Here is a 115343-nt window from a genome sequence, read left to right on the forward strand (position 1 = left end):
AAAATGCTCAAACAAATTCATCACACAGCAATAATTTGTTCAAATTATGAAAAATCAAAAGAGTTCTATACTTCCATTTTAGGATTAGAAATCATCCAAGAAATTTACAGAGCAGAAAGAAAATCATATAAATTAGACTTAGCTTTAAACGGAAAATATTGCATAGAACTTTTCTCATTTCCAAATCCCCCAAAAAGAGTTTCAAGACCAGAAGCAACAGGCTTACGCCATTTAGCTTTTGAAGTTGATAGACTAGAACCAATAATCGAAAATCTATTGAAACACAACATTGAAGCTGAAACCATTCGCATTGATGAGTTTACAGGGAAACGTTTTACCTTTATTACTGACCCAGATGCTTTACCAATTGAACTTTACGAAAAATAAAAATCACCCGAAAAGGGTGAAAGGCTATCAAAATAGAACTATTATTTTTGAAAAGTCAAATTAATAATTTTTAAACCAATGAAAACAAGCTATTTAAAAGCAATCGCTGCTTTAACCTTATTAGTATCTATTTCTTGTAGTGTGGACGAAAATGAGAAAAATGAAACAGTAAACAAAAACACTTTCAAAGTTGAAAACAATAAAAGATTAATCCTGAAAGATAGTTTAACTGAACAAAAGTAATCAAAATAGTACGTCATGTACTATTTTGATTTTTTTTAAAATACATACTAAAATAAGAACTACACAAGGTTAATCAACAATTTCCTAAAAATATTTGTCTAAAATATTCTCCGTCACAATTATTATATTTCATAAAACAAAATATATGAAATTCGTTAAAATGAAACGTTTTTCATAAGAAACACTATATATTAATACTCAAATCTTAGAGTGTTTTACAGAGTTTCCAATTCATTTTTAACCATAAAATAGATCTGATTTCAAAAAAACTACCTTTTCTTGCTCATCTTCATTTTAGATGAGTTAATTCATTAAATTATATTGAAATATAAAAATTTTATACATTATAGAATGTTTGTTGGTACCATTAATTTTGAAATTAAAAAAACAACAAAAACAATTCTATTTAACGAATATAATTCCATTTTCAAACGACAAACAATACACATACAGAATTATTTTCATTTTTTTAAAATTAATATTTATTTAACTATTTATTAATAGATTTTATTAGAATTTTTGTCAAATAAATATAAAAACATTAAAATTATGAAAACATTTTTTAAAACTATCACATTACCCGCAATCATAATGATTTCACTTTTATGCAGTTGCACCAATGAAAAATTAGAACTAGACACCCTTAATCAAGATCTTAACAACACATCTCAGGAAGTTGTCCCTAACAGCTACATTGTCCTATTAAAAGAAAACACAAGCCTACATGGGAAAACAAATTCAATTAGAGAAATATGTAGCCAAATATTAAAAAAACATGGAATACAAAACAACAATTTAGGCTTCATATATGATACTGCAATTCAAGGTTTCAGCATAAATAATATTGATTCAAATTCATTAGAAAAGCTAAAAAAAGACGCTCAAATACAAGAAATATCTCCAAATTATATTTTTCATTTGGATTATACCGAAGATAAAAAAGCAAAAGCTCCAGTTGCAAACAATGTAAACACGCAAAAAACCACTTACGGTTATTATGATAGCTTGGGAGATTATGTAGATTGGGGAGTTGCTCGATTAGGAGGATATACCTATTCAGTGGGTAAAACTGCTTGGATTATTGACAGTGGAGTTATTGCTACTAATGATTTAAATATCGATTATACTAGAAGTACTACCTTCATTGAAAATGATTGGACAGATCGTTCTGGACATGGAACGCATGTAGCAGGTATTATTGGAGCAAAACATAATGGATTTGGTACTGTTGGAATTGCTCCAGGAGCTACAATTGTAGCCATTAAAGTATTAGATAAAAATGGAAGTGGAACACAAGCATCAATTCTTGCAGGAATTAACTATGTAGCAAAAAATGCATCCTATGGAGATGTTTGGAATTACAGTATTGGCTTTTCAAGTAGAAATACAAGTATTGCTTATGAAACTGCAATCAAAAATTTAGCAAAAGTAACTTTCGGAGCTATGGCAGCAGGAAACAATAATGACGATGTGCAATATTACTCTCCACAACGCGCCTATATTACTGGTGCATGGGTTGTTGGAAATCATAATTATCTAGATAATGCAAACCCTGGTTCAAGTTATGGTGCAAACGTTCACATTTGGGGACCAGGAACAAGTATTTGGTCTATAGGAATTAACGGAAACACATTTGCCAATATGTCTGGAACTTCTATGGCATCTCCTTATGTTGCAGGAGTACTATTAATAAACAATGGTCGTTGCTATTCCGATGGACAAATTACAAAAGGTGGCTATACTGCTGGAATTGCAAAAAAATAATATACTAAAAACTAGGTAAACACACAACAAAATCTGTGCAGGTTTAAAATATTAGATTTATATTTAATATTTTAAACCTGCACAACTATTTTAAAAACGATCATCTTAAATTATAAAACTTACTATAAATTTCACAATTAGATACTAAATCTAAATACTCATTTGGATATTTAGACTTTAATTCTTGAAAAGAATTATGAATAATAGTATTGTACTCTGTTTCATAAAAGTAATAGGTACTATTCGTTTGTTTAAAAAACTCATGACAATTTTTTCTAGCATCGCATTTGTTCTTCATATACATACATAAAGCCTTAAACTCTTTGGTTTTAGCCAAATCATAGGCTCTACTATAATATTCTTTTGCTAAATTACATTCTTTATATTCATCTTCGTCTATCAATTTTGAATTGACTTCATTAGTTGACCAATAAATGCGTCTTAACATCCAAGAATTGCCGTGATACGAGATATTATAATAACAATTTGCAGCTAAAAAATAATGCATTTCACGATTTTTTTCAATAACCGAATTTCCTTTAGCAATGTGACTCATTAATTCTTTAACTACTGTTGCCTTTGTTAAATTTCTAGCATCTTTCTTATCATCAAAATTCATATATCCTTTAATCTTATAGAAAGGATTCTCATTAAATAAATAATTAGTATAATGTTCTTTTGACATTTTTGAAAAAGCATTATAAGCACTTTCTAACTGATTTTCCCTTATGTATTTAATACCTAATAAATCATAAATTTTATTCCTTTCTTTCTGCAACGGAAGTAATTTCCATTGATTAAATTCTGTCTTATTATTTCCTAATTCCAACTGAGCCACTAGCGATTTCATATCATTTAATGATAATTCAGAATCCATATACCCATACCAATCATAAAAATAATCATCGCTCAATGTAATTCTATCCTTTCTAGATTTCCAAAAGATATTAGCATCATAATCTTTTAAATGAGAAATTATTATTCCTGCATCAATAGCGTTTTTCAAGAATTCCAATTCTTTTGCAATAGCAAAAAGAAATCGATAATTGCCTTTTTTAGCTGCATTCATTAGCATTGGCTTAACTTCATCAACAATTATTGCCTCATTTTTTTTCTGATGAGCTGTTAAACAAAGTGCTTTAATTATCGCTAATTGTTCTTTTTCTGCTTCAACATTAGTTTTACTATCTTCTATTACTTTTAAAGCATTTGCATATTGTTTGTTAAGAAAAAAAAGATATGCTTTACTAACTTGCCAGAATGGTACATCTAGAACTTCTTTTTCATTAATACTTTTCACAAAATCTAAAACCTCACTCGCATAAGCTCTATCAACTTCAACTCTATTCAAAATTCTTGCAGTTGTATTATTTTCCCAATAATCTTCTCGCAAAACAGGAAGATACATGGTGTAACTTGGTGTTAAAATCCAGTCTTCTAGTTTATTAATTTCTCTGAGCAGTAAAAAATTCAATCCTTTATTATGCTTGTCTAGGTCGTATATTTTTTTAATATAATTTAAATTCCTATCTGTCTTTTTGAATGAATATAAAATATAGACATTCGCTTTTTCTTCATTAGTTTCGGCAAATTTTAACACTTCCTCTATTGGAATGTTTTTATTAAAATTCCATCTAATATCAAACTTGTTGTCTGTTCCTCTTGCGAATACTTGTGCTGCTAAAAAATTCATTTTTACATGATTTTTCTCAGCATTCATTCTGTAATAAAGCGCCCAATCATCAATAAAATCATCAGAAGTGTTTTTATTAAAATAAGTAGCATAAAGCTTCAAAATGTCTTCCTTTTGACCATTATACTCAAGTAATCTAAAAATCTGATACAAGTAACGTTTTTGAATGATTCGTTCTTTGCATTGTTTAATTTTCTCAAAAGCAATTTTAATTTTTTCACTCCTTCTTTTAGAATCAAGGTCCTGATTGTTTTCCCATAAATCATTACCGTTAGTTAATTCTTCAAGAGATTTTGCAAAAAGTAAATAATCTATTGCTTCTTTTTTCCCTTTTCTAAATAAATATTGAATGAATAAATTTTTACTTTTATCATTAAACTCATTTATTGGGACTTCAAAAACAGCTTTTTTAATCTCTGGAATTTGAATGGAAGCATTACAATATTTTTGCCACATTAAATCATTTTCTGTAACACTATCTATATTATACAAATAATCTCCTTGATAATAATAAGCATATGAATAATTATACATTCTATATTCGTCATAATTAAAATTTCCAGGATTAAAAACGCTAAAACGAATATCATCCCCATAAGGATAAAAATAGCACGCAAAAATACCCGTAAAACTATTGAGTAAAAGAAGTATAATAAGATGAAAGCGTTTCATAATTGAATTTTTCTAATTGTTTATGATCTAAATGAAATAATGTAACCGTGATTTTTTCGTCAAAAGCAACCCTATTTTTCAATAAAGAAATTGTTTCATTGAGCAACTTGCTATCTACATTTTCAAATTTTATTCTATCTCCTTGTCTATAATAATTTCTGTCAATAACAGTATCCTTAACAACTTCATACCATAGTTTGTCCTTTTTGATAGCTATTGACTCTATTTGTTTTTTATCTAAATTAATAAATCGTTCAAAAACATCATATTGATACAAATGTCCCCAAGAAAAAAGAGGCAACGCAACATCTAGATGAATTGGATATTTTTCATCGACACTTAAATAAGCTTCAAGTTCTTTCACGTCTAAAATAGAATTTTTAGTTTTATCTTTAAAAGGCTGAATGAGATTATAACACATTAATGTAACCTTTTCAACTGGAGGAATTCCCATTTTTGTTCTATATTTATATGGATATAAACGTAGCGTGCAACTTATAGGTAACTTTACTTTTTCTCCAAATGATTTTAAAAAATAGAAATAATTATCTTTCGATTTTAGTGTCCAATCACAATCTATCTGAATCTCAGACAAATCGGGATAATTTTCAAAACGCTCTTTGAAATATTTCTTAACAAGATGATTCACATTGTTAACTAAAGTATCAATTTGAGCTCTAGAACTTTTAATAAAAACTTCATTCTTAATAAAAACGGTTGGAATAATTGTCAATTCATTTTGTATTGTGTCTTTATACCAAGAATATTGATTAAACTTTGTTTTAGAAAACGGAATTACACCAAGTGTTTCATCAAACTTAACTTCAAAAAATTTCAAATAGACTTTTTTAACACCTAAAGTATCTATTATTTCGGCTTCTTTATTGTTAAATGCTGTATCTTCACTTTTCCAATAATAAAATGATTTTTCAACCTTATCTACTTCTTTAGCACATGACATAACTAGCAAAAAAAGTAAACCAATGACAACTATTTTCTTCATTTATAATTTGAATATATAATGTAACGTAAATTTGTCATAAAATTATATATTTTAAAATCTTTTTGAATACTAAAACAAAAAAAGGATGTAAAAACATCCTTTTCTAATAAAATATATTTTATTAACTCTTGACCAACCCTCTTAAAAAGAACAGCTTGTTTGCCTGTATCTATAATTAGCCAAAGTGCTATATGTGTCTGAATAGTTATTATCATATTGTGTATAATTTGTAGCATAATCATAATAATACACACTCGAATTTTGATAGCTAGTTGTTGAAACTGTACCTCCATTATACTTCATCTTATTCAACCAAGTAGTAATGGTTACTGGTTGATTAAACAATGACGGATCTATTACATTCCAAACGCCATTAACAGAAATCAATGGTGCTACATGATATCTCCATGCAATGCCACATACTCCTGTAGAAGAAGTATTTACTCTTAAATTTCCATAGGCAAAAATCTTATAACAGTCTTTATTAGAGCTATTCATGTGTTTTCTCATCATGTGCGCTCTAGCATAGCACCCGTCATTTGCATATTGAAATGGAATACATAAATTTTGATTGTTAATGGCACAACTTTTATTCTTCATGTTGTTAAAAAAATTCACTGCCTCTGTAGTTGTGAAACTATAACTAGATGCTTTTTGAGTAGCAACTTTTTTATTTAAATCCTCAATGGTTTTAAAAGGCGTCTCTTCATATTTTACTTTTGAATTCCAATCTCTTTCTTCTCCTTTTGTAATTTGAATTACAGAAATAATTCTTGCTGGTTCTTTTTCATCAAAATAAATTTTAATTGGAGTTCCGTTTGCAAGACTTTCATTAATATCCTTAAGATATGGACTATCATTCTCAATATAGGAAGCACCCGCTTTTACTCCACAATAAAAATAAGTTTTGGAATCAGAAACTTCACAATCACTACATTTTTTCACTAAACCAATGGTGTAATCAGTAGAAGTTTGTGGATTTACTTCTTGAGAATTTGTTTCTTGTTCTCCATTACAAGACCCTAGCATAATTGCAAAACCTAATAGTAAGGTTAGCTTTAAAAGATTTTTTTTCATGTTATTTATTTGTTTATTGGGTCGCAATTTAGAAAACAAAACCTATATCTAAATGGCAGATTTTCTGTAGTTTAATTTAAAATCAACACCTTATAACAAATAGATTTAGTTTTGTTACATTTATAACTGCGTTAGAGAGAGAAAAAAAGTTATTTTGAGGCTATTAAAAAAAGTTAACTATGAAACCAATTAAGAGATTTGCTTTTTATATCCTTTTAGGCATAATTTATTATTATTATTCTTTCTTGTTCCTCACTTTCCAAGCTATTTTTATCGATTTTCATCTAACATTGATTATTAGTTTTGGAACTCTCAATCTATTAGTTGCTTTCATATTTTTAAAATGGAATGTACACATCAACTGTATTACAGCATATCTAATTGCTGCTATTAGTTCTGTTCTAGTTGAATTTGTAGTTCATTTATTAATTACCAAACTAAACCTATTTCCTAGTTCTGATCCTTATGGAATATTTACAGCAATGCTAACCAATGCAATAAGTTTACTATTTTTATGGGAAATTGCTTATCAACTAAAAATTAAATTCAAAAAACAAAAAACAAGTCCAAAAATGAATTAGAGAGACATTACAACACTATACCTAATCTTAAAATTGAAATGCTTACTTTTGCACTTTTATAATAAAAGTCAAAAAAAAATAATGCAAAAAGTACTCAATCTTTTCGATTTTAAACAAAAAGTAGATTACAAAACCGAAATATTAGCAGGTTTAACCGTGGCAATGACCATGATTCCTGAATCTTTATCCTTTGCCATTTTAGCTGGCTTTCCTCCTCTTGTTGGTTTATATGGAGCATTCATTATGGGAATAATAACAGCTATTTTTGGTGGAAGACCGGGTTTAATTTCTGGAGGTGCGGGTGCAACGGTAATTGTTTTAATTGCATTAATGAACTCTCACGGATTAGAATATGTATTTGGAGCTGTAGCTATGGCTGGTGTAATTCAAATTATAGTGGGCCTACTCAAATTGGGTAAATTTATTCGTTTAGTACCGCAACCTGTAATGTTTGGTTTTGTTAACGGTCTTGCTGTTATTATTTTTATGTCGCAATTAGAACAATTCAAAACTAAAATTAACGGACAAGCAGAATGGCTTACTGGTACTCCTTTTTTAATCATGGCTGGATTAGTGGCATTAACTATTGCTATTATTTTAATTTTACCAAAAATCACAAAAGCAATTCCTGCTTCTTTAGTCTCTATTATTATTGTTTTTGCAATTGTTCTCCTTTTTAATATAGAAACCAAGCAAGTGGTTGATATTGCAAAGGTTAGTGGCGATCTACCTCCTTTTCATATCCCTCAAATTCCTTTCACTTTTGAAACCTTAAAAATTATTTTACCGTATGGTCTAATAATGGCTGCTGTAGGTTTAACAGAAGGTTTATTAACTTTAAATTTAGTAGATGAAATTACTGGAACAAAAGGAAACAGTAATAGAGAATGTGTTGCACAAGGAACAGCAAATATTGCTAACGGATTTTTCTACGGAATGGGTGGTTGCCCAATGATTGCACAAACTTTAGTGAACCTATCATCTGGTTCTAGAGCTCGATTATCGGGTATTGTTGCAGCTTTAACTATTTTAGCTATCATCTTAGTTGGAGCACCCGTTATTGAATTATTACCAATGGCCGCACTCACTGGAGTTATGATTATGGTTGCTATTGGGACTTTTGAATGGGCTAGTTTTAAAGCATTTACCAAAATGCCAAAGCATGATATTTTTGTAATGCTAATTGTAACGTTGATTACGATATTCCTGCATAATTTAGCCTTGGCTGTTTTAATTGGTGTTATTATTTCTGCATTAGTGTTTGCATGGGAAAGTGCAAAACGTATTCGTGCTAGAAAATACATAGATGAAAATGGTGTGAAACATTATGAATTATTCGGACCATTATTCTTTGGTTCTACCACCGCTTTTGGAGAAAAATTCGATGTACAGAATGACCCCACTGAAGTCATAATCGATTTTGCGGAAAGTAGAATTACCGATATGAGTGCTATTGATGCGGTTAATAAAATCACCGAACGCTATGCAGCAGTCGGTAAAAAAGTACATTTAAAACATTTGAGTAATGATTGTGTAGAGCTATTAAAAAATGCCGAAGCAATTATCGATGTAAACATTATGGAAGACCCTACCTATAAAGTAATGCCTGGTAAGGTATAAGCTTTTTTTAAACTTTATAGAATCTTTTTCATCTTGTACGAAACAATTTCTACAATTCCTATATTGTTGAAGAATGTAACAAAACCGTTATTTTTCATACCAATAGATAAAACAACAAACATATGAATTGGATTCTTTCTGTTTTTATCCTAATCGTCTTGCTGTACATCATTAATCGTAGAAGGATTATTAAAAATAATCGCCAACGATTTAAATATATAAAAGACAGTTGGGGCAAACAAAAAGAAATAGAAAGCTTTAGTTTTTCTTTAATTAGTCGATATTTTAAAAACAATACACACAAAGAAAAAGCATTTCATCTCATTAGCGATAAAATTGAAAATGATTTAGATTTAAATACTGTTTTTACATTTATAGACCGAACCACGTCTAAAGTAGGGCAACAATATCTGTATTATAAACTAAGAACAATTCAAAGCTTACAAAAGTTGAAGGACTTTGATCGTTTGGTTAATTTATTCACCAATAACACAAACTTCAGAATACAGTGTCAGTTTCATCTACTAAAATTGAACAACTACAATGCCTACGATTTGGAATGTTTAATTAATGATGAGAAAATAGAGAAACCATCCTATTTAAAATATGTTTATCTCTTTGCCATATTGAATATTTCTTTAATCCTATTGGGTTTAATTTTTCCTCTATTATATCTTTTTATTATTCCTGTTTTTTGTGTTAACCTCTTTTTTCATTATCAAAACAAAAACAATATAAATTATCATTTAAACGGAATCGATCAACTTTCTATTGCTTTAAAAGTGAGTAAAGAATTATTCAAAAACGAATTAATTAGAACTCATTTTAAAGACACATTTACAGCAAAAATTGAAACTATAAAATTGAAAACTGAATTTATACGTTTTGAAAAAAATGTAGATAACGAGTTTGTTTTTATCCTATGGTTTCCTCTAGAACTCATAAAAATACTTTTTAATATAGAAACCATTATTTTTTATAAGTTTATTGATGCCATTCAACACGAAAAAGACAGTATTGATAAAATGTATCAATTCATTGGAGAAGTTGATTGTGCAATTTCTACAGTATCGCTAAAAACAGAAAATCAAACATTTTGCACACCCGAATTTACTACAGAAAAAGCAATTATCGTAGAAGCAATACGTCACCCATTAATTAAAAATTGCATAACAAACGACTTATCTTTAGTTGATAATAGTTTACTCATTTCGGGTTCAAACATGTCTGGAAAAACTACTTTTATTAGAACAATTGCAATAAATAGTATTCTAGCGCAAACCTTAAACATTTGTTTTGCACAACGTTTTAGCGCACCCTTTTTAAAACTTTTCTCTTCTTTAAGAGTATCCGATGATTTATCTGAAAACACTAGCTATTACTTACAAGAAGTACTAAATATAAAGGAATTTATAGACTTATCGAAAGAAGGCACTACTTCTCTATTCTTATTAGATGAAATTTTTAAAGGAACTAACACCACCGAAAGAATTGCAGGTGCAAAAGCGATATTAAAATACCTAAACAAAGGAAATAATATAGTAATCGCAGCAACACACGATTTAGAACTTAATGACTTATTAGCAAACCAAAACTTTAGCATTCATCACTTTAGTGAAACTATTGAACACAATACCTTATTTTTTGATCATAAACTTAAAAAAGGAAAACCAACTACAAGAAATGCAATTAAAATATTAGCGTTATATAATTATCCGAAAGAAATAATTGAAGAAGCCAATAAGACAGTTACTAATATGGAGAAATTAAATTAATCTACTGGTTGTCATTCGTATTTACAAACCTTTTATTCAGTAACAAACAGTTTTGAACTGCAATGCTAAATCAAAAAAAATTAACCCTAAAGAAAGACGATAATAATAAAATCTAAGATATTCAGTCTTGATTTCAAAGGCTATTTCTTTCAATTATAATAAGCTTATTTACAAGCTACTTTATATATTTAAAAATTTATTCATTTAAAAAAGTAATAGCTATTTAGCCTAAGAATTAGCTCTATTTTTAGTAATATTGCACAACAAATAAACAAACTTCAAACAAATGAAAGGAAATCAATTAACTATCACATTGGTTTTAGTTCTCTTATTATTAATTCAAAGCTTCAAAAACGCTGAAAACATTACAGATTATTACAAACCAGACCAACATCATTCAAAAATTATTTTAAGATCAACTGGAGTGGCAGCCAATGGCTTAGGAGACCGTACTGGTAGTCCTTTAAGTAGCGGAATTACTTGTTCTCAATGTCATAGTGGAGGAGCTTTTTCTCCAAGCATTACGCTATCCATAACCAACAATAATGGAGCAACTGTGACTAGTTATACACCCGGTGAAGAATACAATTTACTGTTTACAATAACTAATACCAATGGCAATCCTTTAGGATATGGAATGCAGGCAACTGCTTTGCAAAATGGAAATGCAGCTGCAGGAACATTTTCTACTCCTTCTCCAAATGCGCAAATAAGCACTTTTAATAGTAGAAGCTATTTTGAACATATTTCTATGAGTACAACTCCCACTTTTACTTCTAAATGGACAGCACCTGCAAACAACTCTGGACCAGTTACTTTCTATTTTACAGGAAATGCTGTAAACGATAACGGAAGTCCTAATGGAGATTCGCCAACAGCTGCTGCATCTTTGGTTTTAAATGAAACTTTGTCTATTACTGATTTCGATTTTAAAAATAACATTAAATTAGTACAGAACCCTATGAAAGAGGCTTTGAAAATTAATTTCACAGAAAGCTATCTAAATATAGAATTACAACTTTTTGATATTTTTGGAAAATTAGTTCTTACAAAGAAATATGAAAACACTAACACCATAAATGAAAATCTTTCTTTAAAAACAGGAATATATTTCATTAAACTACAAAATGAAAACAACCAAAAAGCTACGCTTAAATTAGTTAAAGAATAGCTTTACGTCTCAAATACTATTATTTTATTCAAAATAGAAACCTTCTTAAACGGAAGGTTTTTTTGTATCCAATGCAATGTCTCTTCTTGATAGATAAAAACATGTGTTAAATCATTCTTATAATACCAATTTTCAAAAGGAACTTGATTTTTAAAAAGTTTGGTTTTGCAATACAATTTCCCGTAGGGTAGTAACATTGAATGAAGCAATTCAAATTCTTTCAAAGGGCTATGAAAATGCTCCATTACTTCGCAACAAGAAATATAATTGTACTTTTGCATTAACCTTTCGGGTACATTCTCAAAAAAAACATCATAATTTTCAACTTGATAGCCTTTCTCTTGAAGCAATTTAGCGATTACTGGTCCTGTTCCCGAACCAAAGTCTAAACCTTTATCATTAGGAGAAAAATCTTTTAGAATTTCATTGACTATAGGAGCTACAAAATTTTGGTATCCCAAATCATTCACATCGTTATTATGCTGCTCATAATGCATTTTCTCTGTTAAAGCATTAAAAAAAGTATGCCTAGGCCTAAAAATACCTTGGCAAGTATTGCATTTATAAAATAAATGATTAGGCTTTTCACAAAAAAGCGTTGAATCGGAATGGCATAATAGACAAGCTTCAGTCCTCATATAATCTTATTTTTATTAAACATTAAATAAATCCTATAAGGTATTTCAATGAAAGAAAAGATTAGATTTAACATAAAAGGAATAGTTATTACAAATCCTAATATTGATTTATTACAATTTAGCAAACGCAATAATCTATACAAATTATGTGTAAAAAAGGCAATTGGATAATTGAAATAAGCAACTTGCGTTTTAAATTGAAGAAAATGAAACCAAAACAAAGCATTCAAAAAGACTAACAATGCTAAAGTAAATTTATTTCGAAATATGAAACATAGAAACATTAAATAAAGATAAACATTTCTCAAAGCAATCAAACAAAGAAATTGTCCATTATTATAACACAATCCAAAATTCACAAATAAAGATATAATTAATACAATAATTGTAAAATATGTTATTAAAACCGAAATGTGCTTCACAAAAAAAAATTAATTGGTTTAGACCTAATTTAAAGGGCAACATTATCTTCAATTCGAATATTTTTTTTTACGGAATGTAAACTGGAAATCCATAAAAAAATATCGAGAACACTTCTTTAAAAATTAAACACTTCCTCGATACACTTTGTACTCGAAGTGGTGGTAAACTGATGAATCATATTACTAAAAAACTTATCTCCTATTGTTCTCATTTCGAAAAGTGAATTTTGGATTTGTTTTCGCATCTTCTTCTTCCTTTTTTACAACTTGTCGCGCTACTTCAATTTTATATTTTTTTCCTTTAATTTTTTGATCCCTAATTTTATTTAATACTTCTTTCACTTTTGCAAAACGAACTGCAACAAAAGAAATAAAATCTTTCACCTCAATCAAACCAATATCATCTTTAGCCAATCCTCCTTTTTGGGTAAGAAAGCCAACAATATCTACTTTGTTCAACTTATTCTTTTTCCCACCACTAATATAAAGCGTTTGAAAAACAGGCGATTTAGGTAACGATTTTGCCATAGAAACATCAATTCTGCGTTTCCCATAATCAAAATAATCTGCTTTCTTCTCTGTTTCATGAATAATCACATAGGCAGTTCCTGTTGCCAACATTCTTGCAGTACGTCCATTTCTATGAATAAACTCCTCTTCCTTTGCTGGCAGATGGTAATGAATAACATGATTCATTTCTGGAATATCCAAACCACGCGCACCTAAATCTGTAGTAATTAAATAGGAAACGCTTCCATTTCTAAACTGAATTAGTGCACGCTCTCTTTCATCTTGATCCAAACCACCATGATAGAACGTAGAAAGTACTCCTTTTGCTAACAACATATCATAGATGCGTTCCACTGCTTCTCTATGATTACAAAAAACAATAGCCGATTCTGAATTTAAAGAACAAATTAATTGAAAAAGCGATTCTAATTTATCTTTCGACTTAGAAAAAACAATACGTGTTTCTAAATTGGTATTTTGTTTTTTTTCATTGATAAAATCAACAACAGTTGGGTCTATAACTTTGGTATATTTGGGTATTTCAACACCAGCAGTTGCCGAAACCAAAACACGTTTATTCAATTTTGTAAGTTTTCCAATAATATAGGACATTTCTTCATGAAAACCCAATTGCAATGATTTATCGAACTCGTCTAAAACTAATGTTTTCACATTTACAACATCAAAACTACCTCTATCCAAATGATCTGCAATTCTTCCTGGTGTTCCTATTAATAAAGCTGGTGGGTTGCTCAAATTATTAATTTCAACATCTATTGAATGCCCTCCATAACACATATTCACTTTATAATGCGTGCCCATTTTTTTCCAAACTTGCTCAATTTGCAACCCAAGTTCGCGAGAAGGTACTAAAATTACAGCTTGCACTCCTTTCACTTCTTCGTTTAATAATTGAAAAATGGGTAATAAAAAAGCTAATGTTTTCCCTGAACCTGTTGGAGAAAGTAATAAAACATTGTCGTCATTCAAAATAGCATTTTGAGCTACTTCTTGCATTTTGTTTAATCTTTGAATATCAAGATTCAAAAGCACATTATTGGAAAGTGGATTTCTATTCATTTGGCAAAGATAGGTTTTGATTTAGGAAATCCGAATTTTGACCTTCAATTAATTATATAAATTCATTTTTTAGTACATTTGAGAAAACTATTCTATCATGAAACTCTTCCTGTATTGCTTGTTATTTTCTTCTTTTCTCTTTTCGCAAAATAAAGAGTTAAAATTAATAGAATCTAAAGAAGAATGCCAAGAACCAATTGGATACACTGATGGAATTAACCAAAGAATTATTTCTTCAAAAACAGTAAATGACACATTATCTATGGAGATTCAATATATAGAAAATTGTGGCAATGGAGCTATTATTAATTATGCTATAAAAAAAGATACTATCTTATTCAACTTTAATCATGATTTCTCAAAAAATGAGTTTGCTAGTTGCAACTGTGTTTTTATTAATAAATTAAAAATTTTAGACCCTAAAATCACTAACCCAGTTGTCAAAATTAATTCTTGGTTAGGCAAACGCGAACTGAAATTATCCAACAACTATTATTTACCTGCAAAATATGTGATAAGAGAAAAAGATACTTTGGTAGTTTTTGACGATCAAGGTTATTATTATCAAAGATACTATTATGATTCCGGAAGTATTAAGATATTATGGATAAAAAAAAATGCATATTCAGAAAGAATTCTATACTATGAAAACGGAATGATAAAATCGATCCGCCAAAATATACCCGATTTTGACCATTACATTCTTCAAGAATTTGATATTACAGGAAGGCTTATTAAATTTGAAAATACTATTGATAAAAGTTCCATATATCCGACTCAAGAGCAACAAGAAAAAGGAGCTGTCTCAATTATTTCAAAAGATAAAAATTTAAAAGTAAAGTAAAATACCCTTAAATTATTACTTTAATAAATTGCAGAAAAAACGTAACTATACTAGCATAAAAGGCTGAAAAACCAGTTGACATTTTAAGTCATTTAAAAAAAAAAACTACATCATGAAACCAATTATAATCGTTCAATTAATCCGTTTATCATTTCCTATTATAATCATTAGCATTCTTTTTAAAATTATGCATTGGCCATATGGTGAAATAGTATTGACAACTGGATTAGGAATTATTGTACTTCTCTACCCTGTTCGTTTCTATCTAAAAAAAGAAAAAAGACTTATAGATTATGTAAAACTTCTCGTTGCTTTCTTTATGCCCTTAAACATCTATCTCAAACTATTACATCTACCATCGCACTATATCCTACCCATTATTAGTAGTACAAGTTTTTTGCTATACCTACTTCTTGAATTATATGATAACTATTTGAATAGAAAATCTTCAAAAGAATTAACTGTTTTCCCTTTTGGAATATTAAGTAGCATCATCGCAATACTATTACTTGGTGTTTTTTATAGAATATCTAGCATTGCAAATGCAACTCCAATTTTAATTACTGGTTTTGTTTTGTTGTTTTTATATTTCATTGTAGATACTTTTAAAATAAACAAATAAGACCATCCTAATCTTTTCTAATACACCCATTTTATTTTCAATAAAAATTAGAAGCAATTCATAAAAATAATTCAACATAAAAGCCAAAATATCGTTTTTTAGTGTAACTTTAATAAAACATTAACCATTTACCGAGTAACAAAATATTTTTTAAACTTTATCCCATTAAATAGTATGCGTTTACCAATTACACTAACTCTGTTGTTTTCTGTTTATTGTTTTTCCCAAAATTTAAAAACACCTTTTGAAAATGGTAATGGAAATCAATCAACAACCTATGAAGATTGTATTGCTTATTATGAAACTTTGGCTCAAAAATTCAATACAATTCAAATAGATGAAATGGGTTTAACCGATAGTGGTGAACCTTTGCGCATGGTTACTTTCTCTCAAAACACTAATTTTGATTATTATCAAAACAAAGCCATCATTTTAATTAATAACGGAATTCATCCGGGAGAACCCGACGGTATCGATGCAACCATGATGCTTTTTCGCGATTTGGCAACTGCTAAAATAAAAGTACCAAAAAACACTATTATTGTTACCATTCCTATTTATAATATTGGAGGAAGTCTTAATAGAAATTCCAATTCTAGAGCTAATCAAAATGGTCCAGAAGCCTATGGTTTTAGAGGAAATGCTCGCAATTATGATTTGAATCGCGATTTCATAAAATCGGATACTAAAAATTCGAAAAGTTTTCAAGAAATTTTTCACCTCATAAATCCAGATATGTTTATAGACAATCATGTTTCTAATGGTGCCGATTATCAATATACTTTTACTTGCATTGCAACAGACTATCAACGTTTGGGTGGAAAGTTGGGTGAGTTCTACAAAAATGAAATGCATCCAAGCATCATGAAAGATCTAAAAGCAAAGAAAATTGATAATGTTCCCTATGTAAATATTCATGGTGAAAAACCCGACAATGGTTTTGCACAGTTTATGGATTCTCCTAGATATGCAACAGGATATACTACTTTGTTCAACACACTAGGTTCTGTGCCCGAAACACACATGTTAAAGCCTTTTAAAGACAGGGTTCAAGTGACTTATGAATACATGATAAGCACAATTAATTATGTTGATGCTAATTTTCAAAAAATTAAAAAATTAAAAACCGACAATCTTAACAGCTATAAAGTGGGCATGAAATATCCTTTGCAATGGGAAATAGATTCGTCTAAAGTTTCTAAAATGGAGTTTAAAGGCTATAAAGGAGCCTACAAACCTAGTGATGTGTCTGGAAAAGAACGACTATATTATGACAAAAAACAACCCTTCACTAAAAACATTCCTTTCTATAATGACTACAAAGCCACAAAAGAAATAATCATTCCAAGCTATTATGTAGTCCCAAAATCGCAATGGCAAATCATCGATTTACTACGACTAAATGCTATTGAAATGAAAACAATCCATAAAGATTCTGTAATTAATGTAGAAAGCTACAAAATAGACGCCTATGAAACCACAAAATATCCTTATGAAGGACACTATGCACACTATAACACCAAAGTTTCAAAAACAACAGAAAGTATTACTTTTAGAAAAGGAGATTTTTTAATTAAAACACAGCAAAAAGGCATAAAATATTTACTTGAAACCCTAGAACCCGAAGCGGTTGACAGTTATTTTAATTGGAACTTTTTCGATGCCATTCTTCAACAAAAAGAATACTTCTCTGCCTATGTTTTTGAAGATTTAGCCAAAGAAATTTTAGACAAAAACCCAAAGTTAAAATCTGAATTAGAAACGAAAAAACAAACAGACAAAACCTTTGCCGAAAATGGAGCAGCACAATTAGACTGGGTCTATAAAAATTCTGTCTATTATGAAAAAGCACATTTACAATATCCTGTTTATAGGATTAAATAACTCACCTAAATTACTATTGTCAATATAAAGTAATATTCTAACAATAAAAAAGCGTTTGGAACTACATTTCTAAACGCTTTTTCTATTTAGCTGCTCTTTCAATTCTTTAATCTCTTCTTCTAATTTAGCAATATACTTTCTTTGACTTTCAAGTAAATGATCTGGTATAGAATATATATGATTCGTTCCTAAGTAAGTTCCTTTAGAATTGTCTCTAAAAACAAAAAAATTAGCATCTTCATTTTCATAAATTTCTTCAATTGCCACATCCAAAAAAGAAGCAATTTTCTCCCATTCATTAGTATGAATCTTTATTTGTCCTTTCTCTCTACGGTTATAGTTAGATACATCCATACACAGATACTCTGCCATTTGTTGTTGCGAAAAACCTTTTCTTTTTCTCGATTCTATTAATTTTGTTTTTTCCATATTCTAAAATCTAATATTGCGAAAATACGCAAAATAATCGCAATATGAATCTTCCCTTTTTTAAAAAATAGTAACGACATTCGTCATAGAAATAATAAGAAAGATATAAAAACTAGAAACAACCTTAAACTTTAACAATTTTTACATATTTTCTGTATTTAACAAAGTAAAGGTTTTACTTACATTTGTAATCTTACTTATCTAAATATAAAGTAAATACAATTTTAACAATAATGAAAAATACAATTATCATCATAGTACTAAGTTCATTATTTTTTTCATGTAAAAGTGTTTACACAAGAATAGGAGACAAAGAAGCGAATTACATTCCATATTATTTGAAAGTGTATGAAGCTGATAGTCTATATATAGTTAAAGATTATGAGAAGTCTTTTAAAATATTAGATAGTCTTTTTAAAAGATATGAACCCATAAACACTTATATCTATTATGAAGTTATTAACTATATGAAATTAAAAGTAATATTGAATAAGAGAATTTCAAGAAAAGAAACTGAAAATTGGATTCTCAATTACGGAGTTACACTTTCTAGATTAGAAAATGATTCTATTTTAAATTTATATTATTCTAAGAATGAAAAACTGAAAAAGGATTATCCAAAGTTAAGAGAAAAATTTATGAGTAGTCTTCAATTAGATTTAAGGGACGAAATAGTCAAAATGATTGAACTAGACCAGTTCTACAGAAAAAAAGATTACCAAGCAAATATCGATAAGCAAGAAGAAATAGATACAAAAAATGCAAAACGATACATAGAAATATTTAACCAATATGGTTATCCAAGTGCAAGGGTTATTGGAGATTTTTCTATTGATAAACGTATCATTAATGAAGATATAATATTGTTACATACAAATGATGAAGAACGAATTAATTATTTCTTACCCAAAATATTAGAATACATAAAAAAAGGGGAAGCTAAACCAGTTACTTATGCAAGAATGTATGATCAATATAATTTATATAATGGAGAAGAACAATATTATGGTTCTTATACTAATAAGGTTGATGTACCAATAACAGAGTTAAATAAAAGAAGAAAAAACATTGGTTTACCTAATTATGGTTATGAAAAATGGAGATTTAAAAAATTATTTCCTGAGGAAGAATATTAATTAAATATATTAATATGAAAAAATTAAAATCCCCTTTTAGTTGTAAAGATGAAGGTCTTAGCTTGACAGAAATAGAAAAATAAATGATGTATATAATAATTTTAAAATAAACGCAATATGAATCTTCCCTTTTTTAAAAAATAGCAACGACATTCGTCATAGAAATAATAAGAAAGATATAAAAACTAGAAACAACCCTAAACTTTAACAATTTTTACAGATTTTCTGTATTTAACAAAGAAAAGGTTTTACTTACATTCGTAATCTTACTTATCTAAATATGAAGGAAATACAATTTTAACAATAATGAAAAATACAATTATAATCGTAGTACTAAGTTTTTTATTTTTTTCATGCAAAAGTGCTTATACAAGAATAGGAGACAAAAAAGCGAATTACATTCCATATTATTTGAAAGTGTATGAAGCTGACAGTTTATTTTTAACTAATAATTACCAACGTTCTTATGAAATATTAGATAGTTTATTTAAAAAATACGAACCAATAAATATTGAAGGAAGTTATGAATATGGTAACTATTTAGCTTCAGCGCTAATGACAAACAATACAAAAAACCTGAAGTCTAAAATAGTATATTCTTACAACGAATTTGGAGACATTTTTATATTTCATAAAGAAGCACTTGATTTCAAAAAGCAACTTAAAGAAAAAAGTCAATTAACTGCTATCGAGATTGATTCTTTAAAAAAGAAATTTAAAAATAAGCTAAAAATATCTTTAAGGACAGAGATTGAAAACATGATAATTGAAGATCAACAAGCACGAATAGATAGAGATGACAATGCTATGAAAGAATTAAGTAAGAAACATAAAGCACAATTAGAAAAACTATTTTTAACACATGGATATCCAAATTTTAAAATGTTAGGCTCTGACAATTTATTTGATAATTCTGCTGAAATTGATGTATTGTTAGTACACCAAGACAGAAAATTTCATGAAAAACATTTACCTTTTTTACTTGAAAACTTAAAAAAAGGAAAAATGACACCCTCGTCTTATGCTTTTGTTTTTGATAGGTATTTTTGGAATAAATCAATTGAAACAGAAAATAAACCACAGCAATATTATGGCACATATATAAATATAACTACTGGAGAAACTGATTTAGAGTTAGCCAATACTTCTAAAATTGATTCAATAAGAAAATCAATTGGATTACCAAATTTATATTATCCTTATTGGAGGTACAAATACGAATATTAATTTTAAATTTTACATAAATGAAAACACTTAAATCATTAAATTCTTTTGAGAGAGAAGAATCTTCTTTAACAAGAAAACAAATGCAATCCGTTATGGGAGGTAGTGAACAAACACAAATGAGAGAGACTTGTGTTAATAATGTTGAAGACTCTGAAGTAAGAGGGCGAAAAGATGCAGGAGATTGTTGGACAGCATGGGGATCATGGGTCAGATCTTCCTGTACTGTTAAGCAATTAGTAGATAAAACTTGTTAAATCAATTACAAGATGCTTGATTAATTCAAGCATCTTTTTTTATAAAATATGATTTTAATATTATCAGAGCAAGGGGATATTTCCACCACACATGTAATAGAGTGGTTAGATTTTTTTAATAAAAAATGGATACGTATTAATTTACAAGATGAGATTTCTTTAAATTTTATTGGCAATGAAATAATTTTTACATTAGAGAATAATATTGTTTTTAAATTATCCGAAATAAAAAGTTATTGGTATAGAAGAGGATACTTTTCAATAAAAAACGACTATTTCTCTAAAATCGACGAATTTAATAGTTATTTAACTATAGAATTAAATAAAATAATGCAATTCATTCATTTTAAATTAAAAAGAATAAAAAACATTAACAGTATTGAATTTTCAGATGTAAATAAACTAATAGTTAACACAATTGCAAGAGATTTAAACATAAAAACACCTCAAGATTTTATTTTTTCAGAAAACACGAATTTAATTAATTTAGTTTCTAAATCTAAAAATATATTTATAACAAAACCAATAGGAGCCGGTTCAATAAATATTTTTGAAGATTTTTCAATTTACAACTTCTCTACTCTACTTGATTACAACAAAATCGAAAATATAAACTTTTTCCCCTCATTAGTTCAAAATTATATTCAAAAAAAATATGAATTAAGAATATTTTATTTACACGGAGCATTTTATTCAATGGCAATTTTTTCTCAATTAGATGATAAAACATCTATCGATTTTAGAAATTACAATAGAGAAAGACCAAATAGAACAGTACCTTACACCCTTCCTAACAAAATCTCAAAAAAATTAGATGCACTGATGAAACAAATTAATATTAATTGTGGTTCTATTGACATGATTGTCACCCCAAAAGATGAATTTGTTTTTTTAGAAGTAAACCCTGTAGGACAGTTCGGGATGACTTCATACCCTTGCAATTATAATTTAGAAAAAAAAATAGCTGAATATTTATAAAAAATGAAAAAAGATAAAATATTAATATATATCGAAGAAAACAAAGAAAAGCTTCCATTATCATTTAATGACATTGAAATCAAAGATTTTAACGATTATAAAGAAACATATAAAGCTGTATCTTCAGAAAAATATAAAGATGCAGATTATGGTATTTTAAGTTTTTATAAAAACATAACGCGCTTTTAATTGATGAAGAATAACGATTACTTTAAAATATTTGCTAATTGCTTGGTAGTAAATGGAATTTCAAGAAGTTTAATAATTGATATTCAAAGACAATATTATACTACAATACCAGATACAATGTCGGAGGTTATAAGCTTATTCAAAAATAAAAATTCTATTAAACAAGTTTATGAAATATACGGAAATGAAAATATTGCAATAATAAATTAATATATTGATTTTTTAATAGAGAAAGAATTTGGATTTATCTGTACTAATCAAGAATTTAGTTTATTTCCAGAATTAAACTTGAAATTTGATATAGCATCACATTTAACAAATATTATTATTGAGCTATCTGAAATTACAATATCAAAACTTAATGAAATAGTCATTAGTTTGGATAAGTTGTCCTGTAAATATGTTCAATTTGTTTGTTATAATGACTTAGAAATTGATAAATTTAAAAAAATACTTAAAATTATCTCTAAAAGTAATTTTAGATCCGTCGAATTAGTTTTAAAATTTTCTGATAATCTTTTTGGTTTTATCAAAGAAAACTATAAAAGTAACCCTCATATAGTTTCAATAATTTTTCACGGTTGTGCAGATAATGTCGAAATAAAAAAAGTAAATAATTTCTCATTTAGGGTTAAATACTTAAATTACACAATAAACAACTTTAGTCATTGTGGCAAAGTAGATAAAAACGATTTTTATGTTAATAAAGAAAAAGTATTAGAATCCCTCAACCACAACTCCTGCTTAAACCGTAAAATCTCCATAGATAAAGACGGAAACATTAAAAACTGCCCCTCTATGGTGCAAAGTTTTGGCAACATTAAAGACACCACATTAGAAGAAGCCTTGCAGCACAAGGATTTTAAAAAATACTGGAATATTACCAAAGACCAAATAGAGGTTTGCAAAGATTGTGAATTCCGTCATGTGTGCACCGATTGCCGTGCCTATATTGAAGACCCAGAAAACCAATATTCCAAACCTTTAAAATGTGGCTACAGTCCCTATACCAACGAATGGGAAGAATGGAGCACTAACCCTCTGAAACAAAAAGCAATCGAATATTATGGTATGCAGGAGTTGGTGAAGGTATAAGTGTTTGTTATTATTTTTTCATGAAACTCCTAATAAATGCTTCCAGCATAACAAGTTTGGGTGTTTTAATAATTAGTGAGTAATGAGGTAAATTATTAATTTATTGAGTAAATAGGTACGTAGATTTTGCAGATTCACGCAGATTTTCTAGATAAATTTGCTATTAGTTTTTTTTATAACTCTATATGCTTCAATAAATATATTTATGTTAGAAACCTCAAAATTGAAGCTCAGAACGTGGATTTTCAGTTTTAGAAGATGGAAATTGAAGTAAATAACCTAAAAATTGAAGCTCAGAACGTGGATTTTCAGTTTCAGAAGCTGGAAATTAAAGTAAATAACCTCAAAATTGAAGCTTAGAACGTGGATTTTCAGTTTCTGAAGCTGGAAATTGAAGTAAATAACCCCAAAATTGAAGCTTAGAACGTGGATTTTCAGTTTCAGAAGGTGGAAATTGAAGTAAATAACCTAAAAATTGAAGCTCAGAACGTGGATTTTCAGTTTAAGAAGGTGGAAATTGAAGTAAATAACCCCAAAATTGAAGCTCAGAACGTGGATTTTCAGTTTCTGAAGCTGGAAATTGAAGTAAATAACCTCAAAATTGAAGCTCAGAACGTGGATTTTCAGTTTCTGAAGTTCTCATTTGTTTTTTTGTTTGACAATGATTAATACCTAATGGTATTGTTTGTAGTATTACTAATGCGATGCTTTCAGCATGACAAGATTGGGTGTTTTAATGGTTAATAATTGATTATTATGGGTAAATAATCACGCTGATTTTGCAGATTCACGCTGATTTTTAGACACAAACTTGTTACCCCTAAAGGTCGCATAAGCCATTAACACACACTACAATTCCCCTCCTCTGGAGGGGTGTCCGAAGGACGGGGTGGTTATACCGTGAAGCTGCAAATGCGATGCTTTCAGCATGACAAGATTAGATATTTTAATGGTTAATGATTAATTGCTGTGGGTAAATAAGCACGCTGATTTTGCAGATTCACACAAATCACAGTACTATTTTATAGAAAATGAATCCAGAATAAAAAAAGCGATCCAAAAGCACAAATGGTATTACTTTTAGAATCGCTTTTCCTTAATTTTATACTTTAATTACATCGTCACGCAACGTGTTACTAAAGCTTATGCTTTGCAGCAACCGTCTAAATTTTCATAGGCTTCAGGATCGGCTTTAACATCGTCTGCATCATAACCCATTTTGCTAATGGCTTCTCTAATGGTTTGTACGTTGGTTTTTTTGCTGTTGTAATACACCGTAAAAGTCATGGCTTTTTCGTCAAGCTCATACATCTTAACGCCTTTAATATTCAGCATTTCAACTTTAAATTTCTCCCCACAAGTCTCACATTGTTGGCAATGATCGCAATGCAAAAACGTTTTAATGACCGCTTTTTGAGTTCCCTTTTGAGCAAAAGCCGCAGTTGAAAAACTAAACAGTACGACTAGAACAAAAAATATTTTTACTATTAATTTCTTCATGAATCATTATTTTATTAATGATTATGACCTTCATGACCTGCTTCTGAATGATCATGTCCTTCATTTGCTACTTTTGCTTCAACTAAATCCATTTCGCAAACACCACACTTCCCTTTTGCTTCATATTCTTTTCCTTTTTCACAATCCATTGGGCAAACATAATGTGCATGCGCATGATGCATGTCTTCTCCAGCTGCATGGTCATGACCTGCATGTTCTTCTGTAGTTTCAGTGCTTTCTACTTTTTTTTCTTCATTTTTACAAGACATTACCGATAAAGTTGCTAATGCAAACATCATCATTACAATTGTTTTTTTCATTTTTAAACTTGTTTTTATTATTAATATAGTGTTTTCTTTTTAGTATAAAATATAGCCTTAATTCAAGTACTCAAGTATGATTCCTTTGAGTAAAAATAGTTTTTTTTACATCTCCACGAAAGCTAAACGGAAGAAAAAGCTTTTTTTCACTTCTGTTTTGTATTCTAATATAAAAAAAATGATTTAAAATTTCATTTTTTGAATCCTAACAGCATTCAGGATTGCTAATAAAGCTACACCCACATCTGCAAAAACAGCTTCCCACATGGTTGCTAAACCTCCTGCTCCTAAAACCAAAACAATAGCTTTAACACTAAACGCTAAAATAATATTTTGCCATACAATTTTCTTGGTTTGTTTGCCAATAGCTATTGCCATTGGAATTTTGCTTGGCCTATCGTCTTGAATTACTATATCTGCGGTTTCAATGGTAGCATCGCTTCCTAATCCTCCCATAGCTATTCCTACGCTACTTAGTGCAACAACAGGAGCATCATTCACTCCATCACCAACAAAAGCAACAGTTTGCTTTGTCGCTAATACTTCTTTAACCTTGTTTACTTTGTCTTCTGGTAATAGGTTTCCAAAGGCATTCTTTATGTTTAGCTTTTGTGCTACAAATTGCACAACAGTATTTTTATCGCCACTTAACATGGTTGTTTGTATTCCTAAGTCTTTGAGTTTTTTTATGGCATCGGAAGCGTCTTCTTTTATACTATCGGCAATGGTTATATATCCAGCAAATAGACCGTCATAAGCAACTGCAATAGTGGTATATACAATGCTTTCTGGATCAATAGTATAAGAAATTGAGAATTTGTCCAATAATTTAAAATTGCCTACTAAAATTTCTTTGTTATTCGTCCTAGCTCTTAATCCATGCCCTGCAATCTCTTCAACTTCCTCGAAGACTATTGTTCTATCTACTTCTCCAACAAATTCACGAATAGCGGTTGCTACAGGGTGCGTGCTTTGGCTTTCTAATGCATTGACTACTTTTAAAATTTCATTTTTATTAAATTCTGACTTAAAAATTACATCTTGAACCTTAAAAACACCTTCCGTTAATGTTCCTGTCTTATCCATAACTACATTTTGAATGGTAGCCAAAATGTCTAAGAAGTTGCTTCCTTTTACTAGAATACCGTTTTTACTTGCTGCTCCAATGCCACCAAAATATCCTAACGGAATGCTAATAACCAAAGCACATGGGCAGGAAATAACTAAAAAAATTAAGGCCCTATATAACCATTGACTAAAAGAATACTCTGGAACAAACAAGACGGGTAAAAAACAAATTAAAACGGCTAAAAGAACCACAATAGGAGTATAAACTTTAGCAAATTTTCTTATAAATAATTCTGTTGGAGCTTTTCTTGAAGTAGCCTCTTCCACCATTTCTAATATTTTAGACAACTTACTATCTGAATAAACTGTTGTAACCTTTATTAGAGAAACTGTAGTGAGATTGATCATTCCTGCCAACACAACATCTTCTTTCTTTTTAGTGTCAGGCTTGCTCTCTCCTGTTAAAGCCGCTGTATTAAAGGAGCCAAAATCTGACAATAAAATTCCATCTAGTCCAACTTTTTCTCCTGGTTTTAGTTGAATTATTTGTCCAACTTGTACTGTTTCTGATTTTACTTTTGAAGCCTTATTGTTTTCATCGAGAAGAGTTACCTCATCTGGTCGTTGATCTAGTAAACTTTTTATGTTTTTTTTAGCTCTAGTAACCGCTAAAGTTTGGAATATTTCTCCAACCGAATAAAAAAGCATTACAGCCACTCCTTCAGGATATTCGCCTATTGCAAAAGCTCCAATTGTTGCTATTGACATTAAAAAAAATTCTGAAAATATAGTTCCTTTTTTAATGCTTAATAAGGCTTCTTTTAATACAGGAAATCCAACAGGTAAATAAGCAATACTATACCATAGTATTCTTGCCCAACCTGAAAACCAGGATTGAGAAAGATATATATCGAAATATATTCCTAATACCAATAATAGAAATGAAATTATTGCTGGCAAAAACATTTTTAAAATACTCTCATTTTGAGCTTCATGATCATGACCATTTTGGTCACTATGGCTATGAGTTTCTTTGGCCTCATGTGAGCAGCAATTCATGGAATCTAAATTGTTTGACATGATACTATTTTTATTTTAAAATAGCACTCGAAATAATTATAAATTCAAGTGCTTATAAAGTTAAACATTATTTTGTTCATGGGCTAAGCATTATATTGTTGAATCAAACATCATAACTAAATTAAAAACAAACAACAGAAAATATAAAATGCTTATATTGTTTGTTTCTTTGTAAAATTGTTAATCCTGAGTTAAACCAATTCAGTATTGAAAAAGATAACAATTTAACAAATAGTCTCTTCAAAATAATTAATGCGAATGACCTCCTCCGCCTTCATTTTTTATCAAATGACTTTGTATATAATAGGCTCCTTTTAGGGCTATTTTTGCTTCTTTTTCTATTTTTTGTAATAGATTAATTTGAACATAACCCAATTGGCTCGCTCCTGTTTTTACTTCAATTCGTTGAAAGTGAAATTCTTTTTCTTTTTCTCCTGTTGCGGGTTCAATGGTTTCCAATACAAATATAAATTCTCTTCCATCTGCTTTTATAACAGCATCAACAGGTAATGCATACACACTTTGAGCTCCAATATCGATTAATGCATTTACATACATTCCAGAAATTAATTTTTGATCTTTGTTGAGTATGTCTGCATGAACTGCAACTGCTTTAGTATCGTTTTCAAAGGCTTTTCCAACGCTAAAAACTTTTCCTGTCACTTCTGTATTATCTTGGTTGGTAAGCACAAAACGAACCGTTTGCCCTTCTTTTACTTTGTATAAATCTTTTTCATAGACCAACAAATCAACATGCAATTTTGAATTATCTACGATGGTTAATAGTGGTTTCCCTATTTCAACATTACTTCCTATTTTTATTTTTATTTCTGTTACATAACCCGAAATTGGAGCTATCACAGGAACTGTTGCAGAAGCTGTTCCGCTGCCATTAATATTAAAAACAGTTAATTGTTTTTCCAACGAACGAAATCTAGCTTTTTCTATCTCATAATCGGATTTTGTTTTTTGAAATGTTTTCTTAGCGTTAACTTCTTCTGCGTTTAATACCGTTTGCCTCTCAAACTCCAATTTCAAAAACTCTAAATTACTTTTAGATGTAAGATATGCCTCTTGTAATTTAGCAAATTCTGGACTTTCAATGGTTACTAACGTTTGTCCTTTTTTTACAAACTGACCTTCTTCAATGAAAATTGATTTTATTATTCCAGTAGTATGTACCGATACATCTGCTTGATTTTGTGGTGGCAATTTTGTGTAACCATTGGCACTAATTACCTCATTCAAGTTCTTTTTACTAAACGTACCTAATTCTATTGCTGCCGATTTGAATTGGGCTTCATTTAAGGCTACTTCTTTTATGCTTGAGGTTTCTACGGCTTCTACTGTTGTTGTTTCTTCATGGTTATGACCTTCGTGACCATCATGATTATGACCGTCATTGTCTGTATGTCTAAAAGAAAAATATAAAACTATTGCCAAAATTATCAAGGCAATTATCATAATAATTTTATAGGTCTTTTTCATCTTTATCTGTATTTAGTAATTGATTTTTAAAATTTTACCTTATTTATTGCTTCTTGGTAAAATGATTCCATCAACTGTTTTTTATTGATTGGTTAAATATTGTAAATTAATTATTGTTTGGTTATAATTTAGAATTGCTTCTCCATAGTTCATTTGAATTTTGAGTGCAGTTTCTAAGCTATTCACATATTCATGATACGAAATTGCCCCATTTAAATAGCCTTTAGATGCATTTTTAAGAATCTCGTTTGCATTTGGAACGGCAATTTGTATATAATAATCTACTAATGATTTGTATGTTTTTAATTGCTTGTTTTGTTGTAGAAACTGACTCTCAACTTGTGCTTGCAAATAGCTTAAGTTTTGTTTCTCTAATGCTATTCTTGTTTGAGCTGCTTTAGATTTAGCCATTGTACTTCCCATAAAAATGGGTAATGAAACACCTACTGAAAATCCTGTAAAGCTTAACGATGAGTCATAGGTTACCATTTGTCCGTTAACTTCTTGATTGCCATTCATCGATTGCATAAAATAGCCTGCTGAAAACTCAGGAAAAAGAGCTGCTTTTTCTAATTTATGATTGGCTTCTGCAATTTTAATTTGATTATTTGCCAATTGCACAGAAGTATTCTGGATTATTTGAGTACTATCTACTGTTGCAATTATAGGGCTAAAAGTTGTCTCTGAAACTTCAAAGTCGGAGTCTAAATTCAACAAGGTCTTTAGTTTTTCTTTTTCAATGAAAATTCTAGTCTCATTTTGTTTGATTTCTTGTTCTAATTCTTGTTGTTTTGCAATGGCAACATTCTTCTCTAGCACATTTGTTTCTCCTGTAGCATATCTTAAATTAGCTGCTTTAACAAATTTTTGCATCTCATTATTTTGCACTGCCAATAATCTATTTTGATTACTGTAGAACAACAATATATTCCACGACTGACGAATAGCAAAGGTGGTTTCTTGTTTAGAAATTCCAACCTTAGTTTCGCTTTCGTTATTAATTTCATTGAGTACTTTTTTCTTTGCACTAATTTGAAACGGATTAAAGCTTTGATTAATACTGAAATTCTTATCGTTCGAATAGGTATTAATTTGCCCAAACGTTCCAACAAACTCCGTTTTGGGTAATTCAAAAGCAGATTTTGTGAGTTGCTTATTCATTTTAGCCTCTAAAACCGAAGCTTGAACTCCTTTATTATTTTTTAACCCCAAAGCTATAGCTTGATTAATATCTAACTTTTGAACTTCCTGTCCATTGGTTGTTAAAGTGAATAATGAAACAACAATTAAGGTGACTATTTTAGGAATACTCTTTTTAGGTTTGTGAATTCCTTTTTCTAAAAAGAAATACAAAATTGGTAAAACAATTAATGTTAACAAAGTAGCCGATAAAAGTCCGCCAATTACAACCGTAGCCAAAGGTTTTTGAACCTCTGCTCCAGCGCTACTACTTATTGCCATTGGTAAGAATCCTAATGACGCAACAGCAGCTGTCATTATAACAGGACGTAAACGAACTTTTGTACCCTCTTTAATTCGATCATAGACATTATCCATTCCTTCTCCTTTTAATTGATTAAAATAACCTATCAATACAATTCCGTTCAATACAGCAACCCCGAAAAGTGCAATAAAACCAACACCCGCAGAAATACTAAATGGCATATTGCGCAACCAAAGTGCAAAAACACCTCCAATTGCAGAAAAAGGAATTGCCGTAAATATTAATAAGGACTGTTTCATGGATTTAAACGTAAAAAACAACAAAATAAATATTAATCCTAAAGCCACTGGTACTGCAATCATTAATCTATTACTTGCCTCGATTAAATTTTGAAATTGTCCTCCATAGGTTGTATAATATCCATCGGGTAATTTTAGACTTGAATCTAATTTCGTTTGAATTTTTTCAACTACCGACTGAACATCTGCATTACCACGAACATTGAAACCTACAACAATTCTTCTCTTTCCTTCTTCCCGAGAAATTTGCATTGGTCCGTCTTCATAATTAACATCTGCAACTTGCTCTAAAGGAATTTGACTTCCAGAAGGTAAGGTAACAAATAATGATTTTATATTTGAAATATCGTTTCTACTATCACTTTCTAGACGAACAACCATATCAAATCTTTTTTCTCCTTCATAAACCATGCCCGCTGTTTCACCTGCAAAACCCATTCTTACAACTCTATTCAGGTCACTCACTTTTAACCCATAAGCAGCCATCTTATCTTTATTATAGCGAATAACAATTTGAGGTAGGCCAGCCACACGTTCGGCTTTGGCATCGGAAACGCCTTCAATATTTTTTATCATTTGAACTACTTCTTCTCCTTTACTAACCAACAAATTAATGTCTTCTCCAAATATTTTAATAGCCACATCGCTACGCACACCAGTCATTAACTCATTAAAACGCATTTGAATTGGTTGCGAAAACTCTGTAAAAACACCTGGAATTTCTTCTAAAGCCGCTTCCATTTTTTCCATTAATTCTTCTCTTGAATCGGCTGAAGTCCATTCGCTTTTATCTTTCAAAATAATCATTACATCGGCTGCTTCCATTGGCATTGGATCGGTTGGTATTTCGGCAGAACCAATTTTAGAGACAATCATCTTAATTTCTGGGAATTTTGCCTTTAATATTTGTTCTGCTTTAGTAGTAGCTTCCACTTCTTGAGATAGTGAACTTCCCGAAGCTATAATTACATGGGTTGCAATATTTCCTTCGTCTAAAGTGGGAATAAATTCGCCTCCTAAACTATTAAAAACAAATAATGCAACAGCAAATAATGCAACAGCAATTATGAGAATAGTTTCTTTAACTCGAAGTGCTTTCTCTAAAACAGGTTCATATATAGCATGTATTTTTTCTATAATTACGTCACTAAAATTACGTTTGTGTCCTGTTTGTTTTTTCAATACTAAAGCAGACATCATTGGAACATAAGTTAATGATAATAAAAACGCTCCTAAAATGGCAAAAGAAACCGTTTGTGCCATTGGACCAAACATTTTTCCTTCAATACCCACTAAGGCTAAAATAGGCAAGTAAACAATTAAAATAATAATTTCCCCAAAAGCAGCACTACTTCTAATTTTCGAGGCAGCAGTATAGACTTCCTCATTCATTTCATCTGCGGTTAACGTCCCTTTTTTGCTTACTTGTAATCGATGCACAATTGCCTCCACAATAATAACAGCACCATCAACGATAAGTCCAAAATCTATTGCTCCCAAACTCATTAAATTGCCACTCACTCCAAATAATTTCATCATAGAAATGGCAAACAACAAAGCCAATGGAATTACAGAGGCAACTACCAAACCTGCACGCCAATTTCCTAATAAAAGAACAAGTATAAAAATAACAATTAAGGCACCTTCAATAAGGTTTTTCTCAACAGTACTAATAGCGTTATTAACCAAAACAGAACGATCCAAGAAAGGTTCAACCATTACCCCTTCTGGTAACGATTTCTTTATCTGTTCTATTTTTTCTTTAACACGATTTACTACTTCACCACTATTTTCTCCTTTAAGCATCATTACCATTCCAGAAACGTCTTCTCCTTTTCCATCTTTAGTAACCGCTCCATAACGAATTCCGCTTCCTTTTTGAACTTTGGCTACATCACGAATTAAAATAGGAACACCATTTTGATTTTTAACTACAATTTTTTCAATGTCATCGATAGACGAAACCATTCCAATTCCTCTAATAAAATAGGCATAGGGTTTTTTATCAATATAGGCTCCTCCAGTATTTTCATTATTCTTTTCTAAAGCATCAAATATCTCCGTAATTGTAGTATTCATGCTCTTCAACTTATTGGGTTGAACTGCAATTTCGTATTGTTTTAAAAAACCACCAAGTGTATTTACTTCTGCTACCCCTTTAGTGCCTGTAAGTTGTGGTTTAATAATCCAATCTTGAATAGTACGAAGTGCTGTGGCATCGTATTTTTTTTCATAGCCATTTTTAGCATAAACAACATACTGATAAATTTCTCCTAAACCAGTAGAAACGGGAGCCATCTCTGGTGATCCTAATGTTGCAGGAATTATTTTTTCTGCTTCTTTTAATCGTTCAGATATTTGAGCTCTTGCCCAATAAATATCTACTTTCTCTTCGAAAACAACCGTAATTACACTTAAACCAAATCGACTAATTGAGCGTAACTCAATAACGTTTGGAATTGGTTTTACTGCTTGTTCTATAGGGTAGGTAATTAATTGTTCTACTTCTTGTGTTGCCAAAGTTGGTGAAGTCGTTATAATTTGAACCTGATTATTCGTTATATCAGGTAGAGCATCAATAGGTAGATTATAGGCAGAATAAATTCCTACTGTTGCTAAAATAAATGTAAATAGTCCAATAATAAATTTATTATTAATACTAAAATGAATGATTTTATCTAACATTTTTATTGTATGAATGAATTAAAATTAAATCCGTTGTTTGCTTCATTAAAAACGTGAGTTCGAGTATTATTTATGCAGCAAAGCGGGACAAAACTTCTCGCTACGCTTCGCACTCGAAGTGACGTGTACTCCAAACCGCTATTATTTTTTTTAGTTGTTCTCAATATAATCTTCAATCGAAAATCAATCGAACTATTGAAGAAATTTAGTTAAAAACTAATTATAACTTACAGAATACATTAAGCAAAATTGAAATTATTATGGATAAGGGATATCCATAAACAACCGTCCGATATAACTCGGAAAATTCATTATACTATTTGAGGGGGTTGCCAAATACTATCAAAGAAAGTGCTTGATAGATTAGACTTGTAGAAAATTATTTTAGATTGAATTTTTTTAAAACGCAATGGAAATTCATAAACTAGAAAAGGTGAATAGGTTAAAACCTGTGCTCCACAACAATTACAATCACAAAAAGGAGGACAAGTATCTTCATCTCCATCTTCATGCGAATGACCTGTATGAATGTGTGTATCTGAAATAGTACTTTGTTTATAGACTTCATTATCATTAATAGTATTATACGCCATCCCATCTGTACAAGGAAGACAGGATAGTATCACTATGTATATTGACAATATGCTATTGAACCATTTCATTTTTTTATATTACATTTTTAGCGTTAACTAAGATAACACAGCATTACTTGTTGGTGCCTAATTCTCAATAATTTTATTTCAATTGTGTTCGGTGAATTCTTATATATTAGTAACAATCACAATACTAATAACCATTCCATCACAACAAATGTACATTTTTTAATTTATTTTCGTTACTTTTTAAGGGCTTACTGTCATAATCTTAATCATTTCTTAAGATTATTTGACTTAACTTTGAATGTACTCATTATTTTCTTCAAATAATAATTTTATGTTTTCATAAGAATTTTGTAAAAGTTCTGGAACCCGATTAGGGTTTACCCATTCAACTTTTTCAATTCCCTCATTTTCTTGTCCTTTAGGTATTCCTTCAAATGTAGATTCCATTTCAAACCAATAGGTTTGTTTCAACTTGTAACGCCCATTTCTTTTAAAAACATGATATGTTTTTTGCAATTTTTTGGTTATAGATAATCCAGAAACTCCTGTTTCCTCTTCTACTTCTCTCATGGCTGTTTCTTCAATCGACTCATTTTTTTCGGTTCCCCCTTTAGGTAAATCCCATTTCCCATTTCTGAAAATGAACAAAATTTCTCCTTTTTTATTATAAACTAAGCCTCCTCCAGCTTTTACTACAGGAATTTTAGCTTTTAGCGTTTTCATAATTAATTTCTCATCAGGATGATACAAAAATGTATTCTGAATTTTATTTTGAAACATTTTTATGATTAGCTTCTTTATATCTATACTTTCCAAAAGAAAAATTTGAAAATTTGTCTCCTTTTGAACTTCATTTGTCAAAAAAAGTGGTTTATCGTTCACAAAAACTTTATACATTTGCAATATGATTTTTAATAATAACACAGCCGAAAAAACAGCCGAATTGCTTTTACAAATAAACGCAATTAAATTAAATTCTAAAAATCCTTTTACATGGGCTTCTGGCTGGAAGTCTCCAATATATTGCGATAACAGAATAATTCTTTCATTTCCAGCAGTTAGGAATTTTATCCGAGAAGAATTTGCAAAAAATATTGAAAAAAAATTTGGAAAACCAGATGTCATTGCTGGTGTTGCCACTGGGGCAATTGGCATTGGCATACTTGTTGCAGAGTATATGGGTCTTCCTTTTGTTTATGTTCGCCCAGAGCCAAAAAAGCATGGCCGTCAGAATCAAATTGAAGGTTTTCTACAAAAAGGACAAAGTGTTGTCGTTGTAGAAGATTTAATTAGTACTGGTGGAAGTAGTCTTTTAGCAGTTGAAGCATTACGTAATGAGGGTGCAATAATTAAAGGAATGGCGGCAATATTTACCTATGGCTTTGATGTCTCTGTGAATCGCTTTAAAGAAGAAAATGTTGAACTTTTTACTTTGAGTGATTATGATTGCCTTTTAAAAGGAGCTGTTGAAAAAAGATATATAGATCAAGAAGAAATGAGTACTTTACAAGAATGGAGAAAAAGCCCATCTACTTGGAATGTAGAAGTTTAATACAAGAAAAAAATAAAAATGAATTTAGAAAGCCCAAAAGTTAGCCTAGATAAATCGTCTGAATATGTTTTTAACGCATTAACTGACGTTAAAAATTTTGAAAAATTGATGCCCGATAATATTGCAAAATTTGAAGTAATTGATGAAAATTGTTTTGAATTTGGTTTAAAAGGTATGCCAGAAATCAAATTAGTAAAAAAGGAAGCAACACCTAACTCCAAAATTATTTTAGGAGCAGCTTCAAGTAAATTACCTTTTACTTTAGTTGCTAATCTTACCGAAATTGAAGCCAACAAAACTGATGTGCAATTATCATTTGATGGTGATTTTAACCCAATGATGGCAATGATGATTAAAGGACCTATTGGAAAATTTATTGAAACTTTAGCAAACAATATGCACAAATTATAATATCAATAATTTTGATTCTAACCAAACTCCTATTCTTTAGGAGTTTTTTTATGTTTATATTTGAGAAAACAAATGGAATGTTTCAAAAATTAAGTATTTTATTTTTAATATTATCGCTGTTTGCAGAAATAATAGGTACAATTGGAGGCTTCGGTTCTTCTGTGTTTTTTGTTCCTATTGCAAGTTTCTTTTTTGATTTCCAATCTGTTCTAGGACTAACAGCAATTTTTCATCTATCTAGTAACATTAGTAAAATAGCACTTTTTAGAAAAGGTTTGAACAAAAAACTGCTTATAAACATTGGGATACCTTCGGTTATTTTTGTAATTATTGGTGGGATAATTTCCAATTATATTAAAACTAATTCATTTCAAGTTATTCTAGGTTCTTTTCTAATTGTTTTTAGCTTATTGTTTCTAATTAAAAAGAAATTAATAATTAAACCAAATCTAAAAGAATCATTAATTGGAGGTTCATTATCTGGATTTACTGCTGGTCTACTGGGTACTGGAGGAGCAATTAGAGGTATCACTATGGCTGCTTTTAATCTCGAAAAAAACGCATTTATTGCTACTTCTGCTGCAATAGATTTCGCAATAGATTTTACACGAACAGTTGTCTATTTTAAAAATGGCTACATTCATCAACATGATTTAATTTATATTCCGTTTCTCTTCCTTATTGGTTTAATTGGTACTTATATTGGCAAATATGTGCTACAATTTATTCCACAAGATAAATTCAAACAAACATCTTTACTTCTTATTTTATTGATTGGAATTACAACTATTATTCAATTTTTATTTAAATAAAATGGTCGCAATTTATCCCCTAAAAATGACTAATTTTATATAATCTCTTATGCTTCACATAAAAATGGCTAATTTATATTTTGTTTAACACATTAAACATATAAGTTAAACAATAATTTTGTAATTTTGAAATAAACATAAAAAAATGACAAAGAAAGTAGCAATAACAAAAGAGTTTTTAATGAATGAATATTCGAAATTCATTTTAGAAAACGCTAAGAAACCTCATACCATTTTTCACTTTTGTCAACATCTAAAAATAGAAGAAAAAGATTTTTATCAATTCTTTCCAAGTTTTGAAAAAATTGAAGAACAAGTTTTTGATATTTTTTTCGAAAACACTATAGAATTACTTCATAAAAGTGATGAATATTATAACTATGATGCGAAAACTAAACTATTAAGTTTCTATTTCACCATTTTTGAATTAATGACTGCTAATAGAAGTTTAGTGCTCTATTTACTAGAACCAGAAAAAGCAAAGCTTCAAAATTTTAAAAAGCTATCATCTTTCCGAATGCATTTTAAGAAATATATCGACAGTTTAGACATTAAGACTATTGAAATTCCTCAAGAGACAATTCAAAAAATTCAAGGTAAAAGCATTTCTGAAATTTCGTGGATTCAGTTTTTAATGACATTAAAATTCTGGATAGACGATACATCACCTTCTTTTGAAAAAACAGACATTTTTATTGAGAAATCTGTGCACGCTAGTTTTGATTTATTAGATCTTACTCCTTTAAAAAACATTATAGATTTTGGTAAATTTCTTTGGAAAGAAAAAGTAAAAATGTAATATGAAATCATTAGACAGCATTCCAACTTCAAAAATTCAACGCGCTTCCAAATTATTACAAACTGGAGCAAAAGTAGGCGTGAATTACTTAAAATATTATGGCGATAAAATCACAAAAAGTGAGGAAGAGGCAAAAGAAAACCTTAACCTTTCTAATGCAGAGGATATATATGATGGATTAAAACAAATGAAAGGAAGCGCTCTAAAAGTAGCACAAATGCTTAGTATGGAAAAGAGCATTTTACCTAGAGCCTATGTAGAAAAGTTCTCTCTATCACAATTCTCTGTGCCGCCATTATCGGCTCCATTAGTTCAAAAAACCTTTAAAAATTATTTTGGAAAAGCTCCGAATGAAATTTTCGATACTTTTAATCTGGAATCTATAAATGCAGCCAGTATTGGACAAGTACATCAAGCTGAAGTGAATGGCAAAAAATTAGCGGTAAAAATTCAGTATCCAGGCATTGCAGAAAGCATTTCTTCCGATTTGGCATTGGTAAAGCCTATAGCCATAAAAATGTTCAACATTAAAGGAAAGGATTCTGATAAATATTTCAAAGAAGTAGAAAATAAATTAATTGAAGAAACTGATTATTTGAATGAACTAAAACAAAGTAAAGAAATTGCTGAAGCATGCAAGCATTTACCCAATATACAATTTCCAAAGTATTACAAAGAATACTCTTCTAACAGGATTCTTACTATGGATTGGATGACAGGCAAACATTTATCTGAGTTTACAGAAGCAAATACTGATGTAAAAAAATCCAATAAAATTGGACAAGCGCTTTGGGATTTTTATATGTATCAGATTCATGTTATTAAAAAAGTGCATGCAGATCCTCATCCAGGAAATTTCTTAGTAAATAATGAAGAACAATTAATTGTATTAGACTTTGGTTGCATGAAAGAAGTTCCGAATGACTTTTACACTCCATATTTTGAATTGGCAAAAAAAGAAAACATAGATAATGCCACTTTTTTTGAATCAAAACTCTACGAACTTGAAATTATAAAAGAAAGTGATACTCTAGATGAAAAGAAATTTTTCACAGCTTTATTTCATGAAATGTTAAGTTTATTTACACAACCATTCCATTCTGAAACCTTTGATTTTTCAGATGCTGATTTTTTTGGAAAGATAGCCGAATTAGGGGAACGCTATTCAAAAAGTTCAGAATTAAGAAATATGAATGGTAACCGAGGTTCTAAACATTTTATCTATATCAATAGAACTTTTTTTGGTTTATATAATTTAATGCACGATATAAAAGCTACAAACGTTAAAATAAATAATTATTTACATTTATAATTACATTTTAAAGTTAACAAAGGCAAATTATGAAAACAACTAACTTAGAAATAGAAAAAATTGACAGAATCATTGAAATGGCATGGGAAGACCGAACTCCATTTGAAGCGATACAATTTCAATTTGGGTTAACTGAAATGGAAACAAAATCTTTAATGCGCAAAGAATTAAAGCGTTCCAGCTATGAATTATGGCGAAAAAGAGTCACAAACAGAAAAACAAAGCATGAAAAACTACGTGTTTTTTCTGAAGGAAGATTTAAATGTAAACTACAACGACAAATTACTAATAATAAGATATCAAAAAGATAAGATTAAAAAAGCCTTGCGAATGCAAGGCTTTTTTAGTATATCTATTTATTACTTCATTATTTAGATAATGCAGCTTTAACTTGATCTGCTGCTTCTTGAAACTGAACTGCAGATAAAATTGGCATTCCAGAATTATCAATTAATTCTTTAGCAATTTCTGCGTTTGTTCCTTGTAATCTAACAATAATTGGCACTTTAATTGCGTCACCCATATTTTTATAAGCATCAACAACACCCTGAGCAACTCTATCACAACGAACAATTCCTCCGAAAATGTTAATCAAAATTGCTTTTACGTTAGAATCTTTTAAGATAATACGGAAAGCTGTTTCAACACGTTTAGCATCTGCTGTTCCACCTACATCTAAAAAGTTAGCTGGCTCAAAACCTGCATATTTAATCAAATCCATAGTTGCCATTGCAAGACCTGCACCGTTAACCATACATCCAACTGTTCCATCTAAATCAACGTAGTTTAATCCTACTTCTTTAGCTTCAACTTCGATTGGATTTTCTTCACGAACATCACGTAATTCAGCTAAATCTTTATGACGGAATAAAGCATTATCATCTAAATCAACTTTAGCATCTACAGCAATAATTTTATCATCAGATGTTTTTAATACTGGGTTAATTTCAAACATTGAAGCGTCTGAGCCAACATATGCTTTGTATAATGCATCAACAAATTTTACCATTTCTTTAAATGCATTTCCAGAAAGACCTAAATTGAAAGCAATTCTTCTTGCTTGAAAACCTTGAAGTCCAACAGCAGGGTCAATTTCTTCAGTAAAAATTAAATGAGGAGTGTGTTCTGCAACTTCTTCAATATCCATTCCACCTTCTGTAGAATACATAATCATATTTCTTGCTTTCCCTCTATTCAATAAAACAGACATATAAAATTCTGAAGTTTCACTTTCACCTGGATAATATACATCCTCTGCAACTAATACTTTATGAACTCTTTTTCCTGTTGGAGGAGTTTGAGGTGTAATCAAATCCATACCAATAATTTGACCTGCAATTTCTGCAACTTGATCTAAATTTTTAGCTAATTTAACTCCACCACCTTTTCCACGACCACCAGCGTGAATTTGTGCTTTAATTACATGCCATCCTGTTCCAGTCTCAGCAGTTAATTGTTTTGCAGCAGCTACAGCTTCCTCAGCGCTATTAGCAACGTGTCCACGTTGAATTCTAACTCCGTAACTTGCTAATATTTCTTTACCTTGATATTCGTGTAAATTCATAATATAATAGGTTTTTTTCTTTTTAAAAAGTGCCACAAAAATAAGAAACTAATTTTTAATTGACTAACATTTTTTATTATTATTTGACATTTTAAGGAATCTAATTTGAGCTCTTTAACAAAAGTAATAAATTTGATTTTGTTACAAATACAACAAAATGTTATTTTTTGTTTTATTCCATTTTATATTTGATTTAATATTATAAAATAATTGTAATTTGCACCAAAATTAATAACAATGAAAAATCAGGATTTATTACAATTAGTAGAAGAATATGGTTCTCCATTATATGTTTATGATGCAGAAAAAATTGAATCGCAATACAAAAGACTTACTAATGCATTTTCAAAAGTAGAACAGTTTAAAATTCATTATGCTGTTAAAGCACTGTCTAACCTTTCCATACTAAAAGTAATAAAAAATTTAGGTTCTGGTTTGGATACTGTTTCTTTGGAAGAAGTCCAACTTGGCTTACATGCTGGTTTTGAACCTAGCGAAATTATGTACACACCCAATGGTGTTTCTCTTGAAGAAATAGAAATTGTTGCGCAGATGGGCGTACAAATTAATATTGACAATCTTTCAGTTTTAGAACAATTTGGAACAAAACATCCTAAAGTTCCTGTTTGCGTTAGAATTAATCCTCATGTCATGGCTGGTGGTAATGCAAATATATCTGTTGGTCATATTGATAGTAAATTTGGAATCTCAATACATCAATTACCTCATTTATTGAGAATTATTGAGAATACAAAAATGAACATCAACGGAATACACATGCATACTGGTTCTGATATTTTGGATGTGGATGTTTTCCTATATGCTGCTGAAATTCTATTCGAAACAGCTAAAAACTTCAAAGATTTACAATTCATAGATTTTGGTAGTGGCTTTAAAGTACCTTACAAAAAAGGTGATATTGAAACTAATGTTGAAGAGTTTGGAAAAAAATTAACAAAACGTTTTTTGGCTTTTGAAAAAGAATATGGAAGACCATTAACCCTTTGTTTTGAACCTGGGAAGTTTCTTGTTAGTGAAGCAGGATTCTTTTTAGCCAGAGTGAATGTTGTGAAACAAACTACTTCAACTGTTTTTGCGGGCATAGATAGTGGTTTCAACCATTTAATTAGACCCATGCTTTATGGTTCGCAACACCATATTGAGAACATTTCAAACCCTAAAGGAAAGGAACGCTATTATTCTGTAGTTGGCTACATTTGTGAAACAGATACTTTTGCTAACAATAGAAGAATTTCAGAAATTCATGAAGGTGATATTTTAAGTTTCCATAATGCTGGAGCATACTGCTTTTCTATGGCATCAAATTATAATTCTAGAGTGAAACCAGCAGAAGTGTTGTGGTTAAACGGGAAAGGGCATTTAATTAGACAACGAGAAACATTTGAAGATATATTAAGAAATCAAATAGAAATCGAAGTTTTAAAAGAAAAAGCTACAGTATAAACACACAAAAAAAGCTTCTCTAATGAGAAGCTTTTTTTAATGAATCTATTTTATATCTTAAAAAATCCATTTCTTTAATTTGATAGATTTTATTATTACTTTTTTTAATCCCTTCCAGTTTCTTTCTAAAATAAAACAAAGCACTATCTTTTTCCTTCATTAAAATAAAACAATCTGCTAAATTATATAGATTATCATCAATAGAAGATATTTTAAAATAATGTACGGCAGAATCATATTGTTTCAATTTTTTAAAACATAATGCTATATTGCGATTATCATTCCTTTTTGTTCCAACAAATTCTGAATAAGGGTTTTCTATTTCCTTATAAAGTTGTAATGCTTCTTCAAACTTATCCTGTTTGAATACTGCTAAAGCTTTATATTCGATAAAAAAAGTTTCATTTTTATACTTTTTGCTTAGTTTATCTGCAAACAATTCAGCTTGCAATGGATTCACTTCAATTAAACTGTCTAATTGCCAAGAATATCTATCCATTCTTTGCTTGTGCAAATACATTGTGTCACTCTTAACAGGTTCCCTAGAAAAACTAAAGTTACTTCTCTTAAAAGTATCTGAAAAAGCTCCAAGACCAAAAAAAAACATGATTGCAATGTTTACACTTGTAAAAACCAAGAGAACTATTGCAAAAATTCTAATTACTTTCAATTTCATCTATACCACAAAATAATAAAATACATAAAACATGAAAAAAAACAAAGCTACATAAAGTATTCTCTTCCCATGCTTTCTATCTTCCAAACTATTTGCAAAAACACGTTCTCCGTTTGGAAGTGTTTTTTTCTGTGTCAATAATAAATAACCTATTACAAAACCAAGGAAACCGCCAAGAATAGCAAAAACATATCCTAAATCAATCCATTTAGAAGAGCTTCTATCGGGTTGTCTCAATTCTTCAATCCTCTTGTTATGCATATCTAATATTTCATCTTTGGTCATTTCAGCACCTCTTGATTTCAAAAGATTGACAGCCAAAGCATAATCTAAATCATTCCACTCATCTTTCTTTTTAATAATTTCTTTTAATTCTTCATTCGAAAATGAAAATAAATAATAATCTTGAGGCAATGTTTTTAGATAATTTTCAGTATCTAACAAAATGACTTCATCTGCTTTAATAAAATCTTCTTGCGCAATTTTCACCTCAAAATCATTCAACAAAACACTACTAAAACTAGAATCTAATGTAGATTTATTTTCAATATATTCATTAGCAATATCATTCTTCTTCAAAAGGTTTACAACATATATTGCAGACTCCTTATTAGCATATTTTCTATAGGTAACAAACTCCATTTTATTCTAAAATTTCCTCTAAAACTTCTGCTTCTGTTCCGTTTGGTAGTGTTATTTTTAGTTTTAATGCTAAGGTTGGTGCAATTTGGGTAATTGCTTTTTTATTGTAGGATTTACCTTGATTTATTTTCCAGCCATAAAAAATTAAAGGCACATGGGTATCATATGTATAGGGCGATCCATGCGTGGTTCCTGTACTACCATATTCTAAATATCCTAGCTTTTCTAAAACTACCAATTCTCCATTTTGAATTGGATCATAACCATTTGCAATAAACTTCAAATACATGTCGCCTTCTGAACCAGCAAGAATTTCATTGTCAGTATAGACTCTTCTAACAAACTTTTGAGTATAGAAAAACTCTTTAAAAGATTGCTTAACTTCTTCAATATCTAAGTTACTTGCAGCAATTATTTCTTTATTAAAAAACACATTCGAATTTGAATATTCTAACACCAAATTTTCACCGTATTTTTCTTTTGAAAATGTTTCTAAATCGTTTATTACTTTTTTCGAACTAATATTATCTACATTATATTTATTATCTTTCAAATAGGTAACATTTTCTGCACCAGCATGATCTGCGGTTAAAAAAATCAAATAATTATTCTTACCTACCGTTTTATCTAAATATGTTAAAAACTCGGCAATAGTTTGATCTAAACGCAAATAAGCATCTTGTAATTCTATAGATCTAGGCCCCAATAAATGTCCGATATAATCAGTCGAAGAAAAACTAACTGTTAAGAAGTCTGTAATTTCATCTTTTCCTAAAGCTTCTTTTTCGATTGCTCTTTTCGCAAAATCAACAATCAAATTATTCCCAAATGGAGTTGAACGTAAAACACCTGCATCATTGCTTTCATACATTTCTTTCATATTATATGGAAAAAAAGGTGTTTTCTTAAACATTTTACCTTCATACGGATTATTATCATTCAAACTTTCATTATACACTTCTTTCGGCTTGAATAAATCCCATTGTATATTTAGGTATTTCTCATAATGTTTTTCATTATTGAAAGTAGTTACCCAATCTGGCAAAGCTTCTCCATAATATGTACTTGAAACAAAAGAACCTGTTTTACTATACCAAAACGCCCAATTTGCAAAATGTCCAGCCGGTAAAATTGCACCTCTATCTTTTAGACTGATACCGATAACTTTTCCTTTAAAATTAGTTGCTAATTTTAATTCATCTGTAATTGTGGTACTTAATAAATTTTTTGGTGACATTTTCCCTTCATAATCAGTTCCATTTCCTAAAGTACTTACAGAAGCATCATCTGTACAATACATTTCTTTTCCTATGGATTTATTAAACCAATTATTACCTACTATTCCATTTACATTTGGAGTAGTTCCTGTATAAACAGCAGCATGTCCAGGACCTGTATAGGTTGGCATATAATTATAATGCATGTTATGAAATGTAAATCCTTTATCCATTAAACGTTTGAAACCATTTTCTGAATAATCATCTGAAAAACGGTATAAATATTCCATTTTCATCTGATCTACTACAATTCCTACTACTAATTTGGGTTTGTCTTGCGCTTGTATTTGTATTATGCTTAATACTGCAAAAAATACTAAAAATTTTTTCATGGGTGAATAGCTACTGTTAAAAAATTTATACATAGAAAAATATGTTCATTTTTCATGTTTACTTTGTTACTTCGATAATATCATAACAAAAAACAAAATCTTCATTATATACATAGAGTTGTGTTTTATTTCCTAAATCTGTTCGAACAATAAACGAAATTTTCACAGGAATACCTTCTATATTTCTACACAAATAGGAATTGATTTCATCTACTTCTGAAACTTCTTTAGGTAAATACTCTATAATTCTATAATGCTGAATTTCTGAAGAATAGATTATAATCTTATCATGATCATAATCTAATTTTGCAATAACGGTTGTTGGCTTTGGAGTTGACCATTTTCCCCATTCTCCATTCCTGTTTTTCTGCAACACAGATAATGCAGTAGACTGAAAACTAAACTGTTGTGCAGCTGCAAAACTAGCAATTAACGAAAATATAAAAACTAGATATTTGATTTTTTTCATTACTTCTATTTAAAAGTCAAATTTATTTATTTCTTCTTTGGCAACTTGAAATTCATTAATAACATTATGAACAATCGTTTCAACAGGAAGTATTTCATGAATTAACCCAGCAATTTGACCAATTTCTAATTCTCCATCTTCCAAATCTCCTTCAAACATACCTCTTTTAGCCCTTGCTCTTCCGAGCAAAGTTTTCAAATCTTCAGGAGTTGGACATTTTGAATATAACTCCTGCAATTCATTAAAAAATTTATTTTTAATCAATCGAACAGGTGCCAATTCTTTTAAAGTTAACACCGTATCTCCTTCTTTGGTTTCTACAATTGTTTTCTTAAAATCATCATGAGAACTTGATTCTGTTGATGCTGCAAACCTACTTCCCATTTGCACTCCATCTGCACCAAGCGTCATTGCAGCAAGCATTCCTCTACCTGTAGCTATACCACCTGCGGCAATTAATGGAATGGTTATATTTTCTTTAACCATTGGGATTAATGTTAAGGTAGTCGTTTCTTCCCTTCCATTGTGTCCCCCTGCTTCAAATCCTTCTGCTACAACCGCATCTACTCCAGCTTCTTGTGCTTTTAATGCAAATTTAGAGCTACTAACAACATGCACAACGGTTATGTCATTTTCCTTTAAAAAAGAAGTCCAAGTTTTCGGGTTTCCAGCAGAAGTGAAAACAATTTTTACTCCTTCTTCAACAATAATATTCATTATCTCTTCAATGTTAGGATACAACATTGGGACATTAATTCCGAAAGGTTTATTTGTTGCTTTTTTACATTTTTGGATATGTTCTCTTAATACTTCAGGATACATTGACCCTGCTCCTATTAATCCAAGTCCACCAGCATTACTTACTGCACTTGCTAGTTTATAACCACTGTTCCAAATCATACCGCCTTGAATGATAGGATATTTAATATTAAAAAGTTGTGTTATTCTATTCATTTACTGTTTGATTAATTTCCCTTGCAAGGTACTATTATTCGAAGAAAAATCATAAAGATAGATACCGGAAGATAAATTATCCATTTGAATTTTCTGAGTAAACTCATTAACATTTATTTCTAAAACTTTCATTCCCAAATTATTATATAATCTAAATTTTCCTTCTAAACTATTATAATTTTCTATTGTTAAAAAGGTATTGAAGGGATTTGGAAATATTTTTACAGCTACTTTATCAAAGCTAGTCGTAGAAAGCGCATTATTTAGTGCTAATTGAAAATCTGGAACACCATAGCCTTTGAAGTTGTCTGGTGCTGTAAACTGATCAGCAGATTCTCTTACAAATTGAATCACTTCTGCTGCTGTTAAATTGGGCACTGCAGACCAAAAAGTAGCTACCATTCCAGCTAAAATTGGACTAGAAAATGACGTTCCATTTGAAGTTGTTATATTTCCTGTCGTACTACTCACTGTTGCTGCTTGTCCTCTTGCACAAACATCGGGTTTAACTCTCCCATCAAATGAAGGACCAATAGAACTAAATGAGGCATAGGCTTCTGTACTTGTTACAGCCCCAACTGTCAATATATTGTCTGCATCTGCTGGAATACTAATATGCTTTTCTACATCATCCCCATCATTGCCTGCGCTAATAACACAAACAATCCCTTTGGAAAGAGCTAATGAAGCCGCTCTAGAAGCAAAACCCACTTGCCCATTTCTTTGTGAGTAACTGTAGCTATAATTAGGATTGTCATAATTGGCATAACCTAAAGAAGAATTTACGACATCTACTCCTAAACTATCTGCCATTTCAAGAGCTTCTACCCAATACGATTCTTCCACAGGGTTTTCACCAGCTACATCTTCTGTAATGAATAAATAGTATTGTGCGTCGGGTGCAGTTCCTACTAATTGACCATCTGCATACCCTCCCATTGTAGAAAGAACATTGGTTCCATGTGAGTTTCTAGTATAAATATCTGTATTCCTATCTGGAAAATTATATCCTCCTAGTATTAAATTATTATTGAACAGTCTTTGAAAAGGAGCGGCTGTGTTTACTCCAGGAAAACCAGCATCAAATACTGCTATTATTTTTCCTTGTCCTGTATAATTTTGTTGGTGCAACAAATGTCCGTTTAACATTTGAATTTGATTACTCGAATTACCGTAGTTGTAATTTGCTAAAACATCATTTTCTTCTTGTGTTTTATTCTCTACAATATAGGTACCCATTTTATTCAATGAGCGATTTGCAAATTCAACATGATCTACGAAGGCTAATGCTGTTAATGCTTGAATATTGGCTTGAGTCCCTCTAATATGCAAAGCGTTTAACCATTTTGATTTAGCCATCACAGTAATCCCCGTTGCATTTTCAACTTGGTTGATATAGCTATTTGCTATTGGAATATCTAAATTATCTAGAGGAATATTTTGAGCAGTCCTTCTATCTAATGCCCTCTGAGTCAGCATTTCTAATGGATTGCTCATATAATAGTTGACATCAGGCTTATCTATAAAATAGACCCAAGCCTCCTCTTGTGCAGTTATAAAAACTGAAAAAAATAAAATTATTAATGATAGTCGTGTTTTCATAATTTAATTTAATGATTTACATTCAAATATATGAAAATCTGACAATTACATAACTATATAACTGTAAAATATAAAAAAACACCATAGGCAGTTAGCAGCAACAATCCTGCTTTAAAGCTAAGGCTTCCTCGCTTTGGAAGAAGCACTAAAGGCAGTAAAATAAACGCGAAAGCAAGCATCCAATATATGTCTTGACTAATAATTCTAACATCTACTTTTTCTATAGGCTTAATTATTGCAGTAACTCCTAAAACACTCAGAATATTAAATATATTTGAGCCAATAATATTTCCTACAGAGATATCATTTTCTTTTTTAATTGCCGCTATTATTGATGAAGCTAATTCGGGGATGCTTGTTCCAATTGAAACAAATGTAACCGCTATAACACGCTTACTAACCCCCATATCCTCTGCCAAATTCACTGCTCCTTCAACCAAAAGCTCAGAACCTCCCCACAAGGCAAATCCTCCTAAAATTAAAAAAGCAACAATGTTTAAATAGGGCATATTAGTCTCTGTTGGTACTTCTAAATCTATGCTAACTTTTTTATTATTTCGTATTAAAATGATTAAAAAAACAAATAAAACCGAAATAAAAATAATTCCATCCAAACGGGTTAGTCCACCATCAATAGACAAAAACACGAATAGCAATGTAGAGGCAATCATTTTCGTAGGCCAATCGGTTACATAAAAACTATTATCTACTTGAATTGTATTTATTAGCAAAATAACCCCTAATACCAAACCTATATTACCCACATTAGATCCGATTACATTTCCGAGAGCAATATCTGGGAAACCGTCTAAAGCAGCTTGAATACTAACAATCATTTCAGGAGCAGATGTTGCAAATGAAACTACTGTTAAACCCACAATAATTTTAGAAATATTCAATCGAAGTGAAAGCCCTACAGATGATTTTAAAAGCCAATTTCCACCCACAACTAAAAGAATTAGTCCACTAATAATATATATTATATTCATATAAATAATTTATGCGATTACCCCACTTCCTAGTACTTCATCATCTTTATGCCAAGCTACAAACTGACCTTCTGTGATTGCTGATTGTGGTTCATTAAAAACAACATACATTCCTGCTTCAAATTGATGCAATGTTGCTTCTTGAAGTTCTTGACGATAACGAATTCTTGCCATGACATCCATTGTTTGATTAGGTTGCAATGCCAAATCTTCACGAATCCAATGCACTTCGTCGTTTTTTATAAATAATGCTCTTTTTAATAATCCTGGATGAGTATTACCTTGCCCTGTATATATTATATTTTTTTCAACATCAGTTTCAATGACAAACAATGCTTCCTTAGTTCCTCCAACATTTAAACCTTTTCTTTGTCCTTTAGTGAAATAGTGCGCACCTTGGTGCTTTCCAACAACTTTTCCTAACTGATTAGAATAATCTCTTTTTCTAGCTTCGTATGCAAACTTTTCTTCTTCATTTGAAAAATCTGTTTTACTATCTTTAAAAACTGCTGCTGCCGCATCTACTTCTATTATCACACCTTCTTTTGGTTGTAATTTTTGTTGAAGAAACTCTGGTAAACGAACTTTCCCAATGAAACACAAACCTTGTGAATCTTTTTTCTCTGCAGTAATTAAATCTAATTTAGTTGCAATTGCTCTTACCTCTGGTTTTGTTAATTCTCCAATAGGAAATAATGCCTTTGCTAACTGCTCTTGAGATAATTGGCAAAGAAAATAGGACTGATCTTTATTAGAGTCTTTACCCGCTAATAATTGATAGGTTTCTTCACCATCATTATGAATAGTGCCTTTTCTGCAATAGTGCCCTGTTGCAACATAATCTGCCCCAAGAGACAACGCTATCTTCATAAACACATCAAACTTAATTTCTCGATTACAGAGAACATCTGGATTTGGTGTTCTGCCTTGTTCGTATTCATGGAACATATAATCCACAATTTTTTCTTTATACTCTTCAGACAGGTCAACAGTTTGAAAAGGAATCCCTAATTTTTCTGCTACTAAAAGTGCATCATTACTATCTTCTAACCAAGGACATTCATTTGAAATTGTTACAGAATCGTCGTGCCAATTTTTCATAAAAAGACCAATGACTTCATAACCTTGTTCTTGTAATAAATAGGCAGCAACACTTGAATCTACACCCCCTGAAAGTCCTACAACTACTCTCTTCATTTTGAATAATATTATTTTTTGTCGCTCGATTTATCTACTTTTGAATCTGAAGGAACCAATTTTCCATCGTTTGTTTTTTCAAGCTTAAATGTTTTTCTAGTCTCTTTAGATATTTTTTCAGTTTTAACTAATTTACCATCTTCATAAGTCTCCCAATAACCCCATTTTCGATTATTCTTATATTCTCCTTTTAAATTAACCTTACCCTTTCCATCATAAAAAATAGCAACTCCATGCAATTGGCCATTTTTATAATTTAATTCTTCTAAAACAGTATCATTTTCTGCAAATTTTTTATAAACTCCTTCTAAAGCACCATTAACATAGTTAGCTTGTTCGGCTAAAGAGCCACTTCTGTAGTATACTTTTTTCACGCCATTAAGCTTACCTGCTTTATAATTTTCTACTGTCATTATTTGATCACTTTCAAAATGATAATATTTCCATTCTCCTTCTGAAAGCTTATTCATTAATTTCCCTTCACTAACCTTATTTTTTTTCTGATCATAGAAAACTACATAACAAGAACCATCTCCTTTACTAAAATCTCGTGTCGCAATAATTGTCCCCGCCTTTGTATCATCAAAATAATTAAAAATACCAACTTCTTTACCATGATTAAAAGTACCCTCATATCTTGGTCGCTTGGATTTTTCATATATTCCTTTCCAAACACCATGTCTTTTACCTTTATCGTCAAATTTGTTATAATCACTTTGTGGATATGTTATACTACATATTATGAGTAAAAAAACGGAAAATATTTTCTTTATTAACATTTGTATATGCTTTTTTAGTTATTTTAAACTTCAATTAGACTTTTAATTAAACAAAACGTAACATAAAGTTAAACTTTACACTTTTAGTTTATTTTTTTAAAATAAACTTTCTTTTTGTTTAATGTTTTTATAGATTTGCTTAAACAATAAAATAAAATTGCTATGAAAAACTTTGCAAAATTAATCAAATTAACTTTAATCGCTACTACATTTGTAACGATGTTTTCATGTTCTGATGATGATAACGTAGAAGCCATCAATAATAGTATTGCTGGTGTTGCATCAAGAGCTCCTCAATTCACAACATTAGTTACAGCACTAAACAAAGCTGGTTTAGTGCAAACATTAGACCAAAATGGTCCTTTTACTGTTTTTGCTCCAACAAATGAAGCTTTTGATGCATTTTTAACCGCTAATGGATTTGCTTCACTAGATGATGTACCTGTTGCAACTTTAGAAAAAATATTACTTAACCATGTAGTAAATGGAAAATTTACTTCAAATGATTTAACATCTGGATATGTTAATTCTTTAGCTAAAGGATCTGCTTCATCTACAAATAATTTAAGCCTATATATTGACTTAACTAGTGGTGTAAAGATTAATGGTATTGCGACTGTAACGGGAGCTAATATTGCAGCAACAAATGGAATTATTCACCAAGTTGATAAAGTAATAGGTCTTGCAAGCATAATTGATCATGTGAAAGCAAATCCAAATCTTTCAACTTTAGTAACAGTGGTTACAAGTACAGACAGTAATGGAAATGGTTTTGGTGATCAAAGTGCAGTCGCTACCGCTTTAACGACAAACACAGCTCCATTAACTGTTTTCGCACCAACAAATGCTGCTTTTACAGAAGCTACTACAGGAAACGGTTTTGCAGTTGGAGCAACGCCAGCACAAGTTTCTAAAGTATTACAATATCATGTTACTGCTGCTGGAAATGTATTATCTTCTACTTTAACTAATGGACAAGTGGTAGCTATGATTACAGATCCTGCCCAAGACATCACTATTGATTTAAGTGTTCCTACATCACCAAAAATAACTGACACATCAGCTTCACAAGCGGAAATAACGACAGTAGATATTCAATGTGAAAATGGTATTATTCATATTGTTAATAAAGTATTACAACCTAGCCTTTAATTACGTTCTAATTTGTTTTTTTTAAAATAGCTCGATTATTTGAATCGAGCTATTTTGCTTAAAGCAGAAATTCAAATCAAAACTAGCATTAGTCATTTTTACTTCCTAAAGCTATTGCTCTCAGATTAGCTGATTCAATTCCTTCCAATACAATATCGTTAAGATTTTGTGTGTTAAAAATATTCAAAGCTGCTTCTGTAGTGCCTCCTTTTGAAGCTACCTTAGCAATCCATTCTTCATGAGAAAGATTACTGCGATTTTGCAATTGAACAGCTCCTATAAATGTTTGACTCACTAAAAATTCTGCTTCAGATTTAGAAAAGCCAAGTTGCATGGCAGATTGTATCATTGCATTCATAAAATAAAAAACATAGGCTGGTCCACTTCCTGAAACTGCTGTTGCTGCATTTAACATCGCTTCTTTTTCGATATAAATTGATTTTCCTGTAGTATTTATTAAATTTTGAACAATAAAAAGTTCTTTCCTATCAATATCCGATGAAGCACAAAAAACAGTCATTCCCAATCCAATTTGTGTTGGAATATTAGGCATTGAACGAACAATTTTAGGGCAATTGAAACTTTCTTTCAAAGATTGAATGGTAATTCCTGCCATTACCGACAAAATAATATGCGCTTCATTAACAAATTCTCCAATCGAAGCAACTAGAGCATTAAAGTCTTGCGGTTTAACAGCGATAATAATAATATCGACATCAAAAATCTCTGAAGATGGTTTTGTATGAAAATTAGATTTTTCAATTGAAAAACGCTTTTTCTTATCCACTTCACTTCTATTCAAAACTAAAATATCTGAAGAAGATACAAAACCTGAGCTCACAAAACTATTCGCATAGGTTTGTCCCATATTTCCATAACCAACGATTAATATTCTCATAATAAAAAGTTTTTTTTAAACAAAAAACCCTGCTAATTGCAGGGCTTTATAAATTTATTTTTTATTCGCTTTTTTTTGCGCTTCGGCTTGTTCCATCATTTCCCTCATTTTTCTTTGGAACTTGCTTTCTGCTTTGGGTTTTGCTTTATTCTCCTGAATTTTAGCAAGGATTTTATCTTCTTTTACGATATAGTTTTTAATTACTAACATGATTCCGATAGTAATTAAATTCGATACAAAGTAATATAAAGATAAACCAGAGGCATAGTTATTAAAGAAAAATAACATCATTAATGGAGAAATATAAATCATGATTTTCATGATTTTCCCCATATCTGGCATACCTTCTTGTGTTGGAGCACTCATTTGTTGATCCCCCGTTGTCATTTTCATGTAGAAGAAGATAGCTATTGCTGCCAACAAGGCAAACAAACTTATATGATTTCCAGTAATGAATGAAATTACAGGAATGTCTTGTTTCCAAGTTAATAATGCATCATATGACGATAAATCATCTGCCCAAAGGAAGTTTTTCTGTCTTAAATCGAACATTGATGGGAAAAACTGAAACAATGCATAGAAAACTGGCATTTGCATTAAAGCGGGCAAACAACCTGCCATAGGGTTTACACCAGCTTTGGAATATAGCTTCATTGTTTCTTGTTGCTTCTTCATTGCATTGTCCTTGAATTTTTCATTCAATTCTGCAATTTCAGGACGCAATACTTTCATTTTCGCCTGTGAAACATATGATTTATATGTTACAGGAGACATTGCAATTCTTACTAAAATAGTAAAAATAATGATTGCAACCCCATAACCAATTCCAATTCCAGAAATGAATCCGAAAACAGGTATAAAAACATATCGGTTTATCCAACCAAAAATTCCCCAGCCTAATGGCATTATTTCATCTAAATTTCTATCATACTTATTTAAAATATCATATTTAGATGGTCCATAATACCAATTCATATTATAATTTACAACCCCACTTTTTACTTCTAAAGGCAATTGTGCTACAAAATTCTTTGTATAAACAGAATCGTTTCCTTCTTCATCGACTAAATTGTCAGATTTAAATTTTGCTGTTTTAAAAGGGGTGTCTGTTAACAGTATAGAAGTAAATAAATGTTGCTTGAAAGCAACATAAGAAACATCTTTCGCTTCATCTTCCGAATCTTTAGCAGCGTTTAAATAGTCGTCTTTTCCTCCTTCATACTCAAAAACCAATTCTGTATATCTATTTTCATAAGAAATACTTTTCTCATTACGGAATGATTTTAACTGCCATTCTAAATCTATTGGCTTTGTAGGATTTATTACATTTTCCAAACCTTGAGAACGAATCCCAAAATCTAACATGTATTCGTTACCTGGTTTTAAAACATAACGATACTCTAAAAATTGATTTGGCCCCGCTTTAAGACGCATTGTAAGAACCTGATTTTCACCTTCTTTTGTGTAATTAGGCTCAAAAAACAAGTCTTTAGTATGAAGAACACGATTATCTACAGTATTGATTGTTAAATCCAGTTTAGCATTATTCTCTTTTATCAGTTTAACTGCTTTTTTAGAATCTTTTTCAAACTGATCAAATCCAAGAATAGTTGCATCAACAATATAACCTCCTTTATTGGCTATTTTTAAAGAAAGAACATCGTTTTTAATTTCTGTAAAATCATCTTTAGCCGAAGGTAAAGTTGCAGAATAAGCAAAAGTTCCCAAGGCAGCTTTTGCTTTTTCCTGCGACAATGAATCATTTGCAACTATAGAAGTTGTTTCTACTAATTTCTCTGTTGTTTTTTCAGTTGCTCCCTTATTCTCTTTTTGAGCTTGTTCTAACTTTTCTTTTGCTTTTATTTCTTCTGGTGTTGGTGCATTTGAATACATCATCCACATTAATACTCCAGAAATTAATACAAAACCGATAATTGATTTAAAATCAAACTTTTTTTCTTCCATTTAAAATAGTATTCAGTTTACTTATTATTGTAAACCCGTTATTTTTTATTTTTATGTTTGACAGCTGCAGCCACTAAACTTACAAAAAGCGGGTGTGGATTTGCTACTGTACTTTTGTATTCCGGATGATATTGTACTCCTATAAAAAATGGATGGTTTTCAATTTCTACAACTTCTACTAAACCTGTATCTGGGTTTATTCCTGAAGCTTTTAAACCAGCTTTTTCTAATTCGTTCAAATATTTTCCGTTATATTCGTAACGGTGACGATGACGTTCCATTATTTCTGTTTTACCATAAATAGCGTGTGCTAATGTGTTTTCTTTTAAAATACATTTCCAAGCACCTAAACGCATTGTTCCTCCTTTATTAACAATATCTTTTTGTTCTTCCATTAAATTAATAACTGGATAAGCTGTATTTTCATTCATCTCTATTGAGTTTGCATCTGCAAAACCTAAGATATTTCTTGAAAATTCTATGACTGCCATTTGCATTCCTAAACAAATTCCTAAAAATGGAATATTATTTTCTCTCGCATATTTAACGGTGTCAATTTTCCCTTCTATTCCACGATTACCAAAACCTGGAGCAACTAATATGCCATCTAGGCCTTTTAGTTGTTCTTCTGCCGTTTTGACATCTAAATATTCTGAATGTATCGAAACTACATTAACTTTTGTCTCGTTGGCAGCACCAGCATGTATAAAAGCTTCTAAAATTGACTTATATGAATCTTGCAATTCTACATATTTTCCAACTAAACCAATATTAACTTCATGTTTAGGATTTTTATGCTTTTGAAGAAATTCATTCCAATTTGTTAAATCGGGATTGTTTTTTTCTGATAGACCTAATTTTTTTAAAGTAACAATATCTAATCCTTCTTTTAACATTAGATTAGGTACATCATAGATTGTTGATGCATCTATAGATTGGATAACAGCTTCTTTTTTTACGTTGCAAAAAATAGCTAATTTTTGACGTAAATCATCAGATAATTCGTGTTCTGTTCTACAAACTAAAATATCTGCTTTAATTCCGCTTTCCATTAAAGTTTTTACAGAATGTTGTGTTGGTTTTGTTTTCAATTCACCAGCAGCTGCAAGAAAAGGCACCAAAGTTAAATGGATTACAATTCCATTTTCATCACCTAATTCCCATAATAATTGACGAACAGATTCTATATAAGGTAAAGACTCTATATCTCCAACTGTTCCTCCTATCTCTGTAATTACGATATCAAATTCTCCGCTTTGCCCAAGTAACTGCATGCGTTGTTTGATTTCGTTTGTGATATGAGGTACTACTTGTACTGTTTTTCCTAAAAACTCTCCTCTTCGCTCTTTTTCAATAACAGATAAATAGACTCTACCAGTTGTAACATTATTTGCTTGAGAAGTGGGTACGTTAAGAAAACGCTCATAGTGTCCTAAATCTAAATCAGTCTCAGCCCCATCATCTGTAACATAGCATTCTCCATGTTCGTAAGGATTTAATGTCCCAGGATCTACATTTATATAAGGATCAAATTTCTGAATAGTTGTCCTATACCCTCGTGCCTGTAACAATTTAGCTAAAGAAGCTGCAATAATTCCTTTCCCTAGAGAAGAAGTTACACCTCCTGTAACAAAAATATACTTTGTCTGATTCATTGTGTATTATGTTTTGTAGTTGTATTGATCTAAATTTAGATACTATAGTTGTTATACCTTGTTTATTAAAAAACGTGGCAAAAGTACAACTAAATTTATGAATTTGACAATTTAGATTTGCGAAAATTAGAATTTAGTCCTAAACCAAATTATGCTTTAGAAATCTGCTACAAAAAATGCCACTTTATATTTTAACTAAATATAAAGCTTTACGTAATTAGTGTAGTATTATTCTTTTTGTTAGTCACTTTTTAATATTTGTCCCTATTTTCTATAATTGCTGCTGTTTTAAAATCTATTAACTCAGAATATCTTACTTCATCTTTATTATTCAAAATTTTATTTATTCATTAAATTAAAATCACAAATGTTAAAATTTAACTTTTTTTTCATACATTTAGATACTAAACAATTAAATATATAAAAAATGAAAGTATCAAAATTAAACAGGTTTTTAGCATTATTTATTGATGGTCTAATTTTTTCAATACCCGCTTATATTTTAGGTTTTTTGGGGTTAAATATGATAGACAACATTATTTCTTTATTGAGTCTGATTTATTTACTAATAAAGGATGCCTTATTTGAAGGGCAAAGTATTGGTAAAAGAATCATGAAATATAAAGCCGTAAGAGAAGATGGAAGTTCTCTAAAAGGTGATTTTATGACTAGTTTAATGAGAAACATAACTTTATTATTGATTATCGTTGATCCAATCTTAGTTTTATTAGACAAACCTAGACTTGGTGACGGTATCGCTAAAACAAGAGTTGTAAACGTTTAGTTTAATAAATAAAGTAGCAATACAAAAAAGAGCTCTGCAAATGCAGAGCTCTTTTCGTTATCTTTTATTTTAAAAAATGCTATTTTTGGGTTACCTTTTTAAATTGTGCCTCCTTAATTTTATAATAATTAATTACCGCTTCGAAATTATTAATATCTAATGCATTTTTATTTGCAAAAAATGCAGGAATTACAACCACTCTAAAAACTTGATTTTGAGACCAACTTGGATCTAATGTATTTAAATTGAAATTAGCATCTAAAAATACAGTCGCATCAAAACGAGTAAAATCAAAATTATAATCTAATTCACCACCACCATTTAAGTAATATGTTTGTGGCATTAATCTCCAAACATCATTCCCATTATTCACTTCATATAAATGGTAAACTAAAACCATATCAGAAGCATAAATAGGATGAGGAAAATCTAAAAACACACTAAAATTATTTCCTGAATGAAAATCTACATTAGAATATTCAAACACCTCAGCAATGGTATCATTATCAATTGGATTTGGAGTTACTACTTCTTCTGTAACACAACTTTGTAGCGAAATCATCCCGATTAAAGCTAAAATTAAAGTAAATTTTTTCATAACTATTTCGTTTAATATTTTTGATAGTAATGATTATCCAATAGTCATGCCAAAAATTAATTATAAAGAAAACTTCCGATTATATATTCAAAAAAAAGTCCAATAACAGCTTGTGTTATTGGACTTTCATCATATACTAAAAAAATGAATTACTCTATGATTAACTTTTTCGTCATAAATCCGTTAACGGTATTTACATTAACAAAATAGATTCCTGCATCAAAGTTCGCTGTATTTATTTCTAATGTATTCATTAAACTTTTATCTTTCGCATAGTAAACCAATTTCCCTAATGTGTTATAGATTTTTATAGTCACATTTTCATTTTTATCCCAAACTAAACTTACAACATCTGAAGCTGGATTTGGAAATAATTTCACTGAATTTAATGCTTCAAATTCGCTTGTATTTAATGCTCCAGGATCAAAAAGATTCGATTTCCACAATCCTCTTCCATAAGTTCCTGCAAATAATTTATTACTCGCTGTGTTAATTTCTAATTCACTTATTTGAACATTTGGCAAATTATTACTAAATGGCAACCATTCTGCAGCAGGATTCGCAGTTGCTATATAATATACTCCATAATTCATTCCAACATATAAACCTTCTTGCAAGTAATTGGTCCATGTTAATGCGAGTGCACTAAAATTAGGAAGATTTTTTAAATAACTTGTCCATGTTGCTCCTCCGTCTGTACTTACATATACTTTTTGTGCTCCTGTTGTTGCAATTGCAATTTTATTAGCATCGGTTGGATGAATCGCAATAGAATTGATATTTCCAGAGAAACCAGTTAGTGTTGTCCAATTTGTTGTTCCTCCGTTAGTAGTTTTATATAATGTACTACCTAATGAGGCAAACATAATGTTATTGTTTGATGGTGCAATTTTTAAATGATTTAAATTATTACCAAATGATTGAGAAATTGCAGTCCAAGTAGATCCACCATCATTCGAGCGATATACTTTATCATATCCTGAATATATTCTATTTGCAATTAATGGATCTTGTTCAAATGGCGTGATCCAGTTCCCTTCTTTATTGTCTGGTGAATTTAACCCAAAATAGGTAGTTCCTTGATTATTTGATCTATACAATGACCCATTTTGAGTTGTTCCGTACAAAATGTTATTATTTGTTTTATCTACAAATGTCTCCATTCCATCAGCTCCCAACCAATCTTTCCAAACTCCAGTATTTGTGAATACTGAAGCTCCATTGTCTTGTGCTCCTCCTGTAATTACTTCTGGTTCGTTCTGATTTACTCCAATTTTATAGAATTGTCTAATACCTAGTCCAGTACTTAAATCGGTATAATAATTACTATTTACAACTAAAGGATTTTCTGCAACAAAAATACCTCCATCGCTACCAACATATAATTTATCTCCAACATACTCCATGATATCAATATCTGCATGGCAATAGCCAATATTTTCACTAGCAGCATTACCCGGTACCCATTGAGAAGTAATTGTAAAAGAATCTCCTGCGTTAGTTGATCTCCAAGATAGAATACCTGCTATATGCACATCGTTCGCATCATTAGGGTTTACTGCAATATCCATATCTCTTGGAGCTTGTCCTCTGTCATCATTTGCAGTAGAGCTATATCCAAAATAGTTATTGGTGCCATGATTTAGCTTTGTAAATGAGTTACCACTATCTGTAGATCTATAAAATGCTCCAAATTTTCCATTTTCAGCTTCTAAAATATATACTACATTTGGATTATTTGGTGAAACACCCATCATTTTTGGTCCTGTTGAAAGTGGTGAATTTGATTCAAATCCGTTTTCAAAAAGCACCCCTAAAGTAGGATCTTCAATTCTCACATCGTCTAAAGTTAATCCTCTTCCATAATTAGATTTTCCTTCAAATGCTACATAATATTCAGAAGACGGATTTGGTAAATTTAGCGTAATATCTTGCCAAGCAGTTGTTTCTGCTGTATAAGTTGCTAATACTGTCCAAGTTCCTCCTAATGATGTTTTATACAACACTTTTAATTCATCAATATCAGAATCCCAGCTCACGTTTGTGTAGGAAAATTTAAGTTTTGGAGCAGTTGCTCCAGTTAAATTTACTACTGGTGGAACTAAACGTGTTACTGGATGACTATAGTTGCTAATATAAAACAACCCTAAACCATTCCCCGTTTTAGGTAGCACACTTCCATTTTGATTTGAAGGGGCAGAATCCCAATTTGTAGTTCCAGATACATATTCTTGTTGATACATGCTTAACGCATTTTCAGTAGTAAATGTAACTCCTCCATCTACAGATTTAAAATATCTATTTCCTGTTGCATAGATTGTACTTGTTACACCTGGTTTAAACTCTACATCGTAGCCTGTTGTTGCTAAAGCATGGATAATTGTCCAAGTTACACCAGAATCTGTTGACTTATAAATCCCTCCGTTTTGCGCACTGCAATACATTTTGGTATCGTCTGTAGGATCTATTAATATTTTATTTACAGTTCCATCTCCAGTATCTGACAACAATGACCAAGTACTTCCTGAGTCAGTTGAAGTAAAGATAGTTCCATTAGAAGATCCCCAAAAATAGTTTGTATTGTCTAATGGGTTAATTGCTAAAGCTGAGACTCTTAAATTCGACAAATTATCTGTCAGAACCGTCCAAGTAGTTCCACCATCAACAGTTCTCCAAACACCACCTGTATCTGCTCCCACAATAATATGGTTTCTATTTGCGCTTTCCACACTAACTGAAGTAATTCTTCCTACTCCAGGATTCCATCCATTAGAATTATTATCGCTCCAATAGGTTGGCCCAACTTCTTCCCAAGTTCCTTGTGCTGTCTTTGAAAAAACATTGCTATTATTATTTAGGTATTGGGTATAATTTTCTAATTCATTATAATAAAACTCGGGAGTTTTTAACATCCCATTTTCATCCATATTTCTTAAAGCGTTATATTCCCATCTTTTATAGGGCTTATAGCCTGTTCCTCTTTCTTTACCAACTATAGCAAAATGAGCTTCAGCTTTAGCTTGAATTTCTTGAACTGTGTAGGTTCCTTTAATCATCATTTCTTTGTATTCTTGAGACCAAGCATTGCTTGCTAAGAACAGGAAACTTAATAAAGTAATGTAATTCTTCATATAAATATATTTAAGTAGGTTATTTTTTTAAAACACCCCAAAACAACTAATTATCAATTAATTATAAATTAAGATGTTTTATTTTGTAAACTTAATTTTAATTTACTTTAATCGCAAACAAAAAACACAAAAAACACAAAAAACATTATTTTCTTTCTTTTAATAACTACAACTCGATGCCAAATCATTTGTTTCTTTTACTTTATAGATAACTTTCATAAAATCATACTCAAAAACATTATTCACTAAGAAAGTGCCTGAAAGTTTTTTAAACATAACGTTTATTTTTACTCTCAGACACTTTTTTATTAAATCTTCTTTAAAGCATTAACTAAAGAAAATCCATTTTTTACCAAAATGATGCGCAAAGGCATGTTGATAAGCTTTAGTAGGTTCTACTTTTGACCAAGCTTCCGCAGGACTAACACCTTTGGCTAGCATTGCATAATAGAACATATCATGAACATCATCAAAAGTATTTGCTCTTGTATCGCATTCTACATCGTGAAACACAGAAGCGAATCTATATTTCCCTGCAAATGGAGGCCCTGCAATATTCCAAAGAAAAGAAGGTATCGAAGCCCCGTCTATTATATGTCCTGCTGGAGCTTTCCATCTTTTCCCATATGGATCTATATAAAACACATCGCTTGTTAACCTCATTTTACGGCCATCGTCTAACCATTCCGGATTAAAAACTCCTTCAAAATAGCCGTAACTTGGTGTTGCGTTACATGTTGTATCGGGCACATCGAATTCTCCCCATAAATTAACACCATTACTTTTATAGCGTGTTGGTTTTGGAAAGTAATGTCCTCTTACTCTTGCTGGTGTTTTTTCTGCCCACTCTTCCCATGATTGCCCAAAAGGGATATTCCAAAGTATCGCTGAAAATTGTCTTACTCCGTTTCTTACTTTATGATCTGCTTTATATCGCCCCCAATAGGGTTGCCCTCCCATGGCTTCAAAATCATTTTCGGCTGGGTTTGTAAAAACTGAAACATCTTTGTCAAACATTGGTTTTTGCCATTCATTAGATACTTCATCAAAGACTTCTTTTATTTCATCAATATTTATTTTTTCGATTTCTAAAAGAGCCATTTCTTTTATTTTTCCGTCTAAAAACTTTATTTTTTTCATGTTTTATAGGTATTTCACTCTTAAAATGATTTTAATTTATTAAATAATTACTTGATTTAATTATTATATTCCTCTACAATCACTTTTGAATCTGTTATTGTTAGTTTCCTTTCTCCATCGGTTTTTTGCATTGGTGCAACAGCAAAACCTCCATCTGAAAAACTTCCTTTAGAATACCTTACTGTGTTTCCACTTTGCCAAATGCATATTTTATTTTTGCTTTCCGCAAATGTTATTTCTAATACTTTTTTATCAAATTCATTTTGATTACCAACCCATGGAATCCATATTTCATGTCCAGAAGTATAACCTGGATGAATTGTAAGTCGATCATTATCTGGATTCTCTTTTTTAACAATATGCAACGTTTCTTTGCTATCATTAATTATTTCCTTTATAGCTGTTATTCCAAATGCCATTTTTTTGTTTTTTTTAATCCCTACTCGTTTGGCTTTTCGGTTACGCCCTGTTTAATATGGTTTCTAGTCTCCATTTTCTTTGTTTGTTAGCTAACTACTTTGTAAAATTCTTCATTTATAAGCACAAAAAAATCCCTAACGATGGGGATTTTATGGTTTACTTTCTGAAAATACTTATTTTTAAATTGTGTCTAAGGTTTGTTTTTTTGTGCTAATGGTTTATTCATTCGAGCTTACGTCTTGTTCGATTGTGCTAACGTCTTGTTCGATTGCGCTAACCCCTTGTTCGATTGAGCTAACCTCTTGTTCGATTGCGCTAACCCCTTGTTCGATTGAGCTAACCTCTTGTTCGATTGCGCTAACCTCTTATTTGATTGTGCTAACGTCTTGTTCGATTGCGCTAACCTCTTGTTTACTTTTACTTATGCTTTGTTTACTTTTTAGAAGTCGTATTTTCTTTCGATTGCAAATCGGATAAGATCGGTTTTACCATAAATATTCATTTTTTTTAGTATGTTTTTTCTATGGGTATCTACTGTGCTTTTTGCAACAAATAGTAGGTCTGCAATTTCTTGTGATGTTTTCCCTTCACCAACTAATCTTAAAATTTCTTTTTCTCTTTTGCTTAAAATAATTTCTTCTTTGGTGAGCTTGTCTTTCGTTACTATTGCATCATCATAATAGGGTATGTTTTTTGCCACACTTTTTATTGCTGCTATTAATTTTTTCAATGGTGAACTTTTCATGATATAACCAATTGCTCCAGCTTGTTTCATTTGATCAATAGCTTCATCTTGATCGAACATACTAAAAGCTATCGTGTTACAATTTGGAAATTCTTTTTTTAATATTCGCGTAGCTGTAATGCCATCACATTTTGGCATTCTTATGTCGGTTACTATAATATCTGGTTGTTTTTTCCTTACTAATTCCACTAGCATTTCTCCGTCTAAAGCCTCACCCACCACAGTTATTCCTTCTTCATATTCTAAGGCTAATTTTATACCATCTATTAATGCTTGATGGTCTTCTGCTATCACAATTCGTATCATAATGGTAAATCTATTATTATGGTTGTTCCGCTTCCTTTTTTACTATCTATAGTAAATGTTCCGTTTAATTGTTCAATTTTTCTCTCAATATTTTTTAGTCCAATACCTTTTGTTTCATGGGTTGTTAACATATCAAATCCTACTCCGTCGTCCTCAATCATTAGATTCATTTCATCATCATAATGATTTATATAAATATTTACTTCTTTCGCTCCTGCATGCTTTAAAATATTGGCAGCTAATTCTTGTATAATTCTCAACAATAGTATTTCTAAAGTATTGTCTATTCTTTCATTTAAACCAGATGGAATAACATTGAATATAATTTTGTCTGGCACTGTCATTTTATCTGCCATTTTTTTTACTGCTGTTAAGAGTCCTTGTTTCCCAATTACTCCGCTATTTTTAAGATGTGCAATTGTTCTCACTTCATTATAGGCTTCATCGAGTAGTGCATTTGTTTTATCGAACAGTTCAAAATTATCATTCTGGTTTCTTATGGTTTCAAAGTTGATCTTTAATGTGGTTAACAAGCTACCTAAATTATCATGGAGCTCATCTGCTATTTTTTGTCGCTCTTTTTCCTGAACTTCTAGCATTTTATCAATTTCATTTAGCTGATTTTGCTTTAATTGACTTTCTAATTGTTTGACTTCTATTGTTTTTTGTTGTTCAATGATTTTCTTCTTGTTTGCTATGTTTTTAAATGACAAAACACCTATTAGAATAGATAACAACAACAGAACCAAGCTGACTACAATAGTTATTCTGTTTTTAAAATTAATTTGTTTTAAAGCTTTGTTTTCTTTTTCTTTTTCTACTGTTTTATATTTTGTGTCTATTTCTATAATGGCTTTGTTTTGTTCTTTTTCATCGAGAATATCTTGATATACTTTTTGTTTCTCCATAAAAGCAATAGCTTCTTTAAAGCTTCCATTTTCTTTATAGGCATTTGCTAAAAATCCATAGATAGTTGCTTTGTTTTTATTTTTAAATTCTTTTACAGGTATTGAATCTGCTTTATGAAAATAGGCTATTGCTTCATCATAGTGTTTCATTTTTGTGAATACTACTCCTTTATTAATATAGATATAGGAAATGTATTCGTTCAACTTGTTTTTTTGATAAATAGGCATGGCTTTATTATAAAAATAAAGTGCTGAATCTAATTTTAAAATTCCATCTGATGCATAAGTCGCTCCAATATTTTGCATTATTCTGGCTTTGAATATTTCATCTTCTCCTTTTGCATTTTCGCTTAATGCTTTTAAAAAATAAGCTATAGCTAATTTAGGATTGGCATTATAGAATGATTTTCCCAATTGCATATAGGCTTCGCTAAGCACTTTGGAGTCGTTAGATTTCTCTGCATATTCAACAAACTCTTTGATATAGAGATTATAATCAATTTTATTTTTGTCGATAGCTAACAAGAGCGAAACTATTTCAATATTTATAGTGGCTACTTTGGAAAGGCTATCTTGATGTACATAGGCTTTTTTTGATTTTAAATAATATTCATATGCTTTGTTGTCTTCATTTATTAACTTATAGTAATTGGCTTTTAAATAATTGAAATTGGCTTTCTGATTTAAATTTAAAGGTGTGTTTTCTATTGCATCAATGAGTTTTTTAGACGCTTCTATATCAACTGCGCTAAGTGTTTCTTTTAGTTTTTTTAATTGTATAGTTTGCGAAAATGAAAAAGCAACAATAAAAATTGCTGCTATATTCATTATTATTTTTCCTCTTTTCTTCATTACATACAACCTTCAAAAGTGAGTACTCCACCATTGCCCACTTTTGGTTCTTCTATGAAATCAAAGTCTGGAAATTTTGGCAAACTCTCTTGAAATACTTTCAATTCTTTATCGGAACCATTAAATTTTTCATCGTGAAAACACATAAAGTGAATTGTATCTCCTTGCTTTATTTTTGAAAAATCTTTCCCTTCATTAATTGGCAATAATTCATTCAGTTTTAAAGGCTCTTCATCTACTTTTATTTTATTCAATGGAGCATTAAAGTCATTTAAATCTTTATTTTCTCCGCCTTCAATAAGTAAAATACCTAAAAGCCCGAAATAATCTTTATTAGAAATGTTATAATACTTTACATATTTATATTTCCCTTCAGGTATTTCTGGCAACATGGTTTTTATTTCTACTGTTTTTATCTCACCAAGGCTTGTGATTTTTCCACACGATTGATATACTTTCATGGTTTTTGTTTTTAAATTTATTGTGCTAAAATAACACTACAAAATACTAAAAAAATCACTAACAATAGGTATTTATTTTTTTAGCACTCGTTGAATGAAACTAATTTTTGATATACTTTTTTAACAACTCATGTACCTCAAAATAGATAATTATATTGCTTATAAAATGAACTCAATTGAAAAATTTTTGCTACACATCACATTCAATTGCAAAACGTATCGAGAAATTTTGTCCTTTTTGGCTAAATAAAAACAATTAAATTGTTAATTCTTTATTATAACAAAAAAGACCTTTTAACAATTTATTTACACTATTAATAATTTAGAAACTTTTTCATAATGTTTTGCATAAAAATTAATGATTTTATATTAACGGAGACCAATTTAGCTACTTGTAAGTTTGTGGAATAAACAAATAGACAAACTTTATGAGAACAAAAATTACGCTACTATTATTCCTTTTTGCACTCCAAAGTAGTAATGCTAAAAGCTTTACTTGCAATCATGCTGCAACTGAACGAATTTCTAAAAATATAATTGCACCAACATTTCTTACTACAGAAATATCTTTTTCTACGGAATTTTCTATTGTAAATGAAAATGACAATAGTGTAAATGTTAGTATTTCTTTAACGAATCCTTCTTCAGGGACAACTTCGGTTGACTTAATAGCATCTACTATCAATGGTACTGCTATCAATGGTACTCATTATACTTTTTCAAATCAAACGGTTACTTTTGCAGCCAATGAAACTTCTGTAACCGTAACTATACCAATTATTAATAACACTACTTTCTACGGAGATACGTATTTTATTTTGGAACTAGCAAATCCTGTAAACGGAACAATTGTTGGTACTACTAAAAAAACTGTTTACATCTTAGAAGATGAAGAAAACACGCCTTCTACTTCTAGTGCTTTAGACATTAATTTTCTAGCAAGCTATCTAGTTGACGCAACTGGTTCTGCAGAAATTGTGGCTCATGATCCTGTTTCACAACGTTTATTTGTGATGAACTCTACAGCTTCAAAAATTGAAATTTTAGATTTTTCGAATCCATCAGCTATTACTCCAATTCAATCTATTGACCTTTCTCCTTATGGAATTGGTGGAACAAGTATAGCGGTTAAAAATGGAATGATTGCTGCTTCAGTTGAAACAGCCAATTTTGCGAATGGAAAAGTCGTTTTTATGGATACAAATGGTAACATTGGTGCTGTTGTGGAAGTAGGAGTACTCCCTGACATGGTTACTTTCACACCAGATGGAACAAAAGTGCTTACAGCGAATGAAGGACAGCCTAGTGATGATTACACTATTGATCCAGAAGGAAGTATTTCTATTATTGACGTAACTGCTGGTTATAATGCCATTCAACAAAGTGATGTTACATTGTTAGATTTTAATGCCTTTGATAGTCAATTAGCAACTTTAAGAGCCAATAATGTTCGAATTTATGGTGTGAATGCATCTGTTTCTAGAGATCTAGAACCGGAATATATAACAGTTGCTCCCGATGGATTAACAGCTTGGGTAACTTTGCAAGAAAACAATGCTATAGCAACTATAGATTTAGCAACAAATCAAATCACAACTATTTCTCCCTTAGGTTTTAAAGACCACATGCTTAATGGTAATGAGTTGGATACTTCAGATCAATTTGGAGGAATATTTATGGGAAATTGGCCTATTAAAGGAATGTATATGCCCGACGCTATAGCAAACTATACTGTTGGTGGAACTACCTATCTGGTTACTGCTAATGAAGGTGATTCTAGAGATTATGCTGGTTTGTCGGAAGAAAAAAGAGTGGGGAGCAGTAGTTACATTTTAGATGCAAATGTTTTCCCTAATGCCGATTTTTTAAAAAACAATAAGAACCTAGGTCGATTAACCGTTTCTAATGCTACTGGTGATTTTGATAATGATGGCGATTTTGACGAAATTCATGTTTTTGGAACACGTTCTTTTAGTATTTGGAATGCTTCAACGGGTGTGTTGGTCTATGACAGTGGTTCCGATTTTGAAAAAATTACAGCAGCTGACCCTGTGTACGGAAGCCTATTCAATGCAAGCAACGACAACAATACCTCTAAAAACAGAAGCGATAACAAAGGACCAGAGCCAGAAGGAATTACTATTGCAGAAATTAATGGAGCTACCTATGCCTTTATTACCTTAGAAAGAATTGGAGGTTTAATGACCTATGATATTACCAATCCAATGGCTCCTACCTTCATTTCCTACAAAAATAGTAGAAACACAACTAATATGGGTGGAGATTTAGGACCAGAAGGAATTATTTATATTGCTCCACAAGACAGTCCAATAAACAAAGGATTAGTCATTATGGCAAATGAGGTGAGTGCTACTTTAAGTTTATATGAAATAACTAATGATCTTTTGTCGCATGAAGCGTTTACTCAAAAAAATGATTTTATAGTTTATCCTAACCCTACAAAAAATGGTGTGGTATATTTTAAGGAAACAGTTAGTGTTAGCTTGTATGATATGCTTGGTAAAAAACTAATTGAAAAAGAAAACACACTAAGTCTAGAAATGAATTATCCTAAAGGAATTTATTTTATAAAAACAAAAAATGGAATCGCACAAAAGATAGTTGTTGAATAATTAAAAAAATGTGTTGTATAGATTCCCAAAGAGGCCTTCCGAATGGAAGGTCTTTTTTTTAATATTATCTGCTTTCAGATAATCTTGACTTTATTTGGGGTTCATTATCTAGTTGTTAAGACACTTTACTTTAAAGCACTAACTTTTAGTATGAAAATTGACACTTATATAATCATAATATTTACCTTTAGTAAAGATTATTTTACTTTTAGTAAGTTAAAACATATTTTAAGTATCTATTTTTACACTTTTAATATGATTAGAATTACTTTAAGTATTAAAAGTGACCATAAAATAGTATAGTTACCCTTTTTGGACTTGTAATTTATGTCTTTAAGGTTGTAATTGAAGTGTTTTAGCTATTCTATTTAGTTACACCCTAACTAAGCCTTTGAATTCTATCACGAAAAATAGCTTCGATACTCAGTTTTATGTCCTTAATATAAAATGCTACATTTATAGGACAAAACTTCCGTAATTCGTAACTATTTTACATCTATTTCTCTCATAACAAAGTCTAATACGTAATTTGGTTCAACAAGTTCATTTTTTCAACAAACAAAAAAACCTTCCATTTCTGAAAGGTTTTATATTCTCATTTTGATTTACAATTTAATAAGATTGCTTCGTTCCTTGCAATGATAAACTGCTTACATATTCCTTCTATACTGACCTCCTACTTCAAATAATCCTGAAGTAATTTGACCTAACGTACAATATTTAGTAGCATCCATTAGTAATTCGAAAATATTTTCGTTTTTAATGGCAGCTTCTTGCAATAAGTTAATTTGTTCTTTCACTTTCTCTGCATTTCCTTTATGCAAGTTCTCTAATGTTTTAATTTGGAATAATTTTTCTTCTTCTGTTGCACGAATTACCTCCGCAGGGATAACCGTTGGTGAACCTTTCGAACTTAAGAAAGTATTCACACCAATAATAGGGAATTCGCCAGTATGTTTTAAGGTCTCATAATACAAGGATTCTTCTTGAATTTTACTTCTTTGATACATGGTTTCCATTGCTCCCAATACGCCTCCTCTTTCGGTAATTCTATCAAATTCTAAAAGAACAGCTTCTTCAACTAAATCGGTTAATTCTTCAATAATAAAAGAACCTTGAATCGGGTTTTCGTTTTTCGCTAAACCTAATTCTTTATTGATAATCAACTGAATTGCCATGGCTCTACGTACCGATTCTTCAGTTGGCGTTGTAATTGCTTCATCATAGGCATTAGTATGCAATGAATTACAGTTGTCATAAATGGCATACAATGCTTGTAAGGTCGTACGAATATCATTAAAATCAATTTCCTGTGCATGTAAAGAACGACCAGAAGTTTGAATATGGTATTTCAACATTTGTGCTCTTTCGTTGGCTCCGTATTTTAATTTTAACGCTTTTGCCCAAATTTTACGTGCTACACGACCAATTACAGCATATTCAGGATCAATACCATTAGAGAAGAAAAATGATAAATTAGGACCAAAATCGTTGATGTTCATTCCTCTACTTAGGTAATATTCCACATAAGTGAAACCATTTGCTAAAGTAAAAGCCAATTGTGTAATTGGATTAGCACCTGCTTCTGCTATATGATAGCCCGAAATCGAAACCGAATAGAAATTACGAACATTCTCTTTAATGAAATATTCCTGAACATCTCCCATTAAACGTAGCGCGAACTCTGTAGAGAAAATACAAGTATTTTGCGCTTGATCTTCTTTTAAAATATCCGCTTGAACTGTTCCTCGAACTTGTGCTAATGTTTTAATTTTAATATCTTGATATACATCTGCTGGTAATACTTGATCTCCTGTAACTCCTAAAAGCATCAGTCCCAAACCATCGTTTCCTTCTGGTAAAGCTCCATTATAAACAGGTCTTTCTGTTCCTTTTGCCGCATAGATAGCTTTGATTTTTGCTTCAACCTCGGCTTCTAATCCATTTTCTTTAATATATTTTTCACAATTTTGATCAATTGCAGCATTCATAAAGAAACCAAGCAACATTGGTGCCGGTCCATTAATCGTCATCGAAACAGAAGTTGCTGGGTGACTTAAATCGAAGCCAGAATATAATTTCTTAGCATCGTCTAAACAACAAATAGAAACTCCAGCATTACCAATTTTACCATAAATATCGGGTCTATGATCTGGATCATTTCCATAAAGTGTTACCGAATCAAAAGCGGTTGACAAACGTTTGGCTGGCATACCTAAACTCACATAATGGAATCGGCGGTTAGTACGCTCTGGACCTCCTTCACCAGCAAACATACGCGTTGGATCTTCTCCTTCACGTTTGAATGGATACAATCCAGACGCAAATGGAAATTCACCAGGTACATTTTCTTGTAAATTCCATCTTAAAATATCACCCCAAGCTTGGTACTTTGGTAAGGCTATTTTAGGAATTTGTGTATGTGATAACGACTCACTATGTGTTTTAATTTCAATTACTTTATCCCTTACTTTAAATGAGTAAATAGGATTTTTGTATTTGTTTACTTTGTCATCCCAAGTTTGAATCACTTCCCAATTGTAAGGATCTAAATTCATTTTAACGCGGTCAAATTCTTTCAATAAAAGCGATACAAAATCTTTGTTAGAATCGTTAATTTGCATAGAGGATTCAACGATTCCTGCTTTATCTATTTGAGGGAAGTTTCCATTTACCGATTCTATCGTTTTGAAAATTCCGTATAACTTTTGTGCAACTTCAACTTGTGTTAAAACGGTTTCGTCATATTTACGGTTGTTTTCTGCAATTTCCGACAAATAACGGGTTCTATGTGGTGGAATGACAAAAATTTTCTCGCTCATCTCGCGAGTAATAACAAAATTTGAGCGCAAATCAGAATCTGTTTTTTCAACAATTTTGTCCATAATCGCCTTGTAGAGCGTATTCATTCCTGGATCATTAAATTGTGACGCAATAGTTCCGAAAACAGGCATATCATCAGGATTTACATCCCAAAGATTATGATTGCGTTGGTATTGTTTTTTCACATCACGAATTGCATCTAAAGCACCTCGTTTATCAAATTTATTTAACGCAACTAAATCCGCAAAATCTAACATGTCGATTTTCTCTAATTGAGTAGCAGCACCAAATTCTGGAGTCATTACATATAAAGAAACATCGGAATGATCCATGATTTCAGTATCCGATTGTCCAATTCCTGAAGTTTCTAACACAATTAAATCATATTTTGCGGCTTTCAGTACTTGAATAGCTTCTGCAACATATTTAGATAATGCCAAATTGGATTGACGAGTAGCTAATGAGCGCATATATACTCTAGGATTATTAATCGCATTCATGCGTATTCTATCTCCTAAAAGTGCTCCTCCAGTTTTACGTTTAGATGGGTCAACCGAAATTAAACCTATGGTTTTGTTTGGAAAATCAATTAAAAAACGACGTACTAATTCATCTACTAATGATGACTTTCCAGCTCCACCTGTCCCTGTAATCCCAAGTACCGGTATTTTAGATGTTTCATTTGCTGCGTGAATTTTATCTAAAATCGGTTTTGCAATTTCCGGAAAATTTTCAGCTGCCGAAATAACACGTGCAATTTCTCTTGGATTTTTATTCTCTAAACAATCAGCCTCGTTTGTTAACTGATCTCCGATAGGAAAATCAGCTCGCTTCACTAAGTCATTAATCATTCCTTGAAGCCCCATTGCACGACCATCGTCTGGAGAATATACTTTCTCAATCCCATATTGATGCAATTCTTCAATTTCTACTGGAAGTATTACGCCACCACCACCAGCAAATATTTTAATGTGACCCGCTCCTTTTTCTGCAAGCAAATCAAACATATATTTTAGGTATTCAGTATGCCCACCTTGGTAAGACGTCATAGCAATTGCATTCGCATCTTCTTGTATAGCTGTGTTTACAACCTCTTCCACGCTTCTATCATGCCCCAAGTGAATTACTTCACAGCCTGTAGCTTGAATAATTCTACGCATTATATTAATAGCCGCATCATGACCATCAAAAAGTGATGCTGCAGTAACTATTCTTACTTTATTATTAGGAATATAAGGTTGTTGTTGTTCCATGTGTAATTTTATCTAAAATTTTGTAGCGCAATTTACGAATTTATCATTTTATAAATAACAATGATGAATATAAAAATCAATAATTTGTTGTAAAATCAATCACTATTATCTTATCTAAAATCTTGGTTGCGTAAAATCAATTTATCTAACTTATACAAATATAATTCACAATTTTTCTTCTTTTCATAGCAAATAATGTGACTGCCACATACAAAAAATGCATTTCAGCGATTAAAAAATACATTTTAACGATTTAAATAAAATTATTTTTTTTATAATTTCAAAAAAAAACAAGTAAATATACCTTTACACAAGAAATAATGAAGTAGTCTTCTTGCTTACATAATAAATAAACAAGATAGTTATCTTTCTTTATACTAATTTCATGTACTATTTGTTTTTTTTGGGGATTACATAATGTAGTAAATACATTATTTAGTAATGAAAGAATTAAAAATTAATACTGAAACAATAATTATTTTAATTATTCTATTATGATAAAACGCTCTAAATAAAATTAAAAGGTCGATTTAGTTTTATTAAGGTACAGCATTTTTATTATTAAAGATTCGTTGAATTTTATTCAACAAAAAGTGAAGGATTTATAGTCAAACCAATTTTTAATGTTTTAGTTTATTATTTTTGTAAAAGAGGGCGGTTTTAAATGACCGCTCTTTTTTTATGCATACTCCCCTAAAAAATCATCAAATTAATAAAAACAAAAAACCCTAATCAGTTATGATTAGGGTTTTCAAAAGAAAGGCGACGACATACTCTCCCACAAAATTGCAGTACCATCTGCGCTGTCGGGCTTAACTTCTCTGTTCGGAATGGGAAGAGGTGAGCCCCGACGCAATAATCACCTTAAGAGGTTTCATTGCTTTGAGCAATATTTCTAATTAGTAAATATCTTTCAACATTGAATAATTAGAACAATATCTTAACATATTGAGACAAGAAAATTTATTTTTTATTAGAAAGTGACTCCCTGCACCTTACGGTGCAGGAATACGTACATAAGCTTATGGGTTATTAGTACTACTCGACTATGACATTACTGCCTTTACATCTATAGCCTATCAACGTGGTCATCTTCCACGACCCTTAAAAGAAATCTCATCTTATGGTGGGTTTCGCGCTTATATGCTTTCAGCGCTTATCCCTTCCAAACGTAGCTACTCTGCAGTGCTCCTGGCGGAACAACAGATACACCAGAGGTTTGTCCAATTCGGTCCTCTCGTACTAGAATCAGATCCATTCAAATTTCTAACGCCCACAGTAGATAGAGACCGAACTGTCTCACGACGTTCTGAACCCAGCTCGCGTGCCACTTTAATGGGCGAACAGCCCAACCCTTGGGACCTTCTCCAGCCCCAGGATGTGACGAGCCGACATCGAGGTGCCAAACCCCCCCGTCGATATGAGCTCTTGGGGGAGATCAGCCTGTTATCCCCGGCGTACCTTTTATCCTTTGAGCGATGGCCCTTCCATACGGAACCACCGGATCACTATGCTCTACTTTCGTACCTGATCGACCTGTATGTCTCTCAGTCAAGCTCCCTTATACCATTGCACTCTACGCACGGTTACCAAGCGTGCTGAGGGAACCTTTAGAAGCCTCCGTTACTCTTTTGGAGGCGACCACCCCAGTCAAACTACCCACCAAACAATGTCCCCCACTTTTGCGGGGTTAGGCCTCAGACAAGCAAAGGGTGGTATTTCAACAATGACTCCACAACGCCTAGCGACGCCACTTCATAGTCTCCCACCTATCCTACACATCACGTGTCCAAGGTCAATATTAAGCTATAGTAAAGGTGCACAGGGTCTTTTCGTCCCACTGCGGGTAATCGGCATCTTCACCGATACTACAATTTCACCGAGCTCATGGCTGAGACAGTGTCCAGATCGTTACACCATTCGTGCAGGTCGGAACTTACCCGACAAGGAATTTCGCTACCTTAGGACCGTTATAGTTACGGCCGCCGTTTACTGGGGCTTCAATTCAATGCTTCTCCGAAGATAACATCTCCTCTTAACCTTCCAGCACCGGGCAGGTGTCAGGCCCTATACTTCATCTTACGATTTTGCAGAGCCCTGTGTTTTTGATAAACAGTCGCCTGGACCTTTTCACTGCGGCCAGCATTACTGCTGGCGACCTTTCTCCCGAAGTTACAGGTCTATTTTGCCTAATTCCTTAGCCATGAATCTCTCGAGCACCTTAGGATTCTCTCCTCAACTACCTGTGTCGGTTTACGGTACGGGTACTTATAATCTAAGTTTAGAAACTTTTCTTGGAAGCCCTTAGGCACACTATCCCTTTGTCCGAAGACGCCGAGTACTATCGTATATCACCAAAATCTACGGATTTGCCTATAGATCTTATAGCTAAATACTTCAACGAACTATTCCGTCAGTTCGCGGTGCTTTCATCACTCCGTCATTCCATCACAATTATAAGTAGTACGGGAATATTAACCCGTTGGCCATCGACTTCTCCTTTCGGATGCGCCTTAGGACCCGACTAACCCACAGCTGATTAGCATAGCTGTGGAAACCTTAGTTTTTCGGTGTGCGGGTTTCTCGCCCGCATTATCGTTACTTATGCCTACATTTTCTTTTCTAAATAGTCCAGCAATACTCACATATCACCTTCAACCCAATTTAGAATGCTCCCCTACCACTCCGTAGAGTCCATAGCTTCGGTAGTATACTTATGCCCGATTATTATCCATGCTCGTCCGCTCGACTAGTGAGCTGTTACGCACTCTTTAAATGAATGGCTGCTTCCAAGCCAACATCCTAGCTGTCTGGGCAGACAAACCGCGTTTTTTCAACTTAGTATACATTTGGGGACCTTAGCCGATGGTCTGGGTTCTTTCCCTCTCGGACATGGACCTTAGCACCCATGCCCTCACTGCTAAAAATCATTATATAGCATTCGGAGTTTGTCAGGAATTGGTAGGTGGTGAAACCCCCGCATCCAATCAGTAGCTCTACCTCTATATAACTAATTTAGCGCTGCACCTAAATGCATTTCGGGGAGTACGAGCTATTTCCGAGTTTGATTGGCCTTTCACCCCTACCCACAGGTCATCCCAAGACTTTTCAACGTCAACGGGTTCGGACCTCCACTTTGGGTTAACAAAGCTTCATCCTGCCCATGGGTAGATCACACGGTTTCGCGTCTACCATTACTGACTCAGGCGCCCTATTCAGACTCGCTTTCGCTACGGATCCATACCTGAAGTACTTATCCTTGCCAGCAACGGTAACTCGTAGGCTCATTATGCAAAAGGCACGCCGTCACCCCACGAAAGGGCTCCGACCGCTTGTAAGCGTATGGTTTCAGGATCTTTTTCACTCCGTTATTCACGGTTCTTTTCACCTTTCCCTCACGGTACTGGTTCACTATCGGTCTCTCAGGAGTATTTAGCCTTAGCGGATGGTCCCGCCAGTTTCACACAGGGTTTCACGTGCCCCGCGCTACTCAGGATACCACTATCCTTATCTTCTCTTACTTATACGGGACTATCACCCTCTTTGGTTAACCTTTCCAGGTTATTCTAATTCAATCCAAAAGAAATCTCGTGGTCCTACAACCCCAAAATTGCCGTAACAACTCTGGTTTGGGCTAATCCGCGTTCGCTCGCCACTACTTACGGAATCACTTTTGTTTTCTTCTCCTCCGCCTACTTAGATGTTTCAGTTCAGCGGGTTTGCCTCCTATCGGATACTATGTCTTCAACATAGTGGGTTGCCCCATTCGGATATCTACGGATCAATTCGTGTGTGCCAATCCCCGTAGCTTTTCGCAGCTTATCACGTCCTTCTTCGCCTCTGAGAGCCTAGGCATTCCCCATACGCCCTTATTTTGCTTATTGTACTTGTTTTATCAAGTGTTATATACTATACAACACCCGAAATTTGTGCTTTCTATTATATTTTTATTTTTTCTTTTCTCAATATGTCAATGAACGGTTTTCTAATAATTAGTCCTTAGTAATTAGTAACTAGTTTTCACTAATACTTTTCACTATTCACTATTCACTCGAATAGTGGAGAATATCGGAGTCGAACCGATGACCTCCTGCGTGCAAGGCAGGCGCTCTAGCCAGCTGAGCTAATCCCCCGTTTCTTTAGTGATCAGTTAACAGTTTTTAGTTAACACTACTTAAAACGGTTAGCAAACCTCTAGAATTTCCTCTTAAAACTTTAAAATAGTAGTCCCGGGCAGACTCGAACTGCCGACCCCTACATTATCAGTGTAGTACTCTAACCAGCTGAGCTACGAGACTCTGTTTCTTTAAGTTTTATTGTATTATTTGAACCAACAGCGAGAGTAAATGCTATATAAAACACTAATCTATATCTTTCTCTAGAAAGGAGGTGTTCCAGCCGCACCTTCCGGTACGGCTACCTTGTTACGACTTAGCCCCAGTTACTAGTTTTACCCTAGGCAGCTCCTTACGGTCACCGACTTCAGGTACCCCCAGCTTCCATGGCTTGACGGGCGGTGTGTACAAGGCCCGGGAACGTATTCACCGGATCATGGCTGATATCCGATTACTAGCGATTCCAGCTTCACGGAGTCGAGTTGCAGACTCCGATCCGAACTGAGACCGGTTTTGAAGATTCGCATCATGTCACCATGTAGCTGCTCTCTGTACCGGCCATTGTAGCACGTGTGTGGCCCAGGACGTAAGGGCCGTGATGATTTGACGTCATCCCCACCTTCCTCACGGTTTGCACCGGCAGTCTCGTTAGAGTTCCCGACTTTACTCGCTGGCAACTAACGACAGGGGTTGCGCTCGTTATAGGACTTAACCTGACACCTCACGGCACGAGCTGACGACAACCATGCAGCACCTTGAAAGACGTCCGAAGAAATTACTGTTTCCAATAACGTCGTCTCCCATTTAAGCCCTGGTAAGGTTCCTCGCGTATCATCGAATTAAACCACATGCTCCACCGCTTGTGCGGGCCCCCGTCAATTCCTTTGAGTTTCACACTTGCGTGCGTACTCCCCAGGTGGGATACTTATCACTTTCGCTTAGCCACTCAGATAAAATCCGAACAGCTAGTATCCATCGTTTACGGCGTGGACTACCAGGGTATCTAATCCTGTTCGCTACCCACGCTTTCGTCCATCAGCGTCAATCCATTAGTAGTAACCTGCCTTCGCAATTGGTATTCCATGTAATATCTAAGCATTTCACCGCTACACTACATATTCTAGTTACTTCCTAAAAATTCAAGCCCTACAGTATCAATGGCAGTTTCCTAGTTGAGCTAGGAGATTTCACCACTGACTTATAAGGCCGCCTACGGACCCTTTAAACCCAATGATTCCGGATAACGCTTGGATCCTCCGTATTACCGCGGCTGCTGGCACGGAGTTAGCCGATCCTTATTCCTACAGTACCGTCAAGCCTCTACTCGTAGAGGTGTTTCTTCCTGTATAAAAGCAGTTTACAACCCATAGGGCAGTCATCCTGCACGCGGCATGGCTGGATCAGGCTTGCGCCCATTGTCCAATATTCCTCACTGCTGCCTCCCGTAGGAGTCTGGTCCGTGTCTCAGTACCAGTGTGGGGGATCTCCCTCTCAGGACCCCTACCCATCATCGTCTTGGTAAGCCGTTACCTTACCAACTAACTAATGGGACGCATGCTCATCTTGTACCGTTGGAACTTTAATAATCAGAAGATGCCTTCCAATAATACTATGAGGTATTAATCCAAATTTCTCTGGGCTATCCCCCTGTACAAGGTAGATTGCATACGCGTTACGCACCCGTGCGCCGGTCTCAAGGAAGCAAGCTTCCTCTACCCCTCGACTTGCATGTGTTAGGCCTGCCGCTAGCGTTCATCCTGAGCCAGGATCAAACTCTTCATCGTATATTTTTTATATTGTACGATAAAAACTAGTGTGTTTAATTCGCCTCTACTCTCTTATTTTTATAATTTAAATCACTCTAAATTATGCTGTCAATTCAATATGTCTATGAACGTGTCTTTCGTATTTTAAACCCCTAACTCCAAAACTTGCGTCTCTGTGTTAGCGGCTGCAAAACTACAACCTTCTTTTTAATCTCGCAAGATTTATTTGATATTTTTTTATCTTAAATCTCACTCAATATGTATCTGAACTTCGCCTGTTTTGCGGGGTGCAAAGATAATTAGTTTTTTAATTCCGACAAGCTTTTTTGAAAATATTTTTTTTCTTTTCTTAAAAACCCAAAACTCTCGTTTTATCTTCATTAATCTACCAAAGAACCTCTGCGGTAATGCGGGTGCAAAAGTAGTCACTTTTTATTAGTTTCCTAATGTTTTTGAAACTATTTTTAAATATATTTTTTAGCACTTTAATTTTCAATCACTTACAATAAAAACTTTTTTTTCTTACCAAATTGCATATCCTTCTATAATACCCTTTACGCTTTCTATATACAGCATACCAAACATCATCTAAAAAAAATAAACTAAAAGCATCCCTACTTTTATATGGTCTGTTTCTCCTTAATCTTTTGACAAATCTTGTGATTCACGCATTTTGGCTGCTTTTGAACGCCATGTTAAATAAGCTTAGTTTTTTTTATATTTACAGAAACAAACTAACAAACATAAAAAATGACTAACATTTCTAAAGAGCGAATTTTGTCTCTAGATACTTTACGTGGATTTGATATGTTTTGGATCATTGGTGGTGACATCTTATTCAAAACATTAGGGCAACAAACTTCTTGGACTTGGGCAGATACCATGGCAAAACAAATGGATCACGCAACATGGGACGGATTTTATGCCTATGATCTCATTTTCCCATTATTCATGTTTATCTCAGGAATTGCCATACCATTTGCTTTATTTGGAAAACTAGAAAAAAACATACCTAAAAAGACAATATATTTTAAAGTTATTAAAAGAGCTATTATTCTAATTCTTCTAGGACTTGTCTATAATGGAATTCTAAATTTACAATTTGAAACCCTTAGAATAGCAAGTGTTTTAGGGCAAATTGGTCTCGCTTATCTAATAGGATCAATTATTGCCATAAACTTTCGAACATTTAAATCCATTACCATCTGGATTATAACCATATTAATCTTTTATACTTTCCTACAATTAATAGTACCTGTACCCAATCATGGAGCTGGAATCCTAACCCCTGAAGGATCTATCAATGGCTATATAGACCAAATATTCCTACCAGGTAAACTTTATGGAAAAGTATTTGATCCCGAAGGGTTACTCTGTATTTTTTCTGCTTCGGCAATTACTTTAATGGGAACATTGGCTGGTCTCATTTTAAAATCAACCGTTTTTAGTCCATATAAAAAAGTAATGCTCTATTCAATTATTGGTACTTGCTTAATTATTTTAGCATTACTACTCAACAACTGGTATCCTATTATTAAATCTATTTGGACTTCTACTTTTAATCTTCTAACAGGTGGAATTAGCTTTATTTTATTAGCTCTTTTTTATCTTATAATTGATATTTGGAAATTTCAAAAATGGACATTTTTTTTTCGAGTTATCGGATTAAACTCTATTGCAATATACATGGCAACTTGCATTATTGACTTTAAAGCTACTGCTGTTTTTTTATTTAGTGGTTTTGCTTCTTTATTTAGCGATTTACAACCTGTTGTTATTCTATTAGGTGTCATAGCTGTTGAATGGGCTTTTCTTTACTTTTTATATAAAAAAAATGTTTTTATTAAAGTATAACAAAACAAGCAGTACCTTTCAAGGTTTACATTACTAATTTTATTTTTTTTACAGGTATTTATCATTACAATCTGGCTATAAGTGCCTATACTCCAATAAACCGAAGAAATGAAATAATGAATACCTATAAAAAAATAAGTACAAATGGATAAAACAGAACTTCTGACTTTAGTTTTTATATTCTACTATCAAAAATAGGTACTAAAAAAATAGTTGTATCCATTCTGAAACAACATTATCTTTATTCAAATAAATAAGTGTCAAACCTATTGTGTCATTAAATCCATGTATTAATACAAGTAAAAGTAAATTGTTTCTGTTTTTATTAAACAGCAATGAAATAAAGAATGACCATAAAAATGTAGAAACCATTCCTGCTCTACCTTGGTATATATGAGAAATCCCAAAATAAACTGAAGTAATAAACGCAGATATTAACCAATTTTTATTAGAATTTCCAAACAATTCTGCTAATGACTTCATATAATAACCTCTAAAAAGAAATTCCTCCCCAAAAGCGGCAAAAATCCACATGACAATCATCAAAATAAAATAGCCCACAAAATTCCCTCTAATATCCTCCAAAGATGATAAGTCAAAATCGCCCAAATAATATTGGAGGACAGGATCAATACAGCTAAAGCAAATAAAAAATAAAAATGATATTAGTAAGCTTTTTATAACCACATTCCTTTCCATTTTTTTTCCAATTCCAAACTTTGACCATTCAAAATTACTTCCCCATAAAATTAAAAATGCAATGCCTAGCCCGAAAAAAAATACAAAATTTCGGTCTATAAAACCAAATATTGGAGCAATGAGCATGGTTAATATGACAATATATGGTTTTGATAAAAAATTGTAAATACTTGATTTCATAATCTCAATCTTTTTACAATGCTACTTTTTTTCCATTCGCTTTTAAACGGAAATAGTTTTTCTCTTTTATTAATAAGCCTTCAGACTTTTTGTTAGGCCAATTTTTATTATAATCCTTTGGATGTTTTACATCAATTGCAAAGACTTTTCCATCATATATTTTTTTTATTGACCATTGCAATGTATGCCCAACAATAATATCTTTTGCATTAAACTTTTTAATTCCTTTTTCAACTTCTTCTTGCGACAAATCTTCATTAAAATACCCTCTGTACCAACAAATTCCTTTTTGGTTAGACAGAATGAATTGTTCAAGAGTTTCTTTAGGTTTTGGATAATAAGAATGGTAATAATTCGCTCTATTTATCTGGTTCACTTTTTCAATTGACACATCATATTTTACTATATCTGGATGAATACCTCCATGCGCAAAAAGATGCCCGTTAATAAGCTCCATTGTGTTTTTAGAAGCCATCCACTTCCCTAGAAAAGAGTCTTTATTATACAAATCGTGATGCTGTTTTCCTAAAATATTTGCAACAGCATAATACTTGTAGGAAGCAGATTCATATTTTCCTTGCATATTATAGAGTTCGTGATTTCCTATAATGAAATGCACTTTCCCACCTTGTTTTTTAGCTTCTTGTTCCAATTTATATATAAACCAAAGTACTTGAGTTGTTGAAAAACCTCTATCTACAAAATCTCCTAATAAAACTAAATGGCCTTTCTTAAAAATCCAATTTAAATCGGAATCTAAAACTTTATTAGCAATTAAAAAATCTCTAAATGTTTTATAACTGCTCTCAATATCAGAAATGGCAATTATAGGTTGATTATCAGAATAGGTTGTTTCGGGTATTTCAAACTCCGATTGTATATTAAAATCAAAACGAGAAGCATCTAGAGAGAAATAGCAAGACGCAGGGATAAGCTCATTAATAGCATGTTTGGTTTTGTCAAGATAAAACCCGTCTGTTTTATTCCCTCTTATATAATTTACATTTAGTGTACTATCGTTTTCATAAAACACATAAGGACCTTCTTTTTCCAAATTCATTTTTAATGAATTACTTCCATATTCAAAGCTTCCGTTGAAGCAAACTAAAACAGTAATACCAATTACTAATAAAACCAAGATGGTTCCAAATACGTTTTTTAGATATAGTATAATTCTTTTTTTCATCTAATTTTCGTTTTAAATTTTTAAAAGACCAAATATATTGAGCCATCATAGGATAAATAAATATTTGTGACATACGTCCTTTTGAGTTATATAAATAACAAATTATGTAGCCTACAATATAGTTATCACACCATGCTGCCGATACAACCCTCAATAATTAACAATCATCACTATTATTTTTTTGACCATTTATTTATATTATTTTTACACTATGATATCTCTTTTAAAAAGAAACAATTGGTTTGTCGTTAAAATTTCAGTTTTAATAAGTATTCTAATTCCATTAGGCATAATTACCTACGAAACTGTTATACTTGGAAATAATGCTGTGGTTTTTCTCGATAATTATCCATCAGCAATAGCAATTATTGTAATAATATACTATTGTTTATTACTTTTAGGCGGTATTCTTTGGATTACTATTCAACTAAAATCTGTTTTAAATTTAAAAAACGAAACAAAAAAAAACGAATTACAACACTTGCAAAGTCAGGTGAATCCTCATTTCTTTTTTAATATGCTCAATACTATTTATGGAACAATTGATAAAGACACAAATACAGCAAAAAATCTTATTTTAAAACTTTCAGATTTAATGCGATATAGTATCTATGAAGGCGAAAAGAACACGGTTGCTCTGCACGAAGAGATCTCCTATATGAAGAATTATATCACATTACATAGAATAAGGTATAACAAAAAAATTGACATTCAATTAAATACCGATTTAGCCAATCAAAATATACAAATTAAACCCCTTTTGTTAATCATCCTGTTAGAAAATGCTTTTAAACACGGTGTGGAAAATTTGAGAGAAAACACCTATGTTACCATAGACATAAGAAGTAATGATAAAACACTCGATTTTAAAATAGAAAATAATTTTGACGAAAAGGAAATTCCAAAAGAAAGTGGCATAGGACTCAAAAATTTAAAAAGAAGACTTGAATTAGCATATCCCAAAAAGCATAAATTAACAATTCAAAAAAATAACATCGTGTTTTTAGCCCAATTACAATTACAGTTATGATTACCTATTTAATTATTGATGATGAAAATATAGCACACGATATTATAAAAGGATATTGTGATGTATTACCCAATATGAAATTGCTAAAAAATTGCTATGATGCCATTGACGCGTTAGCGTTTTTACAAGAGAATAATGTAGATCTCATTTTTTTAGATTTAAATATGCCCAAACTAAAAGGGTTTGATTTTTTAAAAACATTATCCAAGCCACCAACAGTAATTGTAACAACTGCACATAAAGAACAAGCATTAGAAGGTTATGAATTAAATGTGGTTGATTATTTATTGAAACCATTTAGCTTTGAGAGGTTCTTAAAAGCCATAAATAAAACGTGTCATTCAAAAAGCCATTTAGGACAATTAGAGCCGCTCATAATAACAGAAGAACAACAAATTTTCTTATATAGTGATAAAAAGCACATTCAAGTTAATTTAAACGATATTCTATTTATAGAAGCAGCGGGAAACTATTGTAAAATTATTCTAAAAGAAAATCAAATAGTAATTAGAGAAAAAATATCTGATCTTTTAGAAAAACTATCGTCAAATAAATTTCTACAAGTTCATAAATCATTTATCGTTTCTAAAGATAATATTAACGCTATAGAAGGTAATAGAATACTAATCAAAGAACATCAAATACCAATAGGAAAGTTGTATAAAATGAAAGTTTCCGATTTCTTAAAACTGTAACCATAGTGCTTGATATAGAATCAATAAACTTTCCCTATTCTAGTCTAAGAATTCAACCACGATTTACTCCCCTTTTAGTATTGGTGCTTTTGTGTTCAATGATTACAATGCATTGCTTCATCTGTTCGCTTTGCTCATCTACCCAAGAGGTGAAAATGAATACCTATAAAAAACACTAAAAACTTACGAATAAACCTTAGTTTTTAATGGTTGTTCCTGTTGATCTCAATTTTAGATAGGATAATTAAAATTAGAATATTTAGAATAAGAATGTAATCTGTTCGATAATTTCATCACCAACTTTGAAAATAAAAATTAGCATTGATAAAATTAATATAGCTAAATTTAGTAAAGACAATTTAAAAACTTTTTTAGCTTTTTCCTTTAGTGCTTTTAATAATACAATTAATGAAGTTATAATTGCAATTGTAAAGCATAAACATGGATAAAATGTCCAATCACTAAAATGTTGTATTCCAAATTCTTTATAATATAAGAATCCAAACTCATAAGCATTAACTGAGTATTCTTTTTTTAACGCAGCTAAACGTAAATCTTTTTGATGTTTATTTTTTCTTTTTAAAGAATCGTTCTTCTGCTTTAGAACTTCTTTATTGATTTCTGAATTCACAATAACTCCATCATGAAGTTGATATTCAAGAATTGTGCTGTCTGCACATGTTTGAAACATTGGTAAAAAACAAATAATAAAGATTGTAATAGAGAAAAATTTGATTACTTTTTTCATAGTTCTGTGGCTTTTAGAATAACAGCTAACTTATTTATAGGCACTATAAATAGCGTTTTCAAAAATGTTGTTTTTCTTCTTAAAAAATCATCAAAAAAGCTCTTTATTTTCAGCAAACTTTTGTATTTACATGTGTATAAATTGTTGTAGTTCTCCTATTATCTTGTCCTAATAATTTTTGTATGTTCTTAAGTTAAAAAACAAACGGGAGTAGTCATTAGATAATATAAACTCATTTAATGCTTCAGGCTCAAACCATAATTGAAGTCAATTAAGACTTCTGCCTGAAAGGAACTTAAAAAAAGTATATTTAACAAGCTAATAACTACTTCCGTCGGCTTTAATAATTCAAACTCAATCCAACGCCAAATCCCATATCGCTATCATAGTGTGTTCTGAATCCTAAATTTTTCTCTACAATATAATTCAGCCCAACCATATACTCTTTGTCCGTATTGATCATAAAAGATGCCCTAAGTCGTTTTGAAACCGGTATATCTTCTCGTCTTAGTTGTATTCTTACATTTCCGTCATGATACATTTCTGCTTGAAAGATAACAAGCATTGGTAAAGTATAAGCAAGACCAACACTAAATTGTGTACGGTTGTCTTTGGTGTTTTTTTGACCAAATAGATTTCTTTCTTGTTCATCAATCCCCAATTTTCTGTGTCGCCAATCAAAACCCACAAAAGGCATTAGCCATTGGTTTCTGCCAACATACCTTCCAATGTGCGTTTCACTTTCATAACCGTGATGGTCGTTATAGCCCAAACGCCATTCCGTACCAAAGCTCCAACGCGTATTTTGTAACATTACCATACCATCATTTCCGTTGGTTGCAAAATCATTTTGAGCCATAAAATGGTTTTGGTTGCTTTCATTTTGCAGTTTTTTGTATGCCCATTTTTTATCTAGTAAGAAGGGGTTTGATTCTTGGGTCTCATAACTAAATACTCGGTTCATTCCTGCCATCATATGGTATAGAATATGGCAATGAAAAAACCAATCGCCTTCCAAATTAGCTTCAAACTCAATTACATTGGTTTCCATTGGCATTATGTCTAATACGTTTTTAAGTGGTGCATAATCACCTTGTCCGTTAATTACCCTGAAATCATGTCCGTGCAAATGCATTGGGTGACGCATCATGGAGTTATTGTAAAGCGTAATTCGTACAATTTCGCCTTTCTTTATCAAAATTTTATCTGTTTCCGAAAGTACTTTGTTGTCCATACTCCACACATAGCGATTCATATTTCCTGTTAATTCAAATCTCAACTCTTTTATTGGTGCATTTGCTGGAAGTGTCGTTTTTGTAGGCGATTTTAGCATGGCATAATTAAGCGTTACTATTGCTGAATTTGTTGTCGAATGACTTCCGTGATTACTATGGTCTGTACCGTCCATTTTCATTTCGGGCATTTTATTTTGCTTTTTTTCTCCTGAAATTTCTGGATACATTACTGTGTTCATATCCATTTTTTGAAGACTCATATCCATTCCCATATCGTTCATAGTACCGTCCATATTCATCATATCGTTCATCATTTTCATCCCTTCAAAATATTTCAGTTTTGGCAAAGGACTTACCAACTGTTTGATACCTGAACCAATATAAATAGATGCTGATTTAGTGCGGTCTTCTGGTGTGACAAGAAATTCAAAAGCCGTGTCTTCTGCTGGAATTGTTACAATAACATCATAAGTCTCAGAAACCCCAATAATTAATCTATCAACTTCAACAGGTTCAACATCATTACCATCATTGGCAACTACTGTTATTTTTCCACCTGCATAAGTAAGCCAAAAATAGGACGATGCTCCACCGTTTGAAATTCGTAACCGCACTTTATCGCCTGCTTTAAATTGTGAAAGTTGGCTTTCATTTTTCCCATTTATCAAAAATTTATCATAATAAATATCACTCACATCCATTGCCAACATTCTTTTCCATTCGTTTGTCAATTTGGTTTTAAAATGTCCTTCTATCATGGCTTCTAAATAACTTTGTGTTGTCCCTTTTTTAATAGCAAACCAATCCGAAGCATTATGCAACATTCGGTGAACATTTTCAGGTTTGTAGTTTGTCCATTCACTTAAAATAATGGGAACACTTGGTAAATCGTCAATTTCTTTTCTAAAAGTTCGGTCATCTTGCTTTTTAAGTAAAATTAGTGAACCATACATTCCAATTTGCTCTTGTAAACCGCTATGACTATGATACCAATGTGTTCCGTTTTGAATAATTGGAAAACGATAAATATGCGTTGTGTTTGGTTCAATAGGCATTTGAGTTAAAAAAGGAACACCGTCTTCTTTGTTTGGCAAATACAAACCGTGCCAATGCAATGAGGTGCTTTCTTTGAGTCTGTTATGAACGTAGATTTCAGCTATGTCGCCTTCGGTAAAAATTAAAGTTGGCATTGGAATTTGTCCATTTACTGCAATCGCTCGTTTTTCTTTTCCTGCAAAATTAACAAGCGTGTCAGTAACGTAAAGGTCATATCGCACCACTTTTTGGGCGAATACGGTAACAGTTGCCATTAGTAATACTACTAACAGCAACAATTTTTTATGAAAATATTCTTTTGTTTTCATTTAAGATCATCATTATTTAAATCGCTTTTGTTCTTAATCGAAGGGCATTTGCTATTACAGAAACAGAACTGAAACTCATAGCCAATGCCGCTATCATAGGTGAGAGTAATATTCCAAAAAAAGGAAATAAAACACCCGCAGCAATAGGCACCCCTAATGTATTATAAATCAGTGCAAAGAAAAGATTCTGCTTAATATTTTTCATTACTGCATTACTTAAATTTATGGCTTTTACGATTCCGTGCAAATCGCCTTTCACCAAGGTAATCATGGCACTTTCTATGGCAACATCTGTACCTGTTCCCATTGCAATACCTATGTCACTTTTGGCTAATGCTGGTGCGTCATTAATACCATCTCCCGCCATTGCAACTACACTGCCTTTCTTTTGAAGATTTTCAACTTCTTTCAATTTATCTTCTGGTAACATACTGGCTTTAAAATCGGCAAGATTAAGTTCTGTTGCTACCGCTTGTGCTGTATCGAAATTGTCTCCTGTAAGCATCACTACGGCTATGCCTTTTTCCTGAAGCTCTTTAATGGCTTTAGCACTTGTTAACTTTATTTTATCGCCAATGACAACATAACCAACTACAGAACTATCTATAGATAAAAAAGAAACCGTTTTCCCATTCCTCTGATAGGTTTTAGCTTCCTCAACCATTTCATTTGTAATCTTCGCTTGGGCATATTCCATCATTTTTGGATTTCCCAAGGCTACTTTTTTCTCATTTATAGTAGCTTCAACACCTTTACCTGTTACTGCTTTAAAAACCTTATAATTTAAAATCTCGACATTATGAAGTTTGCCATATTTAACCGTTGCTTCCGCCAGTGGGTGTTCACTATTATGATTTAAGGAAACAATGTATTGAAGCACTTCGCTTTCCTTGAATCCATTATGGAATGAACCGATGGTCTCTACTGTTGGTTTTCCTTCGGTTATCGTTCCGGTTTTGTCAATAATCAAAGTGTCAACCTTGTTCAATTTTTCGAGTGCTTCGGCACTTTTAATTAATACCCCATTTTGAGCTCCTTTTCCCACACCTACCATTACAGACATTGGCGTTGCCAAACCCAATGCACATGGACAAGCAATGATTAATACTGCAATAGCATTGACTAAAGCATAAACATAAGCAGGTTCTGGCCCCAAAATTGCCCATACAGCAAAGGTTAAGAGGGAAATAATAACTACCACAGGCACAAAATAACCCGATACTTTATCTGCTAAATTCTGAATAGGAGCTCTACTTCTACTGGCAGTATTGACCATGTGGATAATTTGAGAAAGCAACGTATCGCTCCCTACTTTTTCAGCTTGCATCAAAAAGACTTGGTTGCCATTGATAGTACCACTATTCACTTTATCACCAATACTTTTATTTACAGGAATGGGTTCTCCTGTAATCATAGATTCATCAATAGTTGTTTCTCCTTCGGTTATAATTCCATCTACTGGAATTTTATCGCCTGGTTTAACTTTCAGTACGTCATTTAACGCTATTTTGTCAATACTGACTTCAACTTCTTCTCCATTTTTGATTTTTAGAGCTTTATTAGGAGCTAATTTCAACAACTCTTTTACAGCCGAAGTGGTTTTGCTATGTGCCCGAGCTTCTAATAACTGCCCTAATAATACCAAGGTTAAAATAACGGTTGCTGCTTCAAAATACATGTGAACCGCTCCTGATTCTGCCTTAAACTGCTCAGGAAAGACGTTCGGAAAAAGCAAACCAGTAACACTAAATAGCCAAGCTACGCCTGCACCAATACCAATAAGGGTAAACATATTAAGATTCCATGTTCTGATACTTTTGTAAGCACGCTCAAAAAACATCCACGTTGCATAAAAAACTACAGGAATAGAAAGTGCAAACTGCAACCAATTCCACTTTTGCTGCTCCATTATCTTATTCAATAGATTGTTTGGAATCATCTCGCTCATCACTATTAAAAAAATGGGAACTGTAAATGCTGTTGCTATCCAAAATTTCTTTAATAGGTTTCTATATGTTTTTTCTTCTGCCGAAAGATTGGCTTGCATCGGCACTAATTCCATGCCGCAGATAGGGCAAGAACCCGCTTCCTCTTTTTCAACCTCTGGGTGCATTGGGCAGGTCCATTGCTGTGCTCCAGAAATTGATAGATGCTGTTCCTCGACCAAATCCATTCCGCACACTGGACAATTTCCTGCTTGATCGTAAGTTTTATCGCCTTCACAATGCATGGGACAGTAAAATGTTCCTGAACCAATTCCCTTTGTTTTTTCAGATAGTTTGGGTTCAGATTGATGATGATATTCTCCTAATTTATGTATGCTATATCTGCCACCATCATTTTTTAAAATTTCTTGAAAAGTTACTATGGTGATATGCTTTTCCATTGCAATAGTGACTTCTGCTTTTTCTAAATTTACAGTCGCTTTAGTAACACCATCTACTCTTAAAAGTATTTCTTCTACGTGCTTAAGACAACCGTTGCAGGTCAATCCTTGAATATGATAAGTATGTTTCATATTACTTTATTTTTTTTAAAACAGTGCAGCCTTTCAGCTACACCATTTCTAATTAGTCAATTGTTTCTACCGTTTTACCACAACTCAACATTTGCGAACCGTAATAAGGATTCTTTACAACGCTTTCCTCACTCAACCAATTTGCACCTTTTCCACCATTTGCCATTGGGCAATGCTGATAATACACAGGTTTTTCATATTTTGAAACTTTCAGTAATTGGTACACATTATCAGATAATGTATTGAAATGATCACGTTGATGTCCTGCATCTTTAGTTTCTTCAATATGTTCTGTATCAAACATCAAATCTTTCATTATCTTCATCCAAACCGTATGCTCTACGGCAGTAAGTTTACTCATTTCTACTGCTTTTATTGAAGTCAGTAATGCTACCGCTGTAGTAGAAGCCAAATTGCCATCAGATTTTACCAAAGCATCTTTTAAAGCTAAGTAATTATCAAAAACTCCTTTTAGTTGATTTACTCCTTGTTTTGTTATTTTAGGTTCGTTTGTTATTTCATTGTGATTGTGCATCATATGATCTTCAACAACTTCTTTTTTAGCCATTTCCGTTTTTCTTACACGGCTATATTGGCAACATTTTGGAAGATTATTGTACGCATCAACAGGTGCAAGAAATTGGTCACTGTCATAACCTGCCAATGCAATACGCTTCAAGATTTCTTCTTGATTCGTTTTGGTTGTATCATAGGTTAGAGTTGCCATTTTGGTGTCTTTACTCCAATCTACTTGGACTATTTTTTTGACATTTCCTGCTTTTTCAATGGTGCTTTCGCACATTCCGCAGTTACCATAAATTTTTAAACTTACAGTTGCAGTATTTTGGATTTGAGCGTTACACGCTGTGAACGATAGCAATACAGTAATTGCCATCAATATTTTTATTGATTTACTCATAATGATATTGTTTTTGGAAAGCGGAATTCGTGAACCCCGTTTCATCGTATTAAATTTTAATTCTTGAAAATAATGAATTGCGAAAAAGATATAATATTTTCGCTTAGACACACCTATGGCTGTCAATGTGAGTAATTAGCCTATTTTTGGTGGTAGCCAAATAGAAAGAAAGCCCGATGAGTAATAAGCTTCTTGAAAGTAAAATTTAAGCTTTTTGCTCAATATTACTTTCGTTTGTAAAAGTTGAGCAAAAAAAGGAATTGTAAAATTTGAGGAACTTGTTGGACAATGACAATCAGAATTGTCGCAGTTTTCTTCACAATCCTTTCCTTGTTTACCACATTGCGTGGTTTCTTTTCCGCAACAATCTTTTTTCTCTATTGTGGAGTCCAATTGGTTACGAGAGAAAGTTTCCGTATTTTCAGATTTTGTACTACAAGCATAGGACTCCACAGGTGTCAGAAAGAAACCTGCCAGAATTAAAATTGCTATATAGTAAATTTTTTTCATTTTTCTAAAACACAAAATTACAAAATTTATTCTCTCAAGCATTAACAAAATTCAAGTTCATTAAATTTTTAACATTGACTTTGCAAATTAACAAAAACCAAATGTGCTATTTGTGCGTTGGCTTTCCCATAATGATTGCTATCAATCTCATACAATCGTCAGTTATATTTTTAGCCACCATTTAATCGTTTTCAATTTGTCAGATTCTATTGCTGTCAAGTTTTGAGTTTCAAATTCAGTCAATTTATTTTTTACACATTCAATTCCGTAATTTTCCTTTATCCAAAAAGGGAATTCCTCAACACTTTTATTCCAATTCTCAATAGTCAATTTTAGAATCAAGCTTAAATCAATATCAGATTTTGGTTTAAGATTATCCAATATTTTTCCAGCTTATTTTTGGTCAATATATTCCGTTTCAGGTCTTTTTTTGTTTTCAAACACTTTAACAATTCCATTTACTATTATTTCATCAGAAACTTTATTCAGTTTGTCCATAAATTGTCGCATTCTTAAATCTCCAATTTTATCCATTAAGTCAATAGATGAATAAAATTCATTTCGAAAATCATCTGATGTTTTTGGAATGTTCATCGGTTTTTTTTTAGAGAGTGAGTTTGTATTACTTCGTCTGTTCGCTTTGTTCGGGTGTTCGTACTTCGCACGCAACGACCCACGGAGTGAAGATGAATACCTATAAAAAACAATAAAAATTGATGAATAAACCTTATCTGTTAGTGGTAGTTTTTATTTGTGAATTTCTGTAATTGCTTCGTACAATTTATCTTTCCATTCATTTAATAAATCATGTAATTTTAGAACAGTTTTTTCTTGATTGCTGATGAAAAGTTTTTCGCCCATAAGATATGAACTCATATTTACTGAATAAGTTTCTCCATTATGATTAAAATATATAGAACTACGAGAAACATCTTCTGGTACATATTTTCCATTAAACGTTGAGTAAAATTCTTGTAATTCTATTTGTTCAGTTTCATCTATCTCGTTTATAGTTTCAATAATATTTTCAGGGATTAAATTACTTTTATAGATTGAGTATAATCTTTTTGGTACTGGATATTTATACCAAACAAATTTAATCTCGAATGATAAATCTTTGTGAATTAATAACGTTATATTTCTTGGGATTTCACATAAACCGGCGGAATAATTATACACTAGAAAATATTCTTCCTTCAATGTTTTATCGGAATTCAAATATTCGTTTCTAAAATTGTCGATATTTAATGACATTTGATTTTTTAATTACCTACAACGGCAGTTTGTCTTAAAACCTTCGTTTATTCTACTTTGTGTTATAAATTGAAGTAAAAATAGCGGATTTAAGCAATACTAAAAAACTTTTTTAAATGCAGTTTTTATCATTCATTAGCGATAGCCAAAACTCAAATTCCTGTAAAAGTTAACTTTATGGTTAATGGAATTTATGCTCATAAGTGAAGGAAATCACTCAAAAAACCAACTAAAAATAAACTTCAAAAAAAGAGACTATCCTAAAAGAAAAAAATCGACACCTATTTATCACTCCGACGCAAGGAGGAGTCTCATAATTAGCGCTATGTAATTTCTCCCTTTGGTCGAAATGACAAGATTACGGACTTTTTTGTACAGCCTCTTGTATATTCTTAAATTTTCAATTCGACATTCCCATTGTGAATGGAATCTCAGCGGTGAGCCTGTCCTGAGTCTATCGAAGGGTTCAACACGAGTTTACTTCACTTTTATTATTTGTTTTATGTGTTCAGTAATTATAATTCATTGTTCGTGCTTCGCACGCAACGACCTACGGAGTGAAGATGAATACCTATAAAAAAACAATAAAAATTGATGAATAAACCTTAGCTGTTGGCGGTAGTTATTTTTTTTAATTCTTTTCTAGATAATTTCCTGTATTCGTCTTGGTAATTTCTTATAGTTTCAACACCGTTACTTTCCAAAAAGTTAGGTAAGTATAATTTATGTTTTTTGAATAAATATTTAATTTTTTTTGTTTCGAAAACTTGCTCATTTTTAAACAGCTGTATAATTAAGAAAGTATCTTGATTATCCTTAACTTTTTGATACGTTATAGTTATGTTTCTTAATACTTTATTTTCAGGTTGTTTTAAATCAACTAATTCGAGTTTACCATTCTCTAAAAATCGAATTCCTATTTCTTTTTCGTTTGCTTTTACCCAAGTTCCGACTAGATTCTGAGAAAAACCAAAAAACGGTAATAATATTGTTAAAATTAGTATTTTTTTCATGTTTCATTTTTTAATTACCTACAACGTCAGTTTGTCTTAAAACCTCCGTTTATTTTACTTTGTGTTATAAATTGAAGTAAAAATAGCGGATTTAAGCTATACTAAAAAACTTTTTGAAATGCAATTTTTAACATTCATTAGCGGTAGCCAAAACTCATATTCCTGTAAAAGCTAGTTTTATGGTTAATGGAATTTATGCTCATAAGTGAAGGAAGTCACTCAAAAAACCAACTAAAAATAAACTTCAAAATAAGAGACTATCCTAAAAGTAAAAAATCGACACCTATTTGTCACTCCGACGCAAGGAGGAGTCTCATAATTAGCGCTATGTAATTTCTCCCTTTGGTCGAAATGACAAGATTACGGGCTTTTTTTGTACAGCCTCTTGTATATTCTTAAATTTTCGATTCGATATTCCCATTGTGAATGGAATCTCAGCGGTGAGCCTGTCCTGAGTCTATCGAAGGGTTCAACACGAGTTTACTTCACTTTTATTATTTGTGTTTTTGTGTTCAGTGATTATAATTCATTGTTCGTGCTTCGCACGCAACGACCCACGGAGTGAAGATGAATACCTATAAAAAACAATAAAAATTGATGAATAAACCTTAGCTGTTGTAGTGCGTTTTTATTTTTCATACTCACTGTAACTTATCCGCTTTTTATTTCCGATTGTGTCTACTTCTATTTCTCCGTATTTAAATTCAGTTGAGTCAATTTCTATGTTTTTCGGCAAATTATACTCTACATTAAATGAATAATCAGGTAAAAATCCGTCATAAGTATAATAGTATGAAATGCTGTCTGCATCCATTTGTAATTTTGGAAACCAATTAATTCTGATGATTTCTTGATATTCTTCATAAGTCAAATTATCAGCTTTTGTACCGTAGGCAAGTCCGTTTGCTGGTTTGATTTTCATTGCTAATTCATTTCTTAATTCTCTTTTTTGGATTCGATTTTCGTATATCTTTTTAGAGTAACTAAAATAAAGAAACGAAGAAACCAAGATTGTAATTAAAGTAGAAATTTGAATTCTTTTTTTGATGGATGTATTTCTTTTTCTAAAATATCCGATTGCGATTCTTATTCCGATTAGAGATAGTAATGTGAATCCTATTATTTTTAAAAATTCTATTGGTCGAACAAAACAATTAAAAGTCAATTCAACAAAGTCAGTCCAACATGCCAATAATCCACTTAGAATTATCAGATTTATTAATACAATTACTAAATATTTAGTCGATTTTCGAATCATTTTCAAATGCACTACAACGGTCTGTGGCTTGCTCTCAATAACGTTGCACCAACACCAAGCCATTACAAATATAACAAAACATTCCATTCAGCTGTGGATTTTCCTTCGGAAAATCCGGAAGTAGCCATTGAAGCAAACCGTTATTGTAGCTAGTTATATTTTTTCAACTTTTTTGTAATTCAAAAATATCAAAACAGAATTAATAATTATAACAAGACTTAGTATTAATGTCCCAAGCCAAAAATTGTTTTTTCTTCTTATTTTGTCTAGCTTATTATATTCACTTATTGAAATAATTTCCACATCACTATTTTTTAAATAGCAAATATTTGGATTTATTCTGTCATCAATAAATTGATTTAGTATTTTATTTTTGAGATTGTCTTTTGTTTTTTCGGAATAGTTTTTATTTATCCCAATTCTGAAAGTTTTATCAGGTTTAATTTCTGAAACCATTTTTTTATTTTCGATAATTTCATAAGGAATTCCAAGTATTCTGAAAGTCAAATTGGAATTATTTATATTAAAATAAACTATTTTAGAAGGATGTTTGCCTCCAATTGTAGTTTTATTAATATTTTTAAGTTCACTTTCGAAATATTCTACATCATTTTCAGATAATTCATTTTTTTTCCAATCATTATAAAGATAAACAATAAAATAAATTGAAATTAAAATTAAAAAAGCGCAAATAAAATTCGTTTTTATTTTATTCATTATGTTTTTCAATAATTAGCTACAACGGTTCGGCTATGAGTAGTTGCGTGGGTTAGCACTTAACTTTGCAAGTACACACCAAGTTAGAAATACCGCAGGAATTTCCAACTTGGTGTGTACTTGCATTTACTTATAGCAATTGTTGACTATCAGGCTTTATTTACTTTTACCTTTAAATTCAGTTTCAAGAAATTTTTGTTTCCATTCTCCATTTTCATAAACTCCTATAATAAAGTCGTATTTTTTTTCATCTTTATAAATCCACATTTCCGTAACAAATGTTCCTCCGTAATCATACATGTATTTCAAGTTTTTTTCTTCGCTCTCCACAGTTCCTTCTGTTAGATTGCCAAAAACATCGAACTCCCAAAACCTTATTTTTTTTAATTTCTCGTCATATTGTCTGATTCCGTGATTTCTTAAACCGAATTCAGTTTGTTCTTTATTCGTGAAGCCCAAGGATTCAACTATAACTATTTTGTTGTCTAATGAAAATTTCAAACTTATCTCTTGTTTGAATTTGCTTCCATCTCCCCAAGTTCCTTCTGCTTTCCAAGTGTAATTTTCCAATGATTTAAATATTGTCAAAGAATTATCTTGCGCCATTAATACAACTGGCATAAGAAAAAGTAGAATGATTAAATTTTCATAATGTTCTTTCAATTGTTTCAGCTTGCAGCCAACGTCAGTTTGTCTTAAAACCTCCGTTTATTTTACTTTGTGTTATAAATTGAAGTAAAAATAGCGGATTTAAGCTACACAAAAAACTTTTTTCAGGGAATAAGTTTGTATTGTAAAAAATAAAATAAGCTAAGAAAGCTTTAAAATGTCTTTTTGTAGTAAAAAATCAAGAGCTAATGTATCTACAAAAAGGTCAATAAGCCTGATTTGGTTGTTTTGTTCAATAGCTTCATCTATCGATAAAGCAAAAAGATGAAGTTGTTTTCTGTCTGTTCCAGTGATAAATTTCATATTTAAATATATGAAATTTCAGTAGAATACGCAACTATTCTTAGTGGTTTTTAATAGGGATAAAAAATCTTTAGAATAGGTTTTTAGACAGTTTGACGGTTTGCCGCTTGTAGCAGTTGCGAACTTCGGAACTGATTATTTTCCGTTAAAGATAAAATTTCTTGCGGAAAATAAACGTGAATTTAGTACAAAATTCGCAATTGTGCCAAACGTGTGTTAGCGGTTCGGCATTTTATTATAATTTTTGAGTATAATCAGTAAATATTTCTTCCAACTCTTCTGTCGGATGAAAACCCGATTCAGCTCTTCCGTGCACAAACAAACCATCTTCATAGGTTACTTCCGCAAGTGAATGAGGTAAATCTTTATCAGAAACTTTTTCTGAAAGTTTATCTAAAGGCACTGGTTCCCATTCTCCATCTTTTTGTTCTCGATATATGTAATTAGCCTTTGTCAATACAAATAGGGTTTGTTTGTCTTTAGAGAATCCACTTCTTACAACTATATATTCTCCATTATGGTTTCGGAAGAAAGTTGCTCCTTTTGTCAAACGTTCATTATATTCTGTCAATGGTTCACCCATAAACATTTGAGGAGTGCTTGGATATTCGTTTGGTTTATCCTCAAAATTGAAAACAATACGTTGTGCTGCATTGGGTGTTTTAGACATTATGTAATTTGGTCGTGTAACAATTGGACTTTCAACATTTTCTCGGCTAAAAATCCATTGTCCTAACGAACCTCCTTGTAATTGTTTATCACTTTTTGCCCAAGATTGCATTCGTTTTAAACTTATTTTTGCTTCTTCTACTGAAACAGCACACATCCATTCATAGTTTGGGTCTGAAAATTTGTCACGGAATTTTGAAGGTTCAGCAAGAAACGCTTCAAGACTTCCGCAAATAAGTTCAATTCGTCTTGCTGTAATTGGGTTGAGTAAAATGTTTTCTAATCTTGTTACCCAACGAAGATTTTCTGGTCGATTATTTTGCTTATTTGTATCAATATGGTCAACAACGTGTTCTTTTGTTGGTGGTTCGCTGTGAAATGCAGTTGCAACTATTCTGTGAACTCTAACAGAAGCAATTTCTAAATAACCTGACTTAATGTTTAGTTTTCCAAAAGTCCAATTGTTATCAGTAGGTCGAGCTCTTTTTCCTTCAATTGGATAGCGTAACACCGCTCCGTTGTCACGAACCGAATAATGTTCATTTTTGTAAACGCATTCTGTTTCTCTTTTAAAGTCTTTTAAGTCAACCATATTTACTTATAAAATATTTTAAAATGGGATTACTTTTTCGCAGTTTTCCAATGCTGACCGCTAACAACGTTCCCAGGCTTTACGTCTGTTGCGTTTTTTTAAGACTGACGATAACAAATATACCGAAAACTTTGAAAGATAAAACGTGAATAAAAAGAAAAAAGATAATCACTACATTTTCCAAATAAAACCCAAGCCTAGCAATAGCGTAAAACCTGTGTGCTTGTTGCACAACTCCACAAATATAACAATTAGAAAACATTAGAAAGAGTCATTTTTTGTAAATTTAAGTATGCAAGGAAGAAAAGAACTTACACCAAAAATGCTCTATCAAGTATATTTAACGGACTTGATTCCAGAGCATAATTTCTACAGATTATTAGATCAATCCATAGATTTTCAGTTTCTATATAAATCCACTAAGAAGTATTATGGACAAGAAGGACAAGAACTGCAAAGCATATCATCGAACACCATTGAAAAATAAAAGCTAAGTGAGATAAAGTATTGATCCAGTTGTCTTCTTTAAAATATGCTTAGTTGGTTATTTAAACAATATTAATTCCGATAGAAAACTCATAGAATATTGTTCCAACTGTTTAGATGTACGCTTGTTTATTCGTTATGATATTGATGAAGTTTTGCCTTGGCATAGTACTATAAGTAGAACTAGACAATTGTATGGAGAAGAGGTATTCATGGAGTTGTTCAAAAAAGTATTGTCCCTGTGTGTAACCAAAGGCATGGTTAGAGGTAAGCGACAAGCAGTTGATAGTGCTTTTATTAAAGCAAATGCATCTATGGATAGTCTAATTGAAAAAGAAGTATTAGATGATGCGGAATATTATGCAGAAGAACTTAATGAGAATAGTGAATATAAAGTAAGCCAAACCCGCAAGGATCTAGTAGAAGAACACCACAACTGGAAAAAAGAAGCTTACAAGAACATGCCAAAAGGTAGTCAGAAAGGAGATAAAACAAACGAAAACGGCAATTTAATTAGACCTAAATATGTGTCGAATCACACCCATTACTCACCAACAGATCCAGATGCTAGAGTGAGTGTAAAACCAGGTAAAGCTAGACAATTGAACTATTTTGGTCAACTCGCAGTAGATGATGCTTATCATGTCATTACAGGAGTATGTTCTGATTTTGCAGATAAACGAGATAGTCAGTGTTTGGAACAAATTGTGGAACTTACTAAAGAAAATTTACAAGAAAATAAGATAACACTAGGAGAAATTTTAGCTGATGGAGGTTATAGTAGCGGAGAAGCTTTAAAATACTTAGATGATAACAATATTGAAGCATGGATGCCTAATTTTGGACAATACAAACCAGAACGAGAAGGTTTTGTTTATGATAAAGAAAATGACAAATATACTTGCAGTCAAGGTATCGATTTACCTTATCGTAAAACCGCAAACTCTAGAAAAGGAGATGAATTTAAAGTCTATCGAAGCAGTAGAAAAGACTGTAAAAGTTGCCCATTAAAAGCAACCTGTTTAGGTAAATCACATGAGAAAACCTTTCGAGACACCATTCACAAACCGTTGTATGACAAGATGCATCAAAAACTTACTCAAAATGCTAAATATGCCAAACGAATGGTAAAAGTGAGGAGTAAAACGGTAGAACCTGTATTAGGCACGTTGATTAACTTTCTGAATATGAAGAAAATTAACTCACGGGGCATAAAACAAGCGAACAAGCATGTATTAATGGCAAGTTTAACCTATAACTTGAAGTCCACGAAGTTGCAGCAGAGCTAAATACTTACGTTTTACCATCAAAAAACCAAGTGTTTTAACCCAAGTTTTTTCCCTAAAACAAGGGAAGTGCTTTGCTTTTGTAAAATCGGTATTTACAGACTTCATAATTTCAAATTTAAGCACCCTAAATTTTTGAAATCTGTATAGGAACTAAAAAACAAACCTCGCTTAAAAGTGCTTAAACGAGGTTAGAATTTTATATTTTTTGAAATTTTATTAAAAAAATGATAGTTATGCAACAGTTACCATTGTTGTAAGGCGCTATTTATTCGGTTCGTAAATTCAATTTTATTGTCAACGTGCAATGCTAAATTCTTGTATTTTCGTTTAATACCATATAGTCCAGTTAGTTCGTTTTCTTGTTTTAACCTAATGATAATATTGTGGACTTCTAATTCTCCCAAAAATGATAGCTTCTGTGTTTCGTTGTTCAGTTTTATATCTTTTGACGAAATCTCAATGCTATCGATACTTTTTAAATCGATTGTTGTTTCGTTCATTATTCCATATTTAAGGTATAGTTTATCATCTTTAATTAATATTGGTCTTTTAGACATTGATTTTAAAAACCCAAGAAGCTGAATTCCAGAATAAATACTTAAAAAAGTCAAAAACCAAGCAACCGCAACATTCCATTTTTGAAGAAGAATATGTAAAACAATAGTTTCAATAGCAACAATGAAAATGATTGCAATTAGTAGTGAAATTGTTCCACTATCTTTATGGTAAGAGAATTCGTTTTCATTTAGTTTTCTTTTTTTCCAATAAATGAATCCATAGTAAAAAACAGCAATTTCTGTCACTACAGGAATAACTGCTCTTTTTGGAAGTACTTCGTAACAAGTGTTTTTTAGTGTTGTGAAAAAGTCAACTTCATCATTTTTGATTACTTTAAATCTCTTTATTGTTTTGGTAACATTATAAATGATATATGACACTATCGATAACTCAACTACTGGAAACATCCAAGTCTTAAATAGGTTGAGATAATATTGATTTTCTATTGGTAGTATTAAGGAACAGACTACCATTCCAATAATCAAAAAAGGTACAACTGTTGTCTTTGGAATACTCGTCTTTTTGATAAGCATAAAGTATATAACAGGAACTGTCAATAATAGGTCGAACGTAATTCCAATCGAGAGTGTATTTGGATTTGTTATAAAAATCGATGATTTCGCAAGAGCTATCATCATTCCAATAATCAATGTTGGTATTCCAAAGATTATTAGGTTTTTCTGAAGGTTTAATATTCTGTTCACAGGTTTGTTTTAATGCCTTACAACGTCAGTTTGTCTTAAAACCTCCGTTTATTTTTCTTTGTGTTATAAATTGAAGTAAAAATAGCGGATTTAAGCTACACTAAAAAACTTTTTTTCAGGGAAAAAGTATGAGTTATAAAAATTAAAATTAGTTAAGAAAGCCTTTAAAAAGTCTTTTTGTAGTAAAAAAACAAGAGCTGATGTATCTACAAAAAGATCAATAAGACTGATTTGATTGTTTGGTTCAATAGCATCGTCTATAGATGAGGCAAAAAGAGAAAGTTGATTTCTGTCTGTTCCAGTGATAAATTTCATATTTAAATATACGAAATTTCAGTAGAATACATAATTATTTTTAGAGGTTCTTAATAGGATAAATTTTTTTAAAATAGGCTTTTAGACAGTTTGACGGTTTGCGGCTACAAGTAGTTACGTAAACCATTACCAAGGCATAACAAATATAAACTTATTTTAGAAAATTCGGAGACACGAGCACAAAGTGCGAACTGGTGCAACAATTTTCGGAATTGTACTGAACTAGCCATTACTTGTAACCGCTGTTATAAGTAGGCCAAATATTTATCAGTTACAATTTTCAATCATCCCTTTCAAGATATCCATATTTTGGTTGTCTTCAATTTTGAATGAAGCAAATATATTTGTTGTTCCTTTTTCGACTTTTATACTTCCGCAATTTTTGCATTGATAAATTGTGCTTTCGTATTTCAATTTGTATCGGCTAATTATGTCTTGAATTACAATTGAGTTTGAGAGATTTTTATACACTTCTGAACTAAAATATTTTTCAGTCCATTCATCCCGACTGTCATTTTTCACAGCATTAATAAACGATTCAACATCTTCAGTATAATTTTCAGACTTTTCATAATCTTGGTCCCTAATAAAATAAGCTTTATTCTCTAAATTATCACTTTGGTCGACAATAGTATTTCCGCATATGCATCCTAATTTACTCATTTTTCTACGGTTTTTCAATGGCTTACTTATAACGTCAGTTAATCTAAAAACCTCCGTTTATTTTACTTTGTGTTATAAATTGAAGTAAAAATAGCGGATTTAAGCTACACTAAAAAACTTTTTTTCAGGGAAAAAGTATGAGTTATAAAAATTAAAATTAGTTAAGAAAGCCTTTAAAAAGTCTTTTTGTAGTAAAAAAACAAGAGCTGATGTATCTACAAAAAGATCAATAAGCCTGATTTGATTGTTTTGTTCAATAGCTTCATCTATCGATAAAGCAAAAAATGGAAGTTGATTTCTGTTTGTTCCAGTGATGAATTTCATATTTAAATATCATTGATGTCCGATAAAAATTAAAATCGGACTTTTTTGTTTTTTAATATTTTGTAAATCACTTTTTTATGTTTTCATTTTGTTAGTTTTCAAAAAGTAGGATTTAAAAAAACGACAATTGTTCTACCTCTGATTTTATTATTTTCCAGTCTTTTTCTGGGTTTTCTAAAAAATTCATTAATTGAATGTAATTGAAAAGATGAATTTTACAAAAACTAACTAAGTTTGAAAATGCCCAACTTCTTTTGAGTTTCTTTTGAATTACAGCTAGTAACAGATTTACAATTAAAACACAATAAATCTGTATTTTAATAGTATTTTCGTTATCTCCTAAAAAGTAACGTAATGGAAAATTTTGTTTTAACTGTTTAAAAACTAACTCAATTTGCCATCTAATCTTGTATAATCCAGCAATTAAATCAGCTCTTAATTCAAATAAATTGGTTAAAAACTCAAATTCTCGTTTGCTTTCTCTGTCATAAAAAGTAACTTTTCGTAATTTTAAAGAACTTACTTCTTTACTTTTTTTAACATCAACTTCTATAATCTCATCTTTCAAAACACCATTATGAATTCTATCTTCAATATCTAATTCTTCAATTTTTCGGTATGATGCGTTGTCTTTTATTCGGGTAACAAATCCTGTTTTTCCAATTGTAAAATTTTCAAAAACCTTATAATCATTGTAACCTTTATCGAAAACATAAATCGTATTGTCATCACATTTTAACTTCTCTAAAAAGCTATGATCATGTGTGGTGGCTGGACTAAACCAAACCAATTTAGGAACTATTTCATCTGCATTTATCACTGTATGGACTTTTATTCCTCCTTTACTTTTACCTTCTTTAGACTTACGACCAACACAATTCAAAATATTTTTAAATAAACTAATAGTGCTACAACTATTCTAACCTGTTTATTCAAAACATTTTTTATTCGGCTGTCCGATAAAACCGAACCATACTCATGCAACAGTATATCGTAAATTTCTTCAAAAAAATCAACCTTTCTATTCTTATTTGCATCTGACAAAGTACTTCTTTTGGGAATATGACTTAACTGAAAACTTTCTGTTTTTCCTGATAAACCAAGCATTGCTCCAGAAACTTCTCGTAGTGAATTACATTTAGCAAACGAACAAAAAAGCATACTAATCAAATGATTTTTACTCTTAAACCGTTTCACATACCTATCAGAATCGTGCTTTTTGACTGATTCTTTTATTTTTTTATCATCAATTAAAGAAATCAGCTGTCCGAAAACTGATTTACTAGAAAAATAACTACTTTTACTCATCGTTTTTTTGTTTTACAAATCTAAATTACGATAAGTTTTAAGAAGCCATTAATTTGGCTTCTTTTTTATCTTTTTTAGTCGGACAACAATGTTTAAATATATGAAATTTCAGTAGAATTCGCAACTATTCTTAGTGGTTTTTAATAGGAATAAAAAAATCTTTAGAATAGGTTTTTAGACAGTTTGACGGTAGGTATATGGTTAGTGCGCCTACCACAAAAGATTGAATTAAGCACTTACCTTCATTGGCGCATTAACTATATACAATGTTAGGCGTAGTTATTCTTAAGATATGAAAACTGAATTTAGTATAGATTATAACGCAGATACAATAGAAAAAGGAAAAGAGTATTTGAAATATAGATACAAACAACTTTTGAAGTTTGGTTACTCTGTAAGAGAAGAAATTATAGTAGAAGATAATTCAATAGTAACTTTGTATAATGACCCAAACAATGAAGGTTTTTGGGGGAGTGTTTATGTTTTAAAACAGTATAGAGGTAAACAGATTTTCCTAAAAAGATTACAGCAATTTATGATAGCCGTTGTAACACTTGAAGAATGTGGTTTGGAACAATATCTTGTAAGTAGGAAGATTAATCATAAAGTTTTAAGGCATAGTAAAGCTTATAAGCTAATTCAAAATGAGTATAAGGGTGAGGTAACGAAAAGAAGTGGAGTGCCTTTAATTTATCATATTGATGAAGGTGGTGCGATACTTGAAAAAATTAACTCTCGTGATGTTGTAAAAGATGCTTATTATTTACATCCTTTATTACAAAGTGATGAAATGTTTAATAAAAACATGGGTAATTCCTTTGATGCTATAGACAGTGAGGCATTAATTTTAGCGGTTGAATATCGAAGAGTTGCTAATAGTTATTTATCTACAATGAATATTAGTGAATTTGTGGGTTTCAGTTGTAATGAAGTGAAGGAAATGCTTATTGCAGATAAAATACAGAACTATAAGGATTTTATGAAATACCATCATGGAAAACATAAAAGAAGTAAAGAATTATTCCAATATTTTAATAATTGGTTTCACTTACTTGGTATTAATTATGAATCTGATTGGGGTTCTTTTAATTACGCCTAACGTCAGTTTGTCTTAAAACCTCCGTTTATTTTACTTTGTGTTATAAATTGAAGTAAAAATAGCAGATTTAAGCTACACTAAAAAACTTTTTAAAATGCATTTTTATCAAACATCGGCAATAGCTAAAATCAAATCTCTCTAAAAATTAATTTTATGGGTAAGGGAATTTATACTCAAAAGTGATGGAAAACACTTAAAAAAACACCTTGGTTTTACTCCACAAAAAAGAGGCTTATATGCCTCTTGAAATTTCTTCTAAAAACATAACAAAAACGCCATAGTGCTGGAATACAATAGATTACGTTCAACCACGGTTTACTTCACTTTTATTATTTGTGTTTTTGTGTTCAGTGATTATAATTCATTGTTCGTGCTTCGCACGCAACGACCCACGAAGTGAAGATGAATACCTATAAAAAAACAATAAAAATTGATGAATAAACCTTAGCTATTACCAGCAGTATCATTATTCTCTTTCCATATCGAATTCAGTATCTGAAATTTTTGCCTTGTAAATGGTTATTCCTTTTTCGGCAGCAAAAGCTCTTATTTTAGTTTCGGCATCATTGTCTATATTAACTCCTAATATGATTTCAGAGATTGCATTATGTGGAACTTTAAAAAGATAAATGTTGTAAGGTTCTTTTTCGAGCATAGTTTCGGATAAATTAAATGTCGAAATAACTCTCACTTCTTTTTCATACTCCCAATCAGTGCTTTTGGTTAAAAATGGCTCAAATGCTAGTGTTGGTTCTGTTAATGTAGTAGGGATTTTAACCCTTTTGTCAGAATAAGTGACGTCTTTAGTGTGTTTAGCAAAATTCGTGTCTTCACTTAAATAATCTTTGAAAAATTCATGCTCTGGATTGAAACCAACACAATAACCTTTATGTGAATTAGTATAATGCGCCCACATTAAGGAATTATTCCAACTTTTTGTTAGAGAAAGTATTCCAACTTCATTATTTATATTTTGATAAGCTTTTATAAAAGTATTTTCTATGTACTCATCATTATATTTTCCCACTCCATATTCTTCAAATTTTTTACTACCTCCAGAGATTATTTGCGTAATCAATTTTATGGCTTCTGTAAACTCACCTTTTTGTGGTTTTCGTGGTAGACACTCGAAAGGATCGTTTAAATCGCCGGCTTGAGTAAATCTCAACAATTCATTTTCAAAATAATTGTCTTTTTCTCTGATTGGTAAATACTTGTAGAATAACATAGGCGTGTCTGGATATTGCTGGTAACGGCAGTTTGTCTTAAAACCTCCGTTTATTTTACTTTGTGTTATAAATTGAAGTAAAAATAGCGGATTTAAGCTACACAAAAAACTTTTTTCAGGGAATAAGTTTGTATTGTAAAAAATAAAATAAGCTAAGAAAGCTTTAAAATGTCTTTTTGTAGTAAAAAATCAAGAGCTAATGTATCTACAAAAAGGTCAATAAGTCTGATTTGATTGTTTGGTTCAATAGCTTCATCTATCGATAAAGCAAAAAGTGGAAGTTGTTTTCTGTCTGTTCCAGTGATAAATTTCATATTTTGATATACGAAATTTCAGTAGAATACGCAACTATTCTTAGTGGTTTTTTATAGGGATAAAAAAAGCTTTAGAATAGGTTTTTAGACAGTTTGACGGTTCGGGTATTGTCGAAGGCGGGGATTTTTAGCACAAAAGTTCAATAGAAATACTACTGTTGAACCTTGCACAAATATCCAATCGAAGCCGTTCAGCCCCGCTTTTGGCAATACCTTGTTAGCGGTTCAGGCTTTTATCATTCTGCTATCCATTCAATATCTTTTTCAATTTTCGGATTCCAATTTTTCAGTTTCTGTCCGAGTAAATTGATTGAAGCAGGAACTGTCAATATATAAAATTCACTATAACTTTTACGTGGCTCTAATCTATTGTTGTCAATTTTTATTTGAATTGCAGTATGCCCATTGTTTTCATAGCAAAAAACACGAAGCAAAATATAATAAGCCCATTTTTGTCCTTGTTCACCAAGCTCGTATTTTATTTCTGTGCCAACTCTTTTGGGGAATAAGCAAAGTTCGCTTGCAAAGTCTTGAAACTCGTCTGCATAACCATAAAAATCAATACTTGTTGAGTTCACGCCATTGGTCAATTCAATTTGAAACTGAATAGTATCGTCTCCTTCGTCAATTGTAAGTAAAGATATTTTTATTCGTTGTTCAGTCATTAGTTTTTAGCTTCAAATTCAATATGTTCGTGTCCCTTTATTATTTCAAGTATAATGTCAAAAAGAGTTTGTCCGTTGTTGTCAGTTAGCTGTCTAAGTTTGTCTGTAAAGAATTGTTGATTTTCAGTTTTGTTTTCAGAAATTTTTCGTTCGTACCACTTCTTTGTTGCTTCAAGTCCTAAGTCTGATTTACTTTTTGAAAAAATTTCCCAAATCAGTCTTATTGGTTCTTCGTATTCATAAACTCCAAAACCACCACGAAGCAAATCATTAAATGCGTCTAAATTATGTCCTGTGTCCCAATCAAGGTCTTTTGTCAATATTCGGTCTTTTTCGTCATAAAAACTTTCCAAGTCTAAAAAATTGCTCCCGTTAATTATTATTGTCTGCTTGTTCATTCTTGTAGTCTTTTAGCCTGACCGCTAACGGTCTCGGCTATGCGTAGTGCGGGTTTTCAAGGCACTTCACTTTCCGTTTAGTAGTTAGTTTATTTAATGTAATTACTATCATATCAGCACTTTCGCCCGCATTACGTATAGCCATTGTTAGCGGTTCGGCTTTTTGTCATTTTTAGCCATCTCTTTTAATGGCTCTGATGCATATAAATGCTGGAAATTCATTTAGTTCTTTAAAGTGTTTTGGGTCCAACTGCTCAAATTCTTTTGTTGGTTTAGGTTCAACTAATTTGTCAATGTAAAAACCGTTATCTGTCAATGGTGTTATACACTCGTGTAATGGTCTTCTAAAACTGTTTACTTCAACTGGTTGTCCAAAACCTCTCCAAGTGCATTTTACATTTTCAATTTCAAAATATTTCTTTGACTTGAAATAATTGTATTCAAAAAAAGGATGCTCAATTGAGATTACAAGTGTTCCTTTGTTTTTTAAAACTCTATTAAATTCTTTGATAGTAAATGTCCAGTCTTCAATGTAGTGAAGTGCTAATGCACAAAGCACTATGTCACACGAATTATCTTTTATCATTGAGAAATTCGTAGAGAAGTCGTGAACAAAAAATTCCCCCTTGTTATTGTTCCTAATGATTGCTAACTCAACCATTCTTGGACTTATATCAAATCCTTTTACAATCGCTCCTTTATCAATTAAAATTTCAGCATATTTTCCAGGTCCACAAGCTACATCAAGAATTGTTTTTCCATTCACATCTGGCAATAATTGTAGGGTGTTTGGTCTGTCATAATATGCGTTGTGAGGTTTGTGGTCTATAAGTTCGTTATACTTATCAGCCATTGTTTCATAGGCAGAAATTATCTTTTCTTTGATCATTTTGTTTGTAGTTATGATGTCCTCAAGCTGACCGCTAACTTGTTTATATGTCTGACTTCGTCAGACCTATACAACAACCATTTGTTAGATAGGTCTGAAAACAGTCAGACTTTTTTCTTACCCAAAAATAATAATTATTAATTACAAATCATCAAAAGGGCTTTTTATTTGTTCTAACCTTTTTGTGCTCACATGAGTATATATTTCCGTTGTGCTACTACTATTATGACCAAGCAATTCTTGTATGTATCTTAAATCGGTACCGCTTTCTAATAAATGAGTCGCATAACTATGTCGCAACCAATGCAAGGTAACAGGTTTTGAAATTTTAGTTTTCTGCAATGTTTGTTTTAAAACACTTTGTAAACTCTTTTCAGAATATTTAACACCTTTATTTTGTCCTTCAAAGAGCCAAACCATAGGTTTGTATTGTACATAATACACTCGTAGCATTTCTAAAATTTTGTTAGACAAAGGTACCATGCGGTCTTTTTTTCCTTTACTTTGTCTAATGAGCACAATACCTCTTCTAGAATCAATATCTGTAGGTTTTAAATGCAATAATTCACTACGTCTTAAACCGCAACTGTAAATCATAGAGAGCATTGCTTTATGTTTTAGATTGCTGGGTGCTTCTAAAATGAATTTTATTTCTTCTTTACTCAAAACATTAGGCAATACTTTTTCTCGTTTGGGACGATGAATTTTATCAATAATCAATACTTCATTATGTATGGTTTTAAAATATAATTTGATTGCATTTACAATCTGATTTTGATAGGAAGTGGAAAATTTGTTTTTTAGAATGTGTTCATTGGTAAACCATATGACATCGTCATTCGTGATTCCTGAAACAGTTTTGTGAGTATAAAACGTTAAAAACGATTTTAGAGCATCTGCATAAGCTTTAATGGTATTTTCACTATACCTTTTCGATTGCAACCATTGTTTAAATTTTTCTAATTGCCGAATGCCTTCCTCCGATAGAATTGGAGTTGGAGGTATTTTAAAATGCACTCTGTTTGCTATAGTATCAGGCAAGTGCCAATATTTTTTAGAAGCACTCCATCTTGCTCCATCAAAAGTTTTAATACGAGCAATTAAACGTAGGTCTTTGTCAAAAAAAACAGCAATACGAGGTATTCCTCTGTGGGTAACTAATTTGGCTTTCCAATTCATTTTGTGTGGCTTATATACTTTCAAAAATACTATTTTTTTTACACCAAAACAAAACCAGAATAACCACACCCACAGCAATACAAACAACTTTGCAAACACAAACTTATTTGAAAATTTAAAAAACAAAAAAATAGCAAAAATGGGTTATTCACAAAAGTTGGAAAAGTAACTTTACGTAAACCAAAATTATGAGACCACAACCCACAAACACAACCTACAACCTACAACCTACAACCTACAACCTACAACCTACAACAGACAACAAAAAACAGAAAACAGACAACAAAAAACAGAAAACAGACAACAGAAAACAGACAACCCACAACCCACAACCCACAACCTACAACCTACAACCTACAACCTACAACCCACAACCTACAACAGAAAACAGACAACAAAAAACAAAACAAGAGACTACCCAAAAAAGTACTAAAGCTGTCATTTCAAATCAATTTTGAAATCCTCTACAGAAACTGAACCTACCTCAGCCCGACAAAACCATTACCTTTTGGATAGCCTCTTTAGCTATGCACTTATAGTACCTGTTAATTACTTAGCAGGAATATGCTCTAAAATTTCCAATACAAATTTCCAATATTTTTGAGCAGAAGAAATACTAGCTCTTTCGTCTGGACTATGCGCTCCTTTAATCGTTGGACCAAAAGAAATCATATCCATATCTGGATAATTTGTTCCTAATATTCCACACTCTAATCCTGCATGACAAGCAACAACATGCGCTTTGCTTCCATTTTGTTTTTCATAAATAGAACGTAACACATCTAAAATTTCAGATTTAGCATTTGGAGTCCAACCTGGATAACTTCCAGAGAAGGTTACTTCACAACCCATCAATTCAAACGCAGAACGCAAAGCATTGGCTAAGTCAAATTTTGCTGTTTCAACAGAAGAACGCGTTAAACACTGCACATTAAGTTGCCCTTCCCCTACAGTCACTTTAGCAATATTATTAGATGTTTCCACCAAATTATCAAAATCAGCACTCATCCTATAAACACCATTATGAGCCGTATATAAGGCACGTACTAAATAATACTGAGCCATAGGAGGCATCACTTTCTTAGGAGTAGTTGCCAATTTCTCAATTACAATCTGAAGATTAGGCTCCGTTGTTTTCAATTCTGTTCTAATCTCATTAATAAGATCTTGCATATCAAAAACAAAAGCCTCATCATATACCCCAGCTATGATAACCTCAGCAACACTTTCTCTTGGAATAGCATTTCTCAAACTTCCGCCCTTTATCGATGCTATCTGCAATCCAAAATTATCGAAACCATCAAAAAGTAAACGATTCATAATTTTGTTTGCATTTCCTAATCCTCTATGAATATCCATACCCGAATGACCTCCTTGCAAACCTTTCACAGTAATAGTATAGCCAACAGAAGCTTCCGGAGTATCTTCTTCGTCATATTCTGCTACAGCAGTAACATCTACCCCACCAGCACAACCAATATCAATCTCATCGTCTTCTTCTGTATCTAAGTTCAATAAAATTTGTCCTTCAAGCATTCCTCCTTGTAAACCCATGGCACCTGTCATACCCGTTTCTTCATCAATAGTAAACAAAGCCTCAATAGCAGGATGAGGAATAGTTGTACTTTCTAAAATTGCCATAATAGTAGCCACACCAAGGCCGTTATCAGCTCCAAGGGTTGTTCCTTTTGCTCTAACCCAATCCCCATCAACATACATTTCAATTCCTTGTGTGTCAAAATCGAAAACCGTATCGTTATTTTTTTGATGCACCATATCTAAATGAGATTGCATAACAATCGTTTTACGGTTTTCCATTCCAGCAGTCGCTGGCTTTTTTATAATAACGTTTCCAACGTGATCTTTTATCGTTTCAAAGCCTAATTTCTGACCAAACTCCATCATAAAAGCAATCACACGCTCTTCTTTTTTTGAAGGACGTGGCACCGCATTTAAATCAGCAAACTTGTTCCAAAGGGCTTTGGGTTCTAAATTTCTTATTTCTTGACTCATGCTATGTTATAGTTTCAAATTTATAAAGCGCAAAGTTACAAAGTTTAAATACTATACTAAATGATTTCTAATTATATTTACGTTTTTAATATTATGAGAATACAGAAAAAATACCTATTGTCAATTTTATTAATCATACAGATTATAATTGTAAAAACATTGTCGCAATTCCCTGAGCTAATTGAAACATGGTATAGCAAAGGTTTGTATCCCAAAATTGCTTTTTTATCTAGAAATCTATTAGGAGGAATTCCTTTTTCTGTAGGAGATATTATTTATTTTGTTCTAATTTTACTACTACTACGATGGATTTGGAAAAACAAAAAAGATTTTCTAAAAAACTGGAAAACTAATGCATTAACCATCTTAAATTGGCTTTCCATTTTATACTTTTCTTTCCATTTTCTGTGGGGCATGAATTATTACAGAATCCCTTTAGATAAAAAATTAAACATCAAAAAAGAATATACTGTTGAAGAACTAGAAGCATTTACTTTGAAAATGATTGCCAAAACAAATGCGTTGCAATTATTAATTACTCAAAACGACACTATAGCTGTTCAAATACCCTATTCAGACAATGAAATATTTAAGCTAGCTTTAAATGGCTATCAAAAAATGCCAAACGAACTCAAAGAATTTCAATATCAAAACAAAAGCATCAAAGCATCTTTATTAAGTTATCCCTTAAGCTATATGGGATTTGGTGGCTATTTAAACCCATTTACAAACGAGGCACAAGTAAACACCCTAAAACCAAAATTTAATTCTCCAATGACTACTTGTCACGAAATGGCACACCAAACCGGTATTGGCAGCGAAAGCGAATGCAATTTTATTGGCTTCATTGCTGCTATTAATAATGAAGACTTATATTTTCAATATTCAGCCTATAATTTCATAACGCGGTATTGCCTAGGAAATCTAGAAAAAATTGAAGAAGGAAAAAGTGAAACATTTAAAGAAAAAATAAACAAAGGCGTCATTAAAAATTTTGATGAAAATGAAGACTTTTGGAAAAGCTACCACACCCCTATTGATACTTTTTTTGAATATTTTTATGATAACTTCTTGAAATTAAACCAGCAAAAAGATGGACTAGAAAGCTATAGCAAATTTGTTGGGTTAATGATTGGTTATGAAAGTAAATTGTAAAAAAAAGGTGCCATTCAATAAATGAATAACACCTCAAACATACTAATTCAATAAATTTATTTCACAATTTTGTAAGACTCAATTGTTTTATTTTCATAAGATAAATTAACAATATACACTTGCTTAGCATTTAAATTTGTTTGAAACACATTTTGCTCTTGTGTACTGAAATTCATTCCAGAATAAGATTTCAACAACATTCCTAATAGATTATAAATTTGTACCTCTTCAACTTTATGATTAGACATAACAATCAAGTTATCATCTTTAAAATAAACAGTACTCTTATTCTTTAAATTATCTTCAAAGCCCGTCGCATCTAAATATTGCGTAAAACTAGTATTCACTTGAGTAAGCAATACTGCCGAGTTATTTTCTCTTGTATCTTGTGAAAGTTCCCATATCATACCGCCTGCCAAATTGTTTTGGATAATGAATTTACATTTTTCATCTATAGATTGCGTATCATCATAGCTCACAAATTGATGAGTCGTTTCATTATATAAATAAGGAACCTTGCAAGTATTGTCCCAATACCTAACCCAACCTGCTGCCGCAGCATTTGCATTTACATTTATGCCACCAGGCACTAAATAATGATGAGGATTGGTTCCCACATTTCCAGCCAAATCGCAAAACTCCACACTACCCGAATATTCACAAGAATACACATCCCAAGTGCCAATAGGTGGTTGAGGATTACACCACGCTGGTGTTCTTGGAGCAGAAACATAAAGCCCTGGAAGTCCTGGAACATTTCCATTATGAGCCACATTATCAAAAATTTTACCATAAAAAGGAAGCCCCATTACTAATTTAGTACTTGGAATTCCAACATTGTTCAACAACTCATTCACTAAAACATTTAAAGCTTGAGGTTTTGTTGCACTATGTAATGGATCATCTGTCACACCACTTGGATACAAAGGAGCATTATAGCATGTTTTGTCATACCAATTTCCTCCAAAATCATAACCAAAAAAAGTAATAAAATCACAATAAGTAGTCAAATCATCAGTCATACCACTAGGCCTATTATTAGTACCTATATATTGACTAACAACATCATTCACATTATTTCCTGCCGCTATAGTTAAAATTTTCCCCGGCATGGCAGTACGCATAGCTTGCAATAACCGAACAAGATTAATATGATCACTTGCAGTATGCGGTTGTGCAGGAACTAAACTTTGATTCACATATTCAGTTCCATCAGTCCCTCCTACTACTGGATATTCCCAATCAATATCAAACCCATCAATAAAAGGATAGGTAACTAAGAATTGTGCCATTTTTGCGGCCAATGCATCTCTGGCTATTTGATTTTCTGCCACATAGGGTAATTTCTGCGATTTTGTCCATCCTCCAATAGAAATTAAAATTTTCAAATGCGGATAGGCTGCTTTCAACTGTTGCAAATGATAAAAATTTCCTTTAATTGGAGCGTTCCAAGGAATACCCATTTCTGTATGGTCAAAATCCGCATAGGGATCTAAAGATAATAAGTTGGTGTTTTGAGGATTGTTAGGATCCCAAGTAACATCAAAAAAAGCATAATTTAAATGCGTTAATTTATTTCCATCTATATTCGGAATATTATAATCTCTACCATAAATTGCCCATTGCGCATAATAACCCACCACTATTTTATTGTGATTGGGTTGCGCTTGAATAAGGATTGAAAAAAAGAAAGCAATAGCAGTAATAAAAGTATTTCTCATCATAATGTTATAATTAATATTTTCAAAACTATAACATTATATTAAACCAGAACCGACTGCTTTCAGGGGTACTGCTTAAGAATATACTTAATACTATCAATCAAATTTTATCCCCCTTTCATTAAATTAACTAAATACTGTTACTAAAAGCAGATCACTTTCTTAAATCTCATCACTTGTAAAACTAGCTATTTGTTTCTTTTTATAAGGTCGAATAATTAAACGTGCTTCTCTATCAAAACGAATATAATTATAGACCCAGTTCAAAAACACAACCGCTTTATTCTTGAAACCAATTAATGAAAACAAATGCACAAACATCCAAACAAACCATGCAAAAACACCACTAAACTTATAGTTAGGCAAATCAACAACCGCTTTATTACGCCCAATGGTTGCCATAGACCCCTTGTCTTTATATTTAAAAGCTTGCATTTCTTTTTTACAAATTAAACGAACCAAATTTTCTGCTAACTGCCTTCCTTGTTGCATCGCAGGTTGAGCCATCATTGGGTGACCAAGCGGATATTCTTCCGTTGTCATTTGAGCAATATCACCAACTGCAAAAATATTCGAATAGCCTTCTACTTGGTTATATGGGTTCACTTTTATTCTTGCTGCTCTAGCAACTAAAGAATTAGCATCTAGTCCATCAATTAAAGCCCCTTGAACTCCAGCTGTCCAAATTACAGTTGCACAATCAAAAGACAAATCAGAATTGGTAGTTACCGTCTTACCATCATATCCTGTAACACGAATATTTTTCCAAACACTAACGCCCAATTTTATTAAAAACTCTTCTGCTTTCTCAGAAGCATATTCACTCATCGTATTGAGTATTCTATCACCACTTTGAATGAGATTAATTTCCATTTTTCGAACATCCAAATCTGGATAGTCTTTGGGTAAAATTGCTTTTTTCATTTCAGCTAGTGCACCTGCCAACTCAACACCCGTTGGCCCTCCACCCACAAGAACAAAATTCATTAAAGCGTGTCGTTCTTCAATATCATTAGTCAAAAGTGCTTGTTCAAAATTTTCAAGAATTAAACTACGAATATTTAACGATTGCGGAATGGTTTTCATAGCCATACAATTTCGCTCCATTTCTTTATTCCCAAAGAAATTAGTTTTGGATCCAGTTGCTAATACCAAATAATCGTATTTCAACTCTCCTATATCAGCTATAATTTTATTGTTTTTAGCATCAATTTCTTTAACATCAGCCAAACGAAAATAAAAATCATTATGTTCTTGAACCACTTTCCGAATAGGATAAGCAATAGAATCTGGTTCTAAACCTCCTGTTGCAACTTGATACATTAAAGGTTGAAAATTATGATAATTGTGTTTGTCTAATAAAACAACTTGAACATTTTTGTTTCTTAATTTTTTAGCTAAAGCAA

Annotated in this window: 100 protein-coding genes, 2 tRNA genes and 3 rRNA genes (1 of these 105 cut by a window edge); 35 read left to right on the top strand and 70 right to left on the bottom strand. The window is 31.6% G+C overall.

Annotation, left to right across the window (positions count from 1 at the left end; translation table 11 throughout):
- Positions 1-3: 3 nt before the first annotated feature.
- The 3 genes from gloA2 to ACZ49Z_RS19650 all read left to right on the top strand — a co-directional run bounded on the left by gloA2 (position 4) and on the right by ACZ49Z_RS19650 (position 2394).
- A complete protein-coding gene (gene gloA2 / locus ACZ49Z_RS19640; RefSeq protein ID WP_464305991.1) occupies positions 4-387 on the top strand; it encodes an SMU1112c/YaeR family gloxylase I-like metalloprotein in 384 nt (127 codons plus the stop codon).
- 78 nt (positions 388-465) lie between these two features.
- A complete protein-coding gene (locus tag ACZ49Z_RS19645) occupies positions 466-630 on the top strand; it encodes a hypothetical protein (RefSeq protein ID WP_464305992.1) in 165 nt (54 codons plus the stop codon).
- A gap of 549 nt (positions 631-1179) precedes the next feature.
- Positions 1180-2394, top strand: coding sequence for a S8 family serine peptidase (locus tag ACZ49Z_RS19650; RefSeq protein ID WP_464305993.1), 1215 nt, complete (start codon positions 1180-1182; stop codon positions 2392-2394).
- A 100-nt stretch (positions 2395-2494) separates the two neighbouring features.
- Here ACZ49Z_RS19650 and ACZ49Z_RS19655 read toward each other — a convergent pair whose 3' ends face one another.
- From ACZ49Z_RS19655 to ACZ49Z_RS19665, 3 genes are all read right to left on the bottom strand, one after another.
- Complete coding sequence (locus ACZ49Z_RS19655) at positions 2495-4759, bottom strand: hypothetical protein (protein ID WP_464305994.1); 2265 nt, start codon at positions 4757-4759, stop codon at positions 2495-2497.
- A complete protein-coding gene (locus tag ACZ49Z_RS19660; protein ID WP_464305995.1) occupies positions 4719-5762 on the bottom strand; it encodes a hypothetical protein in 1044 nt (347 codons plus the stop codon). Before ACZ49Z_RS19660 ends, ACZ49Z_RS19655 begins: the two co-directional genes overlap by 41 nt.
- A 141-nt stretch (positions 5763-5903) precedes the next feature.
- The gene (locus ACZ49Z_RS19665; protein ID WP_464305996.1) at positions 5904-6839 is read right to left on the bottom strand and encodes a protein-glutamine glutaminase family protein; all 936 of its coding nucleotides are present in this window, start codon (positions 6837-6839) and stop codon (positions 5904-5906) included.
- Positions 6840-7018: 179 nt separating this feature from the next.
- Between ACZ49Z_RS19665 and ACZ49Z_RS19670 the strand changes: the two genes are divergently transcribed.
- The 4 genes from ACZ49Z_RS19670 to ACZ49Z_RS19685 all read left to right on the top strand — a co-directional run bounded on the left by ACZ49Z_RS19670 (position 7019) and on the right by ACZ49Z_RS19685 (position 11986).
- Entirely contained in the window at positions 7019-7420 is a 402-nt protein-coding gene (locus ACZ49Z_RS19670; RefSeq protein ID WP_464305997.1) for a hypothetical protein, read from the top strand.
- Positions 7421-7501: 81 nt separating this feature from the next.
- Positions 7502-9040 (top strand): SulP family inorganic anion transporter, encoded by a 1539-nt coding sequence (locus ACZ49Z_RS19675; RefSeq protein WP_464305998.1) that lies wholly within the window; start codon positions 7502-7504, stop codon positions 9038-9040.
- Between the two features lie 122 nt (positions 9041-9162).
- A complete protein-coding gene (locus tag ACZ49Z_RS19680; protein WP_464305999.1) occupies positions 9163-10815 on the top strand; it encodes a MutS-related protein in 1653 nt (550 codons plus the stop codon).
- A gap of 286 nt (positions 10816-11101) precedes the next feature.
- Complete coding sequence (locus ACZ49Z_RS19685; protein ID WP_464306000.1) at positions 11102-11986, top strand: choice-of-anchor V domain-containing protein; 885 nt, start codon at positions 11102-11104, stop codon at positions 11984-11986.
- Positions 11987-11988: 2 nt separating this feature from the next.
- Here the strand turns inward: ACZ49Z_RS19685 and ACZ49Z_RS19690 are convergent, their stop codons facing one another.
- Entirely contained in the window at positions 11989-12624 is a 636-nt protein-coding gene (locus ACZ49Z_RS19690; protein WP_464306001.1) for a class I SAM-dependent methyltransferase, read from the bottom strand.
- A gap of 614 nt (positions 12625-13238) precedes the next feature.
- Positions 13239-14636: a DEAD/DEAH box helicase gene (locus ACZ49Z_RS19695; RefSeq protein WP_464306002.1), complete on the bottom strand. Its 1398-nt coding sequence runs from the start codon at positions 14634-14636 to the stop codon at positions 13239-13241.
- A 97-nt stretch (positions 14637-14733) separates the two neighbouring features.
- On the opposite strand from ACZ49Z_RS19695, the gene ACZ49Z_RS19700 reads away from it, so the two are divergent.
- The 3 genes from ACZ49Z_RS19700 (at position 14734) to ACZ49Z_RS19710 (ending at position 17986) form a co-directional block, all read left to right on the top strand.
- Positions 14734-15480, top strand: coding sequence for a hypothetical protein (locus ACZ49Z_RS19700; RefSeq protein WP_464306003.1), 747 nt, complete (start codon positions 14734-14736; stop codon positions 15478-15480).
- A 112-nt stretch (positions 15481-15592) separates the two neighbouring features.
- Entirely contained in the window at positions 15593-16102 is a 510-nt protein-coding gene (locus tag ACZ49Z_RS19705; protein WP_464306004.1) for a GldL-related protein, read from the top strand.
- A 174-nt stretch (positions 16103-16276) separates the two neighbouring features.
- Positions 16277-17986, top strand: coding sequence for a M14 family metallopeptidase (locus ACZ49Z_RS19710; protein ID WP_464306005.1), 1710 nt, complete (start codon positions 16277-16279; stop codon positions 17984-17986).
- A 69-nt stretch (positions 17987-18055) separates the two neighbouring features.
- Here ACZ49Z_RS19710 and ACZ49Z_RS19715 read toward each other — a convergent pair whose 3' ends face one another.
- Complete coding sequence (locus ACZ49Z_RS19715) at positions 18056-18415, bottom strand: helix-turn-helix transcriptional regulator (protein WP_464306006.1); 360 nt, start codon at positions 18413-18415, stop codon at positions 18056-18058.
- A gap of 233 nt (positions 18416-18648) precedes the next feature.
- Here ACZ49Z_RS19715 and ACZ49Z_RS19720 point away from each other — a divergent pair, with 233 nt between their 5' ends.
- The 7 genes from ACZ49Z_RS19720 (at position 18649) to gwsS (ending at position 23294) form a co-directional block, all read left to right on the top strand.
- A complete protein-coding gene (locus ACZ49Z_RS19720) occupies positions 18649-19551 on the top strand; it encodes a hypothetical protein (RefSeq protein ID WP_464306007.1) in 903 nt (300 codons plus the stop codon).
- Between the two features lie 306 nt (positions 19552-19857).
- Positions 19858-20778 (top strand): hypothetical protein, encoded by a 921-nt coding sequence (locus tag ACZ49Z_RS19725; protein WP_464306008.1) that lies wholly within the window; start codon positions 19858-19860, stop codon positions 20776-20778.
- Between the two features lie 17 nt (positions 20779-20795).
- The gene (locus ACZ49Z_RS19730) at positions 20796-21032 is read left to right on the top strand and encodes a hypothetical protein (protein WP_464306009.1); all 237 of its coding nucleotides are present in this window, start codon (positions 20796-20798) and stop codon (positions 21030-21032) included.
- A gap of 48 nt (positions 21033-21080) precedes the next feature.
- Positions 21081-22010: a grasp-with-spasm system ATP-grasp peptide maturase gene (gwsG, locus tag ACZ49Z_RS19735; RefSeq protein ID WP_464306010.1), complete on the top strand. Its 930-nt coding sequence runs from the start codon at positions 21081-21083 to the stop codon at positions 22008-22010.
- A gap of 3 nt (positions 22011-22013) precedes the next feature.
- Entirely contained in the window at positions 22014-22199 is a 186-nt protein-coding gene (locus ACZ49Z_RS19740) for a hypothetical protein (RefSeq protein ID WP_464306011.1), read from the top strand.
- Positions 22200-22202: 3 nt separating this feature from the next.
- Positions 22203-22409: a hypothetical protein gene (locus ACZ49Z_RS19745; protein ID WP_464306012.1), complete on the top strand. Its 207-nt coding sequence runs from the start codon at positions 22203-22205 to the stop codon at positions 22407-22409.
- A 3-nt stretch (positions 22410-22412) separates the two neighbouring features.
- Positions 22413-23294 carry a grasp-with-spasm system SPASM domain peptide maturase gene (gwsS, locus tag ACZ49Z_RS19750; RefSeq protein WP_464308083.1) on the top strand — a complete coding sequence of 294 codons (882 nt, stop codon included), beginning with the start codon at positions 22413-22415 and terminating at the stop codon, positions 23292-23294.
- A gap of 1143 nt (positions 23295-24437) precedes the next feature.
- Here gwsS and ACZ49Z_RS19755 read toward each other — a convergent pair.
- The 7 genes from ACZ49Z_RS19755 to ACZ49Z_RS19785 form a co-directional block, all read right to left on the bottom strand.
- A complete protein-coding gene (locus tag ACZ49Z_RS19755; protein ID WP_464306013.1) occupies positions 24438-24794 on the bottom strand; it encodes a heavy-metal-associated domain-containing protein in 357 nt (118 codons plus the stop codon).
- 14 nt (positions 24795-24808) lie between these two features.
- Positions 24809-25114, bottom strand: coding sequence for a heavy metal-binding domain-containing protein (locus ACZ49Z_RS19760; protein WP_464306014.1), 306 nt, complete (start codon positions 25112-25114; stop codon positions 24809-24811).
- A gap of 183 nt (positions 25115-25297) precedes the next feature.
- Positions 25298-27262 carry a heavy metal translocating P-type ATPase gene (locus tag ACZ49Z_RS19765; RefSeq protein WP_464306015.1) on the bottom strand — a complete coding sequence of 655 codons (1965 nt, stop codon included), beginning with the start codon at positions 27260-27262 and terminating at the stop codon, positions 25298-25300.
- Between the two features lie 249 nt (positions 27263-27511).
- Entirely contained in the window at positions 27512-28750 is a 1239-nt protein-coding gene (locus ACZ49Z_RS19770; protein ID WP_464306016.1) for an efflux RND transporter periplasmic adaptor subunit, read from the bottom strand.
- A gap of 81 nt (positions 28751-28831) precedes the next feature.
- Positions 28832-33178, bottom strand: a complete 4347-nt coding sequence (locus ACZ49Z_RS19775) for a CusA/CzcA family heavy metal efflux RND transporter (protein ID WP_464306017.1) — start codon at positions 33176-33178, stop codon at positions 28832-28834.
- A gap of 311 nt (positions 33179-33489) precedes the next feature.
- Positions 33490-33840 carry a DUF6660 family protein gene (locus ACZ49Z_RS19780; protein WP_464306018.1) on the bottom strand — a complete coding sequence of 117 codons (351 nt, stop codon included), beginning with the start codon at positions 33838-33840 and terminating at the stop codon, positions 33490-33492.
- Between the two features lie 228 nt (positions 33841-34068).
- Positions 34069-34677, bottom strand: coding sequence for an NUDIX hydrolase (locus ACZ49Z_RS19785; RefSeq protein ID WP_464306019.1), 609 nt, complete (start codon positions 34675-34677; stop codon positions 34069-34071).
- 7 nt (positions 34678-34684) lie between these two features.
- Between ACZ49Z_RS19785 and pyrE the strand changes: the two genes are divergently transcribed.
- The 6 genes from pyrE to ACZ49Z_RS19815 all read left to right on the top strand — a co-directional run bounded on the left by pyrE (position 34685) and on the right by ACZ49Z_RS19815 (position 38977).
- A complete protein-coding gene (gene pyrE, locus ACZ49Z_RS19790) occupies positions 34685-35332 on the top strand; it encodes an orotate phosphoribosyltransferase (protein ID WP_464306020.1) in 648 nt (215 codons plus the stop codon).
- Positions 35333-35350: 18 nt separating this feature from the next.
- A complete protein-coding gene (locus ACZ49Z_RS19795) occupies positions 35351-35743 on the top strand; it encodes an SRPBCC family protein (protein ID WP_464306021.1) in 393 nt (130 codons plus the stop codon).
- 77 nt (positions 35744-35820) lie between these two features.
- Positions 35821-36555 carry a sulfite exporter TauE/SafE family protein gene (locus tag ACZ49Z_RS19800; RefSeq protein WP_464306022.1) on the top strand — a complete coding sequence of 245 codons (735 nt, stop codon included), beginning with the start codon at positions 35821-35823 and terminating at the stop codon, positions 36553-36555.
- Positions 36556-36700: 145 nt separating this feature from the next.
- Positions 36701-37354 carry a TetR family transcriptional regulator C-terminal domain-containing protein gene (locus ACZ49Z_RS19805; protein ID WP_464306023.1) on the top strand — a complete coding sequence of 218 codons (654 nt, stop codon included), beginning with the start codon at positions 36701-36703 and terminating at the stop codon, positions 37352-37354.
- Position 37355: 1 nt separating this feature from the next.
- The gene (locus tag ACZ49Z_RS19810) at positions 37356-38666 is read left to right on the top strand and encodes an ABC1 kinase family protein (protein ID WP_464306024.1); all 1311 of its coding nucleotides are present in this window, start codon (positions 37356-37358) and stop codon (positions 38664-38666) included.
- Between the two features lie 29 nt (positions 38667-38695).
- On the top strand, positions 38696-38977 hold the full coding sequence (locus tag ACZ49Z_RS19815) for a TIGR03643 family protein (protein ID WP_464306025.1): 282 nt from the start codon (positions 38696-38698) through the stop codon (positions 38975-38977).
- A gap of 56 nt (positions 38978-39033) precedes the next feature.
- Here ACZ49Z_RS19815 and sucC read toward each other — a convergent pair whose 3' ends face one another.
- Positions 39034-40230, bottom strand: a complete 1197-nt coding sequence (gene sucC, locus ACZ49Z_RS19820; RefSeq protein WP_464306026.1) for an ADP-forming succinate--CoA ligase subunit beta — start codon at positions 40228-40230, stop codon at positions 39034-39036.
- A 237-nt stretch (positions 40231-40467) separates the two neighbouring features.
- On the opposite strand from sucC, the gene lysA reads away from it, so the two are divergent.
- The gene (lysA, locus tag ACZ49Z_RS19825; protein WP_464306027.1) at positions 40468-41694 is read left to right on the top strand and encodes a diaminopimelate decarboxylase; all 1227 of its coding nucleotides are present in this window, start codon (positions 40468-40470) and stop codon (positions 41692-41694) included.
- 19 nt (positions 41695-41713) lie between these two features.
- Here the strand turns inward: lysA and ACZ49Z_RS19830 are convergent, their stop codons facing one another.
- The 9 genes from ACZ49Z_RS19830 to ACZ49Z_RS19870 are packed head-to-tail and all read right to left on the bottom strand — an operon-like array spanning position 41714 to position 50611.
- Positions 41714-42364, bottom strand: coding sequence for a tetratricopeptide repeat protein (locus ACZ49Z_RS19830; RefSeq protein ID WP_464306028.1), 651 nt, complete (start codon positions 42362-42364; stop codon positions 41714-41716).
- A 6-nt stretch (positions 42365-42370) separates the two neighbouring features.
- Positions 42371-43012 (bottom strand): hypothetical protein, encoded by a 642-nt coding sequence (locus ACZ49Z_RS19835; protein ID WP_464306029.1) that lies wholly within the window; start codon positions 43010-43012, stop codon positions 42371-42373.
- Between the two features lies 1 nt (position 43013).
- Positions 43014-44621 carry an alkaline phosphatase PafA gene (gene pafA, locus ACZ49Z_RS19840; RefSeq protein ID WP_464306030.1) on the bottom strand — a complete coding sequence of 536 codons (1608 nt, stop codon included), beginning with the start codon at positions 44619-44621 and terminating at the stop codon, positions 43014-43016.
- A gap of 58 nt (positions 44622-44679) precedes the next feature.
- Positions 44680-45090: a hypothetical protein gene (locus tag ACZ49Z_RS19845; protein WP_464306031.1), complete on the bottom strand. Its 411-nt coding sequence runs from the start codon at positions 45088-45090 to the stop codon at positions 44680-44682.
- 9 nt (positions 45091-45099) lie between these two features.
- Positions 45100-46044 (bottom strand): NAD(P)H-dependent flavin oxidoreductase, encoded by a 945-nt coding sequence (locus ACZ49Z_RS19850; protein WP_464306032.1) that lies wholly within the window; start codon positions 46042-46044, stop codon positions 45100-45102.
- Complete coding sequence (locus ACZ49Z_RS19855) at positions 46045-47646, bottom strand: S8 family serine peptidase (RefSeq protein ID WP_464306033.1); 1602 nt, start codon at positions 47644-47646, stop codon at positions 46045-46047.
- Positions 47647-47699: 53 nt separating this feature from the next.
- Entirely contained in the window at positions 47700-48635 is a 936-nt protein-coding gene (locus tag ACZ49Z_RS19860) for a sodium:calcium antiporter (RefSeq protein WP_464306034.1), read from the bottom strand.
- A gap of 9 nt (positions 48636-48644) precedes the next feature.
- Positions 48645-49832 (bottom strand): tRNA 2-thiouridine(34) synthase MnmA, encoded by a 1188-nt coding sequence (mnmA, locus tag ACZ49Z_RS19865; protein WP_464306035.1) that lies wholly within the window; start codon positions 49830-49832, stop codon positions 48645-48647.
- 11 nt (positions 49833-49843) lie between these two features.
- Entirely contained in the window at positions 49844-50611 is a 768-nt protein-coding gene (locus ACZ49Z_RS19870) for a toxin-antitoxin system YwqK family antitoxin (protein WP_464306036.1), read from the bottom strand.
- A gap of 162 nt (positions 50612-50773) precedes the next feature.
- Between ACZ49Z_RS19870 and ACZ49Z_RS19875 the strand changes: the two genes are divergently transcribed.
- Complete coding sequence (locus tag ACZ49Z_RS19875; protein WP_464306037.1) at positions 50774-51763, top strand: fasciclin domain-containing protein; 990 nt, start codon at positions 50774-50776, stop codon at positions 51761-51763.
- 88 nt (positions 51764-51851) lie between these two features.
- Here the strand turns inward: ACZ49Z_RS19875 and proC are convergent, their stop codons facing one another.
- Genes proC through ACZ49Z_RS19890 form a run of 3 tightly spaced genes read right to left on the bottom strand, consistent with a single transcriptional unit; the run spans position 51852 to position 56281 of the window.
- Positions 51852-52661, bottom strand: coding sequence for a pyrroline-5-carboxylate reductase (proC, locus tag ACZ49Z_RS19880; RefSeq protein ID WP_464306038.1), 810 nt, complete (start codon positions 52659-52661; stop codon positions 51852-51854).
- Positions 52662-52715: 54 nt separating this feature from the next.
- Positions 52716-54626 (bottom strand): membrane protein insertase YidC, encoded by a 1911-nt coding sequence (gene yidC / locus ACZ49Z_RS19885; RefSeq protein ID WP_464306039.1) that lies wholly within the window; start codon positions 54624-54626, stop codon positions 52716-52718.
- A 38-nt stretch (positions 54627-54664) separates the two neighbouring features.
- Positions 54665-56281, bottom strand: a complete 1617-nt coding sequence (locus tag ACZ49Z_RS19890; protein ID WP_464306040.1) for a CTP synthase — start codon at positions 56279-56281, stop codon at positions 54665-54667.
- Positions 56282-56708: 427 nt separating this feature from the next.
- Here ACZ49Z_RS19890 and ACZ49Z_RS19895 point away from each other — a divergent pair, with 427 nt between their 5' ends.
- Positions 56709-57065, top strand: coding sequence for an RDD family protein (locus ACZ49Z_RS19895; protein WP_464306041.1), 357 nt, complete (start codon positions 56709-56711; stop codon positions 57063-57065).
- A gap of 79 nt (positions 57066-57144) precedes the next feature.
- Here the strand turns inward: ACZ49Z_RS19895 and ACZ49Z_RS19900 are convergent, their stop codons facing one another.
- The 7 genes from ACZ49Z_RS19900 to ACZ49Z_RS19930 form a co-directional block, all read right to left on the bottom strand.
- Positions 57145-57663, bottom strand: coding sequence for a hypothetical protein (locus ACZ49Z_RS19900; RefSeq protein WP_464306042.1), 519 nt, complete (start codon positions 57661-57663; stop codon positions 57145-57147).
- Between the two features lie 149 nt (positions 57664-57812).
- On the bottom strand, positions 57813-60794 hold the full coding sequence (locus tag ACZ49Z_RS19905) for a VPS10 domain-containing protein (RefSeq protein ID WP_464306043.1): 2982 nt from the start codon (positions 60792-60794) through the stop codon (positions 57813-57815).
- Between the two features lie 327 nt (positions 60795-61121).
- On the bottom strand, positions 61122-61934 hold the full coding sequence (locus tag ACZ49Z_RS19910; protein ID WP_464306044.1) for a DUF1353 domain-containing protein: 813 nt from the start codon (positions 61932-61934) through the stop codon (positions 61122-61124).
- A 56-nt stretch (positions 61935-61990) separates the two neighbouring features.
- Positions 61991-62353 carry a hypothetical protein gene (locus ACZ49Z_RS19915; protein ID WP_464306045.1) on the bottom strand — a complete coding sequence of 121 codons (363 nt, stop codon included), beginning with the start codon at positions 62351-62353 and terminating at the stop codon, positions 61991-61993.
- 440 nt (positions 62354-62793) lie between these two features.
- Entirely contained in the window at positions 62794-63405 is a 612-nt protein-coding gene (locus tag ACZ49Z_RS19920; RefSeq protein WP_464306046.1) for a response regulator transcription factor, read from the bottom strand.
- Positions 63402-65165, bottom strand: a complete 1764-nt coding sequence (locus tag ACZ49Z_RS19925; protein ID WP_464306047.1) for a tetratricopeptide repeat-containing sensor histidine kinase — start codon at positions 65163-65165, stop codon at positions 63402-63404. The genes ACZ49Z_RS19920 and ACZ49Z_RS19925 overlap by 4 nt, the downstream gene beginning before the upstream one ends.
- Positions 65165-65626, bottom strand: coding sequence for a hypothetical protein (locus tag ACZ49Z_RS19930; RefSeq protein ID WP_464306048.1), 462 nt, complete (start codon positions 65624-65626; stop codon positions 65165-65167). The genes ACZ49Z_RS19925 and ACZ49Z_RS19930 overlap by 1 nt, the downstream gene beginning before the upstream one ends.
- Before the next feature lie 428 nt (positions 65627-66054).
- Between ACZ49Z_RS19930 and ACZ49Z_RS19935 the strand changes: the two genes are divergently transcribed.
- Complete coding sequence (locus ACZ49Z_RS19935; RefSeq protein ID WP_464306049.1) at positions 66055-68259, top strand: choice-of-anchor I family protein; 2205 nt, start codon at positions 66055-66057, stop codon at positions 68257-68259.
- Positions 68260-68909: 650 nt separating this feature from the next.
- Here the strand turns inward: ACZ49Z_RS19935 and ACZ49Z_RS19940 are convergent.
- From ACZ49Z_RS19940 to ACZ49Z_RS19965, 6 genes are all read right to left on the bottom strand, one after another.
- A complete protein-coding gene (locus ACZ49Z_RS19940) occupies positions 68910-72335 on the bottom strand; it encodes a methylmalonyl-CoA mutase family protein (RefSeq protein ID WP_464306050.1) in 3426 nt (1141 codons plus the stop codon).
- A gap of 757 nt (positions 72336-73092) precedes the next feature.
- A 5S ribosomal RNA gene (rrf, locus tag ACZ49Z_RS19945) occupies positions 73093-73202 on the bottom strand.
- Positions 73203-73347: 145 nt separating this feature from the next.
- A 23S ribosomal RNA gene (locus ACZ49Z_RS19950) occupies positions 73348-76219 on the bottom strand.
- A gap of 175 nt (positions 76220-76394) precedes the next feature.
- A tRNA-Ala gene (locus ACZ49Z_RS19955) sits at positions 76395-76468 on the bottom strand.
- Between the two features lie 91 nt (positions 76469-76559).
- Positions 76560-76633, bottom strand: a tRNA-Ile gene (locus ACZ49Z_RS19960).
- A gap of 84 nt (positions 76634-76717) precedes the next feature.
- Positions 76718-78234 (bottom strand): 16S ribosomal RNA (locus ACZ49Z_RS19965).
- The 16S, 23S and 5S rRNA genes sit together here with 2 tRNA genes alongside, the layout of an rRNA operon.
- A 732-nt stretch (positions 78235-78966) precedes the next feature.
- Between ACZ49Z_RS19965 and ACZ49Z_RS19970 the strand changes: the two genes are divergently transcribed.
- The gene (locus tag ACZ49Z_RS19970; protein ID WP_464306051.1) at positions 78967-80070 is read left to right on the top strand and encodes an acyltransferase family protein; all 1104 of its coding nucleotides are present in this window, start codon (positions 78967-78969) and stop codon (positions 80068-80070) included.
- Between the two features lie 201 nt (positions 80071-80271).
- On the opposite strand, the gene ACZ49Z_RS19975 is transcribed toward ACZ49Z_RS19970, so the two are convergent.
- Both ACZ49Z_RS19975 and ACZ49Z_RS19980 read right to left on the bottom strand, forming a co-directional pair.
- Positions 80272-80949, bottom strand: coding sequence for a CPBP family intramembrane glutamic endopeptidase (locus tag ACZ49Z_RS19975; RefSeq protein WP_464306052.1), 678 nt, complete (start codon positions 80947-80949; stop codon positions 80272-80274).
- Between the two features lie 13 nt (positions 80950-80962).
- The gene (locus ACZ49Z_RS19980; protein ID WP_464306053.1) at positions 80963-82135 is read right to left on the bottom strand and encodes a metallophosphoesterase; all 1173 of its coding nucleotides are present in this window, start codon (positions 82133-82135) and stop codon (positions 80963-80965) included.
- 211 nt (positions 82136-82346) lie between these two features.
- Here ACZ49Z_RS19980 and ACZ49Z_RS19985 point away from each other — a divergent pair, with 211 nt between their 5' ends.
- The gene (locus ACZ49Z_RS19985) at positions 82347-83165 is read left to right on the top strand and encodes a sensor histidine kinase (RefSeq protein WP_464306054.1); all 819 of its coding nucleotides are present in this window, start codon (positions 82347-82349) and stop codon (positions 83163-83165) included.
- A complete protein-coding gene (locus ACZ49Z_RS19990; RefSeq protein ID WP_464306055.1) occupies positions 83162-83860 on the top strand; it encodes a LytR/AlgR family response regulator transcription factor in 699 nt (232 codons plus the stop codon). The genes ACZ49Z_RS19985 and ACZ49Z_RS19990 overlap by 4 nt, the downstream gene beginning before the upstream one ends.
- 259 nt (positions 83861-84119) lie before the next feature.
- Here ACZ49Z_RS19990 and ACZ49Z_RS19995 read toward each other — a convergent pair whose 3' ends face one another.
- The 14 genes from ACZ49Z_RS19995 to ACZ49Z_RS20060 form a co-directional block, all read right to left on the bottom strand.
- Positions 84120-84608, bottom strand: a complete 489-nt coding sequence (locus ACZ49Z_RS19995; RefSeq protein WP_464306056.1) for a hypothetical protein — start codon at positions 84606-84608, stop codon at positions 84120-84122.
- Between the two features lie 340 nt (positions 84609-84948).
- On the bottom strand, positions 84949-87153 hold the full coding sequence (locus ACZ49Z_RS20000; RefSeq protein ID WP_464308084.1) for a multicopper oxidase family protein: 2205 nt from the start codon (positions 87151-87153) through the stop codon (positions 84949-84951).
- Between the two features lie 70 nt (positions 87154-87223).
- The gene (locus tag ACZ49Z_RS20005) at positions 87224-89725 is read right to left on the bottom strand and encodes a heavy metal translocating P-type ATPase (protein WP_464306057.1); all 2502 of its coding nucleotides are present in this window, start codon (positions 89723-89725) and stop codon (positions 87224-87226) included.
- A gap of 52 nt (positions 89726-89777) precedes the next feature.
- Positions 89778-90644 carry a DUF3347 domain-containing protein gene (locus ACZ49Z_RS20010; protein ID WP_464306058.1) on the bottom strand — a complete coding sequence of 289 codons (867 nt, stop codon included), beginning with the start codon at positions 90642-90644 and terminating at the stop codon, positions 89778-89780.
- A gap of 135 nt (positions 90645-90779) precedes the next feature.
- Entirely contained in the window at positions 90780-91154 is a 375-nt protein-coding gene (locus ACZ49Z_RS20015; RefSeq protein ID WP_464306059.1) for a hypothetical protein, read from the bottom strand.
- Positions 91155-91316: 162 nt separating this feature from the next.
- The gene (locus tag ACZ49Z_RS20020) at positions 91317-91535 is read right to left on the bottom strand and encodes a hypothetical protein (RefSeq protein ID WP_464306060.1); all 219 of its coding nucleotides are present in this window, start codon (positions 91533-91535) and stop codon (positions 91317-91319) included.
- Positions 91536-91547: 12 nt separating this feature from the next.
- On the bottom strand, positions 91548-91748 hold the full coding sequence (locus ACZ49Z_RS20025; RefSeq protein ID WP_464306061.1) for a hypothetical protein: 201 nt from the start codon (positions 91746-91748) through the stop codon (positions 91548-91550).
- A 153-nt stretch (positions 91749-91901) separates the two neighbouring features.
- Positions 91902-92408 (bottom strand): hypothetical protein, encoded by a 507-nt coding sequence (locus tag ACZ49Z_RS20030; RefSeq protein ID WP_464306062.1) that lies wholly within the window; start codon positions 92406-92408, stop codon positions 91902-91904.
- Positions 92409-93013: 605 nt separating this feature from the next.
- The gene (locus ACZ49Z_RS20035) at positions 93014-93421 is read right to left on the bottom strand and encodes a hypothetical protein (RefSeq protein WP_464306063.1); all 408 of its coding nucleotides are present in this window, start codon (positions 93419-93421) and stop codon (positions 93014-93016) included.
- Positions 93422-94049: 628 nt separating this feature from the next.
- Entirely contained in the window at positions 94050-94679 is a 630-nt protein-coding gene (locus ACZ49Z_RS20040) for a hypothetical protein (RefSeq protein ID WP_464306064.1), read from the bottom strand.
- Positions 94680-94832: 153 nt separating this feature from the next.
- The gene (locus tag ACZ49Z_RS20045; protein ID WP_464306065.1) at positions 94833-95396 is read right to left on the bottom strand and encodes a hypothetical protein; all 564 of its coding nucleotides are present in this window, start codon (positions 95394-95396) and stop codon (positions 94833-94835) included.
- A 156-nt stretch (positions 95397-95552) separates the two neighbouring features.
- Positions 95553-96017 carry a hypothetical protein gene (locus ACZ49Z_RS20050; RefSeq protein ID WP_464306066.1) on the bottom strand — a complete coding sequence of 155 codons (465 nt, stop codon included), beginning with the start codon at positions 96015-96017 and terminating at the stop codon, positions 95553-95555.
- Between the two features lie 189 nt (positions 96018-96206).
- Positions 96207-96368: a hypothetical protein gene (locus tag ACZ49Z_RS20055; protein ID WP_464306067.1), complete on the bottom strand. Its 162-nt coding sequence runs from the start codon at positions 96366-96368 to the stop codon at positions 96207-96209.
- A 235-nt stretch (positions 96369-96603) separates the two neighbouring features.
- Positions 96604-97629, bottom strand: coding sequence for an HNH endonuclease signature motif containing protein (locus tag ACZ49Z_RS20060; RefSeq protein ID WP_464306068.1), 1026 nt, complete (start codon positions 97627-97629; stop codon positions 96604-96606).
- A gap of 292 nt (positions 97630-97921) precedes the next feature.
- On the opposite strand from ACZ49Z_RS20060, the gene ACZ49Z_RS20065 reads away from it, so the two are divergent.
- Positions 97922-98116, top strand: coding sequence for a hypothetical protein (locus ACZ49Z_RS20065; RefSeq protein WP_464306069.1), 195 nt, complete (start codon positions 97922-97924; stop codon positions 98114-98116).
- Between the two features lie 70 nt (positions 98117-98186).
- Positions 98187-99404 carry a transposase gene (locus tag ACZ49Z_RS20070; protein ID WP_464308085.1) on the top strand — a complete coding sequence of 406 codons (1218 nt, stop codon included), beginning with the start codon at positions 98187-98189 and terminating at the stop codon, positions 99402-99404.
- A 242-nt stretch (positions 99405-99646) separates the two neighbouring features.
- Here the strand turns inward: ACZ49Z_RS20070 and ACZ49Z_RS20075 are convergent, their stop codons facing one another.
- The 6 genes from ACZ49Z_RS20075 to ACZ49Z_RS20100 all read right to left on the bottom strand — a co-directional run bounded on the left by ACZ49Z_RS20075 (position 99647) and on the right by ACZ49Z_RS20100 (position 103276).
- Entirely contained in the window at positions 99647-100666 is a 1020-nt protein-coding gene (locus tag ACZ49Z_RS20075; protein WP_464306070.1) for a hypothetical protein, read from the bottom strand.
- A gap of 90 nt (positions 100667-100756) precedes the next feature.
- The gene (locus ACZ49Z_RS20080) at positions 100757-100981 is read right to left on the bottom strand and encodes a hypothetical protein (protein WP_464306071.1); all 225 of its coding nucleotides are present in this window, start codon (positions 100979-100981) and stop codon (positions 100757-100759) included.
- 267 nt (positions 100982-101248) lie between these two features.
- A complete protein-coding gene (locus ACZ49Z_RS20085) occupies positions 101249-101644 on the bottom strand; it encodes a hypothetical protein (RefSeq protein WP_464306072.1) in 396 nt (131 codons plus the stop codon).
- Positions 101645-101743: 99 nt separating this feature from the next.
- Entirely contained in the window at positions 101744-101968 is a 225-nt protein-coding gene (locus ACZ49Z_RS20090; RefSeq protein ID WP_464306073.1) for a hypothetical protein, read from the bottom strand.
- A gap of 112 nt (positions 101969-102080) precedes the next feature.
- Positions 102081-102851, bottom strand: coding sequence for an IS4 family transposase (locus tag ACZ49Z_RS20095; protein WP_464306074.1), 771 nt, complete (start codon positions 102849-102851; stop codon positions 102081-102083).
- Complete coding sequence (locus tag ACZ49Z_RS20100; protein WP_464306075.1) at positions 102848-103276, bottom strand: DUF4372 domain-containing protein; 429 nt, start codon at positions 103274-103276, stop codon at positions 102848-102850. The genes ACZ49Z_RS20095 and ACZ49Z_RS20100 overlap by 4 nt, the downstream gene beginning before the upstream one ends.
- A gap of 292 nt (positions 103277-103568) precedes the next feature.
- Here ACZ49Z_RS20100 and ACZ49Z_RS20105 point away from each other — a divergent pair, with 292 nt between their 5' ends.
- Complete coding sequence (locus ACZ49Z_RS20105; protein WP_464306076.1) at positions 103569-104375, top strand: hypothetical protein; 807 nt, start codon at positions 103569-103571, stop codon at positions 104373-104375.
- A gap of 466 nt (positions 104376-104841) precedes the next feature.
- Here the strand turns inward: ACZ49Z_RS20105 and ACZ49Z_RS20110 are convergent, their stop codons facing one another.
- The 6 genes from ACZ49Z_RS20110 to ACZ49Z_RS20135 all read right to left on the bottom strand — a co-directional run bounded on the left by ACZ49Z_RS20110 (position 104842) and on the right by ACZ49Z_RS20135 (position 109048).
- Entirely contained in the window at positions 104842-105603 is a 762-nt protein-coding gene (locus tag ACZ49Z_RS20110; protein WP_464306077.1) for a DUF2971 domain-containing protein, read from the bottom strand.
- A 152-nt stretch (positions 105604-105755) separates the two neighbouring features.
- Complete coding sequence (locus tag ACZ49Z_RS20115) at positions 105756-105917, bottom strand: hypothetical protein (protein ID WP_464306078.1); 162 nt, start codon at positions 105915-105917, stop codon at positions 105756-105758.
- 236 nt (positions 105918-106153) lie between these two features.
- Positions 106154-106582: a hypothetical protein gene (locus tag ACZ49Z_RS20120; RefSeq protein ID WP_464306079.1), complete on the bottom strand. Its 429-nt coding sequence runs from the start codon at positions 106580-106582 to the stop codon at positions 106154-106156.
- Positions 106582-106980 carry a barstar family protein gene (locus tag ACZ49Z_RS20125; protein ID WP_464306080.1) on the bottom strand — a complete coding sequence of 133 codons (399 nt, stop codon included), beginning with the start codon at positions 106978-106980 and terminating at the stop codon, positions 106582-106584. Before ACZ49Z_RS20125 ends, ACZ49Z_RS20120 begins: the two co-directional genes overlap by 1 nt.
- Before the next feature lie 172 nt (positions 106981-107152).
- Complete coding sequence (locus ACZ49Z_RS20130) at positions 107153-107869, bottom strand: class I SAM-dependent methyltransferase (protein ID WP_464306081.1); 717 nt, start codon at positions 107867-107869, stop codon at positions 107153-107155.
- Between the two features lie 141 nt (positions 107870-108010).
- The gene (locus tag ACZ49Z_RS20135) at positions 108011-109048 is read right to left on the bottom strand and encodes a tyrosine-type recombinase/integrase (RefSeq protein WP_464306082.1); all 1038 of its coding nucleotides are present in this window, start codon (positions 109046-109048) and stop codon (positions 108011-108013) included.
- 188 nt (positions 109049-109236) lie between these two features.
- On the opposite strand from ACZ49Z_RS20135, the gene ACZ49Z_RS20140 reads away from it, so the two are divergent.
- The gene (locus ACZ49Z_RS20140) at positions 109237-109506 is read left to right on the top strand and encodes a hypothetical protein (RefSeq protein WP_464306083.1); all 270 of its coding nucleotides are present in this window, start codon (positions 109237-109239) and stop codon (positions 109504-109506) included.
- A gap of 91 nt (positions 109507-109597) precedes the next feature.
- On the opposite strand, the gene ACZ49Z_RS20145 is transcribed toward ACZ49Z_RS20140, so the two are convergent.
- The gene (locus tag ACZ49Z_RS20145) at positions 109598-111061 is read right to left on the bottom strand and encodes an aminoacyl-histidine dipeptidase (protein WP_464306084.1); all 1464 of its coding nucleotides are present in this window, start codon (positions 111059-111061) and stop codon (positions 109598-109600) included.
- A gap of 93 nt (positions 111062-111154) precedes the next feature.
- On the opposite strand from ACZ49Z_RS20145, the gene ACZ49Z_RS20150 reads away from it, so the two are divergent.
- Entirely contained in the window at positions 111155-112216 is a 1062-nt protein-coding gene (locus ACZ49Z_RS20150) for a DUF3810 domain-containing protein (RefSeq protein ID WP_464306085.1), read from the top strand.
- Between the two features lie 56 nt (positions 112217-112272).
- On the opposite strand, the gene ACZ49Z_RS20155 is transcribed toward ACZ49Z_RS20150, so the two are convergent.
- The gene (locus ACZ49Z_RS20155; RefSeq protein ID WP_464306086.1) at positions 112273-113940 is read right to left on the bottom strand and encodes a glycosyl hydrolase family 18 protein; all 1668 of its coding nucleotides are present in this window, start codon (positions 113938-113940) and stop codon (positions 112273-112275) included.
- Positions 113941-114099: 159 nt separating this feature from the next.
- A protein-coding gene (locus tag ACZ49Z_RS20160) for an NAD(P)/FAD-dependent oxidoreductase (RefSeq protein WP_464306087.1) crosses the window boundary here: on the bottom strand, positions 114100-115343 show its 3' portion. It continues 61 nt past the right edge of the window; the window shows 1244 of its 1305 coding nt (coding positions 62-1305); its start codon lies beyond the right edge, outside the window; its stop codon occupies positions 114100-114102.

This window comes from Flavobacterium sp. KY-23415 (genome assembly GCF_055384985.1).

Coding starts and splice junctions, on each gene's coding strand:
- ACZ49Z_RS19690 (WP_464306001.1), bottom strand. CDS start 12,624: ATGAGGACTGAAGCTTGTCTATTATGCCATTCCGATTCAACGCTTTTT.
- ACZ49Z_RS20010 (WP_464306058.1), bottom strand. CDS start 90,644: ATGAGTAAATCAATAAAAATATTGATGGCAATTACTGTATTGCTATCG.
- ACZ49Z_RS19685 (WP_464306000.1), top strand. CDS start 11,102: ATGAAAGGAAATCAATTAACTATCACATTGGTTTTAGTTCTCTTATTA.
- ACZ49Z_RS19990 (WP_464306055.1), top strand. CDS start 83,162: ATGATTACCTATTTAATTATTGATGATGAAAATATAGCACACGATATT.
- ACZ49Z_RS19730 (WP_464306009.1), top strand. CDS start 20,796: ATGAAAACACTTAAATCATTAAATTCTTTTGAGAGAGAAGAATCTTCT.
- ACZ49Z_RS19900 (WP_464306042.1), bottom strand. CDS start 57,663: ATGAAAAAATTTACTTTAATTTTAGCTTTAATCGGGATGATTTCGCTA.
- ACZ49Z_RS19715 (WP_464306006.1), bottom strand. CDS start 18,415: ATGGAAAAAACAAAATTAATAGAATCGAGAAAAAGAAAAGGTTTTTCG.
- pafA (WP_464306030.1), bottom strand. CDS start 44,621: ATGAAAAAATTTTTAGTATTTTTTGCAGTATTAAGCATAATACAAATA.
- ACZ49Z_RS20140 (WP_464306083.1), top strand. CDS start 109,237: ATGAGACCACAACCCACAAACACAACCTACAACCTACAACCTACAACC.
- ACZ49Z_RS20130 (WP_464306081.1), bottom strand. CDS start 107,869: ATGATCAAAGAAAAGATAATTTCTGCCTATGAAACAATGGCTGATAAG.
- ACZ49Z_RS20090 (WP_464306073.1), bottom strand. CDS start 101,968: ATGAAATTCATCACTGGAACAAACAGAAATCAACTTCCATTTTTTGCT.
- ACZ49Z_RS19905 (WP_464306043.1), bottom strand. CDS start 60,794: ATGAAGAATTACATTACTTTATTAAGTTTCCTGTTCTTAGCAAGCAAT.
- ACZ49Z_RS19985 (WP_464306054.1), top strand. CDS start 82,347: ATGATATCTCTTTTAAAAAGAAACAATTGGTTTGTCGTTAAAATTTCA.
- ACZ49Z_RS19935 (WP_464306049.1), top strand. CDS start 66,055: ATGAGAACAAAAATTACGCTACTATTATTCCTTTTTGCACTCCAAAGT.
- ACZ49Z_RS19805 (WP_464306023.1), top strand. CDS start 36,701: ATGACAAAGAAAGTAGCAATAACAAAAGAGTTTTTAATGAATGAATAT.
- ACZ49Z_RS19890 (WP_464306040.1), bottom strand. CDS start 56,281: ATGAATCAGACAAAGTATATTTTTGTTACAGGAGGTGTAACTTCTTCT.
- sucC (WP_464306026.1), bottom strand. CDS start 40,230: ATGAATTTACACGAATATCAAGGTAAAGAAATATTAGCAAGTTACGGA.
- ACZ49Z_RS19650 (WP_464305993.1), top strand. CDS start 1,180: ATGAAAACATTTTTTAAAACTATCACATTACCCGCAATCATAATGATT.
- ACZ49Z_RS20085 (WP_464306072.1), bottom strand. CDS start 101,644: ATGAGTAAATTAGGATGCATATGCGGAAATACTATTGTCGACCAAAGT.
- ACZ49Z_RS19850 (WP_464306032.1), bottom strand. CDS start 46,044: ATGAATAGAATAACACAACTTTTTAATATTAAATATCCTATCATTCAA.
- ACZ49Z_RS20145 (WP_464306084.1), bottom strand. CDS start 111,061: ATGAGTCAAGAAATAAGAAATTTAGAACCCAAAGCCCTTTGGAACAAG.
- ACZ49Z_RS19795 (WP_464306021.1), top strand. CDS start 35,351: ATGAATTTAGAAAGCCCAAAAGTTAGCCTAGATAAATCGTCTGAATAT.
- ACZ49Z_RS19675 (WP_464305998.1), top strand. CDS start 7,502: ATGCAAAAAGTACTCAATCTTTTCGATTTTAAACAAAAAGTAGATTAC.
- ACZ49Z_RS20030 (WP_464306062.1), bottom strand. CDS start 92,408: ATGTCATTAAATATCGACAATTTTAGAAACGAATATTTGAATTCCGAT.
- ACZ49Z_RS19800 (WP_464306022.1), top strand. CDS start 35,821: ATGTTTCAAAAATTAAGTATTTTATTTTTAATATTATCGCTGTTTGCA.
- ACZ49Z_RS20045 (WP_464306065.1), bottom strand. CDS start 95,396: ATGAATAAAATAAAAACGAATTTTATTTGCGCTTTTTTAATTTTAATT.
- ACZ49Z_RS19970 (WP_464306051.1), top strand. CDS start 78,967: ATGACTAACATTTCTAAAGAGCGAATTTTGTCTCTAGATACTTTACGT.
- ACZ49Z_RS19915 (WP_464306045.1), bottom strand. CDS start 62,353: ATGGCATTTGGAATAACAGCTATAAAGGAAATAATTAATGATAGCAAA.
- ACZ49Z_RS20015 (WP_464306059.1), bottom strand. CDS start 91,154: ATGAAAAAAATTTACTATATAGCAATTTTAATTCTGGCAGGTTTCTTT.
- ACZ49Z_RS20120 (WP_464306079.1), bottom strand. CDS start 106,582: ATGACTGAACAACGAATAAAAATATCTTTACTTACAATTGACGAAGGA.
- ACZ49Z_RS19720 (WP_464306007.1), top strand. CDS start 18,649: ATGAAAAATACAATTATCATCATAGTACTAAGTTCATTATTTTTTTCA.
- ACZ49Z_RS20000 (WP_464308084.1), bottom strand. CDS start 87,153: ATGGCAACTGTTACCGTATTCGCCCAAAAAGTGGTGCGATATGACCTT.
- pyrE (WP_464306020.1), top strand. CDS start 34,685: ATGATTTTTAATAATAACACAGCCGAAAAAACAGCCGAATTGCTTTTA.
- ACZ49Z_RS20100 (WP_464306075.1), bottom strand. CDS start 103,276: ATGAGTAAAAGTAGTTATTTTTCTAGTAAATCAGTTTTCGGACAGCTG.
- ACZ49Z_RS19765 (WP_464306015.1), bottom strand. CDS start 27,262: ATGTCAAACAATTTAGATTCCATGAATTGCTGCTCACATGAGGCCAAA.
- ACZ49Z_RS19940 (WP_464306050.1), bottom strand. CDS start 72,335: ATGGAACAACAACAACCTTATATTCCTAATAATAAAGTAAGAATAGTT.
- ACZ49Z_RS20115 (WP_464306078.1), bottom strand. CDS start 105,917: ATGAAATTTATCACTGGAACAGACAGAAAACAACTTCCACTTTTTGCT.
- ACZ49Z_RS20135 (WP_464306082.1), bottom strand. CDS start 109,048: ATGAATTGGAAAGCCAAATTAGTTACCCACAGAGGAATACCTCGTATT.
- ACZ49Z_RS19980 (WP_464306053.1), bottom strand. CDS start 82,135: ATGAAAAAAAGAATTATACTATATCTAAAAAACGTATTTGGAACCATC.
- ACZ49Z_RS19785 (WP_464306019.1), bottom strand. CDS start 34,677: ATGTATAAAGTTTTTGTGAACGATAAACCACTTTTTTTGACAAATGAA.
- ACZ49Z_RS19660 (WP_464305995.1), bottom strand. CDS start 5,762: ATGAAGAAAATAGTTGTCATTGGTTTACTTTTTTTGCTAGTTATGTCA.
- ACZ49Z_RS19775 (WP_464306017.1), bottom strand. CDS start 33,178: ATGTTAGATAAAATCATTCATTTTAGTATTAATAATAAATTTATTATT.
- ACZ49Z_RS19860 (WP_464306034.1), bottom strand. CDS start 48,635: ATGAATATAATATATATTATTAGTGGACTAATTCTTTTAGTTGTGGGT.
- ACZ49Z_RS20040 (WP_464306064.1), bottom strand. CDS start 94,679: ATGATTCGAAAATCGACTAAATATTTAGTAATTGTATTAATAAATCTG.
- ACZ49Z_RS19925 (WP_464306047.1), bottom strand. CDS start 65,165: ATGAAGAAAAGAGGAAAAATAATAATGAATATAGCAGCAATTTTTATT.
- ACZ49Z_RS19815 (WP_464306025.1), top strand. CDS start 38,696: ATGAAAACAACTAACTTAGAAATAGAAAAAATTGACAGAATCATTGAA.
- ACZ49Z_RS20065 (WP_464306069.1), top strand. CDS start 97,922: ATGCAAGGAAGAAAAGAACTTACACCAAAAATGCTCTATCAAGTATAT.
- ACZ49Z_RS20050 (WP_464306066.1), bottom strand. CDS start 96,017: ATGCCAGTTGTATTAATGGCGCAAGATAATTCTTTGACAATATTTAAA.
- ACZ49Z_RS19845 (WP_464306031.1), bottom strand. CDS start 45,090: ATGAAAAAAATCAAATATCTAGTTTTTATATTTTCGTTAATTGCTAGT.
- ACZ49Z_RS19740 (WP_464306011.1), top strand. CDS start 22,014: ATGAAAAAAGATAAAATATTAATATATATCGAAGAAAACAAAGAAAAG.
- ACZ49Z_RS19855 (WP_464306033.1), bottom strand. CDS start 47,646: ATGAAAACACGACTATCATTAATAATTTTATTTTTTTCAGTTTTTATA.
- yidC (WP_464306039.1), bottom strand. CDS start 54,626: ATGGAAGAAAAAAAGTTTGATTTTAAATCAATTATCGGTTTTGTATTA.
- ACZ49Z_RS19995 (WP_464306056.1), bottom strand. CDS start 84,608: ATGAAAAAAGTAATCAAATTTTTCTCTATTACAATCTTTATTATTTGT.
- ACZ49Z_RS20155 (WP_464306086.1), bottom strand. CDS start 113,940: ATGATGAGAAATACTTTTATTACTGCTATTGCTTTCTTTTTTTCAATC.
- ACZ49Z_RS19665 (WP_464305996.1), bottom strand. CDS start 6,839: ATGAAAAAAAATCTTTTAAAGCTAACCTTACTATTAGGTTTTGCAATT.
- ACZ49Z_RS20055 (WP_464306067.1), bottom strand. CDS start 96,368: ATGAAATTTATCACTGGAACAGACAGAAAACAACTTCATCTTTTTGCT.
- ACZ49Z_RS19975 (WP_464306052.1), bottom strand. CDS start 80,949: ATGAAATCAAGTATTTACAATTTTTTATCAAAACCATATATTGTCATA.
- ACZ49Z_RS20060 (WP_464306068.1), bottom strand. CDS start 97,629: ATGGTTGACTTAAAAGACTTTAAAAGAGAAACAGAATGCGTTTACAAA.
- ACZ49Z_RS20105 (WP_464306076.1), top strand. CDS start 103,569: ATGAAAACTGAATTTAGTATAGATTATAACGCAGATACAATAGAAAAA.
- ACZ49Z_RS20110 (WP_464306077.1), bottom strand. CDS start 105,603: ATGTTATTCTACAAGTATTTACCAATCAGAGAAAAAGACAATTATTTT.
- ACZ49Z_RS20125 (WP_464306080.1), bottom strand. CDS start 106,980: ATGAACAAGCAGACAATAATAATTAACGGGAGCAATTTTTTAGACTTG.
- gwsG (WP_464306010.1), top strand. CDS start 21,081: ATGATTTTAATATTATCAGAGCAAGGGGATATTTCCACCACACATGTA.
- ACZ49Z_RS20005 (WP_464306057.1), bottom strand. CDS start 89,725: ATGAAACATACTTATCATATTCAAGGATTGACCTGCAACGGTTGTCTT.
- ACZ49Z_RS19695 (WP_464306002.1), bottom strand. CDS start 14,636: ATGAATAGAAATCCACTTTCCAATAATGTGCTTTTGAATCTTGATATT.
- ACZ49Z_RS19870 (WP_464306036.1), bottom strand. CDS start 50,611: ATGTTAATAAAGAAAATATTTTCCGTTTTTTTACTCATAATATGTAGT.
- gloA2 (WP_464305991.1), top strand. CDS start 4: ATGCTCAAACAAATTCATCACACAGCAATAATTTGTTCAAATTATGAA.
- ACZ49Z_RS20025 (WP_464306061.1), bottom strand. CDS start 91,748: ATGAACATTCCAAAAACATCAGATGATTTTCGAAATGAATTTTATTCA.
- ACZ49Z_RS20150 (WP_464306085.1), top strand. CDS start 111,155: ATGAGAATACAGAAAAAATACCTATTGTCAATTTTATTAATCATACAG.
- lysA (WP_464306027.1), top strand. CDS start 40,468: ATGAAAAATCAGGATTTATTACAATTAGTAGAAGAATATGGTTCTCCA.
- ACZ49Z_RS19710 (WP_464306005.1), top strand. CDS start 16,277: ATGCGTTTACCAATTACACTAACTCTGTTGTTTTCTGTTTATTGTTTT.
- ACZ49Z_RS19645 (WP_464305992.1), top strand. CDS start 466: ATGAAAACAAGCTATTTAAAAGCAATCGCTGCTTTAACCTTATTAGTA.
- mnmA (WP_464306035.1), bottom strand. CDS start 49,832: ATGAAGAGAGTAGTTGTAGGACTTTCAGGGGGTGTAGATTCAAGTGTT.
- ACZ49Z_RS19810 (WP_464306024.1), top strand. CDS start 37,356: ATGAAATCATTAGACAGCATTCCAACTTCAAAAATTCAACGCGCTTCC.
- ACZ49Z_RS19930 (WP_464306048.1), bottom strand. CDS start 65,626: ATGAAAGTATATCAATCGTGTGGAAAAATCACAAGCCTTGGTGAGATA.
- ACZ49Z_RS19770 (WP_464306016.1), bottom strand. CDS start 28,750: ATGAAAAAGACCTATAAAATTATTATGATAATTGCCTTGATAATTTTG.
- ACZ49Z_RS19700 (WP_464306003.1), top strand. CDS start 14,734: ATGAAACTCTTCCTGTATTGCTTGTTATTTTCTTCTTTTCTCTTTTCG.
- ACZ49Z_RS19655 (WP_464305994.1), bottom strand. CDS start 4,759: ATGAAACGCTTTCATCTTATTATACTTCTTTTACTCAATAGTTTTACG.
- ACZ49Z_RS19670 (WP_464305997.1), top strand. CDS start 7,019: ATGAAACCAATTAAGAGATTTGCTTTTTATATCCTTTTAGGCATAATT.
- ACZ49Z_RS19875 (WP_464306037.1), top strand. CDS start 50,774: ATGAAAAACTTTGCAAAATTAATCAAATTAACTTTAATCGCTACTACA.
- ACZ49Z_RS19835 (WP_464306029.1), bottom strand. CDS start 43,012: ATGGAGTTTGTTACCTATAGAAAATATGCTAATAAGGAGTCTGCAATA.
- ACZ49Z_RS19910 (WP_464306044.1), bottom strand. CDS start 61,934: ATGAAAAAAATAAAGTTTTTAGACGGAAAAATAAAAGAAATGGCTCTT.
- ACZ49Z_RS19755 (WP_464306013.1), bottom strand. CDS start 24,794: ATGAAGAAATTAATAGTAAAAATATTTTTTGTTCTAGTCGTACTGTTT.
- ACZ49Z_RS19725 (WP_464306008.1), top strand. CDS start 19,858: ATGAAAAATACAATTATAATCGTAGTACTAAGTTTTTTATTTTTTTCA.
- ACZ49Z_RS19745 (WP_464306012.1), top strand. CDS start 22,203: ATGAAGAATAACGATTACTTTAAAATATTTGCTAATTGCTTGGTAGTA.
- ACZ49Z_RS20080 (WP_464306071.1), bottom strand. CDS start 100,981: ATGAAATTTATCACTGGAACAGACAGAAATCAACTTTCTCTTTTTGCC.
- proC (WP_464306038.1), bottom strand. CDS start 52,661: ATGAGAATATTAATCGTTGGTTATGGAAATATGGGACAAACCTATGCG.
- ACZ49Z_RS19680 (WP_464305999.1), top strand. CDS start 9,163: ATGAATTGGATTCTTTCTGTTTTTATCCTAATCGTCTTGCTGTACATC.
- ACZ49Z_RS20035 (WP_464306063.1), bottom strand. CDS start 93,421: ATGAAAAAAATACTAATTTTAACAATATTATTACCGTTTTTTGGTTTT.
- ACZ49Z_RS19780 (WP_464306018.1), bottom strand. CDS start 33,840: ATGAAATGGTTCAATAGCATATTGTCAATATACATAGTGATACTATCC.
- ACZ49Z_RS19705 (WP_464306004.1), top strand. CDS start 15,593: ATGAAACCAATTATAATCGTTCAATTAATCCGTTTATCATTTCCTATT.
- ACZ49Z_RS19760 (WP_464306014.1), bottom strand. CDS start 25,114: ATGAAAAAAACAATTGTAATGATGATGTTTGCATTAGCAACTTTATCG.
- ACZ49Z_RS19895 (WP_464306041.1), top strand. CDS start 56,709: ATGAAAGTATCAAAATTAAACAGGTTTTTAGCATTATTTATTGATGGT.
- ACZ49Z_RS19920 (WP_464306046.1), bottom strand. CDS start 63,405: ATGATACGAATTGTGATAGCAGAAGACCATCAAGCATTAATAGATGGT.